Origin of the sequence: Halogranum rubrum, from assembly GCF_900114455.1 — an archaeon.
Taxonomy (GTDB): domain Archaea; phylum Halobacteriota; class Halobacteria; order Halobacteriales; family Haloferacaceae; genus Halogranum; species Halogranum rubrum.
Genome location: NZ_FOTC01000003.1, coordinates 184,124 through 293,807 on the forward strand (window position 1 = coordinate 184,124; position 109,684 = coordinate 293,807).

At 63.7% G+C, this 109,684-nt stretch carries 119 protein-coding genes, 2 tRNA genes and 1 pseudogene (1 of these 122 only partly in view); 55 read left to right on the plus strand and 67 right to left on the minus strand.

Features of this window, described 5'->3' with window-relative positions; all coding sequences use genetic code 11:
• Positions 1-272 (minus strand): annotated as a pseudogene (locus BM083_RS14850) (hypothetical protein); the annotation flags it as partial.
• A gap of 273 nt (positions 273-545) precedes the next feature.
• The gene (locus tag BM083_RS14855) at positions 546-1,097 is read right to left on the minus strand and encodes a CDP-2,3-bis-(O-geranylgeranyl)-sn-glycerol synthase (protein ID WP_009366820.1); all 552 of its coding nucleotides are present in this window, start codon (positions 1,095-1,097) and stop codon (positions 546-548) included.
• Positions 1,098-1,296: 199 nt separating this feature from the next.
• Here BM083_RS14855 and BM083_RS14860 point away from each other — a divergent pair, with 199 nt between their 5' ends.
• Positions 1,297-2,136, plus strand: coding sequence for a proline dehydrogenase family protein (locus BM083_RS14860; protein ID WP_089870237.1), 840 nt, complete (start codon positions 1,297-1,299; stop codon positions 2,134-2,136).
• A gap of 116 nt (positions 2,137-2,252) precedes the next feature.
• Entirely contained in the window at positions 2,253-2,891 is a 639-nt protein-coding gene (locus tag BM083_RS14865) for a DUF502 domain-containing protein (RefSeq protein WP_089870238.1), read from the plus strand.
• Positions 2,892-2,906: 15 nt separating this feature from the next.
• Here the strand turns inward: BM083_RS14865 and BM083_RS14870 are convergent, their stop codons facing one another.
• Together BM083_RS14870 and BM083_RS14875 are read right to left on the minus strand one after the other, a co-directional pair.
• The gene (locus tag BM083_RS14870; RefSeq protein ID WP_177197654.1) at positions 2,907-3,944 is read right to left on the minus strand and encodes a thermonuclease family protein; all 1,038 of its coding nucleotides are present in this window, start codon (positions 3,942-3,944) and stop codon (positions 2,907-2,909) included.
• Positions 3,945-4,108: 164 nt separating this feature from the next.
• The gene (locus BM083_RS14875) at positions 4,109-5,032 is read right to left on the minus strand and encodes a branched-chain amino acid transaminase (RefSeq protein ID WP_009366824.1); all 924 of its coding nucleotides are present in this window, start codon (positions 5,030-5,032) and stop codon (positions 4,109-4,111) included.
• A 90-nt stretch (positions 5,033-5,122) separates the two neighbouring features.
• On the opposite strand from BM083_RS14875, the gene BM083_RS14880 reads away from it, so the two are divergent.
• Together BM083_RS14880 and BM083_RS14885 are read left to right on the plus strand one after the other, a co-directional pair.
• On the plus strand, positions 5,123-6,025 hold the full coding sequence (locus tag BM083_RS14880) for an NAD-dependent epimerase/dehydratase family protein (RefSeq protein WP_089870240.1): 903 nt from the start codon (positions 5,123-5,125) through the stop codon (positions 6,023-6,025).
• A gap of 47 nt (positions 6,026-6,072) precedes the next feature.
• A complete protein-coding gene (locus BM083_RS14885; RefSeq protein WP_089870241.1) occupies positions 6,073-6,321 on the plus strand; it encodes an AN1-type zinc finger protein in 249 nt (82 codons plus the stop codon).
• Here the strand turns inward: BM083_RS14885 and ribB are convergent, their stop codons facing one another.
• The 3 genes from ribB to BM083_RS14900 all read right to left on the minus strand — a co-directional run bounded on the left by ribB (position 6,322) and on the right by BM083_RS14900 (position 8,555).
• On the minus strand, positions 6,322-7,023 hold the full coding sequence (ribB, locus tag BM083_RS14890) for a 3,4-dihydroxy-2-butanone-4-phosphate synthase (protein WP_089870242.1): 702 nt from the start codon (positions 7,021-7,023) through the stop codon (positions 6,322-6,324).
• Positions 7,020-7,748 (minus strand): DUF120 domain-containing protein, encoded by a 729-nt coding sequence (locus BM083_RS14895; RefSeq protein ID WP_009366828.1) that lies wholly within the window; start codon positions 7,746-7,748, stop codon positions 7,020-7,022. Before BM083_RS14895 ends, ribB begins: the two co-directional genes overlap by 4 nt.
• A 162-nt stretch (positions 7,749-7,910) precedes the next feature.
• Positions 7,911-8,555 carry a hypothetical protein gene (locus BM083_RS14900; protein WP_089870243.1) on the minus strand — a complete coding sequence of 215 codons (645 nt, stop codon included), beginning with the start codon at positions 8,553-8,555 and terminating at the stop codon, positions 7,911-7,913.
• Between the two features lie 112 nt (positions 8,556-8,667).
• Between BM083_RS14900 and argS the strand changes: the two genes are divergently transcribed.
• Positions 8,668-10,428: an arginine--tRNA ligase gene (gene argS, locus BM083_RS14905; protein WP_089870244.1), complete on the plus strand. Its 1,761-nt coding sequence runs from the start codon at positions 8,668-8,670 to the stop codon at positions 10,426-10,428.
• Between the two features lie 235 nt (positions 10,429-10,663).
• Here argS and BM083_RS14910 read toward each other — a convergent pair whose 3' ends face one another.
• Positions 10,664-11,812, minus strand: a complete 1,149-nt coding sequence (locus BM083_RS14910; protein ID WP_089870245.1) for a nucleotide-binding protein — start codon at positions 11,810-11,812, stop codon at positions 10,664-10,666.
• A gap of 174 nt (positions 11,813-11,986) precedes the next feature.
• Here BM083_RS14910 and prf1 point away from each other — a divergent pair, with 174 nt between their 5' ends.
• Positions 11,987-13,237, plus strand: coding sequence for a peptide chain release factor aRF-1 (gene prf1 / locus BM083_RS14915; protein WP_089870246.1), 1,251 nt, complete (start codon positions 11,987-11,989; stop codon positions 13,235-13,237).
• Positions 13,238-13,297: 60 nt separating this feature from the next.
• On the opposite strand, the gene BM083_RS14920 is transcribed toward prf1, so the two are convergent.
• The 11 genes from BM083_RS14920 to ahaH form a co-directional block, all read right to left on the minus strand.
• Positions 13,298-13,843 carry a DUF7344 domain-containing protein gene (locus BM083_RS14920; RefSeq protein ID WP_089870247.1) on the minus strand — a complete coding sequence of 182 codons (546 nt, stop codon included), beginning with the start codon at positions 13,841-13,843 and terminating at the stop codon, positions 13,298-13,300.
• A 109-nt stretch (positions 13,844-13,952) separates the two neighbouring features.
• Complete coding sequence (locus BM083_RS14925) at positions 13,953-14,339, minus strand: DUF6276 family protein (RefSeq protein WP_089870248.1); 387 nt, start codon at positions 14,337-14,339, stop codon at positions 13,953-13,955.
• A 12-nt stretch (positions 14,340-14,351) separates the two neighbouring features.
• Positions 14,352-15,047 (minus strand): V-type ATP synthase subunit D, encoded by a 696-nt coding sequence (locus tag BM083_RS14930; protein ID WP_089870249.1) that lies wholly within the window; start codon positions 15,045-15,047, stop codon positions 14,352-14,354.
• Positions 15,048-15,226: 179 nt separating this feature from the next.
• Entirely contained in the window at positions 15,227-16,645 is a 1,419-nt protein-coding gene (locus BM083_RS14935) for an ATP synthase subunit B (RefSeq protein ID WP_089870250.1), read from the minus strand.
• Positions 16,645-18,408: an ATP synthase subunit A gene (locus tag BM083_RS14940; protein WP_089870251.1), complete on the minus strand. Its 1,764-nt coding sequence runs from the start codon at positions 18,406-18,408 to the stop codon at positions 16,645-16,647. Before BM083_RS14940 ends, BM083_RS14935 begins: the two co-directional genes overlap by 1 nt.
• A gap of 2 nt (positions 18,409-18,410) precedes the next feature.
• A complete protein-coding gene (locus BM083_RS14945) occupies positions 18,411-18,731 on the minus strand; it encodes a V-type ATP synthase subunit F (protein WP_009366838.1) in 321 nt (106 codons plus the stop codon).
• The gene (locus tag BM083_RS14950; RefSeq protein WP_009366839.1) at positions 18,728-19,774 is read right to left on the minus strand and encodes a V-type ATP synthase subunit C; all 1,047 of its coding nucleotides are present in this window, start codon (positions 19,772-19,774) and stop codon (positions 18,728-18,730) included. The genes BM083_RS14945 and BM083_RS14950 overlap by 4 nt, the downstream gene beginning before the upstream one ends.
• Positions 19,771-20,352, minus strand: a complete 582-nt coding sequence (locus tag BM083_RS14955) for a V-type ATP synthase subunit E (RefSeq protein ID WP_089870252.1) — start codon at positions 20,350-20,352, stop codon at positions 19,771-19,773. Before BM083_RS14955 ends, BM083_RS14950 begins: the two co-directional genes overlap by 4 nt.
• Before the next feature lie 21 nt (positions 20,353-20,373).
• Positions 20,374-20,634, minus strand: coding sequence for a F0F1 ATP synthase subunit C (locus BM083_RS14960; RefSeq protein WP_009366841.1), 261 nt, complete (start codon positions 20,632-20,634; stop codon positions 20,374-20,376).
• 193 nt (positions 20,635-20,827) lie between these two features.
• On the minus strand, positions 20,828-23,071 hold the full coding sequence (locus tag BM083_RS14965; RefSeq protein WP_089870253.1) for a V-type ATP synthase subunit I: 2,244 nt from the start codon (positions 23,069-23,071) through the stop codon (positions 20,828-20,830).
• Positions 23,058-23,390 carry an ATP synthase archaeal subunit H gene (gene ahaH / locus BM083_RS14970; RefSeq protein ID WP_009366843.1) on the minus strand — a complete coding sequence of 111 codons (333 nt, stop codon included), beginning with the start codon at positions 23,388-23,390 and terminating at the stop codon, positions 23,058-23,060. Before ahaH ends, BM083_RS14965 begins: the two co-directional genes overlap by 14 nt.
• Before the next feature lie 158 nt (positions 23,391-23,548).
• Between ahaH and BM083_RS14975 the strand changes: the two genes are divergently transcribed.
• From BM083_RS14975 to BM083_RS14985, 3 genes are all read left to right on the plus strand, one after another.
• Positions 23,549-24,352: a helix-turn-helix transcriptional regulator gene (locus tag BM083_RS14975; protein ID WP_089870254.1), complete on the plus strand. Its 804-nt coding sequence runs from the start codon at positions 23,549-23,551 to the stop codon at positions 24,350-24,352.
• 93 nt (positions 24,353-24,445) lie between these two features.
• Positions 24,446-25,378 (plus strand): complex I NDUFA9 subunit family protein, encoded by a 933-nt coding sequence (locus BM083_RS14980; RefSeq protein ID WP_089870255.1) that lies wholly within the window; start codon positions 24,446-24,448, stop codon positions 25,376-25,378.
• A 94-nt stretch (positions 25,379-25,472) separates the two neighbouring features.
• Positions 25,473-26,096, plus strand: coding sequence for a methyltransferase domain-containing protein (locus BM083_RS14985; protein ID WP_009366846.1), 624 nt, complete (start codon positions 25,473-25,475; stop codon positions 26,094-26,096).
• Positions 26,097-26,142: 46 nt separating this feature from the next.
• Here the strand turns inward: BM083_RS14985 and BM083_RS14990 are convergent, their stop codons facing one another.
• Both BM083_RS14990 and BM083_RS14995 read right to left on the minus strand, forming a co-directional pair.
• Positions 26,143-26,619 carry a type IV pilin domain-containing protein gene (locus tag BM083_RS14990; protein ID WP_089870256.1) on the minus strand — a complete coding sequence of 159 codons (477 nt, stop codon included), beginning with the start codon at positions 26,617-26,619 and terminating at the stop codon, positions 26,143-26,145.
• A gap of 55 nt (positions 26,620-26,674) precedes the next feature.
• Entirely contained in the window at positions 26,675-28,078 is a 1,404-nt protein-coding gene (locus BM083_RS14995; protein ID WP_089870257.1) for a DUF7096 domain-containing protein, read from the minus strand.
• 141 nt (positions 28,079-28,219) lie between these two features.
• Between BM083_RS14995 and BM083_RS15000 the strand changes: the two genes are divergently transcribed.
• The 6 genes from BM083_RS15000 (at position 28,220) to BM083_RS23815 (ending at position 34,192) form a co-directional block, all read left to right on the plus strand.
• Complete coding sequence (locus BM083_RS15000) at positions 28,220-29,350, plus strand: helix-turn-helix transcriptional regulator (protein WP_089870258.1); 1,131 nt, start codon at positions 28,220-28,222, stop codon at positions 29,348-29,350.
• 109 nt (positions 29,351-29,459) lie between these two features.
• Positions 29,460-30,260: an electron transfer flavoprotein subunit beta/FixA family protein gene (locus tag BM083_RS15005; RefSeq protein ID WP_049893777.1), complete on the plus strand. Its 801-nt coding sequence runs from the start codon at positions 29,460-29,462 to the stop codon at positions 30,258-30,260.
• Positions 30,257-31,210 carry an electron transfer flavoprotein subunit alpha/FixB family protein gene (locus BM083_RS15010; protein WP_089870259.1) on the plus strand — a complete coding sequence of 318 codons (954 nt, stop codon included), beginning with the start codon at positions 30,257-30,259 and terminating at the stop codon, positions 31,208-31,210. The genes BM083_RS15005 and BM083_RS15010 overlap by 4 nt, the downstream gene beginning before the upstream one ends.
• Before the next feature lie 298 nt (positions 31,211-31,508).
• Positions 31,509-32,231 carry a class I SAM-dependent methyltransferase gene (locus tag BM083_RS15015; RefSeq protein ID WP_089870260.1) on the plus strand — a complete coding sequence of 241 codons (723 nt, stop codon included), beginning with the start codon at positions 31,509-31,511 and terminating at the stop codon, positions 32,229-32,231.
• Positions 32,232-32,304: 73 nt separating this feature from the next.
• On the plus strand, positions 32,305-33,147 hold the full coding sequence (locus BM083_RS15020) for a polyprenyl synthetase family protein (protein ID WP_089870261.1): 843 nt from the start codon (positions 32,305-32,307) through the stop codon (positions 33,145-33,147).
• Positions 33,148-33,478: 331 nt separating this feature from the next.
• Entirely contained in the window at positions 33,479-34,192 is a 714-nt protein-coding gene (locus tag BM083_RS23815) for a hypothetical protein (RefSeq protein ID WP_245756903.1), read from the plus strand.
• Positions 34,193-34,286: 94 nt separating this feature from the next.
• Here BM083_RS23815 and BM083_RS15030 read toward each other — a convergent pair whose 3' ends face one another.
• A complete protein-coding gene (locus tag BM083_RS15030) occupies positions 34,287-35,438 on the minus strand; it encodes a DUF373 family protein (RefSeq protein WP_009366855.1) in 1,152 nt (383 codons plus the stop codon).
• Positions 35,439-35,631: 193 nt separating this feature from the next.
• On the opposite strand from BM083_RS15030, the gene BM083_RS15035 reads away from it, so the two are divergent.
• The 3 genes from BM083_RS15035 to BM083_RS15045 all read left to right on the plus strand — a co-directional run bounded on the left by BM083_RS15035 (position 35,632) and on the right by BM083_RS15045 (position 38,160).
• Positions 35,632-36,627, plus strand: a complete 996-nt coding sequence (locus tag BM083_RS15035) for a radical SAM protein (RefSeq protein WP_049893683.1) — start codon at positions 35,632-35,634, stop codon at positions 36,625-36,627.
• Between the two features lie 123 nt (positions 36,628-36,750).
• Positions 36,751-36,909, plus strand: a complete 159-nt coding sequence (locus BM083_RS15040) for a DUF1059 domain-containing protein (RefSeq protein ID WP_083851020.1) — start codon at positions 36,751-36,753, stop codon at positions 36,907-36,909.
• 126 nt (positions 36,910-37,035) lie between these two features.
• Positions 37,036-38,160 carry an ORC1-type DNA replication protein gene (locus tag BM083_RS15045; protein ID WP_089870262.1) on the plus strand — a complete coding sequence of 375 codons (1,125 nt, stop codon included), beginning with the start codon at positions 37,036-37,038 and terminating at the stop codon, positions 38,158-38,160.
• A gap of 14 nt (positions 38,161-38,174) precedes the next feature.
• On the opposite strand, the gene BM083_RS15050 is transcribed toward BM083_RS15045, so the two are convergent.
• A complete protein-coding gene (locus BM083_RS15050; protein WP_089870263.1) occupies positions 38,175-38,690 on the minus strand; it encodes a DUF7965 family protein in 516 nt (171 codons plus the stop codon).
• On the minus strand, positions 38,683-39,120 hold the full coding sequence (locus BM083_RS15055) for a hypothetical protein (protein WP_177197656.1): 438 nt from the start codon (positions 39,118-39,120) through the stop codon (positions 38,683-38,685). Before BM083_RS15055 ends, BM083_RS15050 begins: the two co-directional genes overlap by 8 nt.
• A 133-nt stretch (positions 39,121-39,253) precedes the next feature.
• On the opposite strand from BM083_RS15055, the gene rpiA reads away from it, so the two are divergent.
• Positions 39,254-39,946 carry a ribose-5-phosphate isomerase RpiA gene (rpiA, locus tag BM083_RS15060; protein ID WP_089870264.1) on the plus strand — a complete coding sequence of 231 codons (693 nt, stop codon included), beginning with the start codon at positions 39,254-39,256 and terminating at the stop codon, positions 39,944-39,946.
• 56 nt (positions 39,947-40,002) lie between these two features.
• Here the strand turns inward: rpiA and BM083_RS15065 are convergent, their stop codons facing one another.
• Positions 40,003-40,170, minus strand: a complete 168-nt coding sequence (locus BM083_RS15065; RefSeq protein WP_009366863.1) for a DNA-binding protein — start codon at positions 40,168-40,170, stop codon at positions 40,003-40,005.
• 252 nt (positions 40,171-40,422) lie between these two features.
• On the opposite strand from BM083_RS15065, the gene larB reads away from it, so the two are divergent.
• The 3 genes from larB (at position 40,423) to BM083_RS15075 (ending at position 41,839) form a co-directional block, all read left to right on the plus strand.
• A complete protein-coding gene (gene larB, locus BM083_RS15070; protein ID WP_089870265.1) occupies positions 40,423-41,184 on the plus strand; it encodes a nickel pincer cofactor biosynthesis protein LarB in 762 nt (253 codons plus the stop codon).
• 150 nt (positions 41,185-41,334) lie between these two features.
• A complete protein-coding gene (locus BM083_RS24225; protein ID WP_009366865.1) occupies positions 41,335-41,481 on the plus strand; it encodes a DUF7563 family protein in 147 nt (48 codons plus the stop codon).
• Between the two features lie 115 nt (positions 41,482-41,596).
• The gene (locus BM083_RS15075) at positions 41,597-41,839 is read left to right on the plus strand and encodes a GIY-YIG nuclease family protein (RefSeq protein ID WP_089870266.1); all 243 of its coding nucleotides are present in this window, start codon (positions 41,597-41,599) and stop codon (positions 41,837-41,839) included.
• Between the two features lie 7 nt (positions 41,840-41,846).
• On the opposite strand, the gene BM083_RS15080 is transcribed toward BM083_RS15075, so the two are convergent.
• Complete coding sequence (locus BM083_RS15080; protein WP_089870267.1) at positions 41,847-42,407, minus strand: NADPH-dependent FMN reductase; 561 nt, start codon at positions 42,405-42,407, stop codon at positions 41,847-41,849.
• A 148-nt stretch (positions 42,408-42,555) separates the two neighbouring features.
• Between BM083_RS15080 and BM083_RS15085 the strand changes: the two genes are divergently transcribed.
• Positions 42,556-43,929, plus strand: coding sequence for a phosphoglucomutase/phosphomannomutase family protein (locus BM083_RS15085; protein ID WP_089870268.1), 1,374 nt, complete (start codon positions 42,556-42,558; stop codon positions 43,927-43,929).
• Between the two features lie 27 nt (positions 43,930-43,956).
• Here the strand turns inward: BM083_RS15085 and BM083_RS15090 are convergent, their stop codons facing one another.
• Genes BM083_RS15090 through samp2 form a run of 3 tightly spaced genes read right to left on the minus strand, consistent with a single transcriptional unit; the run spans position 43,957 to position 44,815 of the window.
• A complete protein-coding gene (locus BM083_RS15090) occupies positions 43,957-44,163 on the minus strand; it encodes a hypothetical protein (protein WP_089870269.1) in 207 nt (68 codons plus the stop codon).
• A gap of 38 nt (positions 44,164-44,201) precedes the next feature.
• Positions 44,202-44,582 carry a GNAT family N-acetyltransferase gene (locus BM083_RS15095; protein WP_089870270.1) on the minus strand — a complete coding sequence of 127 codons (381 nt, stop codon included), beginning with the start codon at positions 44,580-44,582 and terminating at the stop codon, positions 44,202-44,204.
• Positions 44,582-44,815 carry a ubiquitin-like small modifier protein SAMP2 gene (gene samp2 / locus BM083_RS15100; RefSeq protein ID WP_089870271.1) on the minus strand — a complete coding sequence of 78 codons (234 nt, stop codon included), beginning with the start codon at positions 44,813-44,815 and terminating at the stop codon, positions 44,582-44,584. The genes BM083_RS15095 and samp2 overlap by 1 nt, the downstream gene beginning before the upstream one ends.
• A 93-nt stretch (positions 44,816-44,908) precedes the next feature.
• Here samp2 and BM083_RS15105 point away from each other — a divergent pair, with 93 nt between their 5' ends.
• Both BM083_RS15105 and BM083_RS15110 read left to right on the plus strand, forming a co-directional pair.
• Positions 44,909-45,880 (plus strand): replication factor C small subunit, encoded by a 972-nt coding sequence (locus BM083_RS15105; RefSeq protein WP_089870272.1) that lies wholly within the window; start codon positions 44,909-44,911, stop codon positions 45,878-45,880.
• Between the two features lie 75 nt (positions 45,881-45,955).
• Positions 45,956-46,333, plus strand: coding sequence for a hypothetical protein (locus tag BM083_RS15110; RefSeq protein WP_089870273.1), 378 nt, complete (start codon positions 45,956-45,958; stop codon positions 46,331-46,333).
• A 27-nt stretch (positions 46,334-46,360) separates the two neighbouring features.
• Here BM083_RS15110 and BM083_RS15115 read toward each other — a convergent pair whose 3' ends face one another.
• Positions 46,361-47,305, minus strand: a complete 945-nt coding sequence (locus BM083_RS15115; RefSeq protein ID WP_089870274.1) for a cation diffusion facilitator family transporter — start codon at positions 47,303-47,305, stop codon at positions 46,361-46,363.
• Between the two features lie 98 nt (positions 47,306-47,403).
• Here BM083_RS15115 and BM083_RS15120 point away from each other — a divergent pair, with 98 nt between their 5' ends.
• Positions 47,404-47,919, plus strand: coding sequence for a metallophosphoesterase (locus tag BM083_RS15120; RefSeq protein WP_089870275.1), 516 nt, complete (start codon positions 47,404-47,406; stop codon positions 47,917-47,919).
• 267 nt (positions 47,920-48,186) lie between these two features.
• Here BM083_RS15120 and BM083_RS15125 read toward each other — a convergent pair whose 3' ends face one another.
• Positions 48,187-49,092, minus strand: coding sequence for an ArsR/SmtB family transcription factor (locus BM083_RS15125; RefSeq protein ID WP_089870276.1), 906 nt, complete (start codon positions 49,090-49,092; stop codon positions 48,187-48,189).
• Between the two features lie 81 nt (positions 49,093-49,173).
• On the opposite strand from BM083_RS15125, the gene BM083_RS23400 reads away from it, so the two are divergent.
• Together BM083_RS23400 and BM083_RS15130 are read left to right on the plus strand one after the other, a co-directional pair.
• Complete coding sequence (locus tag BM083_RS23400) at positions 49,174-49,341, plus strand: DUF7859 family protein (protein ID WP_177197657.1); 168 nt, start codon at positions 49,174-49,176, stop codon at positions 49,339-49,341.
• Between the two features lie 72 nt (positions 49,342-49,413).
• A complete protein-coding gene (locus BM083_RS15130) occupies positions 49,414-50,607 on the plus strand; it encodes an inorganic phosphate transporter (RefSeq protein ID WP_089870277.1) in 1,194 nt (397 codons plus the stop codon).
• Here the strand turns inward: BM083_RS15130 and BM083_RS15135 are convergent.
• The 4 genes from BM083_RS15135 to BM083_RS15150 form a co-directional block, all read right to left on the minus strand.
• Positions 50,578-52,332: a histidine kinase N-terminal 7TM domain-containing protein gene (locus BM083_RS15135; protein WP_177197658.1), complete on the minus strand. Its 1,755-nt coding sequence runs from the start codon at positions 52,330-52,332 to the stop codon at positions 50,578-50,580. The genes BM083_RS15130 and BM083_RS15135 overlap by 30 nt on opposite strands.
• Before the next feature lie 91 nt (positions 52,333-52,423).
• Positions 52,424-53,461: a M23 family metallopeptidase gene (locus BM083_RS15140; RefSeq protein WP_245756904.1), complete on the minus strand. Its 1,038-nt coding sequence runs from the start codon at positions 53,459-53,461 to the stop codon at positions 52,424-52,426.
• A 63-nt stretch (positions 53,462-53,524) separates the two neighbouring features.
• Positions 53,525-54,520 (minus strand): DUF7351 domain-containing protein, encoded by a 996-nt coding sequence (locus BM083_RS15145; protein WP_218148971.1) that lies wholly within the window; start codon positions 54,518-54,520, stop codon positions 53,525-53,527.
• A gap of 42 nt (positions 54,521-54,562) precedes the next feature.
• Positions 54,563-55,954, minus strand: a complete 1,392-nt coding sequence (locus BM083_RS15150; protein ID WP_089870280.1) for a hemolysin family protein — start codon at positions 55,952-55,954, stop codon at positions 54,563-54,565.
• A 120-nt stretch (positions 55,955-56,074) separates the two neighbouring features.
• Between BM083_RS15150 and BM083_RS15155 the strand changes: the two genes are divergently transcribed.
• The 3 genes from BM083_RS15155 to BM083_RS15165 all read left to right on the plus strand — a co-directional run bounded on the left by BM083_RS15155 (position 56,075) and on the right by BM083_RS15165 (position 57,605).
• A complete protein-coding gene (locus tag BM083_RS15155; protein WP_009366883.1) occupies positions 56,075-56,338 on the plus strand; it encodes a glutathione S-transferase N-terminal domain-containing protein in 264 nt (87 codons plus the stop codon).
• A gap of 109 nt (positions 56,339-56,447) precedes the next feature.
• Complete coding sequence (locus tag BM083_RS15160) at positions 56,448-56,957, plus strand: redoxin domain-containing protein (RefSeq protein WP_089870281.1); 510 nt, start codon at positions 56,448-56,450, stop codon at positions 56,955-56,957.
• A 63-nt stretch (positions 56,958-57,020) separates the two neighbouring features.
• Positions 57,021-57,605 carry an L-threonylcarbamoyladenylate synthase gene (locus tag BM083_RS15165; RefSeq protein WP_089870282.1) on the plus strand — a complete coding sequence of 195 codons (585 nt, stop codon included), beginning with the start codon at positions 57,021-57,023 and terminating at the stop codon, positions 57,603-57,605.
• 1 nt (position 57,606) lies between these two features.
• Here the strand turns inward: BM083_RS15165 and BM083_RS15170 are convergent, their stop codons facing one another.
• Positions 57,607-58,314 carry a CRISPR-associated protein Cas4 gene (locus BM083_RS15170; RefSeq protein ID WP_089870283.1) on the minus strand — a complete coding sequence of 236 codons (708 nt, stop codon included), beginning with the start codon at positions 58,312-58,314 and terminating at the stop codon, positions 57,607-57,609.
• A 103-nt stretch (positions 58,315-58,417) separates the two neighbouring features.
• On the minus strand, positions 58,418-59,017 hold the full coding sequence (locus BM083_RS15175; RefSeq protein ID WP_089870284.1) for a conditioned medium-induced protein 4: 600 nt from the start codon (positions 59,015-59,017) through the stop codon (positions 58,418-58,420).
• 114 nt (positions 59,018-59,131) lie between these two features.
• Between BM083_RS15175 and BM083_RS15180 the strand changes: the two genes are divergently transcribed.
• The 4 genes from BM083_RS15180 to BM083_RS15195 all read left to right on the plus strand — a co-directional run bounded on the left by BM083_RS15180 (position 59,132) and on the right by BM083_RS15195 (position 63,437).
• Positions 59,132-59,713, plus strand: a complete 582-nt coding sequence (locus BM083_RS15180; RefSeq protein ID WP_089870285.1) for a biotin transporter BioY — start codon at positions 59,132-59,134, stop codon at positions 59,711-59,713.
• A gap of 9 nt (positions 59,714-59,722) precedes the next feature.
• Positions 59,723-60,490 carry an energy-coupling factor ABC transporter ATP-binding protein gene (locus tag BM083_RS15185; RefSeq protein ID WP_089870286.1) on the plus strand — a complete coding sequence of 256 codons (768 nt, stop codon included), beginning with the start codon at positions 59,723-59,725 and terminating at the stop codon, positions 60,488-60,490.
• Between the two features lie 7 nt (positions 60,491-60,497).
• The gene (locus BM083_RS15190) at positions 60,498-61,202 is read left to right on the plus strand and encodes an energy-coupling factor transporter transmembrane component T family protein (RefSeq protein ID WP_089870287.1); all 705 of its coding nucleotides are present in this window, start codon (positions 60,498-60,500) and stop codon (positions 61,200-61,202) included.
• An 84-nt stretch (positions 61,203-61,286) separates the two neighbouring features.
• A complete protein-coding gene (locus BM083_RS15195) occupies positions 61,287-63,437 on the plus strand; it encodes a heterodisulfide reductase-related iron-sulfur binding cluster (protein WP_089870288.1) in 2,151 nt (716 codons plus the stop codon).
• Between the two features lie 94 nt (positions 63,438-63,531).
• Here the strand turns inward: BM083_RS15195 and BM083_RS15200 are convergent, their stop codons facing one another.
• The 3 genes from BM083_RS15200 to BM083_RS15210 form a co-directional block, all read right to left on the minus strand.
• A complete protein-coding gene (locus BM083_RS15200) occupies positions 63,532-63,987 on the minus strand; it encodes a ferritin-like domain-containing protein (protein ID WP_009366892.1) in 456 nt (151 codons plus the stop codon).
• A gap of 119 nt (positions 63,988-64,106) precedes the next feature.
• A complete protein-coding gene (locus BM083_RS15205) occupies positions 64,107-64,580 on the minus strand; it encodes a hypothetical protein (RefSeq protein ID WP_143085744.1) in 474 nt (157 codons plus the stop codon).
• 119 nt (positions 64,581-64,699) lie between these two features.
• Entirely contained in the window at positions 64,700-65,062 is a 363-nt protein-coding gene (locus tag BM083_RS15210) for a 4Fe-4S dicluster domain-containing protein (protein ID WP_089870290.1), read from the minus strand.
• A 143-nt stretch (positions 65,063-65,205) separates the two neighbouring features.
• Between BM083_RS15210 and BM083_RS15215 the strand changes: the two genes are divergently transcribed.
• Entirely contained in the window at positions 65,206-65,610 is a 405-nt protein-coding gene (locus BM083_RS15215) for a thiol-disulfide oxidoreductase DCC family protein (RefSeq protein ID WP_089870291.1), read from the plus strand.
• Positions 65,611-65,649: 39 nt separating this feature from the next.
• Here the strand turns inward: BM083_RS15215 and BM083_RS15220 are convergent, their stop codons facing one another.
• The 5 genes from BM083_RS15220 to alaS all read right to left on the minus strand — a co-directional run bounded on the left by BM083_RS15220 (position 65,650) and on the right by alaS (position 72,097).
• Positions 65,650-66,813 carry an acyl-CoA dehydrogenase family protein gene (locus BM083_RS15220; RefSeq protein WP_089870292.1) on the minus strand — a complete coding sequence of 388 codons (1,164 nt, stop codon included), beginning with the start codon at positions 66,811-66,813 and terminating at the stop codon, positions 65,650-65,652.
• 86 nt (positions 66,814-66,899) lie between these two features.
• Positions 66,900-67,610, minus strand: coding sequence for a type 1 glutamine amidotransferase (locus BM083_RS15225; RefSeq protein ID WP_089870293.1), 711 nt, complete (start codon positions 67,608-67,610; stop codon positions 66,900-66,902).
• 65 nt (positions 67,611-67,675) lie between these two features.
• Positions 67,676-68,446, minus strand: coding sequence for an alpha/beta fold hydrolase (locus tag BM083_RS15230; RefSeq protein ID WP_089870294.1), 771 nt, complete (start codon positions 68,444-68,446; stop codon positions 67,676-67,678).
• A gap of 126 nt (positions 68,447-68,572) precedes the next feature.
• Positions 68,573-69,112: a DoxX family protein gene (locus tag BM083_RS15235; RefSeq protein ID WP_089870295.1), complete on the minus strand. Its 540-nt coding sequence runs from the start codon at positions 69,110-69,112 to the stop codon at positions 68,573-68,575.
• Between the two features lie 216 nt (positions 69,113-69,328).
• Positions 69,329-72,097: an alanine--tRNA ligase gene (gene alaS, locus BM083_RS15240; RefSeq protein WP_089870296.1), complete on the minus strand. Its 2,769-nt coding sequence runs from the start codon at positions 72,095-72,097 to the stop codon at positions 69,329-69,331.
• A 132-nt stretch (positions 72,098-72,229) separates the two neighbouring features.
• On the opposite strand from alaS, the gene BM083_RS15245 reads away from it, so the two are divergent.
• Positions 72,230-74,662, plus strand: a complete 2,433-nt coding sequence (locus BM083_RS15245; protein WP_089870297.1) for a GAF domain-containing protein — start codon at positions 72,230-72,232, stop codon at positions 74,660-74,662.
• A 57-nt stretch (positions 74,663-74,719) separates the two neighbouring features.
• Positions 74,720-75,232 (plus strand): TspO/MBR family protein, encoded by a 513-nt coding sequence (locus tag BM083_RS15250; protein WP_089870298.1) that lies wholly within the window; start codon positions 74,720-74,722, stop codon positions 75,230-75,232.
• Between the two features lie 9 nt (positions 75,233-75,241).
• Here BM083_RS15250 and BM083_RS15255 read toward each other — a convergent pair whose 3' ends face one another.
• Together BM083_RS15255 and BM083_RS15260 are read right to left on the minus strand one after the other, a co-directional pair.
• Positions 75,242-76,261, minus strand: a complete 1,020-nt coding sequence (locus BM083_RS15255) for a threonine aldolase family protein (protein ID WP_089870299.1) — start codon at positions 76,259-76,261, stop codon at positions 75,242-75,244.
• Positions 76,262-76,339: 78 nt separating this feature from the next.
• On the minus strand, positions 76,340-77,221 hold the full coding sequence (locus BM083_RS15260; protein ID WP_089870300.1) for a DUF3267 domain-containing protein: 882 nt from the start codon (positions 77,219-77,221) through the stop codon (positions 76,340-76,342).
• Between the two features lie 138 nt (positions 77,222-77,359).
• Here BM083_RS15260 and BM083_RS15265 point away from each other — a divergent pair, with 138 nt between their 5' ends.
• Complete coding sequence (locus BM083_RS15265) at positions 77,360-78,442, plus strand: aminopeptidase (protein ID WP_089870301.1); 1,083 nt, start codon at positions 77,360-77,362, stop codon at positions 78,440-78,442.
• Between the two features lie 140 nt (positions 78,443-78,582).
• Here the strand turns inward: BM083_RS15265 and BM083_RS15270 are convergent, their stop codons facing one another.
• Positions 78,583-79,035 (minus strand): hypothetical protein, encoded by a 453-nt coding sequence (locus tag BM083_RS15270; RefSeq protein WP_089870302.1) that lies wholly within the window; start codon positions 79,033-79,035, stop codon positions 78,583-78,585.
• A 139-nt stretch (positions 79,036-79,174) separates the two neighbouring features.
• Here BM083_RS15270 and BM083_RS23405 point away from each other — a divergent pair, with 139 nt between their 5' ends.
• Positions 79,175-79,330: a hypothetical protein gene (locus BM083_RS23405; protein WP_009366909.1), complete on the plus strand. Its 156-nt coding sequence runs from the start codon at positions 79,175-79,177 to the stop codon at positions 79,328-79,330.
• A 42-nt stretch (positions 79,331-79,372) separates the two neighbouring features.
• On the opposite strand, the gene lrp is transcribed toward BM083_RS23405, so the two are convergent.
• Positions 79,373-79,831, minus strand: coding sequence for an HTH-type transcriptional regulator Lrp (gene lrp / locus BM083_RS15275; RefSeq protein WP_009366910.1), 459 nt, complete (start codon positions 79,829-79,831; stop codon positions 79,373-79,375).
• A 126-nt stretch (positions 79,832-79,957) separates the two neighbouring features.
• Between lrp and glnA the strand changes: the two genes are divergently transcribed.
• The gene (gene glnA / locus BM083_RS15280; RefSeq protein WP_009366911.1) at positions 79,958-81,322 is read left to right on the plus strand and encodes a type I glutamate--ammonia ligase; all 1,365 of its coding nucleotides are present in this window, start codon (positions 79,958-79,960) and stop codon (positions 81,320-81,322) included.
• Between the two features lie 276 nt (positions 81,323-81,598).
• On the opposite strand, the gene BM083_RS15285 is transcribed toward glnA, so the two are convergent.
• Both BM083_RS15285 and BM083_RS15290 read right to left on the minus strand, forming a co-directional pair.
• Positions 81,599-82,867, minus strand: a complete 1,269-nt coding sequence (locus tag BM083_RS15285; protein WP_281244204.1) for a YihY/virulence factor BrkB family protein — start codon at positions 82,865-82,867, stop codon at positions 81,599-81,601.
• A gap of 67 nt (positions 82,868-82,934) precedes the next feature.
• Positions 82,935-84,062 (minus strand): tRNA (guanine(26)-N(2))-dimethyltransferase, encoded by a 1,128-nt coding sequence (locus BM083_RS15290; protein WP_089870304.1) that lies wholly within the window; start codon positions 84,060-84,062, stop codon positions 82,935-82,937.
• 551 nt (positions 84,063-84,613) lie between these two features.
• Here BM083_RS15290 and BM083_RS15295 point away from each other — a divergent pair.
• The gene (locus BM083_RS15295; RefSeq protein WP_089870305.1) at positions 84,614-84,967 is read left to right on the plus strand and encodes a hypothetical protein; all 354 of its coding nucleotides are present in this window, start codon (positions 84,614-84,616) and stop codon (positions 84,965-84,967) included.
• Here BM083_RS15295 and BM083_RS15300 read toward each other — a convergent pair.
• Complete coding sequence (locus tag BM083_RS15300) at positions 84,964-85,593, minus strand: S24/S26 family peptidase (RefSeq protein WP_089870306.1); 630 nt, start codon at positions 85,591-85,593, stop codon at positions 84,964-84,966. The two genes, BM083_RS15295 and BM083_RS15300, sit on opposite strands and share 4 nt — an antisense overlap.
• 103 nt (positions 85,594-85,696) lie before the next feature.
• On the opposite strand from BM083_RS15300, the gene BM083_RS15305 reads away from it, so the two are divergent.
• The 3 genes from BM083_RS15305 to BM083_RS15315 all read left to right on the plus strand — a co-directional run bounded on the left by BM083_RS15305 (position 85,697) and on the right by BM083_RS15315 (position 87,872).
• On the plus strand, positions 85,697-86,632 hold the full coding sequence (locus BM083_RS15305) for an HVO_0234 family beta-propeller protein (RefSeq protein WP_089870307.1): 936 nt from the start codon (positions 85,697-85,699) through the stop codon (positions 86,630-86,632).
• Positions 86,633-86,725: 93 nt separating this feature from the next.
• Positions 86,726-87,586 (plus strand): ribose-phosphate diphosphokinase, encoded by an 861-nt coding sequence (gene prs / locus BM083_RS15310; protein ID WP_089870308.1) that lies wholly within the window; start codon positions 86,726-86,728, stop codon positions 87,584-87,586.
• Positions 87,587-87,641: 55 nt separating this feature from the next.
• On the plus strand, positions 87,642-87,872 hold the full coding sequence (locus BM083_RS15315; protein ID WP_009366919.1) for a DUF7860 family protein: 231 nt from the start codon (positions 87,642-87,644) through the stop codon (positions 87,870-87,872).
• Between the two features lie 89 nt (positions 87,873-87,961).
• Here BM083_RS15315 and BM083_RS15320 read toward each other — a convergent pair whose 3' ends face one another.
• On the minus strand, positions 87,962-88,219 hold the full coding sequence (locus BM083_RS15320; protein WP_009366920.1) for a DUF8151 family protein: 258 nt from the start codon (positions 88,217-88,219) through the stop codon (positions 87,962-87,964).
• A gap of 79 nt (positions 88,220-88,298) precedes the next feature.
• Between BM083_RS15320 and BM083_RS15325 the strand changes: the two genes are divergently transcribed.
• From BM083_RS15325 to BM083_RS15340, 4 genes are read left to right on the plus strand one after another with little or no spacing between them, the layout of a single operon-like run.
• On the plus strand, positions 88,299-88,529 hold the full coding sequence (locus BM083_RS15325) for a DUF7860 family protein (protein ID WP_009366921.1): 231 nt from the start codon (positions 88,299-88,301) through the stop codon (positions 88,527-88,529).
• Positions 88,530-88,542: 13 nt separating this feature from the next.
• On the plus strand, positions 88,543-89,190 hold the full coding sequence (locus tag BM083_RS15330; RefSeq protein ID WP_089870309.1) for a uracil-DNA glycosylase: 648 nt from the start codon (positions 88,543-88,545) through the stop codon (positions 89,188-89,190).
• Between the two features lie 59 nt (positions 89,191-89,249).
• A complete protein-coding gene (locus BM083_RS15335) occupies positions 89,250-89,672 on the plus strand; it encodes an HIT family protein (protein WP_089870310.1) in 423 nt (140 codons plus the stop codon).
• A gap of 53 nt (positions 89,673-89,725) precedes the next feature.
• Positions 89,726-90,478: an AAA family ATPase gene (locus BM083_RS15340; RefSeq protein WP_089870311.1), complete on the plus strand. Its 753-nt coding sequence runs from the start codon at positions 89,726-89,728 to the stop codon at positions 90,476-90,478.
• A gap of 205 nt (positions 90,479-90,683) precedes the next feature.
• Here the strand turns inward: BM083_RS15340 and BM083_RS15345 are convergent, their stop codons facing one another.
• Positions 90,684-91,199, minus strand: a complete 516-nt coding sequence (locus BM083_RS15345) for a DUF7858 family protein (RefSeq protein ID WP_089870312.1) — start codon at positions 91,197-91,199, stop codon at positions 90,684-90,686.
• A gap of 173 nt (positions 91,200-91,372) precedes the next feature.
• Here BM083_RS15345 and BM083_RS15350 point away from each other — a divergent pair, with 173 nt between their 5' ends.
• Positions 91,373-92,239, plus strand: a complete 867-nt coding sequence (locus BM083_RS15350) for a transcription initiation factor IIB (protein ID WP_089870313.1) — start codon at positions 91,373-91,375, stop codon at positions 92,237-92,239.
• A gap of 9 nt (positions 92,240-92,248) precedes the next feature.
• Here the strand turns inward: BM083_RS15350 and BM083_RS15355 are convergent, their stop codons facing one another.
• The 6 genes from BM083_RS15355 to BM083_RS15380 all read right to left on the minus strand — a co-directional run bounded on the left by BM083_RS15355 (position 92,249) and on the right by BM083_RS15380 (position 97,505).
• Positions 92,249-92,941, minus strand: coding sequence for a MinD/ParA family ATP-binding protein (locus tag BM083_RS15355; protein WP_089870314.1), 693 nt, complete (start codon positions 92,939-92,941; stop codon positions 92,249-92,251).
• Entirely contained in the window at positions 92,938-93,750 is an 813-nt protein-coding gene (locus tag BM083_RS15360; RefSeq protein WP_089870315.1) for a DUF7857 domain-containing protein, read from the minus strand. The genes BM083_RS15355 and BM083_RS15360 overlap by 4 nt, the downstream gene beginning before the upstream one ends.
• A gap of 57 nt (positions 93,751-93,807) precedes the next feature.
• The gene (locus tag BM083_RS15365) at positions 93,808-94,638 is read right to left on the minus strand and encodes a DUF7856 family protein (RefSeq protein WP_143085745.1); all 831 of its coding nucleotides are present in this window, start codon (positions 94,636-94,638) and stop codon (positions 93,808-93,810) included.
• Positions 94,639-94,670: 32 nt separating this feature from the next.
• Positions 94,671-95,009 (minus strand): DUF7855 family protein, encoded by a 339-nt coding sequence (locus BM083_RS15370; protein ID WP_089870317.1) that lies wholly within the window; start codon positions 95,007-95,009, stop codon positions 94,671-94,673.
• A gap of 106 nt (positions 95,010-95,115) precedes the next feature.
• Positions 95,116-95,397 (minus strand): DUF7854 family protein, encoded by a 282-nt coding sequence (locus tag BM083_RS15375; RefSeq protein WP_089870320.1) that lies wholly within the window; start codon positions 95,395-95,397, stop codon positions 95,116-95,118.
• Positions 95,398-95,402: 5 nt separating this feature from the next.
• A complete protein-coding gene (locus BM083_RS15380) occupies positions 95,403-97,505 on the minus strand; it encodes a minichromosome maintenance protein MCM (RefSeq protein ID WP_009366932.1) in 2,103 nt (700 codons plus the stop codon).
• A gap of 343 nt (positions 97,506-97,848) precedes the next feature.
• Here BM083_RS15380 and katG point away from each other — a divergent pair, with 343 nt between their 5' ends.
• Entirely contained in the window at positions 97,849-100,002 is a 2,154-nt protein-coding gene (gene katG, locus BM083_RS15385) for a catalase/peroxidase HPI (protein ID WP_089870322.1), read from the plus strand.
• Between the two features lie 270 nt (positions 100,003-100,272).
• Here katG and BM083_RS15390 read toward each other — a convergent pair.
• The 4 genes from BM083_RS15390 to BM083_RS15405 all read right to left on the minus strand — a co-directional run bounded on the left by BM083_RS15390 (position 100,273) and on the right by BM083_RS15405 (position 106,052).
• Positions 100,273-100,345, minus strand: a tRNA-Pro gene (locus BM083_RS15390).
• A 67-nt stretch (positions 100,346-100,412) separates the two neighbouring features.
• Positions 100,413-102,239 carry an SLC13 family permease gene (locus BM083_RS15395; RefSeq protein WP_089870324.1) on the minus strand — a complete coding sequence of 609 codons (1,827 nt, stop codon included), beginning with the start codon at positions 102,237-102,239 and terminating at the stop codon, positions 100,413-100,415.
• Positions 102,240-102,338: 99 nt separating this feature from the next.
• Entirely contained in the window at positions 102,339-103,856 is a 1,518-nt protein-coding gene (locus BM083_RS15400; RefSeq protein WP_089870326.1) for an aldehyde dehydrogenase family protein, read from the minus strand.
• Positions 103,857-103,994: 138 nt separating this feature from the next.
• The gene (locus tag BM083_RS15405) at positions 103,995-106,052 is read right to left on the minus strand and encodes a DEAD/DEAH box helicase (RefSeq protein WP_089870328.1); all 2,058 of its coding nucleotides are present in this window, start codon (positions 106,050-106,052) and stop codon (positions 103,995-103,997) included.
• A gap of 186 nt (positions 106,053-106,238) precedes the next feature.
• Here BM083_RS15405 and BM083_RS15410 point away from each other — a divergent pair, with 186 nt between their 5' ends.
• On the plus strand, positions 106,239-106,448 hold the full coding sequence (locus BM083_RS15410; protein ID WP_089870331.1) for a DUF8106 domain-containing protein: 210 nt from the start codon (positions 106,239-106,241) through the stop codon (positions 106,446-106,448).
• Here BM083_RS15410 and BM083_RS15415 read toward each other — a convergent pair.
• Entirely contained in the window at positions 106,434-106,814 is a 381-nt protein-coding gene (locus tag BM083_RS15415; protein ID WP_089870333.1) for a cupin domain-containing protein, read from the minus strand. The genes BM083_RS15410 and BM083_RS15415 overlap by 15 nt on opposite strands.
• 95 nt (positions 106,815-106,909) lie before the next feature.
• Between BM083_RS15415 and BM083_RS15420 the strand changes: the two genes are divergently transcribed.
• Together BM083_RS15420 and BM083_RS15425 are read left to right on the plus strand one after the other, a co-directional pair.
• On the plus strand, positions 106,910-108,097 hold the full coding sequence (locus BM083_RS15420; protein ID WP_089870336.1) for a M50 family metallopeptidase: 1,188 nt from the start codon (positions 106,910-106,912) through the stop codon (positions 108,095-108,097).
• Between the two features lie 51 nt (positions 108,098-108,148).
• A complete protein-coding gene (locus tag BM083_RS15425) occupies positions 108,149-108,625 on the plus strand; it encodes a cupin domain-containing protein (RefSeq protein ID WP_089870338.1) in 477 nt (158 codons plus the stop codon).
• Positions 108,626-108,847: 222 nt separating this feature from the next.
• Here BM083_RS15425 and BM083_RS15430 read toward each other — a convergent pair.
• Positions 108,848-108,920 (minus strand) — tRNA-His (locus BM083_RS15430).
• Positions 108,921-109,062: 142 nt separating this feature from the next.
• Between BM083_RS15430 and BM083_RS15435 the strand changes: the two genes are divergently transcribed.
• Positions 109,063-109,518, plus strand: a complete 456-nt coding sequence (locus BM083_RS15435) for a DUF5814 domain-containing protein (protein WP_009366952.1) — start codon at positions 109,063-109,065, stop codon at positions 109,516-109,518.
• Here the strand turns inward: BM083_RS15435 and BM083_RS15440 are convergent, their stop codons facing one another.
• A protein-coding gene (locus tag BM083_RS15440) for a DUF8146 domain-containing protein (RefSeq protein ID WP_009366953.1) crosses the window boundary here: on the minus strand, positions 109,519-109,684 show its 3' portion. 239 nt of this gene lie beyond the right edge of the window; only the last 166 of its 405 coding nucleotides appear in the window; its start codon lies beyond the right edge, outside the window; the stop codon is at positions 109,519-109,521.

The following is a 109,684-nucleotide window of genomic DNA, read 5'->3' on the forward strand; positions in this document are numbered from 1 at the left end:
GTCTTCTCCACTGTCTCACCGACCTTCTCGTCGACCGTCTTCTCCACTGTCTCACTGACCGTCTCCTCGACGGTTTCCTTGACCGCCGTCGTCATCCAGTTCGGGTCGAAACGGGCCATCTTCCAGACGACGTGGAGGACGTAGGAGACTAGCACCCCGAACCCGAACGCTAGTCCGATGGTAGTCCCAGCGACGACGATTAGCCCGACCGAAAGCGCGATCAATAGCCCGTAAGTCAGGTCGACGATGGAATCGACACGACTCGGGTTCACAACTCACCCAGACCGAAGACCGCCTGCCCGGAAAGAACGAACCGGGGTTCCATAGATGTTGAAAAACACATACCAACTCTAAACTCCACTCGCCTAAGTAACTTGGTAAATGGACCTCCACTCGGTGGGAACTCTGAACGGGTCGGCACACACCGACTCTCGGAGGTGCAGCGTCTCTGCCCTGGGTCACGGCTTCGATTCGGAGCGTCCTCCTACTACCGTACCACCGAGAGTCGCAGAGCGAGTTCGATCAGAAGCGACGGCGAAGTCGACCTACCACGGTTCGTCTTTCAATCCGAGCACGTACGCGATGGCGTTCGTCGTGACGTGGAGTATCGGGGTCATCACGACGACGACGAGGAGTACGGGAATCCGAAACACCGTCCGGAACCACGACGGCGCGACGGCGGCCGTCAGGCCGAGCGACCCGGCGACGAAGTCCAGTTGGTCGAGTCCGGGGAACGCCGCCCCGCGTTCGCGACCACTCCGGCGCTTGAGGAACGACGCGCCGATGTCGCCGAGCATCGCGCCGAACGAGAGCGCGAACGCCGACTTGACAGAGAACGTCGGCAGCGACACGTCCAGTCGATTCTCGACGGGGCCGCGAACGAGGTCCAAGAGGAGTGCGAGCGCTACACCGGCGGCGGTGCCGACGAGCGTCCCGCGCCACGTCTTCCCGTCGCCGAGGAGTCGGTTCCCGTTCCACGTCCGTCCGCCGTCGATGGGTTCGCCGCCGCCGGCGAGCACCGCGACGTTGTTCGGGACGTACGCCGGGAGCATCGTCCAGAAGGCCTGTAGGACGAGCGAACGCAAGGTACCCAACATATCCGGGAGATGTCGGGGGGAGGATAAAAGCCCCTGCGTTTCAGTCGGCGTTGTCGTGGGATTCGTCCGAAGTCGTCGGGAGTCGTCGGGAGTCGTCGGAAGTGGAGAGTCGAGAGTCGAGACTAGTGACGAGCGACGTGGCCGACGTGTGAGGGAAGAACGATAACGGATTTAAATACTGACTCGGAAGTTCCGCCGTATGATTCCCCCCATCGCCAGCCAGTTCGTCGCGGGTGAGACGCCGGCGGCGGCGTTCGACCACATCCGAGAGACGAACGAAGACGGCGTGAAGGTCATTCTCAACCTTCTCGGCGAGCACTACGACAACCGCGCCGAGGCGGACCAAGACACGGCGACGTACCTCCAACTCGTCCGCGACATCGGAAACACCGACCTCGACGCCTGCGTCTCGGTCAAGCCCTCCCAAATCGGCCTCGACGCCGGCGACGACGTGTTCCGCGAGAACTTCCGTGCCATCGCCGAGGCGGGCGACCAACACGACGTGTTCGTCTGGTGCGACATGGAAGACCACACGACGACGGACGTCACGCTCGACGCCTTCGAGGAGTTCGCCCGCGAGTTCGAAGGCGGAATCGGCCTCTGTGTACAGGCCAACCTCAAGCGCACGAAGGACGACTTGAGACGACTCGTCGACGTCCCCGGGAAGATTCGACTCGTGAAGGGAGCCTACGACGAACCGCGAGAAGTCGCCTACAAGGAGAAGTCAGAGGTCGACGCGGCCTACCGTGAGTATCTGGAGTTCATGTTCGAACAGTTCGAGGGTGGCATCGCCGTCGGCAGTCACGACCCCGCGATGATCGAGTTCGCCCGCGAACTCCACGACGAGTACGGGACGGACTTCGAGGTACAGATGCTGATGGGCGTTCGCGAGGACGCCCAGCGCGAGTTGGTCGCCGACGGCTACGAAGTCTGGCAGTACGCCCCCTACGGCGGCAAGTGGTTCTCGTACTTCTATCGGCGCGTTCGCGAACGCAAGGAGAACGCGCTGTTCGCGCTTCGGGCCGTCGTCGGACAGTGAGAGACGCACAGAACGGGTAGCGAGTCGAGCGTTTTCTTCACTGACTCCACAGAGACCAGAAACCGGAATCAGGTAGAAGCGCTGATAAGGACGGCCCTCACATACCCCGACAACGAATGTCTACGTGGAAACGCGACGTCGCAAGCGGCCTCGTCGTCCTCATCCCTCTCGTCGTCCTCGCGTTCGTCGCCAGTTGGCTCTACCAGAAACTCGTCGGGCTTCCGTTCATGGAGGACATCAACCTCCCACCGTACATCCCGGCCGACTACGTCCCCCTCGTCCGGGTGCTCATCGTCCTCGTCGTCTTCGCGATGCTCACCCTCGCAGTCGGATACCTGATGCGAACGACCATCGGCCGTCTCGGTGAAGGCGCTATCGACGGCGTCATCAACCGCATCCCCGTCATCCGCGTCGTCTACAACGCCTCGAAACTCGCCGTCGAAACCGCTCTCTCCGGAACCGAAGACCTCCAGAAACCCGTCCGCCTGGAAGTGTGGAACGGGATTCGAATGACCGCCTTCAAGACGGGTAAGACCACTTCCGACGGCCGCGAAGTCCTCTTCATGCCGACGGCACCCAACATCACCACCGGGTTCGTGATGGAGGTCGAACCCCACCGTATCGAAGAGACCAACGAGAAGGTCGAAGAGGCGCTCACGCGCATCCTCTCGGCCGGGTTCGCCGAGACCAACGAGGGCGTCGACATCAACGTCACCGAAGAAGACGGCATCGAAGACCTCGGCCGGATGAACTGAAGCGGCGACGACCGTTCAGGGTACCGACAGTGGGTCGGTCACGGCCCACAACCCTCGCTCGTTCGCTCGTGCGTCCATCTCGACGGCGACGAACGTCTCTCGACGTGGATGCTCGTCGTCGGTCGCCCGTGCGAGTCCGCTGGCCACGAGTGCGAGGTTGACCGACCTTTCCTCGTGGACGACGTAGGCGACGTAGACCGTCTCGGGACTGTCGAAGACGACGTAAGGGTCGTCCGAAGCCACTATCGCGGTCGACGAGACGATTACTACTTCGACCGATTCGCCGGACAGTTCTCGGTTCAGTGCTCGGTCGGCGGTCCATCCCCAGACGTGTAGATACGCTTCTCCGCCCGTCGAGTTCGGGACGGGCGAGAACAGCGCTGGGGTCGTCGACGTGTAGAGTTCCGGCGCGTCGACGCCAGCGAGGTCGACTGTCGCCACCTCGCCGTCGGCGAACGCCACGCGAACCGTGTCGCCGTCGACGACGGTGAGGACCATCGCCGAGCGCATCTCCGAGGCGGTGGTGTTAGTCTGGTTCGTCTGGTTCGTGTAACTCGTCTGGTTCGTCTGGTCGACACCTTCACCGGCGTCTGGTGTACTCGCGGGAGTATCCGTCGTTGGAGCGGGCGGTGCGACCGCCTCGCCGACCGACTCGGAACCCGGTCGTGCAGGCGCTACTACGACCGGAACCGACGGAGGAGACGCGTCGACTGCAGGTACCCCGTCGAAAGGAACCGCGTCGACGTCGGTGCCGTTCGCTTCGGGTTCTTCGGCCATCGGTCCAACATCTGTGACATCTGTGACTGAGGCGGAACCGCTCGGGTCTACAGGAACCGGTGTCTGTGTCGCGGATGGCGGTTGCGAGGACGTCTCGTCGGGAGCGACGTCAGTCGGGACACTGTCGACGTCGTTCGCCAGGGGAGCGGCCGGACCAGCGTGCAGGTCGACGTGCGCGTCGTCCGTGGTCGGACGTTCGGCCCCGAACAGGTCGCCGAGACACCCCGAAGTGAGGAGGAGCACGACGAGCAACGTCGGCTTGGCCCAGCGGGTCATCGAACGAGAATCGGGGGGAGTCGGCATGAACGTTCGATAACCGAGCAGTGACTGCGCACACACTCTCGGGGGTGACTCGTTGTCGGTCGTCGCGTGAGACGAGAGGCGAAGAGAGCGAAGAAAGCGAAGAGAACGAGAGAGACGTGGTTCGAACGGCGCGTGTCTCAGACGTAGGTGAACCACTCGTCGTGGTCGTCGGTGCGACGCTCCACGAGGTCGAAGAACGCCTGCTGGAGTTCCTCGGTCACTGGCCCGCGCTCGCCGACTTCGACGTTGTCGACCTGTCGGATGGGCGTGACCTCCGCGGCGCTGCCGGTGAAGAACAGTTCGTCGGCGGTGTGGAGTTCGCCGCGACTGATAGAGACGTTGTCGTGAACCTCGTAGCCGCGCTCTTCGGCCAGTTCGATGACCGTGTTTCGCGTGATGCCGTCGAGGATACTCTCGCTCAATCCGGGCGTGAATATCTCGCCGTCGCGGACGAGGAAGATGTTCTCGCCGGGACCTTCGGCGACGTTGCCCTCCTTGTTGAGGACGATTGCCTCGCGGTAACCGTTGCGGCGGGCTTCTTCGCCAGCGAGCAGGGAGTTCACGTAGAGACCGGTCGTCTTGGCGTTCGTCGGAATCTGGCTGGAGGAGTGCTTGCGCCACGAGGAGACCATCACCTTGATACCGTTTTCGAGGGCGTCCTCGCCCAGGTAGGTTCCCCACGGCCACGCGGCGATGGCGACTTGCGTGGGGCAGTCGCCGGGCGAGACGCCGAGGGTGTCGTAGCCGTAGAACGCGATTGGTCGGATGTAGCAGGATTCGAGGTCCTGACGGCGGATGAGTTCCATCGTCGCCTCGGTGAGTTCCTCCGGTTCGAAGGGAATCTCCATCTCGTACGGCTGCGTCGAGTCGTAGAAGCGTTCAAGGTGTTCCTCCCAGCGGAAGACTGCGGGACCGTTCTCGGTGTCGTAGCAGCGAACGCCCTCGAAGACGCCGGTTCCGTAGTGGAGGCCGTGAGTCAGGACGTGAATCTGTGCGTCCTGCCAGTCCACGAACTCGCCGTCCATCCAGATGGTGTCGACGTCCATGTCGTCAAATCCCATAATCGGGGCATTGGTGGGGTACAGTATAAATTCATGAGGAATGACTCCGTGGGGGTCGGCTTTTTGAAACGCACCCGAGAACGTGCGCGTATGTCAGAGACTCGACTCCGAACCGTCGCCGTCACCGGCGGTAACGGCCAAGTCGGCCGCGGTGTCCTACGCGAACTCGCCGACCACGGGTATCGAACGGTCAACCTCTCGCGCGGCAGTCGACGCGAAGACGTCGCCGACGGCTACCGCCGAACCGACCTGCTCGACGCGGGCGAGGTGTACGGGTCGCTCGCCGCCTGCGACGCGGATGCGGTCGTCCACCTCGGCATGAGTCCCAGCCCCGACGGGAGCCCCGGCCACGTCACCTTCGAGAGCAACGTGATGACGACGTACCACGTACTGGAAGCGTCACAGAACCTCGGAATCCAGAGCGTCGCCGTCGCCTCCAGCATGAGCGCGCTCGGTGCGGGCTTCGACCCCGACCCGGTTCGACTCGACTACCTCCCGGTCGACGAGGACCACCCGAGCGACCCACGCGACCCCTACGCGCTCGGAAAGCGCGTACTGGAAGTGACTGCCGAGGGCGTCGGCCGACGAAACGACGGGCCGACCGTGAGCACGCTCCGGTTCCCCATCGTCGCCGACGACGAGTGGCTCTCGGAGACGTTCGTCGACAGCGACCGCTCGCTCGACACGATTCGCGACGCGCCGTACTACCACTCGGTCCGAAACACCCTCTTTGCCTACGTCCACCTCGACGACCTCGCTCGACTCTTTCGGCTGTGCGTCGAAGCCGACTTCGAGGGTCACGAGACGTTCTGGGCCAGTGCGCCGGACACGACAGTCGACCTGCCGACCGCCGAACTCGTCGACGAGGAGTACCCGGACGTTCGAGTGAGAGGGAGCGAGTTCGACGGGTACGAGAGTCTCGTCGACACGACGAAGGCACGAGAGCTGCTGGGGTGGAGCGCCGAGCGGAGTTGGCGTGCGTTCGAGAACTAGAGGCGGCCGTGTGAGTTTTGCGTTCGAAGCGCCTACGAGCGGCGAGTATGAACCAGTGTTCGGTGTGTGGGACGCTCGACGGCCTCCCGTTCACCTGCAACGAGTGTGGACAGAAGCTGTGTGGCCAGCATCGCCTGCCAGAAGCCCACTCGTGTCCGGGTCTCGCGTCCGACGACGTGCGGTTCGGCCAGCGTGAGCGCCGAGAGAGCGGGTCGACTGGCGGCGGAAAACTGACGAGAAAGCTGCGACGACTCGTGTCGGCCCCAATCCGGGCCGTCGGGTCGCTGTTTCGCTGACTACCCCAGTCGCTCGACGAGTTGGTCGCCGTCGACGAAGACGAACTCGTGGCGGGTCGCGTAGTCGCGGGCCGCCGCCTTCGAGAGCGCACGCCCCGTCTCGTCGTCGAGCATCTCACAGACGACGACTGCCGGTGGGAGACCCGCTTCGGCGGCGAGTGCGAGGCCGAGTTCGGTGTGACCCTGTCGGTCGGCGAGGAGACCGGGTGCCGCCCGAAGGACGTTGACGTGGCCGGGTGAGCGGAAGTCGGCGGCGAAGTCCTGGGCGTCGTAGTCGCCAGCGACGGCAGCCTCGGCGACCGACGCGAGTTCGGTGATGGTGAGCGCGCGGTCGTCGTCGGGGATGCCGGTGAAGGTGTCGCGGTGGTTCACGGGCAGCGAGAACGACGAGCGGTCGTCGTACCCCAACTCGTGGCTCCCGGCGCTCGGGTGGTCGATGGTGTCGTCGAGGAAGGGGAGGTCCATCGCGTCCGCTGCCTCGTGTGAGAGCGCGGCGCAGACGAGGCCACCGGCGTCGTTGCGGAGGCGGGCGACGGCGTCGGCCGTGACCGCTCCGGCCGGGTAGACGATGTCTGTCTCGCCCTCCCGGTCGTCGAAGTCGTGGATGAGTACAGGAAGACCGTCGCGGAAGGCCGCAACTGCCCGGTCGACAGCGTCGGAGTCCGTCTCGTCGCCACGGAGGTCGCCGGCGCGGCCGCTCATCGGGAACCCTCCTGTGGCCCGTCGACTTCCTCGACACGGACAGAGACCGTGTCGCCGTCGTCGAGGCCGAGTTGGTCGCGCAGACGGTCCGGGGCGATAATCTCCAGTTGGGTCTCGTCGTGGTGGGTGCGCTCGGGGACGATGATGTGGGCCGTCTCGTAGGACTCACCGTCGTACTCGACGGTCGCCGCATAACACGAAGCGGGACCGAACGTGCGCTCGTCGTCCTCCCAGCCGTCGATGGGGACAGCGTCGAGCGAACTCATTCCGGCGCGGGCGCGGACGCTCTCCTCGGTCAAGTCGACGTTCAGCGTGCCGAGGAACGGTTCGTAGTCGAGACGCTCGACGAACTGCTCCATGTAGCCCGAAAGCGAGATGTAGTGACGCCCTTCGCCCATCCCGCCGGTGACGGTTCCGGTGAGGGTGACGGAGGCTTCTTCCTCGAAGATGCGTCGGTAGTCGGCGTACTCCTTGCGGAGTGCCGCCTCACCGGTGTCGGTGACGTCGACCCACTGGCCGTCGCTGACGATGTCGCGTTCGACGTAGCCCGCCTCGTCGAGTCGTTGGAGGCGGCGAGAGGCGGTCTGACTGGAGGCACCGAGGCGGTCCGCGAGGCTCGAACAGGAGACCTTCACGGGACCGGCGAGTCCACCGTCGAGTGCGACGAGTTTCAGCGCGGCGAGTTCGTCGTGTCCGACGGCGGGTGCTGCAACCGATTCTGACATGGTCGAACTGTCGGACTCGTCGCTGATAAGCGTGCCGAATATGGGATGCGTAACAGATATGAGATAGAGAGTGACACGATGTCACGGTCGTGACGTTACTATCCGTACTCCGGCTAAGCCCGTCGTCCATCTAAGTGCGTCGGTCCCGGCGGTTCGAGTCGGTCACTCCGACTCGTTCACGTCTCGGAGTTCGTCGCGTTCGACGGCGGCGGCGACGGCGCTCGGCAGGCGAGCCATCGCACGGTCGAACCGGTCCTCGGAGAGCCAGAACCAGAGGTAGTGACCGTCGCGGCGTTCGACCATCTTGTGTCCCTCGACGTCGGTGAGCACCGCTTCGACGACGGGCGTCGAGTAGAGGTCCGCGAGGGCCGCGACAGTCTCGACTGTCGCCCGTATCTCGCCAGCGAGTTCGTCGTCAGTGTGCCTGACGCCGGGAAGTGCCGTCAGTACGGCGAGCGCGTCTGGGTCCGCTGAACTGCTCGGTGAGAGTCCCCAAAAGTCGAGCGTCCCGAGTTTCCGTGGCGTGACGGCGGCGGCGGCCTTCGTCACCCGACCAGCCGCCTCGTCGTAGTCGCCGTCGAACGCCGCCTCTCGGAAACTGTAGCGGGTTTCGTCGGATGGCTCGGGTGGGGCTTCGGGTGGGTCCTCGATTGTCTCTACCAACAGGTCGGTCACGAAGGACGCAATGTCTTCGTGACCAACGTCGTGGGCGGCGGTGTCCAGTACGTCTCGAATCTCGTCGAAGTCGACCTGCTCGTCCAATTCGTCTGAACCATCGGACGGTGGAGGACTCTCGTCTGCGGGCATCCCCGGTGACTACGAAACGGTCAGACAAATCGGTTCGGCCCGTTCGCCACACCCTGACGCGCACCCACAGCCCTTAGAAACCCATTTACCCGACGCTCGAAAAGCACACTCCATGTTCAGAGCGTTCCGTAACGAGGTCGAGGCGGCCCTCGCCGACGCGCTGTCGGCGATGGACCTGCCGACCGACGACCTCGGCGTGGAAGAGCCACCAGAAGACGTTCCCGCGACACTCGCATCCAACGTGGCGTTCCGCCTCGCGAGCGAAGTGGGCGCACCGCCGCCGAAGATTGCCGCCGACATCGCCGGCGAGATTTCGGTCGACGGCTACGACTACCTCGACCACGTCGACACCGGCGGCCCGTACGTCAACTTCCACACGACCGAGCAGTATCTCGCCGACACGCTCGCCGCCGCAGGCGACGACGAGTACGGCCGTCTGCCCGACAAAGACGAGTCCGTCGTCGTCGAACACACCAGCGCGAACCCCACTGGCCCGGTCCACGTCGGCCGCGCACGCAACCCGATTCTGGGCGACGCCGTCGCCAACGTCATCGACTTCGCCGGCTACGACGTCGAGCGTCACTACTACGTCAACGACGCCGGTCGCCAGATGGCCGTCTTCACGTGGGCCTACGAGACGTTCGACGAGGCAGACCTCGACTCGGAACCGGAACGCGACCGTATCGAGTACGACCTCGTGCGCTACTACCGCAAGGGGAACCGCGTGCTCGAAGAGGGCGACCCGGAGGAAGTCGAGGCCGCCGAAGCCGAGATTTCCGAGATTCTGCAAGGCATCGAGGAGGGCGACGAGGAGACCTACGCCCGCGTCGAGACCGTCGTCGACCAGGTGCTCTCCGGGATGAAGGAGTGTCTCGGACGCCTCCCCGCCGAGTTCGACGAGTTCGTCAAGGAGACGCGCTTCATGTTCGACGGCTCGACGCAGGAGGTCGCCTCCCGCCTCAAAGACAGCGACTACGCCGTCCTCGAAGAAGAGGCGTGGCAACTCGAACTCGACGAGTGGGATATCGAGAAGAAACTCGTCTTCCTCCGCTCGGACGGGACCTCACTCTACACGACGCGTGACCTCGCGCACCACGAGTGGAAGTTCGAGAACTTCGACCGCGCCGTGACCGTCCTCGGCGAGGACCACAAACTGCAGGCCGAACAGTTGAAGGCCGCACTCGAAATCCTCGGTAACGACGTCGGTCAACTCGACCACGCTATCTACTCCTACGTTAACCTCCCCGAGGGGAAGATGTCGACCCGCGCCGGTACGGGTGTCGACCTCGACGACCTACTGGACGAAGCGGTCGACCGCGCCCGCGACGAAGTCGAGAGCCGTCTCGACTCGCGCATCCGCGACGACGAGTTGGACGAAGACGACATCGAACGCATCGCCCACCAGGTCGGTATCGGGGCCGTCCGATACGACATCGTCTCGAAACAGCCGACGAAGGCAATCACCTTCGAGTGGGACCAAGCGCTCGACTTCGAGGCGCAGTCCGCGCCGTACGTCCAGTACGTCCACGCGCGCTGTTGTGGCATCCTCGACGAGGCGAGCCAAGCGGGCGTCGAACCGACCGACGTCGACCCTGCTGTCCTCTCGACCGAAGCAGAAGAAGACCTCCTTCGAACCATCGCGCGCTTCCCGGCCGTCGTCGAGACGGCCGCCGAGGACCTCGAACCCCACACCGTCGCCACCTACACCCGCGAGTTCGCCGAGGCGTTCAACACCTTCTACCGCGAGTGTTCGGTGCTCAACGCCGACGACGAAGAGACCCAACGCGCGCGTCTCGCGCTCGTCGACGCCTCGCGGCACACTATCGCCAACGCGCTGTCGATACTCGGCGTCGAAGCGCCGGACTCGATGTGAGGCGAACGGAAGAGAGACTCACCGCTCACGCGGCGAAGTCAGCCGTGGGCGATACTGGTTCCGTCCGTGCTCGGGCCCGGGTTCAGGCTGCGATGAGGCTGCCGCCGACGGCGTAGATCATGGCGACACCGAGGCCGAGCGCGAGCAGTAGAAACACGACGACCCACCAGAACGAGACGGATTCGTTTTCAGCCATACCGGCAATCCGAACACGCAGCTAAAAGAACTTCCCGTTTCAGCCCAGCAACCGGCTCAAGAACCCCGTGCGCTTCTCGCTGTCTGCGTCCTCAGACTCTTCACTTTCGTCTACTTCGCTCCCAGCGGACGCGTCGGCGACTTCGGTGCGCTCCGCTTCGCCGACGAGCGACGTCGAGTAGACGCCGTCTGAAGGAGCGTCCGTATCTTCGGTCGCTTCGGCTGCTTCGGTCTCCTCAGTGGCTTCGGTCGTTTCAGAGACCCCAGTGGCTTCAGCCTCGGGGACGAGCGCGTCCTCGGAATCTGGCGACGCTGCCGAGTCCTCAGTCGTGTCGGCGGCGGTGGATTCGTCGTCGCCATGCTCGGCGTCCTCGCCGTCGTCGACAGGAGGAGCGTCGGCGTCAGGCGTCGTTTCCGTCTCTAGCTCTGTCGTCTCAACTTCGGCATGTTCATCGGTCGCTTCTGGACCTCGGTCGACCGATGGCTCCGGAATCTCCTCGCCCGTCAGTTCGCGGGCCAACTGGCGGTACGCGGTTGCGACTGTGCTGGTCGTGTCAGGAGTGAACTGCGAGTGAGCGACGGTCGACTCGGTGAGACGGGGGCCGACCGGAATCGTCGCGAGTACCGGGGCATCGAGTGCGTCGAGGCTAGTGAGTCCGTCTGCGTCGTCACCGTCGACCCGCGTGACGACGACACCGGCGACGGTTCCGCCGAGGCGCTCGACGACCTGTCGCGTCTTCTCGGTGTCGCCGACGGCGTTCGGGTCCGTGTCGGTCACGAGGAGAACCTCGTCTGCGAGTCCGAGCGGGAGGACCGTGTCGTGGCTCAGTCCGGCGCCCGTATCGACGAGGAGGTAGTCGGCCTCGTCGAATCCGTCGAGAACCGTCCGAAGCTTCGCGGGGTCGGCCTCGGGGAACGCCGACAGGTCGGTGTCGCCCGGGACGACCGAGAGCCCGTTCGGCCCCTCGTAGGTCGCTTCCGAGACGTCTGCCTGTCCCGCGAGGACATCGTGGATAGTCACGCCGTCCGCGTCGATACCGAGGACGGTGCCGAGGTTGGCCATTCCGAGGTCGGCGTCGACGGCGACGACGCGGTGTCCCGCCGCTGCGAGTGTCGTTCCGAGTGCAACCGTCGTCGTCGTCTTGCCGACGCCACCTTTCGCGCTGGCGACTGCGATTACCCGAACCATGGTTGAGTTACCTGTGTGTCCCACGACGTGTACATAAATGTAGTTCTGTCCAGAATGACAGGTTTGTTTGAAAGTCACGTGTGTTGAACAATCAGAACAGCCGTGCGGCGAATCCATCTCGCTGTGCGCCGACAGTCAAAGGTTACTTAGCCACTGGCCGGGCTAGTATCGGTAATGAGTAGTGACGCCGAGGAAGCGAGCGAAGACCGGCGGAAGTACGAATTCCGGAAGGTCATCGAAGAGTTGCAGGAGTACGAAGGCTCCGGCACTCAGCTCGTCACCATCTACATCCCCGAGGACAAGCAGGTTTCGGACGTCGTCGCCCACGTGACCCAAGAACACAGTGAGGCGGCGAACATCAAGTCCAAGCAGACGAGGACGAACGTCCAGGACGCACTGACGAGTATCAAAGACCGTCTCCGCTACTACGACACCTTCCCACCGAAGAACGGTATCGTCATCTTCTCCGGTGCAGTCGACAGCGGCGGCGGCCAGACGACGATGGTCACGAAGACGCTCGACAGCCCACCACAACCCGTCGAGTCCTTCCGCTATCACTGCGATTCGGCGTTCCTCACGGAACCGCTGGAGAACATGCTGGCCGACAAGGGACTGTTCGGTCTCGTCGTCCTCGACCGACGCGAGGCGAACGTCGGGTGGCTGAAAGGCAAGCGCGTCGAACCCGTCAAGTCCGCCTCCTCGCTCGTCCCCGGCAAACAGCGAAAAGGTGGCCAGTCCGCCCAGCGTTTCGCCCGCCTCCGACTGGAGGCCATCGACAACTTCTATCAGGAAGTCGCCGAGATGGCCAACGACCTGATGGTCGCGAAACGCCACGAGATCGACGGCGTGCTCGTCGGCGGTCCGTCGCCGACGAAAGACGAGTTCCTCGACGGTGGCTATCTTCACCACGAACTGCAGGACAAAGTCGTCGGGAAGTTCGACATCTCCTACACCGACGAGTCGGGCCTCTACGACCTGGTCGACGCCGCACAGGAGGTGCTGGCCGACCAAGAGGTGATGAAAGACAAGTCCCAGATGGAGGAGTTCTTCGAGAAACTCCACCGGGGCAACGAGTCTACCTACGGGTTCGGGCCGACTCGCAAGAACCTCATCATGGGCTCTGTCGACCGACTCCTTCTCTCCGAGGACCTCCGAAGCGACGTCATCGTCTACGACTGTCCCAACGGCCACGAGGAGTTCGAAGTCGTCGACAGTCGCCACAAGACGCCCGAACACACCTGTTCGGAGTGCAAGGAGAAAGCCGAGATGCGTGAACGCGAAGACGTCATCGAACACTTGATGAACATCGCCGAACAGCGCGGGACGGAGACGAAGTTCATCAGCACCGACTTCGAGAAAGGCGAACAGTTGATGGACGCCTTCGGTGGCATCGCGGGCATCCTCCGGTACTCGACCGGTGTGTAAACGCGCAAACAGAAAAGACGCAACCGCTACTCTTCGTTCGCGAACCCGTCTCACTAACGACTAGTGGAACTTCGAGAGACGCTCACTCAGTGACGGGGACTGCGTCATCAGCTGATACACCGCCGAAACGACGAGTGTGGCGAGGATGGCAACCGCCCAGATTCGAACGTCGATGGCGCTCACCGTTGGCACCCCCACCGAGTGTGCGACGACGAGCAAGAGACCGAGAACACCGAGTCCGAGGTAGTACTCCGCCCACGAGAGGTCGTTCCGTGGAACGACTTCCATGTAGACGGTGACGTCGTCGATTGCCTCGGCCAGCGCAACCTCTTTCGTCTCTGTATCGTAGTCGATGACGCCGAGTTCTTCGAGTTTCGGGAGATGTGTCTGGTGGAGCGAGACGTAGACACTCTGGCGGACGTTTCGGGGGGCAGGGTCCTCACCGGTCTCTGCAGTCGCGAGTCGCTCTGATAGTTCGCGGACCGAGAGGGGTTCGCCGTGTTCACGGAGTGACTTGAGGACACGACGACGCCGGTCGTTTCGAAGGATGTCGTGTATCTCCGTGCGTTCGAGCGAGTCGTCAGGTGCGGCAGTGAGAGTCGACATCAGCCACTTACGACTGCGCCGTTCTCCCATATTACATCGCCCCCTGAAGAGATACGTCGGAGTGTGAGACCTAGGGTAAAAAAATTGTGTTTGCGGAAACAGAATGAGGTCAGTCGAGAACCGAGTGGAGTTGGACGAGTCGACGGTTCAAATCCAGCGACGGGTCAGCCGTCGTCGCCGCCAACCGGTCCAGCGTCAGGAAGACGTCTGCACCGTGTCGTTCGGCGTGAGCGGCGACGTCTTCGATGGCTCGTCGGTTGAGCGCGATCGAGTCGAGCAAGCCGACGAGAAGCGCCATCGCGACACCGGCCTCACCGTGCGGAAACGAGGGGCCGAGTGCGTCGAAAGAGGAATCTACCGGTCCCTCTGTGGCCGAAACTACCCGGAGACACTGCGGACAGATCGATGCGGCGTCGGACTCGTCGGGTGCGTGCGCCCGAAGTGCGGGCGGCACCGCGAAAGTGACCGTCTCGACGTCGCAGTGAGTGCAGTGCATCGAAGTCGAGGCTCAGTCGTCGGCCGTGACGGGTTCGACGTCCGACGTCTCGGCGGCCTCGGCTTCTTTCGCGGCCTTCTCCTCTTCTTCCTTCTTCGCCTTGATCTTCTTCAGGCGGAAGATCTCTTCGCGCTCTTGCTCTTCGAGTTTCTGCTCGATGTACTCTTGGTTCTCGTAGAGGTCAGGCAGGAGTTTGAACTCCAGTGCGTTGACACGGCGCTTCGTCGTCTCGATCTCTTCGAGCATCTTCTTCATCGCCGTCTCGACTTCGGCGGCGAGGATGATGCTCTCTAAGAGCTCTTCGTAGGCTTCTGCGGCCTCGTCGATGCGGGCGCTGGTACCGAGCAGGCCGTAGCCACGCTGGTCGAGGCTCTTCTTGACGCGGCTGGACTCGATCACCGGGACGACGACACCCATGATGTTCTTCGACTGCGTCGTGATCTCGGGGTGCTCTTTGAGCGCGGCGGCGGCACCGCGGACGGCGACGTCACCTTCCATGGCGCGCGCCATGTTGAGTTTCCGCTGTGCGTCCTCGTAGTTCTCGCTCAGCCCGCCTCGGACTTCCTGGGCTTGGTCGAGGATGTCCATGAACTCCATGATGAGGCCGTCACGCTTCTGTTCGAGCGTGTCGTGGCCCCGCTCGGAGAGGTCGATTCGGTCCTCGATCTCCATCAGTTCCTTGCGGGTTGGTTTGACGTCTTTGGCCATTTGAGTGCGGGTTGTCGGCGGAGCGGGTTAACTTTTTACAGTCGACGGCTGTCTGAGCGGGACTCTGGACGGGCGCGCCCCTCGTGAGAGGGTGATTGGGTGACGGATGAGACGACCGTCGCTACCGAGTCGAGTTTGCGCTAAAAGTGAAGTGGTGGTGAGACGAGAGTGCCGTGCGCTTAGGCTTCCGCTTCGACTGCTTCTTCGGTCTCGTCTTCGTGGTAGTACTTCTCGATGAGCTCCTCGTCGACACGGTTGAGTTCCGACTTCGGGAACATCGAGAGCAGGTTCCAGCCGATGTCGAGCGTCTCGTCGATGGTGCGGTCGGTGTCGAAGCCTTGGTCGACGAACTCCTCCTCGAATCGCTCGGCGAAGTCGAGGTAGATGTTGTCACGCTCCGACAGTGCCTCGCGACCGACAATGTTCACGAGGTCACGCAGGTCTTCACCCTCTGCGTACGCAGCGTACATCTGGTCGGAGACGTCGGCGTGGTCCTCGCGGGTGAGTCCCTCGCCGATACCGTCGTCCATCAGTCGCGACAGCGACGGCAGCGGGTTGATCGGTGGCTGAACCCCCTGGCTGTTGAGGGCACGGTCGATGTAGATCTGTCCCTCGGTGATGTATCCCGTCAGGTCGGGAATCGGGTGCGTGTCGTCGTCACCGGGCATGGTGAGGATGGGAATCTGCGTGACAGACCCATCACGACCCTCGATACGACCGGCACGCTCGTAGAGCTGTGCCAGGTCGGTGTACATGTATCCGGGGTAACCACGTCGGCCCGGGACCTCCTCACGTGCGGCACCGATCTCGCGGAGTGCCTCACAGTAGTTGGTCATGTCCGTCAGGATGACGAGCACGTGGTAGTCCTTCTCGAAGGCGAGGTACTCGGCCGTGGTGAGCGCGAGACGCGGCGTGACCGTCCGCTCGACTGCGGGGTCGTCCGCGAGGTTCATGAAGACGACCGAACGCTCCAGTGCGCCGGTACGCTCGAAGTCTTCCATGAACTCGTTTGCCTCTTCGGCCGTGATACCCATCGCGCCGAAGATGACTGCGAACTCGCTGTCCTCGCTGTCGCCCTGCTTGTTGTCCTCCGGCACCGTCGCCTGACGGGCAATCTGGAGTGCGAGGTCGTTGTGCGGCAGCCCGGACGCCGAGAAGATCGGCAGTTTCTGGCCGCGAACGAGCGTGTTCATGCCGTCGATGGCGGACACACCCGTCTGGATGAACTCCTCGGGGTACTCACGGGAGTACGGGTTGATTGCGGCGCCGACGATGTCGTGGCGCTCCTCGGGGACGATTTCCGGGCCGCCGTCGATCGGCTGGCCGGAACCGTCGAGGACCCGACCGAGGAGGTCCTCGGTGACGGGCATCTTGAGCGTCTCGCCAAGGAACTTGACGGACGCGTTTCGGTCGATACCGCTGGTGCCTTCGAAGACCTGGATGGCCACGAGGCCTTCCGAGGATTCGAGCACCTGGCCACGCTTGGTCTCGCCTTGCGGCGTCTCGATTTCGACGATTTCGTCGTACCCAATGGGCTCGTCGACCTCGGCGAACACCAGCGGACCGCTGATCTCGGTGATGGTCTGGTACTCTTTCATTAGTAGAGCTCCCGGAGCTGTTCGGTGATCTCGGCTTTGAGGTCCTCGATGTACTCCACGTAGTCCTCCTGCACGCCGATACGGTTCAGCCGCGGTGCGGCTTCGATGGCGATGATCTCTTCGACGGGAACGCCCGCGTCGAGTGCCTTCTTCGCCTCGTCGTTGAGCGTGTGGATGGCCGTCAGGATGAGGTACGTCTTCTCCGGCGGACAGTAGGTGTCCGTCGGGTGGAACGCGTTCTGCTGGAGGTACGCCTCACGGAGGTAGCGAGCCACCTCGAGGGTGAGCTGCTGGTCCTCCGGCAGGGCGTCCTTACCGACGAGCTGAACGATCTCCTGCAGTTCGTCTTCTTCGTCGAGGATGTCGACGGCCCACTGGCGCTCCTCGGGCCAGTCGTCGCGGACGTTCTCGACGAACCACGGGTCCAGCTGGTTCCGGTAGAGCGAGTAGGACTCGCTCCAGTTGATTGCCGGGAAGTGACGACGCTCTGCGAGGTCGGCGTCGAGTGCCCAGAAGGTCTTGACGATACGCAGCGTGTTCTGGGTGACCGGTTCCGAGAAGTCGCCGCCCGGCGGCGACACGGCACCGATTGCGGAGACCGAACCCTCGGTCCCGTTGATGTTCTCGAAGTAACCGGCTCGCTCGTAGAACTCGGAGAGACGCGCCGAGAGGTAGGCGGGGTAGCCCTCCTCACCGGGCATCTCTTCGAGACGCGAGGAGATCTCGCGCATGGCCTCTGCCCACCGCGAGGTGGAGTCGGCCATCAGTGCGACGTCGTAGCCCATGTCACGGTAGTACTCTGCGATGGTGATTCCCGTGTAGATACAGGACTCACGCGCAGCGACGGGCATGTTCGACGTGTTGGCGATGAGCGACGTCCGGGCCATAAGCGGGTTGCCGGTCGTCGGGTCTTCGAGTTCCGGGAAGTCCTCGATGACCTCGGTCATCTCGTTGCCACGCTCACCACAGCCGACGTAGACGATGATGTCCGCGTCTGCGTACTTCGCGAGTTGGTGCTGCGTGACGGTCTTCCCCGACCCGAACGGGCCAGGAATCGCGGCCGTTCCACCCTTCGCAATGGGGAACAGGCCGTCGAGGATGCGCTGCCCGGAGACGAGCGGTTCGCGGGGCGTCATCTTCGTCTCCGACGGACGCGCCTCGCGCACCGGCCACTCCTGGTGCATCGTGATCTCTTCGCCGGTGTCGAGTTCCACGATGGCCTCTTCGACGGTGAACTCGCCTGCCTCGATGGAGGCGACGTCGCCGCCTTCGGACGTCGGCGGGACGAGCACTTTGTGCTCGATGGTGACCGTCTCGGGGACGGTTCCGAGGACGTCACCGGCTTCGACGGTGTCACCCTCCTCGACGGTGGGAACGAACTCCCACTTCTTGTCCATCTCGATACCGGGTGCGTCGACACCACGGTCGAGGTACGGACTGTTCATCTTCTCTTCCAGTACGTCCAGCGGCCGCTGGACACCGTCGTAGATGCTGTCCAGCAGACCGGGACCGAGGTCGACCGTCAGCGGTTCGCCCGTGTTCTCGACGGGTTCGCTGGGGCCGACGCCGGAAGTCTCCTCGTACACCTGAATGGTCGTGAGGTCGCCCTCGATCTCGATGACCTCGCCCATCAGCCCTTCGTTACCGACGTACACGACGTCGTTCATCCGGGCGTCAAGGTCGCGGGCGGTCACGACCGGACCACTCACACTCTGAATGACACCGTCCTCACGAACGGTCTCTTGCTGTGTTGCCTGACTCATAGTTATTCGTCCATTAGGTCGATACCGATCGCTCGCTTGATCTGCTCGCGCAGGCCGCTGCTCCCTGCGTCACCGCCGAGGGTGACGAGCGTCGGCTCGATACTCGTCTCGACCGACTTCCGGGTGTTCCGGGAGAGATGGTCGAGGTCACTCGATTGCATTACGATGATGCCGACGTCGTCGTCTGCGAGGGTACGCTCGACAGCGTCGTCGAGTGCTGCATCTTTCTCCTCCTCGGGGACGTTCTCGAACTTCCGAACGCCTGCGAGGCGGAAGCCGGTGGTGAAGTCGGGACTGCCGATGACGGCGATCTCCTGACTCATAGTATCACCAGTTCCTCTTCGATTTCGTCTCCGTCGAGTCCGGCCTCACGGCCACGGGCGATTGCCCGGATGTTCTCGACCTCGCGCTCCTTTGCGAGGATGTACGAGATAATCGGACCGACGGAGAGTGGGAAGACGGAGCCGAGACTGTCCGAGTACTCCAAGAGCGCAGCCTCGAGGGCGCGCTCGAAGCTGATGAGGCTGTCTGCGTCCTCCAGCTCGTTGAGTGCGACGGACAGTTCGTCACCGTACGTACTCTCGCGGATGCGTGTGACCAGTTCTTCGGGGTTGGCCGCGAGCTGCGACAGCTCGGCCGCACTGAACAGTTTGCCGCCTTCGATGTAGTACTCCGAAGGATCGATGTCGGCGCCGCTTCGTGCGAGTCGCAGCGCGTTCCGTGCGTTACGGAAGTCGATCTCCGCTTCGAGGAACTCGCGGTACAGTGCGAGTGACTCGCCGCCACGGAGGCCACCGAGGAGGTTCTCGTAGAACGCACGGTCGAGGGCGTTCTCGAGCGGGACGAGAACGTCCGTGTTCTCGTAGTCCTCGTAGGCGACCGCAAGCGAGCCACCGAAGATGGTGCCTTTCAGCATCGTGACGACTTCCTCGATGGTGCCCGCGTCGAGCAGGCGGTTGAGGAATCGGTCGTCGAACTCACCGGCGCGAATCAAGTCTGCGTCGATGGAGTCACGGTCGATGTCGGCGTAGATGCCACGGATAATCGTCTTGACGTTCCACGCGTCGAACTTGCGAAGGTACCGGGCGATGAGGTCGTACAACCAACCTTCTGCCCAGTCGAGGATGTCGTTGAACTGTTTTGCGAGGTTCCGGTTCAACGCGTACTCGACGAGATCGACACCGGAGTAGCGACTCCCGAGTGCGTTGATCTCCTCTTCGTACGCCGACTCCTCCATGAACCGGGCGATCTCGGCCGGACCCATACGGGTCAGCTTGCGGTACTCTTCGTCACTGAACAGGGCGCCGCGTCGTGCACGGACGCGGGCATTGACGTACTCCGGATTCGGACTTCCGGCAGTACTCATTGGTCGAACAGTCGGGTGCTCAGTTCCTTCAGGTTGTCCTCCCAGACGTCTTCGAGGACAGAGTCGAAGGTGTTGTTCACGCGAACCCGTGACGACGTGCTCTCGACGACGACGCCGCCGAGACAGTCGTACTCACCGGCGAAGCTGTAGCCGTCGTAGTCGGTGAGAATCTTCGTGAGGAGCGCTTCGTCCGAGGGACGGCCGTACACTTGTACGGTCGCCGTCGAATCGAACTCCTCGCTCGCGTCGTCGAGCAGCGTCCGTGTGAGGTTCTCGCGCTTCGTGCCGCTCAGGTCGACGAGTTCCTCCTCGACCTGTTCGTGCACGCGCTGGAGCACGTCGCGGCGTGCTTCGAGGCGCTGCTGTTTCGCCTCGAGCTTCGCAGAGGAGAGCGTCTGCTCGCGCTCCTGTGCGATCTGCTTCTCGACGGACTGCTCGCGCTCTTCGACGATGCGCTCGGCGTCCGCTTCAGCATCCGCGATAATCTCCTCTGCACGAGCCTCACCCTGACTGCGAATCTCTTCCGCACGCGCGCGGGCTTCGTCTCGAATGTCCTCAACGACAGTATCCAAACTCATTGTGAAAGGGAGAGAAGTCGTTTAGACGATGAACACGACGACGAGCGCGAGAATGACGAGCGTCTCCGGCAGGACCGTCAGGATGAGACCCTGCGTGAAGAGACTGTCGTCCTCTGCGATGGCGCCGACCGCCGCGGCACCGATGCCACGCTCTGCGTATCCTGCGCCAGCAGCCGCGAGACCAACGGCGATCGCTGCTGCCGCGGGACCTTCGATAGCTGGACCGCTTGCGCCTTCAGCCTGCAGTGCAACGTTGACAAGTTCTGGTAGGGTTTCGTACATGGTGGGTTAAATCTCTGATTCCAGTTGGTCGTCTCCGAACAAGTTGTAGTTGGCTGCACTGGCGCCATAAAACTTCCCAAACGAATCGCCGCGAATCGAGCGACGAGAGCGGTTGTATCGGTGGTGTACGTAAAAAGAACTCGGTTTCGGTTGTCGTCGACCCGGCGAAGGCGGTGCGTGAAGTCGAGTCGACTCAGTCTTCGGTCGTGTACCGTCGGTCGTATCCGAGCGGTTCGTACTCGCGGCCACCGCCCTCGTAGAACTTGCCGAAGAACTCGACGTACTCGAGACGCACGGCCTGCAGACCGGCGCTGGTGATACCGAGCACCAACACCAGTGCGTGACCGAGCAGGAGCACGAGAACGCCCACGACGAACAACGCGGCGCCACCGTGGAACAGTCCTTCGAACATGATCGCTTCGGCCCCATACTCGTTGATGACGTACTGCGGCCCGTAATCGAGCATGAAGTGAATCTCCCCCTCGTGCTGGTACGCACCGAAGACGAGCAGGTTGACGGCGAGCGCCATCCCGGCCTTCGCGAGCAGCACCGCACCGATTCGTGCGTACGACAGCACGTTGACGAGCACGTTCAGGAACTCGACGGCCTCTGCTGGCTCACCGATGATCAGCAGAGCGAGCCCTAGGAAGAACACCAGGAGCGGAACGCTGATCGGGAACTGGCCACCGATAACCGGGAGCGGAACGCTGAACAGTTCCATCGCCGGGAAGCCGTTGAACCCGAGGTCGAACATCGAACCGAGGTACTCTCGGTTCGATTCCGGTGCAGCACCAGTACCGTCGAACAGGGTGAACAGGAACGCAGGCTTCTGGGCAGCGAGACTGCGGCTGAAGATCCAGACCCACAGCCCGTTCATCATCAGGAGCCACGAACCGCTCTCGTAGACGGCGTGTTTGACGTCGTGGAGCTGTGTCGTCTCGACGAAGTCGAGAATCCACCCGATGTTGAGGTGGACGATACCGATGAGCGCGCTGACGGTAATCCAGCCGAGTGCCCAGCTAATGCCAGCGGGCGACAGACCCTTCTCGATGGGCGCGTGTTCGAGGCCGACGACGCCGTGCCAGAAGTACTCCGCGATGAGGTGGAGACCGAATATCTCACCGTAGAGGATACCGAACAGCATGGTGAACGCACCGGCGAAGATGGTGATACCACCCAGACTCTTGAACGCCGGGCGGTCGTCGAACTTCGTGTAGAGAAAGTAGCCGATTGCGGTGTAGAGAACCCCGTATCCGAGGTCCCCGATCATCAGACCGAAGAACACCGGGAACGTCAGGAAGACGAACACAGAGGGGTCGAACTCGCTGTACTTCGGACGGCTGACCGCGTTGACCAGAATCTCGAACGGTTTGACCGCGCCGGGATTGTCCTGGACGACCGGTGGGTCGTCTTTCTGCATCACGACGTCGGTCCCGCCGTCGGCAGCGACGCCGGAGCCAGTGTCACCGACCGATTCGCGGACGGCTTCGTGACCGCTGCTGTTGAAGCTCGCGCGTTCGAGTTCCTCGACTTCGACGTGGCTCCCGACATCGGCCTCGAGAGCGCTCGCGAACTCGCCGAACTTCGTGGTCGGAATCCACCCTTCCGCGACGAAGGCGTTCTTCGTCGTCGCAAAGGAGAGGGGCGCTTCGGTCTTCTGGACGTCGATTGCGAGCTTCTCTTCGGCCGCGAGCAGGAAGCCTGCCGCGTCGAGTTTCAGCTCTTCGAGTTGGTCTTCGACCGTGTTGAGTTCAGACTGGAGCTGCTGTCTCCGGTGTTCGAGTTCGCGGACGTACTCTTCGGGTGAGGCGTCGGCCTCCGGCACTTCGAGCGTCGCGAACTCGGTGCCGACGAGTGCGTCGGCGAGCGTGTCCGAATCAGCAGTGTCCCTCGGGTAGGCGAACACGGCGAGTACCGACCCGTCGCCGAAGAGTTCGTACTGGCGGATGCCGTCGGCGTGAGAGAGCGCGTCGTCGACGGCGTCGTACTTGCCGCGACCGACTTCGACCTGTAGCGTGTCGTAGCCCGACAGCAGGTCGAGGTCGATACCGAGCGTCGCGAACGGCGACATCGCGTCGATCTGTTCTTCGACCTCGCGAAGCTCCGTCCGGAGTTCGTCGCGCTTGTCGTCGAGTTCGTTCACCCGACTGCGAACGTCTTCGAGTTCTCGTTCCAGCGCGTCGTCGGTGACGATGCGGGACGGGCCTGCGTCGTCCGTGTCGACGTCGAGGATACTCTCGATAGAGCGCACCGTGACCAGTTTGTCCGACGCTTCCTCGGCCCCGTCGATGGGGTTGCCCTGTTCGAACGACTCCCAACTACCGTCGTAGTCGGTGACGTCCATCAGGTTGAGCCCGTGAACCGTCTCGATGACGTCGTCCATATACTGCTTGGACCCCGTCACCGAGACCTTACTCATCTGTTCAGGTCTGAGCATTCACCGCCTCCTCGAACTGCTCTAGGGCGTAGTCGACCGCCGAGTCGACGTTGGACTCGGCCTCTTCGACCAGTTCCTCGCGGGCCTGGATACCCTCTTCGAGGAGTTCCTCGCGGCGGGCTTCGATGTCTTCGCGCGCTTCCGCGAGGCGTTTCTCTTCTAACTCGTCGGCCTCCTGGCGAGCCGTCTCCCGGATTTCGTCGGCCTCGTTTCGCGCCGCTGCGATGCGCTCTTCGCGCTCCGCTTTGGCGGACTCGATAATCTCGTCGGCCTCTTCCTCGGCCGTTTTAATTCGTTCGAGAACCTCTGGTCTCGGCATGCTACTAATCACTGGGAAGTAGCGTAAGCGGCGTATAAGGTGTTTGCGGAACGCTCTCGGTGGGTGTTCGTGCCGAACGTCTCGACATCGCTCGATTTCGAGGGCGACGAGGAGAGAGAGTAAGGGATTAACTTCCCTGCCCGTGAAGGTGAGTGTCGATGGACGCAGACGAGCTCGCTCGATTTCTCGCCGGCTCTCCGGACCGACGACGCTTGCTCGCACAGCTTCGGACGGAACCCGGTGCGCCGAGCGACGTCGCCGACGCGCTCGCCATCTCGCATCGGAGCGTTCAACGGAACCTCGCAGAACTCGTCGAACGCGGACTCGCAGAGAAGCGGAACGGCGTCTACACACTGACGACGGTCGGTGAACTCGTCTCCGACCGCCACGCCGCCTACCTCGACACGCTCACGACGCTCGGCGAGTACGAGCAGTTCTTCCGACACCTCCCCGATGTCGACCATACGCCGGACCCGGAACTCCTCCGCGACGCCGACGGCGCAGTCGCGACGGCGACGTACCCGCAGGCACCCGTCGACCACTACTTAGACGTCCTCGAGTCGTACTCGGCCGACCGAATCCGGATGGTCTCACCCGTTCTCAGTCGACAGTTCCACCGCGTCCACGCGAAGCACGTCCTCGGCGGGACAGAGACTGACCTCGTGCTCTCTACAGAGACTATCGAAACCGCTCGGTCGCTGAATCCCGCAGAGTTCGCCGTGGTCCTCCGTGTTGACGGATTCACCCTCTTTCGCTACCCCAGCGACGTCGCTTTCGGTCTCACGCTCGGCGACGACTGGGTGGTCGTCAACGCCTACGACGGCGACGGACAACTCCAAGCCAGTGTCTCGGGTGACGACCCCGAGTTCGTCGCGTGGGGCGAGACGGTGTACGAGCGGTATCGGTCGAAGAGCACGCGCGTCGACCCGTCCGGCTACGACCTCCCGTTCGGCCGTCGATGAGAGAGACAGCGTGCCAGTCTGCACGGTCCACGACACACCGTGTCGGCTCTGCCACTGGATGTCGTAAAGCCCCGTGCGCCCGTCTCTGAGAGTATGGACGTACTCGTCGTCGGCGGAAGCGGCTTCGTCGGAACCGAACTCACGCGCGAACTACACCGACGCGGACACACGGTGAGCGTTCTCTCGCGACGTCCGGACGAGGCGGACCTCCCCACGGGAGTCGAAACCGTCGAAGGCGACGTCACCGACTACGACTCCATCGTAGACGCGTTTGGAGAGAAAGAAGCCGTGTTCAACCTCGTCGCACTCTCCCCGCTGTTCGAACCGAGCGGCGGCGACGAGATGCACGACCGGATTCACCGACAGGGGACCGACCACTGTGTCAAGGCGGCCGAAGCACACGGCGTGAAACGGTTCGTCCAGATGAGCGCACTCGGCGCGGATCCGGACGGCCCGACGGCGTACATCCGTGCGAAAGGGCAAGCGGAGGAACTGGTCACGGAATCGCCCCTCGACTGGACGCTCGTCCGCCCTTCTGTCGTCTTCGGCAACGGCGGCGAGTTCGTCTCGTTCACGAAGAAGCTCACGACACCGTACGTCACGGGCCTCCCCGGCGGCGGCAAGACGCGCTTCCAACCCATCTGGGTCGGTGACCTCGCCCCACTCTTGGCAGATGTACTCGACGACGACCGACACGTGGGGGAGACGTACGAACTCGGCGGCCCCGAGGTGCTGACGCTCGCCGAAGTAGCGAAGCTGTGCTACCGTGCCGAGGGCAAGTCACTCGTCGTACTCCCCGTGCCGATGGTGTTCGCTCGCATCGGGTTGACGCTGGCAGGGATGCTTCCGATAGTGCCGATGGGACCGGACCAGTATCGGTCGTTACGGTTCGACAACACCGTCGCCGACAACGACGTGGTCGCGTTCGGGCGGGACCCGGCGACGTTGCGGACCTTTGCTGACTACCTCGGTGTCGCCGACGCGGAAGCGGAGACGACGCCCGTGGACGAACCTGCACACGCGTGAAGGTCTACTACGAGTAGAGGACAGACGAACGCGATCGGCGACCCGTCGCGCGGAATCCGCACCGTTATGCCCCCGGACTCCGAAGCCCGAGGAAATGGGAGTCCTCGAGAACAAAGCACGGGCACGCCTGTTCTACAAGTACCTCTCGAAGGTGTACGACCAGGTCAACCCGTTCATCTGGAACGAGGAGATGCGCGACGAAGCCCTCGAACTGCTCGACATCCAGCAGGACGACCGCGTCCTCGACATCGGCTGTGGAACCGGGTTCGGAACGGAGGGACTGCTGCAGTACTCCGACGACGTCCACGGACTCGACCAGAGTATCCACCAGATGGAGAAGGCGTGGGAGAAGTTCGGGAAGAACGACCAGGTGCGGTTCTACCGCGGCGACGCCGAACGGCTCCCCTTCCGAGACGACTCGTTCGACGTCGTCTGGTCCTCTGGCTCCATCGAGTACTGGCCGAACCCCGTCGACGCACTCGAAGAGATTCGGCGCGTCGTCAAGCCGGGAAACAAGGTGCTCATCGTCGGTCCCGACTACCCGAAGTCGGGCCTCTTCCAGAAGATGGCCGACGCCATCATGCTGTTCTACGACGAGGAAGAGGCCGACCGGATGTTCGAAGCGGCCGGCTTCGTCGACATCGAACACCACATCCAGCAGCGACAACCGGGGAGCCCGCGGGCAATCACAACTGTCGCGCGAGCGCCCGAAGAGTAGATATCGGCTCTTTTTACCGTCGCTATCTCGGCTCTTTTCGTCGTCGTTACGCCGTCGTCGAAAACTGAGCGAGTACTCGCTCGTCCGACGACACGCGAACCGTCACCCGAGCACCGGCGACGAGCGACGGGTCGTTCGTCGCCGCGATTCGAACGCTCGCCGTCTCGCCGACCGACCACTGACCGTCGCTGGCGACGTTGAACGGGCCGGTCGGACCCGGTCGAAACCCCGTCGCAGAGAAGAACGGAACCGGTGGCTGGTGGTCGAGTGCCGTGCCGCCGACACTGATGTGAACTGTGAGTTCGTCGACGGCGAGTGTCGGCCCGGCACGATGCGTGAACGTGAGTCGGTCGCCCGACACGGACACCGAGAGGGCGACTGGCGTCGTCGTGGCAGATACCTCTGTCGCCTCCGGAACCGACGCGAATGCGACGCTCCCGACGGTCGCTGCGAGAACGACGGTTACGGCGACGAGGAGGACGACACCGATGGCTGGGGCGACGCCACGGGAACGAGTCGACACGAGACGGAGTAGCGTCGCTCTCCGATAAAAAGGTCGGGCGAGAGCGGAGTGGAGATTAGCGACGCCGGAGCGACGGTGCGGCGAGTGACTGCGACGTCAGCGTCGACGTCGACACGGTCGGTGCTTCGACAGTCCGAATCTCGTCCGACTCGGTCACGTCGGTAGAGCCAGTAGAGCCGTTCGAGCTACTCGACCCGTTCGGTGCGCCGACGCGGTTCGGTTCGACCGGTTGGACGCGCATGTCGACGACAGACTGTGTGTCGACCTTGATGGCCTGGACAGTGAAGTTCTCCTGCGGAGAGACGGCCCACAGCGCACCCGAACTGTTGGTCGTCCCGATAGGGACGGGGTCGGTGTTGCTCTGTGGCGGACTGATGATGCTCACGTCCGCTCGCACTGGGTCGCCCGTTCGGGCGTTTTCGACTTTGATGAGCATCGGTCCACCGGGGTACGAGGGATGGACGGTGAGCCGGAGACCGACGCGACTAGAGTTCATCTGCTTGGTCGGCGGCGTCCGGTTGAGACGAAGGGTCTGTGCCTCTTTGAACACACGCCCCGGTGTGTCCTTGTCGATGAACGCGGTCAGCTTCCCTCGGCGGTAGGGAATCTCCGTAATCCAGACGTCGCTTTCACGGGCAGAGCCTCCCGACGAACCCCAGCGCTCCCACAGCGTCGGGTAGCTCTGTCGAACCAACGTGTCTATCTCCTCTGGAGTGAGTTGTGCGTTCGACGTCGGCACTCGGCGCGACCCATCGTACACTTCTCTGACGTAGGTGTCGTCGGAGATCGTCGTGAGGACGACGCCGTCAGCGGTGGTACTCGCGTACACGCGTGACGAAGGAATCTCCCCGCGAACGGCTTCCGCAGTGTGGTCGCGCATCGGTCCCCGCAGGGTTTGGAGTTCGAGCTGAATCGCGTCGACGCGAGTCCGGACACTGAATCCCTCGATGTCTTCGGCCGCGTCGTTGAGTCGCGTCACGTTCTGTGCGAGTTGTTCAGACGCCGTATCGATACGGGCGAGTTGAACCGTCAGCCCGGTCGTACTGAGTTCGCCAGTGCTGTGCCGCCGGAACGCTTCCCGCTCTTCTTGCCTGAGTTCACTCGTTCGAATCTCGACTTCGGTCAGCGCACGGCGAATGTACGCCTGTCTCTCGGACTCGACGTCGACCGAGTCGAGAGTCGTTTCCGTCCGTTTGGTGTTGAGTTGTCGAGAGATGCGTGTATCCCGAATCGTGAGTGCCGCACTCGCGTTCGCGCTCGACTGCGTGAAGTTCGTCCGTTGGACGCTGCTCTGCGTGAGTGTCAGCACGTTGGTCTGTGTCCGGTTCTGGGCGATGTCGGCGGTCGAGGAGAGCGCGTCGGAGTCAGGTGAAGACGCAGCGAGCCCGGGGAGACTCGCTGCCCCCACGCCCGACGAGACGAGGAGGAACACTGCGAACAGCACGGAGCGGGGTCTCATCAGCGCGACCTTCTGCGCGCACGTACTAAAAGTGGTCGGCACGCCCTCGAAATCTCGAATTCGCCGTGGAAAACGGCTCAAAACCTCGAAATACCACCCGATGGAAAGCGTTTTCAGTCCAGAAAGAGACTCGGACAGCATATGCGGAACGCCGCCATTGTACTTGCCCTCCTCATCCTCGTGGTCGGTGGTTTCGCACCACCGGTCGCGGCTGATGTCGGCGCGGATGCTGCGGCCGGAGTCGACACGCCACGAGCGCAGTCGGTGCAGACTACCCAGTTCGCCCAGACCGTACAAGTCGAGCAGAACGAGTCGATACAGACGGAAATCGTCATCGACGTCCACACCGATGGGAACGCGACGTGGGAAGTGACCACACGGCACACACTCCAGTCGGACGAAGACGTTCGTGCGTTCAACCAGCTGGTCGAAGAGCTTCGTCGCGGCGAAGCGAACAGCAGTCTCGACGAGGGGATGTTCCGTAACTACGCGAATCTCGCCGCCGAGTCGACCGGCCGAGAGATGGAGATTCTCGACGTGGACTACACGGGGACCGTCACCGACGAGAACTCGACCGGCCTCCTGACGATGTCGTTCACGTGGACGAACTTCGCAGAACCGACCGACGACGACGGACTCCGCGTCGGTGACGCGTTCACGACACCCGACGGTGGTACGTGGTTCCCGTGGCTCGCCGACGGCCAACAACTCACCATCGAGACGCCAGAGAACTACGAGGTCCAGAACAGTTTCAGCGGTATCCAAGACGGGTCAGTCGTCGCGACGGGGCCGATGGACCTCCGCGAGCAGCCGATATACGTCGTCTACGACTCGACTGCGCTTCCGACGCCACCACGAGAGTCGTTCCTCACGCCGGAACTCCTCGCCGGCATCGGCGCGATGCTGCTGCTCGTCGTCGCTGGCGTGTGGTACCTCCGTCAGCAAGAAGAGACCGTCCCGCAGTCCGACGCAGGGATGACGCAGCAACCGGCGGACGGCGACGCCGACGGGGCCGCAGACGCTGAATCTGAAGGCGATGACATCGACCTCTCGTTGCTCTCGGACGAAGAACGGGTCGAGTATCACCTGAAACAGCGCGGTGGTCGGATGCGCCAGGCCGACATCGTCAAAGAGACGGAGTGGTCAGACGCGAAGGTGTCGCAACTTCTGTCGGCGATGGCCGACGAGGAGCGGGTGAACAAACTCCGTATCGGACGTGAGAACCTCATCTCGCTCCCCGACTACGGCCACGAGTCGGACGACGGGGAGTAGGCGAGGAGAGACCAGAGGCGGCGAGAAACGCCGGTATCGACGGCCGCTAGCGTGGGTCTCTGGGGTCCTTCCGAAAGCATTTACACCTATCTGGAGAGAGTGGTCAATGATGAAGGTTCTCGTGACCGTCAAAGAGGTGGCCGAAGTCGAGGACGACTTCGAAATCGAAGGAACACACATCGCCGAGCAGTTCCTCGAGTACGACCTCAACGAATGGGACGACTACGCCGTCGAAGAGGCCGTCCAGATGCAGGAGGCCGGCGACGACGTCGAAGTCGTCAGCGTCACTATCGGCCCCGAACGGAGCGAGGAGACCATCCGGATGGCACTCGCGAAGGGCGTCGACCGGGCCATTCGTGTCTGGGACGACGCACTCGAAGACGCCGAGATGTTGGACGTCGCCGCGAAGACGCGCATATTACAGGCCGTCGTCGAGGCCGAGGAACCGGACCTCGTCTTCACGGGCGTGCAGGCGAACGACGACAGTTTCGGCGCGACCGGCGTCTCGCTGGCCGACGCAATCGACTACGAGTGGGCCGCCGTCGTCAACGCACTGGACATCGACACGCTTCTCGCAGAGAACGTCGCGAACGTCCACCGCGAACTAGAGGGCGGCGTCGAGGAACTCACCGAAGTCGACCTCCCGGCCGTCCTCACCATCCAGACCGGTATCAACGAACCGCGCTACGCCAGTCTCCGTGGAATCCGGCAGGCGCAATCCAAAGAGATCGCCGAGCAGGACCTCGACGACCTCGGCCTCGGTCTCGCCGACGTCGAATCCGACCTCATCCTGACCGACATGTACGAACCAGAAAGCGAGTCAGACGCGACCATCTTCGAAGGCGACGCAGGAGACACGGCAGGGCAACTTGCTGAAGTCCTCCGAGAGAAGGGGGTGGGCGCAGAATGACTGACGTCCTCGCAGTCACCGAACACCGTCGCGGCAGTCTTCGCGACGTGAGCTTCGAAGTCGTCACCGCGGGCCGAGAACTGGCCGACGCGACCGGCGGCGACCTGCACCTCGCAGTCATCTCCGGCGACGTCGACAAGTTCGCCGAGCAAGTCAACTGCGACGGTGTCGACCAGATTCACACCGTCGCGTACGGCGAGGAGTTCAACCACGACGTCTACACGCAGGCCGTCGAGGCACTCTACGACGACCTCTCGCCGTCCATCGTGCTCATGCCGAACAGCGTCAACGGCCTCGACTACGCTCCCGCCGTCGCCAACGGTCTCTCGCTCCCGCTCGTCACCGACGTCGTCGACTTCGAGTGGGACGGCGCGCTGACGGCGACCCGTGAGATGTACGGCTCGAAAGTCGAGACCACCATCGAAGTCGACGCCGAGCGCGTCGCCGTCACTATCCGCGGTGGCGAGTGGCCCGCCGCAAACGGGACGGGCGACGCCGAGGTGACGGCCTTCGACGCCGATATCGACGAGGGTGCAATCGGCTCTCGCGTCACCGGCTTCGAGGAAGTCGGCTCCGGCGACGTCGACATCTCCGACGCCGAGGTGCTCGTCTCCGTCGGCCGCGGTATCGAAGAGGAGGAGAACCTCGAACTCGTCGAAGAACTCGCCGACGCACTCGGAGCGACGCTCTCCTCGTCGCGGCCCATCGTCGACGCGGGATGGCTCCCGAAGAACCGGCAGGTCGGCCAGTCCGGCAAGGTCGTCACGCCGAAAATCTACCTCGCCGTGGGTATCTCCGGGGCCGTCCAACACGTCGCCGGGATGAAGGGCTCGGAGACGATTATCGCCATCAACACCGACCCGAACGCGCCCATCTTCGACATCGCCGACTACGGTATCGTCGGCGACCTGTTCGACGTGGTGCCCGAACTCGTCGACGAGTTCCAGTAGAACCTTTTGCTCTGTGGGCCGCCGCAGGCGGCCCTCGGCAAAACGTTTCTTCGCGGTTTCACCGCGAAGGCAAAGACGGCGCTCCGCGCCGTCTCTCGCACCAAAAGCATCACCAGAAATCTGCGATTTCTGGTTGGTGAACGAGAGCCTTGCTCTCGTAAACACTCCTCTCTCATTTCAGCGCGGCAAGCCGCGCTTCCATTCGTTCGTCGGCCCGCTCACTCGGGCTTCGCCCTCGCTCGCGGTACAGTGAAAGAAGGTGACCAACCCTTTTCTCGGTGCCCGCGACAGAGCGAGCATGACCGACGACTCCGAGCGGCCGCTGGCGCTCGACGCCTACGAGTCCCTCGCCGATGGCTACGCCGAGCACGCACCCGCCAAACCGTTCAACGCCGACTTAGAGCGTCCGGCGACGCGGTCGGTGCTCCCGGACCTCGACGGCCTCGACGTGTTCGACGCTGGCTGTGGGCCGGGCATCACGACCGAACATCTCGTGCGTGAGGGTGCGAACGTCGTCGCCGCCGACGTGAGTCCGACGATGCTCGGACACGCCCGCGAGCGCGTCGGGGCGGGGGCCGAGTTTCTTCGACTCGACCTCGGGTCGCCGCTCCCCTTCACGGACGACGCCTTCGACCTCGTCCACGCCTCGCTCTGTTTCGACTACGTCGCAGACTGGGACGCGCTCTTCGCGGAGGTAGCGCGGGTGCTTCGGCCCGGTGGTCGGGTCGTCTGTTCGATGCACCACCCCTTCGCGGAGGCGACGCGGTTGGAGCCGGAGAACTACTTCGAGACACAGACGTTCAGCGAGGAGTGGAGCGGGTTCGGCGACCCGGTGGACGTTCCGTTCTACTACCGGTCGCTCGGCGGTCGAATCGGGCCGATGCTGGCGGCGGGGTTTCGACTCGACGAACTGGTGGAAGCGCGACCGACAGAGCGATTTCGAGAGAAAGACCCCGAGGCCTACGAACGGGTGTCACGGGAGCCGACGTTTCTCGTCGTTCGCGGCGTGCTCGCCGGGTGAGTCAGGAGGCCGGTCGTTCGGTTTTCCCAGTAATCCGGTACGTACTTCCCTGACCGCCCCTACGAAACCGACAATGGAGTATTTGGAGCGCCGGGTCGCTCTCGTGAACGACCGTCTCGAAGCCGTCATCGAGGCTGTCGAACCCGACGAGCTAGCCGACGAACTCTCTCACGTCGCGCTCGCTGGTGGGAAGCGCGTTCGCCCCGCAGTCACTATTCTCTCTTGTGAAGCGGCCGGTGGGACGCCCGACGACGCTGTCGACTTTGCAGTCGGTATCGAACTCGTTCACAACGCCTCGCTCGTCATCGACGACATCATCGACCGCTCGGACATCCGCCGCGGCACCGAGAGCGCGTGGGCCGAGTACGGCTACGGTCCCGCCATCGTCGCCAGCGACGGCTTGCTCGGCGAAGCGTTCGCACTCTTCTCGGCGAACGAACAGGCGATGCAAGTCGTCGCCGAGTCGATGGTCGAACTCGGTGAAGGCGAGGCAACGGAACTCGTCGCTCGGCCGACCAACGAGGAGGAGTACATGGAACTCGCCCGCCGGAAGACGGGCGCACTGTTCCGCGCGGCCGCAGAACTCGGTGCCATCGCCGCCGGTGCCGACGCCTTCACCATCGAGTCGTTCGGCGAGTACGCCGAACGCGTCGGCGTCGCCTTCCAGATTCGCGACGACGTCCTCGACGCGACGGCCGACGCCGACGCCCTCGGCAAGCCGACTGGACAGGACGAGGTGATGGACCGCCCGTCGCTCGTGCAGGTGACGGACCTCACACCCGCAGAGGCCAACCAGCGTGCCCGCAGTCAGGCCGACCAGGCGCTCGACGCCCTCGACGCGGCGAGCGTCGACGACTCCGAGGCGAAAGAGTATCTCCGTGACCTCGCGGAGTTCGTCATCGTCCGAGAGCGGTAGTTCGAGATTCGGGTTTTCAGAGATAGGGAGACGAGAGTGGCGACACTCGGGGAATCAAAGGCGCGTGGCTTCGCGGCGTTGCATCGCCGCGAGACACGCACGCGAGGGATGAGCGAGCAGAGCGAGCGAATCGGCTGGGGAGGATGTGGTTGCGGCGGGCGAGATTGAAAGGGGCGAGTCGCTGGAGGAAGACGGCAGGCGCAAGCACCACAGCGACCGAAGAGACCGAGGAGTGCAACGAGCCGCAGGAGTCGAGAGCGCGTGGGCTTTTGTACTACGTTCAACCGGTCGACCGAAGTGAATATCCAGCCCACTCACACAGTCTCTTGTAGTGAATCTCGAACAGTTCAGGGAATACACGGCGTGGCATCATCACAGCAACGAGAGAACCTATCGTGCCCCCGCCCCTCCGTACAAACTCCTCTCGGTGAATCCGTCGTCGGTGCAGAGATATCATCCGACACTCCGACTTGATTGGGGCCTCGCCCGTGTCGAAGGGGGTGGATGGGATGACCCGAGCAACTGTGAGAGGATTCGCAAAACCTCGACGTACATCGGCCTCAGTGAGCGATTTGAAGAGGAGAAAGACTGGGAGGACACTGTTCTCTATCAAGAGGTATGCGCGGAGTTCGAGCACCACAAAACTGTCCGTGGATACCGCACTGTCGAGGAATATCTACGTACCCGGTGTGCGTATCTTGACGACCTGTTCGATTCAATCAAGCGAGAAGGATACCGTCCGAACGAAGCGGCATCTCACGAAAAGCCGGCAGAAGACAATCACTTCGAGAACGCGTACGCCAACCATCTAGAACCACTCGTCGCAATCGCTCGGACAGGAGAAATATACTGGCTCGAAGGGTTCCACCGGTTCGCTATCGCATCTATTCTGAATCTCGATTCGGTTCCAGTGTACGTTCTGTGCCGGCATCGGCAATGGCAGGAGACCCGTGACGAGTTATATCGGACTCTCTCATCGGATCGTCCGCTTTCAGACGAAGATAAAGTCGAACATCCGGACATGCAGGACATTCGCGAGCAGTAGAAGAACGGGCACGGTTTCCAAGCGAGATCGGCCGAACTCTGAGAACAGTGCAGAGTTGGTAATCACACAGAATCTCGGATACATTCAGCCTCACTCACGCCGCTTCAGGCTCTATCGCCGTCGGAAACCGCGACTCAGCAATCGCGAACACGACCGTACTGAACACGCCCAACAGCGTGCCGACGGTCAGCGCGACGGCCAAGTCGGTCAGCCCGATGGCGCGAATCGTCACCTCGCCCGTCTGTATCGAGCCAAGCCCAACCACGTCCGAGAGGAAGAACCCCGAGACGGCGTAGAGGACGAGGGCGATGGCGACGACGTAGAACGGCGCGTTGAGATAGCGCCACTTGAAACGGTCGGCGAGATACTCGTCTGTGACCTGGCCGAGACTACTCGTGATACCGGCGACGGCGAACCACTGCACCGCGCCGTGGACGAGCGACGCGAGGACGACAGTCGGTGAGAGCGTCCCGCCGACCGACTCTTGGACCGCCCGAAGCGTCTCTAACCCCTGCAACCCGCCGACGGCGAGCAACGCTGCGGCGACGATATAGGTGATGAGTGTCACCCGACCGGCGTAGAGGACGTTCCGCAGGTGTTCGGCAGTGTCGTCGACGACGGACTCCAACCCGAGGCCGCGAAAGAGGGTGTAGAGGCCGAGAAGTGCCGAGATGAGTCCGAGCACCGTCGTTCCGGGGACCTGAAACAAGCTGGCGACGACGACGAACGGGTAGATGAGGAGCAAGATGCCGAGGGGAACGAGGATGGTCCCTCTGGTTTCGGGGTCCGCGAGCACCTGCTTCATCGTGTAGTAGATCGACTCCAAATCCTGCGCCTGTCGGACGACGACGCGCCGGACGCCGTCGATGGGGACGCGAGAACGAATGACGGGAAGCACCGACTCGTCCTGTGCGCCGTCGGTGATGACGATGGCGCGGACGTTCTCGCCCGTCTGGAGGCTCGCGAGGACGGTGTCGACCTCTTCACCGACGACGCGGTTGGCCTTGACGTCACTCCCGTTGACGCCGGTGACGGCCGCGACTTCGACCTCTTCACCGCCTTCGGCGGCAACCTCGTCGTAGACGTGGATACCCTGAAAGAGGACGTTCACGTCGGAGTCCTCGGGGTCGGCGGTGGCGAGGGCGACTGCGGCATCCTCGACGGTGTCTCGGCCGAGGACGGGCGTCCGCATCCCCGTCTTGCGACCGAGGTCGTCGTCGAGGTCGACACAGAGGACCAAGAGCATCGGGCGAACCTATGTCGTGGGACTATATTTGTTTTCGGGAGCGGACGAGGGGTTGACCGGGCGACGGCACTGAGATCGTGGTGTCTCGCTGGCACCGGACGTGCCGTCGTGTCCACGTGAGAGAGCGCCACTCACGGTCTGTATCGCAAGTCGCACTGCTTTTGGGTCTCCTCACAGTAGAGTACAGATAACGATGATCTCGAAGGGTTGTGAACAGTGCGCCATGGGTGGCAAGATGGTCCTGTTCGTCTACGGCTACTGCGACCAGCGGGACTGTTTCTACTGCCCTCTCGGTGAGAACCGAAAGAACGTCACCGACGTCTACGCGAACGAACGTCTCGTCGAATCCGACGAAGACGTCATCGCGGAGGCGAATCGGATGGACGCACTGGGAACCTCTATCACCGGCGGCGAACCGCAAGAGGCGATGGACAAGACCTGTCGCTACCTCTCGCTTCTCAAAGACGAGTTCGGCGAGGACCACCACACCCACCTCTACACGGGCATCACGGGCGGCCGCGAGAACATGCGTCGCCTCTCGGAGGCCGGCCTCGACGAGATTCGTTTCCATCCGCCGTACGAACTCTGGGGCGACATGCACGGCACCGAGTGGGAGGAGATCCTCTACATCGCCCGCGAAGAAGGGCTGACCCCCGCCTTCGAGATTCCCGGCATCCGCGCCGAACAGGAGTTCCTCGACTTCCTGGACGAGGGGGCCGCCGACTTCTGTAACATCAACGAGTTCGAGATGAGTGACGGAAACTACCGGCGAATGCAGGAGGAGGGCTACGAACTCCAAGAGGGTCACATGTCGGCCGTCGACGGGTCGAAGGAGGCTATCCTCGACGCGATGGGCGACCACGAGCGTGTCTACTTCTGTACGAGCGTCTTCAAGGACGCCGCCCAGCACCGTAACCGTCTGAAACGGATGGCGAAGAACATCCGCCGAGAGTTCGACGACATCACGGACGACGGCACCATCGTCTACGGGAAGACGTGGGTCACCGAACGTCGTCTGCAGGAACTCGGTATCCCCGCAGAGTTCTACACCGTCAAGTCCGAACACGTCGAACTGGCGTGGTGGCTCCTCGAAGAGATGGTCTCCGAGGGCGACGTCGACAGCGGCGAAATCGTCGAACAGTATCCGACGGTGGACGGCACCGTCGTCGAGCGGACACCGCTGGCCTGAGAGCGAAGTCAGCGAACTCGTCTGTTCCCGTCGAACGTCCTGTTTCTACCCACATTCTCGATGTAGCTATCTCGACGCGACTGTTATGCTGTCAGCCGTCGTTGTTCTATGCGGTGAATTACCATGGCAAAACAGTTCGAGTGCACGATGGAAGACTGTAACTTCATGATACGAGCGAACGAGGAGGGCGAGGTCATCCACATCGTCCGTGAACACGCCCAGGACAAACACGGGATGTCCATCAGCGACAAAGACGTGCGGAAGGGAATGGCCAACGCCTGAGCGTCACTTCACGTAGTTTCGGCGGCGACCCCGCGTTTTTCCGGCCACGGCGACAGACACGAGAGGCTTCACTTTCACTCCGCCCGTGGCAAACGATTAAGTAGTCGCCGAGGCGTGGTGAAAGTGATGCCAGACGACCCCGAAGAGGGGATGCTGTCGTGGGACGAGACGGTGTTCCGTGACGAGCACGTCTTCGAGATCGACTACGTCCCGGAGACGTTCAAGCATCGCGAGAGCCAACTGCAGAGCCTCAAATACGCACTTCGACCCGCGGTTCGCGGCGCTCGTCCCCTCAACACCATCGTCAGCGGTCCGCCCGGCACTGGCAAGACGACTGCCGTCCAGAAACTCTTCGGGGAACTCAGCGCAGAGACCGACGTGCGAACCGTCCGCGTCAACTGTCAGGTCGACTCGACACGGTACGCCGTCTTCTCGCGCATCTTTCAGGGAATCTTCGACTACGAACCGCCGTCGTCGGGAATCTCGTTCAAGAAACTCTTCGGCCAGATAACTGACCGCCTCGTCGAAGACGAGGAGGTGCTCGTCGTCGCCCTCGACGACGTGAACTACCTCTTTTACGAGAACGAGGCGTCCGATACGCTCTACTCGCTTCTCCGGGCACACGAGGCCCACTCGGGTGCGCGTATCGGCGTCATCGTCATCTCCTCGGACCTCTCGTTGGACGTCATCGACGAACTCGACACGCGCGTCCAGAGCGTCTTCCGCCCCGAGGAGGTCTACTTCCCCGTCTACGACGAGAACGACATCGTCGACATCCTGCGTGAACGCGCCCGGCGGGGGTTTCACGACGGCGTCGTCGGGGCGCCCGAACTCGACCGCGTCGCCGAGTTGACCGCCGAGAAGGGCGACCTCCGGGTGGGAATCGACCTGCTCCGACGCGCCGGGTTGAACGCCGAGATGCGCGCCAGTCGGACGGTCAGCGTCGACGACGTCAACGAGGCCTACGACAAGTCGAAGTACGTCCACCTCTCGCGAAGTCTTCGCGGCCTCTCGGAGTCCGAACAGGCGCTCGTCCGCGTCATCGCCGAACACAACGGCGAACAAGCCGGAACCGTCTACGACGCCTTCCACGAGGAGACGGACCTCGGCTACACCCGCTACTCGGAGATAATCAACAAACTCGACCAACTCGGTGTCATCGAGGCGACGTACGCCGACGTCGGCGGCCGCGGACGCTCGCGCTCATTGACGCTCGCCTACGACCCCGAGGCCGTGTTGACGCGACTGTAGGTTGTGGTGTCGTTCTAGTTCCGGGCCGAGACCACTTCCACGACGCGGAGCGCGGTCAGGTCGAGTACCACCTGGCCCACGCCGACGAGTGCGCCGACGACGAACGCCACCAGTGTGCCGAGTGCGAGGACGAACAGAATAGGCAACACCGACGCTGCACTCGGCACACCGAGTTCGCCGGCGACGGCGGCCTGTCCGACGACGACGGCGACGAGTTCGAGGAAGAAGCAACTACCCGTTACCCCACCCCACTTCACCGACGCCTTCGAGAGCGCCCAGCGTTCGGTCCACGCGAACGGCGTCGTCACGAGCAGTCGTCGGTTCGTCGCCCACGTCGTCGCCCAGAGCAGGCCGTAGAGCGCGAGTCCAACAGTTGTCGAGAGTCCGCCGAGCAGGTCCCCGAGTGCGCCAGCCCAGTGGAGTAGTGTGAGCGGAACGAGCACGAACAGCGTCGTGTGAAACGTCGCGAGACACCAGACGAGCAACGAATCCGGTTCAGTGCTCGCCGCACCCTCGTCGCGTTCAGCCATGTGCCAGCACCTCCGCGAGGACGAGAATCAGACCGAGGAAGACGGAAGTGGCAGCGTACGCGCGACGTAGTGACACCGTTTCGAGCGTGTCCGCGGAGGTTCGGCGGGCGTCGACGACGAGGAGACTCCGCACGAGCGACCCGAGGAGGACGAGTCCGACGAGGAACAGTTTGAGAGAGAACGTCTCACTCCACTCGCCGCCCGGTATCGACGGGGCGAGCGCGCCGAGGTTGCCGACACCCGTCATCACGAGCAGCCCCATCGCAGCCCAGAACAGTCGTTCGTAGGCGGCGGCGACGGCGAGTGCTGCACTCGTGGGCAGGTCGAGACGGAGAGAAGCCCACGCGAGAAGTGCGCCGCCGAGTGCCAGTGCCATCCCGAGCACGTGCAGCCACCGGACGGCGAGATGCGAGAGCGCCAGGGGAACCATACGAGAGATTCGAGAGAAAGGGGCAAAACGACATGCGCTGGCCGACACGACAGGCGGTGTCGTGACTCGTACACCCTGCGTCGTCGACGCCGAGCACCGGGCGGTTTTTGCCCTCGCACGGGGAGTCACGAGTATGAAGACGACAGGCGGGAGCGACGCCGCGAAACGAAACGCCGGGGAGAGCGCCGCTGACCTCGTGACCGACGGGATGGTCGTCGGTCTCGGAACCGGCAGCACCGCCGCCTACGCCATCCGTGCAATCGGGCGGGCCGTCGACGCCGGCCTCGACGTTCACGGTGTTCCGACCTCCTTCGCCTCGCGTGAACTCGCCCGCGAAGCCGAGATTCCGCTCGTCGCGCTCGACGACGTAGAGACGATAGACCTCGCAATCGACGGGGCCGACCAAGTCGCCGACGGCCACCTCATCAAGGGCGGTGGGGCGGCTCACGCCCGAGAGAAAATCGTCGATACGGCCGCAGATCGGTTCGTCGTCGTCGCCGACCCCTCGAAGGAAGCCGAGACGCTCGACCGGTCGGTACCGGTCGAAGTGCTCCCCGCGGCTCGTCAGACGGTCGCGTCGGCAGTTCGGTCGGCCGGTGGCGACCCCACACTTCGAACCGCCGAGCGGAAAGACGGACCAGTCGTCACCGACAACGGCAATCTCGTCGTCGACTGCGAGTTCGGCCTCATCGACACACCGGCGGCACTCGCCCGGACGCTCTCGGAGACGCCGGGTGTCGTCGAACACGGACTGTTCGTCGGCGTCGCCGACGAGGTACACGTCGGGAGAGACGAGGGAGTCACCGTCCACGAGCTATCGCGGTAGTGAGCGTCGCTGTCGCTCACCGGCGAAATAAATGGAAGAAGTGTTGAAAGCCGAGTTTACAGGTCGCGCGGCTGGACCGTCTTTCGGTCGTTCTCTTCTGCGCGACGTGCAGCGTCTTCGAGCAGTTCCTTGACTTCCCCGTCGAGTGCGTCGTAGAAGTCGGACGCAACGTTCTTCTCGTCGAGGTACTCCTTGACTGCTGCTTTGACAATGAGGTCTGCCATGCACCCTCGTCTACCAAGGCCTTATTAATAAGATTTCCTGAATCGCACCGTCAGCGTCTCTGGCAGTACAATATTGCCTTTTACAGCCAACGAATATATATGTGCGGCTGTTCTGAAGGCCGACCTGTCCGAGAAAGCCGGTGTCGGAGGTCGGTTCACTTTACTGAACTGTCAATCGATGAATCATGTAGACCGGCGAACCGCCCGAGTACAAACGACATCTACGAGTAGCCGTGGGCGCGAACGACGCATATGCGTGAACTACTGGAGGCGGTCGCCGCCGGTGACCTCTCTCCGACCGAGGCGGAGGTGCAGTTACGTGGCTACGCGACGACGGACGCCGGGCGGTTCGACGCCGCTCGCGAGCAGCGTCGCGGCGTTCCCGAAGCGATTCTGGCCGAAGGAAAGACGCCGACGGAAGTCGCGGACCTCGCCGAGACGGCGTTGGAGACGACGGGTCGCGCGGTCGTCACCCGTGTCGACGCCGACGACGTCGCGGCCGTCTCGGACCACCTCGACGACGCCGACGCGACTGTCGACCACGACCACCGAGCGAAGACGATCACCGTCCACGGAGTGGACTTCGACCCGCCGACGCTCGACGCGACGGTCGGAATCGTCACCGGCGGCACCTCCGACGCACCGGTCGCCGGTGAAGCCGCCGTCATCGCCCGCGAGATGGGAGCGACGGTGGAGTTCGTCGAAGACGTGGGTGTGGCACACCTCGGTCGGGTCCTCGACCACCTCGAGACGCTCAGGGACGCGGACGTCCTCGTCATCGCGGCGGGCCGAGAGGGTGCGCTGCCCACCGTCGTCGCCGGTCTCGTCGACACGCCAGTCATCGGCCTACCGGTCCCGACGGGGTACGGTGCGGGCGGCGAGGGCCACGCGGCGCTCGACGGGATGCTCCAGTCGTGTACCATCATCTCCGTCGTCAACATCGGTGCGGGGTTCGTCGCTGGCGCGCAGGCAGGTCTCGTCGCCCGCGCCGTCGACGACGCTCGGCCCTCGTGAGCGACAGTTCTGTACGGATATCGTCACCGAGTACCGTGACACTCCGGAACATGTTGCCGCTTTCGCGCGCACACGTATGCGCGCGTGAGGAACCTATATGGGGATGCAACCCATAGTTGAGAGCACCGGCAACGGTGGAGCCGGACAACTATGCCAAGTTGCGACCACTGCGGGTCGCACGTATCGGAGCGTTTCGCACGCGTGTTTGCCGACGCGACCGGGCGAGTCTTCGCCTGTCCAAACTGCTCGGCGAACGCGGGTATCGCGGAAGTCGCTCGACAGCGTGCACGCGCATAATCATTGAGTCAGGTAACGCAACGTACACGACCACCACGCGAAGCCAATCTACAATCCACCGCTGTACGGCCGGGGGTTCCGGACGCCTTATGCGCGTCCCACCCCTTGTCCGGCCGTGCACTACGTCTACATCGTCGAGTGTCACGACGACTCCTACTACACGGGCTACACCACCGACGTCGAGCGACGCGTCTCGGAGCACAACGATGGGACGGGCGCGAAGTACACCCGCGGACGGACGCCGGTCGACCTCGTCTACACCGAGTCGTACGACTCGAAGTCGGCGGCGATGAGCCGAGAGTACGAGATAAAGCAGTTGACGCGTCGGCAGAAAGAGCGGTTGGTCGTCGACGAATAACGATAACTCAGTCGTCGCAGGCGGCGAACGGCGCTTGGCCGTGACTCACGGCGTCGGCGTGCTCGGCGACCAGTCGTCCGAGCGCCTCGATTCGCTCGCGGATGCCGTCTTCGACGAGTTCGCCGTCTTCGAACTGGTCGTAGGCGCGGGGGATACCGACCTGCTGCGGGATGGCCCACCCGTGGACGTTCCGGACGGTGCTGCGCATATGTTCGAGCGTCGCGCCGTAGGACGACCCACCAGCGACGGTGAGGAGACCGACGACCGTATCCTCGTAGTCGTCGCCGGAACAGTAGTCGTGGAAGTTCTTCAGCGTCGAGGAGTACGACCCGTGGTAGACAGGAGAGCCGAGGATGACACCGTCTGCGTCGCGGACGCGACGAACCAGTTCGGCAGACTCGCCCTGTGCGTCCTCGTCGGGGTGGTAGAGCGGTAAGTCGACGGCTCCGAGGTCGATGAGGTCGGTGTCGGCCCCGGCCGCTTCGGCGGCGGCGAGGGCGTGTTCGAGTGCGGTCTTGGTGTGGCTGCCGTCACGACGACTGCCACAGACAGCGACGACGGTTGTCATGACCGAGTTTCAGAGACGGATAGTGTAAAACTCGTCGGCTTTCCGCGAGAAACAGATAGGCTGGTGTCACGATTCGGAGTGGGGTGACGACACAACGATACCCGACGATGGGGAGTGGTTTTTTGAGACGAGAGCGGGAGAGACCGGTATGGACCAAATCGCGTTCGGAACGGACGGCTGGCGCGCGACGCTCGACACCTTCACCGACGACCGAGTCCGCATCGTCGGACAGGCCGTCGCCGACTATCTGACCGAAGAAGGACACGACGAACCGGTCGTCGTCGGCTACGACGCCCGCGAGACGTCGGAGGGGTTCGCCGAGAGCCTCGCCGAAGTGATGGCCGGCAACGGCTTCGACGTGATTCTCCCCGAGAGCGACTGTCCGACGCCCGTCACGGCGTGGGCTATCGTCAACCGTGGCTGTGCGGGCGCGCTCATGGTCACGGCGTCGCACAATCCGCCGGAGTACAACGGCGTGAAGTTCATCCCCGAAGACGGCGCGCCGGCGCTTCCCGGCGTGACAGAGCGAATCGAAGCGAACCTCCGCGAACCGGAGTTCCTCCCCGAAGCGGAACAGGGAACCATCGAACGCGTCGACCTCGTCGCCGACCACGCCGACCACGCCCGTGACCTCGTGAAGGCGAACCTCTCGGACCTCACCGTCGTCTACGACGCAATGCACGGGAGCGGCCGTGGTGTGACGGACGAACTGCTCGAATCCGCGGGTGCGGAGGTCATCACGCTCCGCACCGACCGCGACCCGACCTTCGGCGGTTCCTCGCCCGAACCGAGCGCCGAGAACCTGCAAGAACTGATTCAGGCGGTCCGCGAACACGACGCCGACTTCGGTGTCGCCAACGACGGCGACGCCGACCGACTCGCCCTCGTCACGCCCGAACGCGGCTTCCTCGACGAGAACCTCTTCTTCGCCGCCATCTACGACTACCTGCTCGAAACCGACTCCGGGCCGGCGGTCCGGACCGTCTCGACGACGTTCCTCATCGACCGCATCGCCGAAGCACACGACGAAGAGGTGTTCGAGACACCGGTCGGCTTCAAGTGGGTCGCTCAAGGGATGGGCGAACACGATGCGCTCATGGGTGGCGAGGAGTCCGGCGGGTTCTCCATCCGCGGGCACATCCGCGAGAAAGACGGCGTCCTGATGTCGCTCGTCGCCGGTGCGGCCGCGAGCGAGAAGTCCATCGACAGCCGTGTCGACCGCCTGCTGGCCGAACACGGCGACATCGTCGCCGACAAGATTAGTTTGGAGTGTCCCGACGACAAGAAGTCCCAGGTGCTGTCGGACCTCGAAAGCGAGATTCCCGACGAAGTCGCCGGCCGCGAGGTGGCGAAAGTCGTCACGCTCGACGGGTTCAAACTCCTCTTAGACGACGGGTCGTGGCTCCTCGTCCGTCCGTCGGGAACGGAACCGGCCATGCGCGTCTACGCCGAAGCAGGAAGCGAAGAGAAGGTGGAGACACTGCTCGCAGACGGCCGCGAACTCGTCAGTGCGTTCCTCTGAGGGGTAATTCGGTAATTCCTAATTCCCTCAGTGTCCCGGCGGCGGTCGGTGTGCACGCATACTCCGCAGACCGACGACGACGGCGACGAGCGCGACGACACCGAGAATCAAGAACTCGACACCCGGGAGCGCCCCCTGTTCGAGCCACGTGAAGGCGTCGTCGACGACGAAGAGAGCGACGAGCACGACGACGAGGAGCCACCCGAGTACGCCGAGTCCGTACTTGGCGTTCATGACATCTACTCGGCCGTCGGAGGATAAATCTCTGTGGGCTACTCCTTCGAAGCACGTCGAACGCCCCACAATCGACCGTCTCGCTGCTCGATGTCGAATCCGAGCGACGCGTAGAACGGTCGTACTCCTTCGTCGAAGTCGACCGTGAGCGCACCGTCGACGGCCGCCGACGCTGCATCGACGAGCGCCCGCCCGATACCGCGCCCGCGACGCTCCTTCTGCACGGCGATGGCGTCGACGTGAGAGCCGTCGAGGACGAGCGCACCGACGACTCGGCGCTCTCTCTCACTCTCGGCGACGAACACCGCCCCGTCGTCGATGCGGTCTCCGACGACGCTCGCCTCGGCTTCGAGGACGGCCGCGTCCAGCAGACGCATGACGGCGACGAGTTCGTCTGTAGTGGCCGGACGAACCGACATCACCGACTCTCAGAACCGTCGGGCGACGACGCTGACCCACCCTTGATGAGACGAAGCACCTTCACGTGGTCCGTCTCGACTCGTTGGTCTTCGGGGACGGGGCGGCCGTCGACGAGAACAGAGACCTCGTGCGGGCTGAGGTCGACAGCGGCCAAGAGGTCGGCGTAGGTCCCCTCAGAACCGACAGAAACCTCGTGGCGCTCCTCGCCGACGACTTCGACAGTGACGTCCATAGCCCTGCTCTGTTCCGAGTGCGTTTCAGCGTTACCGTCTCCTCTTCGCTGCCTCTCGGGGAGTTTATCAGGCGACCCGCACCTACAACGGGTATGAGCGAGGCCGAGGATTCGTCGCCGGGCCGAGAGATTTGGATCGAGAAGTACCGACCGCAGACGCTCGACGACGTGTACGGACAGGAAGATATCGTCGACCGACTGGAGAGCTACATCGCCCAACACGACCTCCCACATCTCCTCTTTGCGGGACCGGCCGGTATCGGCAAGACGACGTGTGCGACGGCCATCGCCCGCGAAGTCTACGGCGACGACTGGCGCGGCAACTTCCTCGAACTGAACGCCTCCGACGAGCGCGGAATCGACGTCGTCCGCGACCGTATCAAGAACTTCGCACGTGCCTCCTTCGGCGGCCACGATTACCGAATCATCTTCCTCGACGAGGCTGACTCCCTCACGTCGGACGCCCAATCCGCCCTGCGCCGGACGATGGAGCAGTTCTCGGACAACACCCGTTTCATCCTCTCGTGTAACTACTCCTCGAAGATCATCGACCCCATCCAGTCGCGGTGTGCGGTGTTCCGCTTCGCCCCGCTCTCGGACGACGCGGTGGCCGGACAGATTCGGAAGATAGCCGACCGTGAAGGCATCGAGATGACCGACGAGGGACTCGACGCACTGGTCTACGCCGCCGACGGCGACATGCGTCGCGCCATCAACTCCCTACAGGCCGCCGCGACGACGGGTGACGTCGTCGACGAGGAGGCCGTCTACCTGATTACGAGCACCGCTCGTCCCGAGGAGATAGAGTCGATGGTCACCGCGGCCATCGAGGGCGACTTCGCCCAGGCACGCTCGAAACTCGACACACTCCTCACGGACACCGGGATGGCCGGCGGTGACATCATCGACCAACTCCACCGCGGTGCGTGGGATTTCGGACTCGACCAGCGCGCGACGGTGCGCCTGATGGAACGCATCGGCGAGGCCGACTACCGAATCACCGAAGGCGCGAACGAGCAGGTGCAGTTAGAGGCGATGTTGGCATCGCTGGCGCTGGACGAGTAGACGACAGACCGATTTTCGGTCGTCAGTCGTATTCGGACCAACAGCCACATCACGGAGACGAGAGAGAACTGACTCGTGTCTACGCCCTCCAACCCCTCCTGGCGCTACGGCGTCTACGTGTTCCCGCTCGTCCCACTCTTGTCGGCCACCTCGTACGTCGGGTCGAGAGCGATGTTCTCGACGATGGACGACGAACTGTGGAGGTTTCTCGCTGGGTTCGTCTTGAGTGTCCTCGGTCAGTGGCTCGCAGTCGTCTTCGCGGTGGTCGTTCTGGCAGCGGTCGTCCTCGACGCTCGCGCGCTCGCAACGCGGGGAGCATGGACACCGAACACGTTCGTATACGGGTTCGCTGGACTCGTACACCTCTTCGGGGCCGTCCTCTGGATGGCGTACCTACTCTCGGTTCCGGCACTCGGCTACTACGTCTATCGGCGACGACGACACTTCGGCTAAGTAGCCGCGAAAATCGAGCCTACGAGGTCAGATTTCGGGTTCGATGTAGACGATTTTGACCCGGTTGTCGGCCTGTTGGAGTTTCGTCTCGATTTGGTCGATGTCTTCGTCCAACTCCTCGGTGTCCAGTTCCGACGTGAAACTGACGTCCGCAGTGACGAGCACCTTCCCCGGCCCGATGAACATCGTCCGGAAGGCGTCGACGTGGGCGACGCCGCTGTGGTCGCCGACGATACCGCGGAGGCGGTTCTCGACTTCCGATTCCATACTCTCACCGAGCAGGAGGCGTTTGTTCTCCCACGCCAGCGCGAGGGCGAACCCCATGAGCATCAGACCGATGAGAAGCGCAGCGGCGGCGTCGTACACGGGATTCCCGGTGAACTCCGTGAGTAAGATGCCGACGAGTGCGATTCCGGCACCGCCGAGTGCGATTGTGTCTTCGGTGAACGCCGTAAGCGTCGTCACGTCGCTGGTCTTCTTGAACGCCTCCGGAATGCCCGACCAGCCGTACTCCGAAATCTGTCGCTGGAGTTCGGCGTTCGCCTTCACGAGGGCGTACGTCTCGAAAGCGATGGCCCCGAGGAGGACGACGACACTGACGTACCACGGCGGGAACGGACCGATACCGAGGACCGTCACCGGGTCGAGGTTCGCCGTGTGGGGGTGCATGATGGCGTTGTAGCCGTGTTTCGCCGACTCCCAGCCCGCGATACCGAATAGGAGCACCGAGACGAGGAAGCTGTAGAAGAACTGTGCCTTACCGTAGCCGAAGGGGTGTCCTCGGTCGGGGTCCTTCCCGCTGTACCGGATTCCGACGAGGAGAAACACCTGGTTGCCCGTATCGGAGATAGAGTGATAGACCTCTGACAGCATGGACGGACTGCCGGTCAGGAGGAAGGCGAAGAACTTCAAGACCGCAATCGCCCCGTTGGCGATGAGTGCGGCGATGACGACCGATTTACTGCCTGCCATACGGTTTTGCTCACGAGGCGACGGGTTAACGGTTGTGACCGCCTCCGAAATCGACCCGACGACGGCAGGTTTCAGTAACCCCAGGGTCTAGAGACGGCATGCTCACAGTCGTCTCCGACACGCACAGCACCGAAGGACACCGACTCACCGGACGCACGCTCGACGCCGTTCGCGACGCCGACGTCGTCGTCCACGTCGGTGACTTCATGACCGAAGCGGTGTTGGACGCCTTCGTCGACGAAGCCGACACCCTCCGCGCCGTCTACGGCAACAACGACGACGCCGGAATCCGCAGTCGACTGCCCGAATCTCGAACCGTCGAGTACGGCGGCATCCGATTCGCCGTCACCCACACTCGTCGTGGCGGGTCGACGGCACTGACCCTGTTCGGTCGCGAACGCGACGCCGACGCAGTCATCTTCGGCCACAGCCACCGGCCGACGTTCGACGCGACGGGGCCACTCACGCTCCTCAACCCCGGAAGCCACGCCCAACCCCGCGGCAATCGGATGGCACACGCCGAACTGGAGGAGATTGAGGGCGGTCTCCGTGGGCGACTCTGTACACCCGACGGTGAGGTGTTCGAGACGTTCACTATCGAGAAGCGAAAGTAGGAGGCTAGAAAGGTAGGAGGGCGGAAGGGTGGAGGGCGTCGAGACGTCGGGATTCGTCTCGACAGTCGGCAGGCGTCGGACGTGTGGAGGACCGAACGTAGCGGGGAGCGAACGAGGCGTCGGAGTGGTCGGCGTTTCGGGGGCAGTCTGCACGGGGCGTGACGAGCGAACGCGCGACCTCGCTAGTGGTGAGGGCCGAAGCGGACGGACCCACTCTCTGCTATGCTGTGCGGTATCAAATACACTCGGTAGGCTCAAAGAGCCGTTTCACCTACCGGCCGAGAGCACGGCGAGACCCACCACCAGCACCGCCAGCCCACCGAGGAAGAACAGGAGACCGGGTGACGCAACTAGGGTGTCCAGCACCGTCGGGTCCGCGGCACCGACTGCCGTCTCCGTCGCCGTCCACGTCGTCTCGGCGTCTGGTGTCGGCGTCGACGCCACCCCGTCTGCGGCACTGGCTGTCGCCTCTGTCGCGTCCGCTATCGGTGTCGACGTCGCTTCGGCCTGCGTCGGCACGGCCGTCTGTGTCGACGCACCGGCGTCGCCCGCAGCGGTCGTCGTGTCGGAGACGGTGCCGTTCCCACTCTCGTAGTCCACGCCGAAGTCCGTCGTCTCCGACGCACCCGAGCCACCGCTCTCGCCGCCGTCCGTCGGAGCCCAACTGCCGCCGTTGCCGCCATCGGCACGTCCACCAGAACTGCCCGCCCCGGCCGTAAACAGCCGTGACGTCGGCCCGCCGAGAACGCGGTCCACGACGAGGCTGGCGACACCGAGGATACCGACGCCGCCGAGGAGGCGGCGGAGCGTCGCCCGCAACCCCGTCGTATCCTCTTCGCGACCAGCGACGACGACGAGTGCCCGGTCGGCGGGGACGTACACCTTCATCTCGCGGCCTTTCTCGGAGTAGACCGTATCTCCGACTTCGATGAGTCCGGCGTCTTCGAGACGTTCGAGGTGGTACTGTGTGTTCTGCAGCGAGGAGTCGATACGGTTCGCGAGCGCCGACGGCGAGGCGGGATCCTCGTGGAGTTCTGTGAGGATACGGCGAGCGGTCCGCGAGGAGAGCGCCGACAGGAGGTCGTCTGCGACGTCGCTGTCGAGACCGATGACTCGCGGGTCGTCGCTGCCGGGACCCGACGCATCGGACGTGGAGGGCAGAAAACCGGCCATCGTCCGGAATTTCCAGCGCGAAGCCATCAGTGTTCCCCTCACGCCGAAACGGCTTTGGAGCGTCCGACGGAAGGTTCCCGTATGTCTTCGTTCGTGCTCCAAGGGGCCGTGGACTTTCTGGTCCAGAACCCCATCTTCACCGGTCTCTTGATAGTCATGTTGCTGTTCGTCTTCTTCTCATATCTATTCGTCAGACGGACGCTGACGGGACTCCGTGAGGGCTACGACCAGGGACGGCGTGGAAACTGACGTGGCTGTGAGTTGGATGCCCTCCACCTGCAGACGACGTACTGATACCGTGAGAGCGCGGGGTGACTGCTGATGGTCGACGTCGTCACACTCGGCACCTTCGGTGTCGCCGCTCTCGCCAGTCTCTTCATGGCGTGGGCCATCGGCGCTGGCTCCTCGGGGTCGACGCCGTTCGCCCCCGCCGTGGGCGCGAACGCCATCTCTGTCATGCGCGCGGGGTTCATCGTCGGTCTCCTCGGCTTCCTCGGGGCTGTCCTACAGGGACAGAACGTCAGTAACGCAATCGGGACGGAACTCATCGTCGGCCAGTCGCTGACGGCGATGGCCGCCGTCATCGGTCTTCTCACTGCCGCCGGTCTCGTCGCCATCGGCGTCTTCACGGGTTACCCTATCGCGACGGCGTTCACCGTCACCGGTGCGATTGTCGGCGTCGGACTGGCGCTCGGCGGTGACCCCGCGTGGGCGAAGTACCAGCAAATCGTCACCCTGTGGGTACTCGTTCCCTTCGTCGGTGGTGGCATCGCCTACGCGACGGCGCGCGCCCTCCGGAGCGAGCGTGTCGCAGAGCGGGTCGCCATCCCGATTCTCGGCGGTATCGTCGGCGCACTCGTCGCCACGATTCAGTTTGCCCTCCTCGGCGGCCCCGACGGCCCGCGCTCCATCGCACAGGTCGTCGGTGCGGAACTGCCGCTTCCGGTCGTCGGCGGTGTCGACGCTGGACCCGTCGTAGCGACGCTCCTCCTCGGTTGTCTGGCTGGCGGGGCACTCGCCTACGATATGAGTCGAGGCGAGGCCCAGAGCCAACGGCGGTTCCTGCTCGCACTCGGAGGACTCGTCGCCTTCTCCGCCGGCGGCAGTCAGGTCGGTCTCGCCATCGGCCCACTCGTCCCCCTGCTCGACGAGGTGACGGTGCCGCTCATCGCGCTCCTCGTCGGCGGCGGCGTCGGTCTCCTCGCGGGGTCGTGGACGGGTGCACCGCGGATGATCAAGGCGCTCGCACAGGACTACTCCTCGCTCGGTCCGAGACGCTCTATCGCGGCGCTCATCCCGTCGTTCGCCATCGCACAGGCGGCCGTCGCACTCGGCGTCCCCGTCTCGTTCAACGAGATTATCGTCTCGGCCATCGTCGGCAGCGGGTACGCCGCCGGGGGCGCAGGCGTGAGTCGACAGAAGATGCTCTACACGGTACTCGCGTGGATTGGGTCGCTGGCACTGGCGCTCGGCGTGAGCTACGGGCTATTCGTTGGCGTCACGGCACTCATCTGACCGGGACCCGGCGACGCCCACTCCGGGGGAGACGGTGGACGTCGTCTCGGGGGTATCCGCGCGTTTGAGAGAGAGAACGACGATAGAGCCGCGAGGCTCGTTGTCCTCGATGTGAATCGACCCGCCGTACCGTACGACCAGCCACCGGACGAGCCAGAGTCCGATACCGGTGCTGTGTTCGAGTGGCGTCTCTCGGCCCCTGTCGAGTACGGCCTGTTCGTGCGGTGGTATCCCCGGCCCGTCGTCGGCGATTCGGAGTTCGACGCCGTCGTCGCCGACAGTCGAAGTGATTTCGATGTGACAAGATCCGTCGGTGTGTTCGACGGCGTTCTCGACGAGTTCGAGGACGACGAAGTCGAGTCCGTCGTCACAGAGGACAGACACCGTCTCCGGAAGGTCCGTCGTGATGGTCGTGTCCGGGAACCGGTCGTGGCAGATGGCGACCGTTCGTTCGATCACAGGAACGGCGTCCATCTCGCTCGGGCGAATCTGCCGGTCGAGGAGTGTGCCGAGTCGCCGACTCTTCTCACCACGGTTGAGAAGCGACGTGCTCTTCGAGTGGGCACGTCGCAGATACTCTCGTTGCGTGGAGTCGTCGAGCGTCTCGTCGAGGAGTTCGAGGTAGCCGAGGACGACGTTCAAGTCGTTGCGGAGGTTGTGCCGGAGTAGCCGGTTTTGCACCTCCAGTCGTTGTTCGCGCGTCTTCCGTTCGGTGATGTCGTGAAGCGTGATGAGGTGGCCGACGTGACGACCACCGGTCGTACTGAGTGGAGACCGCTGGAGTTCGTAGTACCGCCACTTGTGGTCGACGAACGTCTCTAACTCACTGGTCGAGGTGTCAGTTTCGACGAGTTCGACACACACTGCCGACACGTCTTCGAGCGGCCGTCCGGTGGCGTCGGCACGAGAGAAGCCGAAAATCGTCGTCGCCGTGCTGTTCAAGTCGATGATGCGGTTCCGAACGTCGAGGACGATTGCGCCGTCGGCCATGTCCTCGATAGCGACGTCGCGGGCGAGTTCCCACGCCACGGGCACGAGGTCGAGAAACCGGTAGTAGTGGATGGCGACGAGGAACAGGACACCAGTAGCCGCGAGCGCCACGGGCGTCGGGTCTAAACTCGAGAGCGGAAGCCAATCGAGCAGATGGAGCGCGTTCGCGACCCACGGGAGAAACGTGGCGACGATGAGAATCGCCGTCTGTCCGCGGTAGAGCGTCCGTGCTCGGATGAACGACCAGCCGATACTGAGCGTTCCGACGAGTATGAGGGTGTACGAGTAGACTGCGTGAAGCCAGAACCCGGGACCGTTGACGTCGCCGGGGGCGCCGAACTCACCGGTCGGCGTCCTCGCCGTCCAAAACACGTGGTGGACGTCATTCGTCAAGACGAGGACGAGTGAAATCGTCGGGACGAGCGCTAACCCGACGAGCCATCGACGGGAGAGAAACCGCGTGTGGCCACTGTACGCCATGGTGAACGCGAACCACGCGTACGGGAGTGCGATGACGGGAACGTACTTCAGCGTGTGCCAACGCAGCACCTGCGTCGGGTCCGTGCTGCTGACTTGCAGTGCGTAGATGATTGACCACAGAAAGACGGAGACCATCACGGCAGCGAACCAGTTGGAACCGGAGATCTCTCGGTGGCGACGGGCGACGACGACGAGTCCGGCAGCGACGAGTGCGGTGAGAAGCAGTACAGCCACTGTCGCGATGACGTATGGCATCTGCATCACCTCGACAGTCACTCGTCGGAACAGGGGAGAGATACTAGAAATTTATCTCCGATTTATATAATATTACATGACTTTCGTACAATCATTGACAAAATTGGCGAGTTGTCTCGGTGCGAGACGGACGAACGAGGTCGCCTGCAGTGAGAAACGCACGGCTGTGCGTCGTCTCCGACGCCGACGGCCCTGTCCGGGTCGTCACGTCGTCGAACTGGACTGGCAACCCCATTCCGAGGAAGAAGTCCGGGTGGTCTTGGACGTGAACGTGGAGATGCGGTTCCGTCGAGTTGCCGGAGTGACCGCAGCGGCCGACCTGCTGGCCGCGTTCGACACGGTCACCGGCGGCGACGAGCACGCTCTCACACTGGAGGTGTGCAAGCAGACTGTACTCACCGCCGTCGTGTTCGATAGCGACCCAGTTACCACGGATGTCGCGCTGGGTCGGGTCCAACCACCCACCGGCCCGGTGGTAGTCGCGGTGGCCATCGTTCGTTGCGACGACGACGCCGTCGGCGGGCGCGAGAACCGGTTCGCCGTAACAGTAGTAGTCCTCTGGCGACGTTCCGTCGCCGGTGTGTGTCCGACCTTCGTCGTCGGTAATCACGAAGTCGTAGGCGTACCGCTGCGTCAGAACGCCCCACGAGTGAGAGTGTTCGCGTTCGTAGCTTCCGTTGACGACGGTCCACTCACCCTCGAACGGGAGGTGAAACGACGTCGACTGGACGTACCGGTCGGGGGTGGGGAGGCGGCCACGGTAGCGAGCGAGAATCGGGAGATGTCCCAGTAGCTGACGGATTCCCTGCAGTTGGACGTACGGGTTGAGTTGCTGGTACGCCAGCGAGAGATAGAACGGTCGACTGGACCGATTTCCCATCTCGACCCACGCTGTCGGGTCGTCGGCGTCGTCCGACGTGACTGACGTGAGAAGCGGCCAGAAACCGAACAGGAAGAACAGGACGAACGGCTGAAGCGACTCGAAGGCGTCGAAGAGGTAGCCCGGAACCGAGATGAACCCGAGTAAAGAGAGTTGTGTCGGGTCGGGGAGGCGATGACGGAGGCGGTCACCAGACGACGGGTCGTCGCGGGAGTCGGCCGAGTCGGCAGACGAGCGTGTCTCGGACATAAGAGAGAGAGGGAGCGCCACGAAGGTCAAGCTTTGTCGAACGTCGTTTCTATACGAAGACTGTCAGTTCGGCCGCGACGACTCGATGCGCGTCGAGACGACGTGGGCCGTCTCGTCCAGCGAGACGACGAGCGTCTCGTCGGCCAGTTCGACGGTGAGTTCGACACGGGCGAGTCCGTCCCCCCGTTCGGTCTCGTCACCGCGGGCAGCGACGTCGGTCAGTTCGACTGCCGCATGGGGGTGGACGAAGGAGAGTTCCCAGAGCCACCGGTCACGGGGTGCGGTTCCGTGTCGGTGGTAGAAGGCGTCGACGGCAGCGTGCCCGAGAACCGCGAAACCGACGGGGCCGACGACCCGCGCCCCGCAGGTGTCACAGGTGGCGGTGAATCGCAGCGAGGCCGTCTCGTCGCCGAGTCCCTCGATTCGCGTCGTCGCCGCACTCCAACAACTCGGACACGACCCGGCGAGCAGCAACTCGACGACGTGCGAGAGGTGGAGTCGCGCGACGTCGACGAGTTCGGTCAGTTCGGCGTCTGCGGCGGCGTTCGGCGGGAGACTCCACACGAACAACGGGTGGTCGCGCCGACAGGTGACGGAGAGAACGCCCTCGGCGTAGCGGGCGACGACGTCCGCCGCACAGAGCGGACAGTCGCTGTCGAGTGGTGTCGGGCCGAGCGTGACGTCCCGGGTGTACGTCCCGGCGACCATCGCGGCCACGGCCGCGTGACCCGCCTCGGTGAGTCGGTAACCCGCGTCCGTCTTCTCGACGAACGTGCCGAGCAGTCGCTTCAGATGATAGAGGAACTGGCCGGGGTCGTCGACGCCGACGCGACGGCGAAGCGTCGAGAAGGCGAGTACCGGGTCGTCGGGAGACGTCCGGAACTCGGACGCGAGGACGCGAATCGTCTCGACGCGAATCGGGTCGCTCAGCGCGGCGAAGGCGTCGACGGGGTCCATCTCGGGTGACCCAGACGACTCGTGAGACTCCTCGCAGTCGTCGGTGTCCGCAGAATCAGAAGCATCGGCAGTATCGTCGACGTCGGTGGGTGGCGGAGTCACGGTCTGTTCTCGGGAGGTGACCAGCAGAACGTAGCCGGTCGTTCAGTTCTCGTTTTCGACTTCCGCTTCGGTGTCCTCGTCGTCGTCGTCGAGTTCTTCGACCTCTTGTTTGGTGATTCGAGCCTTCATGATGCGCGTGTTGTCGACCTGTTCGATACGGATGACGACGTTGTCGTAGGCCACCTCCTCGCCTTCTTCGACGAGTCGGCCGACGCGGTTGAAGATGAACCCGGCGAGCGTCTCGAACTCTTCTCCCTCTGGCAAGTCGAGTTCGAGCATCTCGTTGACCTCGTCGATGTTGACTTCGCCACGGACGAGCGTGGTGTCGTCGTCGACGACTTCGAACGGTTCCTCTTCGTCGCCTTCGAGGATGTCGCCGACGATCTCCTCGACCATATCTTCGAGGGTGACGAGACCCTCCGTCGTCCCGAACTCGTCGATGACGACGACCATCTGCATCCGGTTGTCCTGAATCTCGGCCAGCAGTTCGTCGATGTTCTTCGACTCGGGAACGTGCAGCGTCGGTTGGACGGTGTCGACGAGCGTCCCTTCGCCCTCGCCGTAGTACTTCTGGCGGACGAGGTCACGGACGTTGACGATGCCGATGATGTTGTCGAGATTGCCGTCGTAGACGGGGATGCGCTCGTGGTCCGACTGGACACACGTCTCGATTGCCTCGTCGATGGTGGCGTCCTTCGGGACGGCGGTCATGTCGAGACGCGGCGTCATGACCTCTTTGGCGATGGTGGAGTTGAACCGGAAGATGCGCTGGAGCATCTCGCGCTCTTCCTCCTCGATGACGCCCTCGCGTTCGCCGGTCTGAATCATGTCCTGAATCTCGTCGCGGGTGACGTAGGACGTCTCGATGGCCGACCGACCGCCGGTCACCTTGTTGATGACGCGCGTGAGGTAGTCGAAGACGACGACGAGCGGCAGGAGGACGTACTCCGAGAGCTTCAGCGGTCGGGCGATACGGAGCGCCCACGACTCGGTGTTCTCGACGGCGTAGGACTTCGGCGCGCTCTCACCGAAGAGCAAGACCAACGTGGTGATGCCCAGCGTCGAGATGAGCACCGACTGACCGGGAGAGAAGTCGAGCACCGCGAGTAACCCCGTCGCGAGCGCCGACATCGCGATGTTGACGATGTTGTTGCCGACGAGGATGGTCACAAGCAGGCGGTGCGGGTCCTTCTTCAGGTCTGCGACGGCCGCCGCACCGGGAACCCCGTCGTTGACGAGCGAGTCGACGCGGTGCTTGGCGAGGGAGAACATCGCAATCTCCGACGAGGAGAAGAACGCCGAGAGAGCAGTCAGGACGACGATAGCGGTGATACCCGCGATGGTTATCGACGTGTCGTCGGTCGGCAACGCGCGAAGCAGTTGCGCGACAAGCCCGGTGACGGCGAGAGGAGTAACTGGCAGCGGCAAACCCATGTAACACATCACTTTGACGGGGCCGAGGATTAAGAGTTACCCTCCGAGAGTCTGACGGGGAACCCGACACGGATGCCCGCGAGCGAAGGGCTTAGGCGGGAAACAGCCCAATGTCTCTCTATGTCGACCGACCAGCCACCCATCACGCTCTACCGACTGCAGGCGTGCCCGTACTGTGAGCGCGTCGTTCGGAAACTACAGGAGTACGACCTCGACTATCAGTCGCGGTTCGTCGAGCCGATGCACTCGGACCGTAACGTCGTCAAGCGCATCAGCGGGAAACGAAGCGTCCCGGCCATCGTCGACGAGAACACCGGCGTGACGATGTCCGAGTCGGGGAACATCGTCGACTACCTGGACAAGACGTACGGGGGTGCCGCCTGATGGTCGACTTCGACACCGACGAGCGAAGCTCGTCGAGCCCGCGGCGCGCTTCGCTTCCCGCGGACGTCGTCGAACTAGACGAAGCCGACCACGAAGGGGTGACGTTCTGATGGTCGACTTCGACGTCGTCGAACTGGAGGAGGCGGACCACGTCGAGGTCGGTGAACAGGCACCTGACTTCGTCCGACCGCTCGTCAACGACGAGTACTGGCAGAACACTTCGCTCTCGGAACTCACCGACGACGGACCCGTCTTGCTCGTCTTCCACCCGATGGACGGTGCGTTCCCTTCGACGTACATCTGGAACGAACTCCGTGACCGCGAACTCGGCGAGCAGCTCACCGTCGTCGGCTGTTCTATCTCCGACCCCTACGCACACAAGCGGTTCATCGGCGAGCGCGGGATGGACTACCGACTCTTCTCGGACCCCAGTGCCAAAGTCGCTCGCGAGTACGGTATCGACCACGAACTCGACGGGATGGCCGGCATCCGCGAACCGCGGCCCGCGGTGTTCCTCCTCGACGAGGAGCGAACCGTCCAGTACGCGTGGGTCGCAAGCCAGTGGCCGGAGTTCCCGGATTACGACGAAATCGAGTCGGCAGTCGAGTCGCACACGTAACGCCAGTGCGTTCGGCGAGTTTCAGCAGCTTTTCTACCACGCGCCGTCGAGAGGCGACCAGTTATGCGAGCGGACCTCAGCGCGGCCGCCGACGCCGTCGCACGCGGCGAGGCGGTCGTCTATCCGACGGAGACGGTGTACGGACTCGGCGCGGACGCACTCGACGCCGACGCGGTCGAAGGCGTCTTCGAGCTGAAGGGGCGGAGCCTCGACAACCCGCTCTCGCTCGGCGTCCCCGACGTCGACACCGCACTCCGGTACACAGCGCCGACACCGACCGAAGAGGCGTTCATGCGCGAGTTCCTGCCGGGACCCGTCACCGTGGTCGTCGAACGACGTACGATGGTTCCGGACGTCCTGACGTCGGGGAAGTCCCGCGTCGGCATCCGTATCCCCGACCACGACGTCGCACTCGAACTCCTCGGAGAGACTGGTCCACTGACTGCGACGAGCGCTAACGTCAGCGGGTCGCCGAGCGTCACGCGACTCGAAGACCTCGACGAGCGAATCCGCACGGGCGCTGGCGCCGTCGTCGATGGCGGCGAGACGCCCGGAACCGAGAGCACCGTCGTCGACCCCGGGGCAGGCGTTATCCACCGTCGGGGTGCACGGGCCGACGACATCGAGGCGTGGCTGTCCGACCAGTAACTCACAACCCGAGGAGCGACCGCAACGACCGCGTCTTGACGCCGCACTGACTGCGATACTCGCAGGCGTCACACTTGTCACTCCCGCGGAGTCGCGGCGGTGGGCCGTCCATGCTGCGAACCGTTCGGAGCGCCGTGCGGTACGCCGCCTTCTTCCGCGTCGTCAGGTGGACCGTCCGAACGACGCCGTAGGTCGGATACTCCACGAGCACACGCGGAATCTCGCGCTCACGTTCCCACGCCAGCGCCTTCGCCGCCGCGACGGCTTTCACCGCCTGAGGTTCCCACACACCTCGGTCGGGGGGTTCGCCGGGCGAGACGAGGACTGGCGTCGGCGGCGTCACCTCGTTCGACTCGTTCCAATCGTTCGACTCGCTCCCCGAGAGTAGTTTCTGGACGATGCCGCGACAGTCCTTTCCGGTCAAGAGCACGTCGCGGTCGGCCGGGTCACAGAGCGCGTCGAACTCGTCTCGGGCGGCGAGTCTGTCGAGTGCCGCCCGATAACTGTCCGGCGCGACGGCGACGGGACTGTCTCGGAGCACGTCGTCGGATGCGTCTCTGAGTGTTCGGTATTTGAAGGCGAGCGCACGACGCTCTCCGACGTCGGCCGGTGGTCCTCGGTCGTCGTCACGACGGGCGTAGTAGAGTTGTCGCGGGCAGTAGGTCGCCCGAGCGAGGTCGCTGAACGCGACGCGCGTGGAGGGGGACACGAGGAGGAGTGGTTACGGACTGCTACTTGAACGTCCGGGCGACGATGGGTCACGGGCCGCGGGAGACGCGTCGCTCACGAGGTGAGCGCCGAAAAATGTCGACTTAGAACGAGACGTCGGTCTCGATGTCTTCTGTCGCGTCGCGGAGGCCGTCCTCGCGAGCGTTCTGTGCCATTCGGTTCGTGAGCGCGGAGTCGGTCAGCAGTTCCTCGAACTCGTCGCGGAACCGGTCGTTCGCGCGAGTGGATTCGAGGTCAGCCTCCACGACTTCGCTGTAGTGAGCCACGTCGGACTCGTCGGCACCGAGTTCGCTCGCTCGCTCGTCGAGCGGTGTCTCGTCGACGTGGAGCGCGCGCAGTTTCGCTAGTTCGAACGGTGCATTACGGTCCGTCTCGCGCACGAGGTGGAGGTCCATCCGCGCGTTGAACACCGTCTCTTGGTCGACGCCGATGGTGTCGGCGATGTCGGCGTCCGACTTGCTCTCGTGGAACTGCTCGACGACCGTCTGGAGGGTGTCGTCTTCGAGTCCCGACACGAACGTGTACTTCTCACGCATCGTGCCGATGAGTTCGGCGACGCGTGCGTCGGTCTGTTCGTTGGTTCCTGTGAGTGACCCCCGAGTCTCCTCTTGACTCTCGGTCACCGTGTCTGAACCCGTGGTGTCGATGAAGATGTCACGTAGCTCAGCGGTCTTCTCGTCCATAGGTACAGATTACACTGCGGGGTCGTACAAAAGGCTGTTCCCAAAATAGTTGGGGGCACTGGACGATGTTCTGTCAACCGAAGCGTTCAAACTGGTTTACGAGAGAGGAGGGGTATGGCAACTTCGAACGACTCCGTCGAACTCGTCGGCGACGAAGCCGTCGTGAACCTCGCTCGCGCGGTGCTCTTCGCCGCGCTCATGGGTGCGTTCGCCTTCGTCTCGTTCCCGAACCCGCTTTCGCCCGCGCCCATCACCCTGCAGGTACTCGGCGTCTTCCTCGCGGGCATCATGCTCGGCCCAGTGTGGGGTCCAGCCGCGATGCTCCTCTATCTGGTCGCCGGTGCCGTCGGCGCACCCGTCTTCGCGGGTGGGGCCTCGGGACTCGGCGTTCTCCTCGCAGAACCGACGCTCGGCTATCTCTGGTCGTACCCCGTCGCCGCCGCCGCCGTCGGCCTCGGCGTCCACGGCGGGTCGCTCGGTGACTACCGCGACACCAGCGTCCCCGTGCTCGTCGCGGCGATGGTGGTCGGGACGGTCATCATCTACGCGCTCGGTATCGCCGGGTTGATGGCTGTGTTGGGACTCGGCTTCGTCGAAGCGTTCACGGCCGGTGCCGCCGTGTTCCTCCCGGCCGAAGCGTTCAAAATCGCCGCCGCCGTCGGCATCGTCCGCTCCGACGCCATCGCGGCGACGTAAGGAACAGCGATGATAGAGACACGAGAACTGACCCACCGCTACGGCGACACCGTCGCTGTCGACGACGTCTCGCTCACGGTTCCCGACGGCGAGTTTCTCGTCCTCGTCGGAGCCAACGGCTCCGGCAAGACGACGCTCGTCCGCCAGTTCAACGGGCTACTCGACCCCGACGAAGGAGAGGTGCTCGTAAACGGCACACCAGTCTCCGAGAACCTCGTCGCCGCCCGAACGGCCGTCGGGATGGTGTTTCAGGACCCGCGGGACCAACTCGTCGCGTCGACCATCGGTGGCGACGTGGCGTTCGGCCCGGAGAATCTCGGCCTCTCACGCGAAGAGATAGACCGCCGCGTCTCGGAGGCACTGGCTGCCGTCAACCTCGACGGCCGAGAAGACGAGAGCGTCCACGAACTGTCGGGCGGGGAGCGCGAACGGGTCGCCATCGCCGGCGTGTTGGCGATGGACCCCGACCATCTCGTCCTCGACGAACCCTTCACCGGCCTCGACGAACCTGCCCGACGCTCGGTGCTCGGACGACTTCGCGCCCTCCACGCCGAGGGGACGGGTATCGTCGTCGTCACCCACGACCTGCGCGACGTGCTCGGACTCGCCGACCGAGTCGTCGCGATGGCCGACGGACGCGTCGTCGTCGACAGCGACCCGGAGACGGCGCTGGCGGAGTTAGGGGGTCTGAACGTCCGCGTCCCCGACACCGTAGCCGTCGGCGACGACGGCGACAGCGGCTTCGACTCGCAGACCGCCAGAACAGACCGATACTGACGATCACATGCTGACCTACACACCCGGTGACTCACTCGCACATCGTCTCGACCCCCGGACGAAGCTCTTGCTCCAGATTACCTTCGTCGCCGCCGCCGTCGCCCACACGACGCCACGAGGACTGGCGATACTCACTGGCCTCACGGCGCTCTTTCTCGCGGCGGGTCGCGTCTCCCCGCAGTCGGCGCTCTGGGAGTTCCGGTACGCGCTACCGCTTCTCGCCGCCGGTCCACTCGTCTCGGGGTTGACGTTCGGCGCGCCGTGGTTCGTCGTGAACGAGGCCGTCGAGACGGCGCTGGCGAGTTACCGCGTCGTTCTCGCACTGCTCGTCAGCGCAGTCTACGTCCGGACGACGTCGCCGCGGGAGTCGCGGACGGCCATCCAGCGGACGGTTCCGGGGAAGCCCGGACAGTTCCTCGGGATGGGTGTCGCCCTCGTCTTTCGGTTTCTTCCGGTCTTGCAGTCGGACCTCGCGCGGGTTCGCGAAGCGATGGCCGCCCGTCTCGGCGACGAACGACCGGTAATCGAGCGGATGCAACTCGTGGCGACGGCGGGGTTGAATCGGGCGTTCCGTCGGGCCGACACCCTCGCACTCGCGTTGCAGGCGCGGTGTCTCGCGTGGAACCCGACGCTGCCCGAACTTCGGTTCTCCCGACTCGACGCTCCGGCGATTGTGCTGTCGGCAGTTCTTGCTGTCAGCGCGGTGGTCTGAACTCCGTGCCAGCGGGGAGTTCAGTCGCCTGTTGAACCACTATGGGTAACAAGATTTAACCGTCCACTATCCGGGTGATTGAGTATGACATTCCTGCAATCAACCGTTACGCGGGAAACGTTCTGGACCATCGGTCCGGTCGGCAAAGCCGCGTTCTACTTCCTCGCGGCCGCCGCCGTCCTCGTCTTCCTCTACGGCGTCTACGAACGGTTCGCTCGACTGACCAAAGGAACCGACGACTGGTTCGAGCGACTCGACGACTTCGGCACTCGTGTCACCTCGTCGGCGAAGATCGTGCTCTCGAACGAGAAGCAGTTCGACCGTGATCTGTACGGCGGCATCATGCACTCGTTCATCCTCTGGGGTTTTCTCACGCTCCTCATCGGGACGACTATCCTCGCCATCGACATCGACGGCTACCGACTTCTCACTTCGATTCTGACCGGCGAAGAGCAGTCGTTCTTCGTCGGCGACTTCTATCTCTCGTACTCGTTCGTGATGGACGCGATGGGCTTTCTCTTCGTCGTCGGTGTCGGCATGGCAATCTACCGCCGGTACGTCGTCCACAACCACCGACTGTGGGGTAAACACACCTCGCTGGAGGACGACGCGTTCATCTGGACGCTCTTCCTGCTCGGCGTCGGTGGCTACGTCATCGAGGCGTTCCGCATCGTCGGCACCGAGTTCCCCGACTTCGAGACGGTGAGTTTCGTCGGCTACTTCGTCGCCCTCGTCTTCGACGCCGCCGGAATGACGGCCGGACAGGCCGAGACGCTCTACTGGTGGGGCTGGTGGTCACACGCCCTGCTCGCGCTCGGATTCGTCGCACTCGTCCCCTACGCCAAGCCGTTCCACATGATTTCGTCGTTCGCCAACGTCGTCACCCGCGACGAGAAAGCGGGCAAGCGCCTTCCCGGTGTTCCGGCCGACCTCGCGCCCGACGACATCGGCTACACCTCCGCCGACGACTTCTCGTGGAAACAGATGCTCGACATGGATGCCTGTACGAAATGTGGCCGGTGTTCGGCCGTCTGTCCGGCGAAGGCAAGCGGTCGAAACCTCGACCCGCGAGACGTCATCCTCGACTTGAAACAGTATCGCGACGACCTCGACGCCGGCCGAACGGAGTCCGTCGACATCGTCGCCGACGGCGGTTCTTCGGTGATTGCCTCCGAGTCGATGGAGTCGTGTATGGCCTGCATGGCCTGCATGGACGCCTGCCCGGTCGAAATCGAGCACTTGAGCCACTTCACCGAGATGAACCGGCGGCTAACCGAGACGGGGCAGATGCAGGAGTCGGTTCAGGAGACGATGATGAACGTGTTCCAGAACGGCAACACGTTCGGCGAACCCGAGCGCAAGCGCGGCAACTGGACCGACGAACTCGACTTCGAGGTGCCGGACGCCCGCGAGGAAGACGTCGAGTTCCTCTGGTACGTCGGCGACTACCCCTCCTACGACGAACGGAACCAGCGCGTCGCCCGCGCGATGGCGCGGCTGTTCCACGAGTCGGGCGTCTCTTACGGCATCCTCTACGAGGACGAGAAACACGACGGTAACGACGTCCGGCGCGTGGGTGAGGAAGGCCTCTACGAGATGCTCGTCGAGGACAACGTCGCCGCCTTCGACGACTGCGAGTTCGAGAAAATCGTCTGTACCGACCCACACTCGTACAACACGTTCATGAACGAGTATCCGGAGATGGTCGACGGCTTCGACTACCCGATCTACCACTACACGCAAGTCGTCGAGTCGCTCGTCGACTCGGGTCGTCTAGGTCTCGACGGCACCGAACTCGACTACAGCGTCACCTACCACGACCCGTGTCACCTCGGGCGGTACAACGGCGAGTACGAGGCCCCACGGGCGGTCATCCGCGCGACGGGCGTGACGCTCTCGGAGATGCCGCGCAACCGCAAGAACTCGTTCTGTTGCGGCGGCGGTGGCGGCGGCCTCTGGATGGACCTCGAAGAGGAGTCGAAACCGAGCGAAGAACGACTCCGCGAGGCACTGGAGGACACCGACGCCGGGTCGGCAGTCGAGAAGTTCGTCGTCGCCTGTCCGATGTGCGGGACGATGTACGAAGACGGTCGGAAGACGGGGAACTTCGAGGACGACATCGACATCGTCGACATCAGCGAACTCATCGTCGAAGCGCTCGACGCGAAAGCGGCCCGGTCGGGTGCAGTGAGTACGGACGAGTTCGGCGGCGGACCGGCGACGGCCGACGACTGAGTCGGGACGTCGCTGTCGCTGGGAGTCGAGCCAAAAATCGAAGCGTCGAGAGTCGAAGAATCGACGAGTCGACAAAACCGACGGCCGAATCGACTTAGTTGTCGTCGTACTCTTTCTTGAACCCGCGGAACTCCGTGCGGTGGGCTTCCTCGTCTGCGAGGTTGCCGACGGCCAGGTCCTCGGTTACTGGGTCGCCTGCTTCTTCGGCCGCGTCGATGATAGCGCGGTAGGTTTCAATGGCGTCTTCCTCGGCGTCGAGGACACCGTTGATGACCGAGAGGACGTCCGTAGAGTCCTCCGGCGGCTGGAGGCTGTCCTGGTTCGCCTGGAACTCGGCCGAACCCGGCGGACGCTCGTCGAGTTGCTTCAGACGCTGGCCGATCATCTGCGCGTGGTTGAGTTCCTCCTGAATGTCCGCCTGCAGTGACTCCTTGATCTCCTCGGCGTGGATACCGTCGAGGATGATGGAGTTCGTCATGTAGTTCATCACCGTCTCGATTTCGTCACCGTACGCCTTCTTCAGCAGGTCGGTAACTTCCTGAGAGGTCATTGCACCCTCAACTTACCTCGCCACGGACAAGAAGGTACTCGCCGGAGCAAAATACGGTGGTCGTCGAGGGCCGAAGCGCATCACGGAAACCGTCTCACTGAGCGGACTCCCGTCTCTCTTCAGCAGCCGTCTTGGACACCGCTGTCGGCGGGCGGTGTCTGTCGAAACGAGACCTCGGCCGTACCCGAGAGTCCGTGGTCGCCGCTCTCGTCTCTGTCCCACCGGAGTTCGCCCGTCGTCGACTCGTCGGAGAACCCGGTTTCTCGCAGACGGAACCAGAGCACGAGGTCGTCGACACCGTCGCCGTCCACGTCGCGGACGCGACACGCTCGGACTGCCTCGGCACCGCCGCCGTCTGCGACGACTTCGGGTGCGCCGAATCGATAGCTCGACGCTTCGCTCGTCGCGTCGACGTCGTCGACGTTGGTCACTGCCACGCGGACGAATCCGCGGTCCGGATGCGGAAGCGGTCGACTGTCGACGAAGGGCGCGACGTCGACGTCCAGTTCGGCGGGGAAGTGTGCGACCGCAGTCCCCGAAAGCGTCGACAGCGTGCCACCGGCCGTGATAAGGCCGAAGAGGCCGGTCAGCACAGTTCGTCGGTCGGTCCGTCTCGTCGGTGAGTGTCGAGTTCGGGTCACCACATAATCCGAATACTGGGCGGAACAAAGGCCATCTGGCGCACTCCTCGAAAACGATTCTCGAAAACAGCTTAGCGACTCGCGTCGACGTCGATGGCGTCGACAGGGCAGACGTCGACACAGAGCATACAGTCGATACACTGGTCTTCGTGCGTCGGTTCGACCTTCTGCTCGCTCTCGGGGTGGCCGGGCGTGTCGACCCACGTGAACACGTCGACCGGACAGTTCTCCAGACAGACCCCGTCTGCGAGACAGATGTCGTAGTCGACGGCGACGTGCGTGCCGTGGATGCCCAGTTGCTCCGGCGGGTCGACCGGCCCCCACACGGCGACATCGTCGCCAAACGCAGTTTGGCTGGCAGACGAGCGAAGCTCGTCCAGCTTCTCCTCGCCGACTTTCTCGCGGTTCTGGTCGAAGTTCGGGTCGATAGCCATTGGGAACGCTGCACGCGACAGGCGGTAAAAAGAATCGAAAGCGGGCGGCGAGATAGACGGCCGACCGGCGAGTAGCGACCGGGTGAGTGACGTGAACACACGCTGCAGATGGGGTTTTTGGCCTGGCGGCACCAACGCTGGGTATGAGCAGACGAGTGTCGGAGACAGCGACACAGACGGGCAGAGAGAAATCGGCACGGCCGCGAATCGTCTACGACGACGACTGCGGGTTCTGTACGTGGTCTGCGGCGTTCGCGGACCGTCACGGCGACTTCGACTTGATGGGGTTCTCCGAGTTGACGAAAGCCGAGAAAGTTCGGCTACCGGCCGACTACGAGCGCTGTGTCCACCTCTTCGCCGACGGCGAGGTGTACTCCTGTGGCGAGGCGACAGAGCAGGTGCTCGCACGACTCGACCCGAACGCACGCCAACTGTTCGGCGCGCTCCGCGGGCTTCCGGGCTACGCCGTGACGAGAGAGAAAGCGTACCGCTGGGCGGCCGACCGACGGGCGTGGTGGGGGAAGATCGTCCGGCGTGAGTCGCTGTGAATCGGGCGACGTCTCGATAACTAGGAATCTGCGAAAATTCTACTCGAACGCTGCAATCCCAGTCAGATCCTGCCCCAACACCAACGTATGGATGTCGTGGGTGCCCTCGTAGGTGTAGACGGTCTCCATGTTCGAGAGATGTCGCATCGGCGGGTAGTCGACGGTGATGCCGTTGCCGCCGAGTATCTCGCGGGCGACACGGGCCTGGTCGCGGGCCATCCGGACGTTGTTGCGTTTTGCCATCGACACCTGCTGCGGGCGCAGGTCACCCCGTTCTTTCAACTCGGCGAGGCGGTACGCCAGCAGTTGTGCGGTCGTAATCTGCGTCGCCATCTCCGCGAGTTTCTCCTGTTGTAGCTGGAACCGTGCGATTGGGCCGCCGAACTGCTCGCGGTCCGTCGCGTACTCGCGGGCCGTCTCGAAGCAGTTGCGGGCAGCACCGACGGCACCCCACGCGATGCCGAATCTGGCCTGCGTGAGACACGAGAGCGGTCCCTTCATCCCCTCGACACCCGGCAGGACGTTCTCTTCTGGCACGCGAACGTCGTTGAGGCCAATCTCACCCGTTATGGAGGCGCGAAGCGAGAGTTTCTCGTGAATCTCGTTCGTGGAGACGCCGTCGCGGTCCGTCTCGACGAGGAAACCGCGCACTGGTGTCTCCTCGGCCGACGTGTCGTGCGCCCAGACGACGGCAACGTCGGCGATAGGGGAGTTCGTAATCCACGTCTTCGACCCGTTGAGCACGTACTCGTCGCCGTCGCGCTCCGCACGGGTCTCCATCGACGACGGATCGGAGCCGTGTTCCGGTTCCGTGAGACCGAAACAGCCGACTGCCTCGCCAGCGCCGAGTTTCGGGAGCCACTCGTCTTTCTGGTCGTCGCTGCCGAAGGCGTGGATGGGGTACATCACGAGCGCACCCTGCACGCTCGCCATCGAGCGCAGACCGCTGTCGCAGGCCTCCAACTCCTGCATCAGGAGTCCGTACGCCGTCTCGCTGACGTCGGGGAGACCGTAGCCGTCGAGGTTCGGCGCGTAGAACCCCAACTCCCCCATCTTCGGGATGAGGTCGGTCGGGAACGTCCCCTCCAGATAGTGCTCGCCGATGTCGGGGCGAACCTCCTCCTCGACGAAATCGCGGGCCGTATCTCGAATCATCCGCTCTTCTGCGTCGAGGTCGGCCTCTAATTCTACGTAATCGAGCATGAACGACTCTCGGCGCGGTTCGGTCAAAAGCGTTCGCAAGTGTTGCCTCGTCGAACCGAACGAGAGAACGAAAAGAGTGCCGCCGGCTATACCGTCGCCGTCGACGTCGACTCCTCGCGGACCTGTGAGGCGTACTGGAGGAAGTTGTCGAACAGTTGTTTGACCTCACAGGCCGCAGCGTAGTTCTCGGGAGTGATGCCCGCGAGCACAGACTGGATACGCTCGTCGCCGAGGAACTCGCCTTTGCTCCGCGCAATCTTCTCGGCGGTGTCGGTGTCGTACTCGGGGTGGAACTGGACGCCGAAACAGTGGCCCTTTCGGAAGCCGTGGTTGCCGTACTCGTTCGCGGCGATGGGTTCGGCACCCGGTGGGAGTTCCGTCACAACGTCGCCGTGGCTGGTGAAGACGGTGAAGCGCTCGTCGACACCGTCGAACAGAAGGCTGTCTCCCGAGTGTTCGACCTCGGTGTAGCCGAGTTCGAACGACCCCATGTCGTCGACGGTGCCGCCGAGTGCCTCTGCCAACACCTGGTGGCCGAAACAGACGCCCAAGACCGGAATACCGCGGTCCACCGCCTCGGTGACCCAGTCGACGAGGTTCGTAATCCACTCTTCGTCCCAGTAGACCGATGCACGTGACCCGGAGATAGCGACGGCGTCGTAGTCGAAAGAAGAGGGGAGGTGCCCGCCGCTGGCATCGAACTCGACGAGGTCGGCGTCGAGTTCGCGGCGGAAGTTACGTTTCGTGGTTTCGTCGTTGTGTGACGCGTCGAGAAAGGCCACACGCAGTCTACTCATTGTATCGTCCGTCGGGGCCCGGTGGAAAATGCCTTGTGTTCGTGCCGGGTTCTGCCGGTCTTTCGTTACTGTTCGACCAAGAAATCGAGCAATCGGTCGTTGACGACGCGAGAGTGCTCGACGTGAGCGAGGTGGCCCGCTCCGTCGATTGCCTCGAACGACCCACGCGGGAGACCCTCGGCCAACTCGCGGCCGCGCTCGACCGGCCAGACGGCGTCGTCGGAGCCATGCAACACGAGCGTCGGCGTCGTCATCTCGTACAGGCGGTCGGAGACGTCGAACCGCTCGACTGCGGCGGCTTGCGCCTCCCACGTCGCTCTGGCGGCGTCTTCCTCGCCACGCCACGCGACGATTTGGTCGATTACGTCGGGTTGCTCGTCGAAGAAGTCGGCCGAGAACGCCGCATCGAGCGACGCGCGGCACTCCTGTGGGTTCGTCGGCGTCCCGTAGAGCGGCGAGAGGTCGAGTTCTCGCCCGGCGGCCGCCGTACCGACGAGCGTCAGACTCGCCGCGCGCGACGAGGAGAAGGCGGTCTGGAGGGCGACCATCCCGCCGAGTCCGGCCCCGACGAGGTGGGCGTTCCGCGCGCCGTGGTCCGCGAGGACGACTTCGAGGTCCTGTGCGAGTTGGCCGACCGTGTACGGACCGTCAGGCGCGTCCGACCGACCGGTTCCCCGAATATCCATCACGAGACTCTCGTACGGCCCGGCGACGGCGGCGTGTTGCCACCCCCACTGCCACGCGCCGTAGCCGACGTCGCCGACGAAGGCGACTGTCTCACCGTCGCCGTCGGTGTCGTAGTAGAGCGAGACGTCGCCATTGCGTGCGGTAGGCATGGACGACCGTTCTCGAAGAAACCGGTTCAACCCACCGGTTGGGCCGCTCTCGAAGGAATCGAGAGAACCGAAGAGAGTGAAGAAGGTGAACGAAGCGGAAGAAGAGCGCAGAGTGGTCCGCCCGATTTAGCCGAGCAGGTACCGGAGCACCGGGCGCTGGCGGACGGCGTCGTACTTCTCGATGACGGCGTCGAGGCCGAAGATGCGGCCCGCCGCGAACACGCCGACGAACACGAACATCAGCAGTCCGAACAGGTCGGCGTTGACGTAGCCGTGCGCCCAGTCGGCCTTCCCGAGGTAGAAGAACACCATCAGGAGGCCGCCGAAGAACGCCGCGAGGCGAACCAGCGCGCCCACGATGAGGCCGAGACCGATGAGCGTCTCACCGACGGGAATCATGAAGTTCGTGAACTCCAAGAGCCACGGCGTACCGGCGGCCCACACGAAGAATCCGTGGATGGGCGACGCCGTCGTGCCGTTCGCCAGCCATCCGGCGGCGTTGAACGGTTCTGCGGCCAGAATCTTCGTGTAGCCGGCGTGGAAGAACCAGTAGCCGGTGACGAGGCGAATCAGGACGGTGGTGTAGCCCGCGACGCTCGTTGCGTAGTCGAAGTCGATACTCTTGCCGAACCAGCTTGCCTGTCGGGTTGGTTGTTGAATGGACATGATTGACACCTTAACAGATGAACAGTCGCACTACGATAGTATATAAATAGAGACTGATTCCAGACCGGTGAGAATCGGCCTGTAGGACCGTGTGAGATGTGATGTACGGAAGAACGACGGACCGCTCGAAGAAGCCGTGGAGCGAGTGGTCGTTTCGGGCCGCACCTCCCCGACAGCGTATCTACGCCCGCAGAAGGGCGGGCGTGCTGTGCCGTCTCAGGCGTTCAGCACACTCTTCAACAGTTCCGGCGCGTCGTCGAGTGCGTCGTCAAGTTCGTCGACGTCCGGGCCGCCGCCCTGCGCGAAGTCCGCGGGACCGCCGCCCCCGCCGCCGACCTTTTGCGCTAACTGGCCGACGAGTTCGCCCGCGTTGACGTCGACGTCGTCCGGGACGCCGACGACGAACGTCGCGCTACCGCCGTTGGCGCTACCGAGGACGGCCACCTTCCCCTCGTCGACGAAGGCGTTGGCCATCTTCCGCAACTCGTCGGTGTCGCCGTCGAGTCGCTGGACGACGACGGGCGTGCCGTCGATGTCTATCTCGTCGCCGCCCGCGGCGGCGCGCGCTTCGGCGAGTTCGGACTTGAGACGGTCGATGGTCTTGCCGCGCTCCTTCCACTCCGTGAAGAAGCGTTCGGCGGTGTCCGGCACTTCTTGGGGTGTGACGTCGAGCACGTCTGCGGCGTCGTACAGTGCGTCCTCGCTACGCTGTGTCGCGTCGATAGCGGCGTCGCCCGCGGCGAAGACGATGCGCTCGATGCCGTCCTGAACGGGTTCGGTGTTCAGAATCTTGATACAGCCGATGTCGCCCGTCCGCTTGACGTGCGTGCCACCGCAGGCCTGCACGTCGTCGGCGACGTGGATGAGCCGAATGTTGGTACCCGGCGGGATGCCACCCTGATACAGGTCGAAGCCGTGTTTCTCCTCGGCCTCGTGGCGGTGGGGCCACTCCTGTTTGACCGGGTGGTTGTCCATCACGATCTCGTTGGCGACGTGCTCTATCTCCTTGACCTGCTCGCGCGTGATGCGCTCGTAGTGGGTGATGTCGAAGCGGGAACTCGTCGTCCCCTTCTGGGCACCGGCCTGTCGGATGTGGTCGCCGAGCACCTGCCGGGCCGCGTAGCCGACGACGTGTGTCGCCGTGTGGTGGCGCATCAGGCGGCGGCGACGGGTGACGTCGACCTGTCCGCGGACGAACTCGCCCTTGCCGGGGTCGCGGTCCGTCCGGTGGAGGACGATGCCGTCACGAATCTGGACGTCCGACACTTCCGCGGTGAGGTCTTCGCTCGTGAGCGACCCTCTGTCAGCGGGTTGGCCACCGCCCTCGGGGTAGAACATCGTCTGGTCGAGGACGACGTCGTAGCCCTCCTCGCGCTCGAAGACGTCGAGGACGACGGCTTCGAACTCCGTGCGCTGTTGGTCCTCGTAGTAGAGCTTCTCGGTGTCCGGGAGTTCACGGAGGCGGTCGTCCGTCTCGTCTTGGTCCTGGAACGCCTGCTCGGAGTCGTGGCGGGCGGCCACGAGCGAGTAGAAGTCGTCCGGGACGTCGACGGTGGCACCGCGCTCCTCGGCGATCTCCTTGACCATGTCTGGCTGGATGCCGTGGGAGTCGTAGAGTTCGAGCAGTTCGTCGGTCGGGATGGGGTCACCCGTCCCGGCGTGCTCGTCGGCGAGTTGCTCGATGCGGCGACTGCCGCGTTCGAGCGTCTTGCGGTACTTCGCCTCCTCGGTGCGGACGATGTCGCGGATGGTGTCGCGGTTGTGGTAGTCGAGGCGCTTGGCCTGCATGTCGACGAGTTCGTCGAGCGGTGCGTCGATACCGACGTTGTCGACGAGACGCTTCGTGCGGCGGAGCACCATCCGGGCGAGGTAGCCCGTGCCGACGTTCGACGGGACGATGCCGTCGCCGAACATGTAGGCGAGCGCACGGCAGTGGTCGGCGATGGCGTAGATGTCCTCCAGCGGACGCGTGAGCGCCGTGAGTTCCGAGACGTTGACGTCGAGTTTGTCCGCGATGTTGTCGCGGGCGACGTCCATGTCGTCGGCCTCGTCGATGTCCATGTGGCCGGCGAGTTTCGCGGCGCGGTGGATGAGTTGCTCTTCGTCCTCGGAGTGCTCGATACCGGCGTTCTCCTTGAGGAACGCGATCATGTCGGGGTAGACCGCCTCGTAGACGGTCGGCGTCCCTTGGCTCATCCACGTCCATCGCTCCAGCCCGTAGCCGGTGTCGACGATGTACGTGTCCATCGGCGAGTAACGGTTGCCGTCCTTGAGTTCGTACTCGCCCTCGGGGTCCTGCTTCATCGACATGAAGACGAGCGTCGCCAGTTCCGCTCCCTTGTAGATGACCTCGATTGCGGGGCCAGCGTTGCCGCCGCCGACCCACGGGTCTTCGATGTAGACGATTTCGTCGAGATTCGCGCCCATCGACTCGAACAGTTCGTCACAGTAGCGGACGGTGTCGTTCTTCCAGTAGACTTCGCCCTCGTAGGCGTACTCCCCTTCGGCCTCTTCGCGGGCGTTGAACGCGTGGTGGGCCATCATCTCGAAGGCCATCGTGTGTCGGCCCGTCCGGCCGACGTTGTCGATGTCCTGCATCCGGATACACGGCTGGGAGATACAGAGCGGGTTCGCCGGCGGCGGCGTCTCACCGGAGGTGACGAGGGGCTGAAAGTCGTAGATAGAAGCCTGCGTCAGAAGGACGTCGTCGCGCCAGCGGTTGGCGGCGACCGGATACGGGTCGATACGCGCGTGGTCGTTGTCCTCGAAGAAAGAGAGGAACGCCTCACGCATCTCCTCCATGGTGTATGCCTCGTCGAACCCCGGGTTGTCGATGAAGCTGTAATCTGCACACGGCGGCTCGCCGCACGTCTCGCGGTCGTGGTCGCGCGTCCAGAAGTGCGCTCCGCAGGAGGGACACTCCTTTCGCACGAAGTCGTTCTCCTCAAAGTATTCGAGGCGATACTCCGATTCGAGTTCGCTCATTGTCTGTTATCTGGCCGATGCCGGGGTAAAACAGTTCCGCAACACCCAGTTCAGCAGGCCAGACACCCCGGTTCATCACAACGTTTTTGCGCTCAGTTCGCTATTGTCTGGTACTCTGACTAGTGCGAGGACATGACCACCACAGGACCTCTTCAGATACTCATCGGCGTCGACGAGCCGATGGTTTCGTCCCTGTTAGCGGACTGTCCGGACGTCGAGATAATTTCCCACGAGACACTCGGGACCGCCGACACCGACGAGACGGACCCGGGTCGGAACACGCAGAAAGTTGCTGCGACACTCGACGCGCTCGACCCCGACTGTCTTCTCGTCACCGGCCCAGACAGTCTCGACGTGGCGGTGGTCGAGGCGGTCCGGGCGCGAGGGATTCCGGTCGTCGCCTACACCGACGCCGCAATCGACCGACTCACGACGTGTGAGCACATCTCCGGCTACGTCCGGCGTGACGACGGCGGTGCGGACGACCGCCGTCGCCTCCTCGACGAACTCGCGTGGGTCACGTCTCAAGAGACTCGACAGCAACTTCGAGACAGTACCGACCAGGTCACGATGCTTCACGACGCGACGGCCGAACTGGTCGGTGCGGAGACGCCCGAAGAACTGTACCAGTCGACGGTCGACGTCGCCGCCAACGTCCTCGATTTCGACACCTGCTACGTCGGCATCGTCGACGGCGAGTATATCGTCCCGAAGGCAGTCTCGACGGACACACCGGACAGCGGTTTTCGTCGGATGCGCATCGACGAAGGACTCGCCGGAAAGACCTACCAGACGAAGACGTCACAACTGGTCCACCACATCGAAGAAGACAGCGACGCCAAACCGGCCCAATCGTCGTATCGGTCCGGTATCAGCGTCCCCATCGGCTCACACGGCGTCTTTCAGGCGGTGTCGACTCACCTCGACGCGTTCGACGAACGAGACCGGCAGTTGGCCGAACTGCTCATCGGACACGTCGCCGAGATACTGACACGGCTCCGAGCCGAGTCGGTAGTCCAGACTCGACAGACCAAGATCACTCGCCTCCACGAGGGAGCGATGGACCTCGTCGCCGCTCGCTCCCGAGCGGAACTCTTCGAGCGGACGGTCACCGTCGCCAAGACGATCCTCGACTTCGACCGGACGTACATCTTCGCCGCGTCCGGTGGCGAGTTCGTCCCGGTGGCGAAGTCGGCGCCACCGGACGCCGTCGACGTCGGCCGACTTCCGCTCGACTACGGTGCCGTCGGCAAGACCTACCGAACCGGCGAGTCACGGCTGACGCCGGACATCCACGCCGACGCCGACGCCGACCCAGTCGGCGACATCTACGGGTCGGGAATCAGCGTCCGCATCGACGATGTCGGCGTCTTTCAGGCTGCTGCACGTGACACACGTCAGTTCGACGAGACCGACCTCGAACTGGCAGAGTTACTCATCTCACACGTGACGGCGACGTTGAAACGCATCGAAGCCGAGTCGGGGCTCCGAGACGAGCGTGACCGTCTGGCCGCCCTCTTCGAGAACATTCCCGACGCGGCAGTCACGTTCGAGTTCGACGACGACCGACCCGTCGTTCAGCGGGTCAACACCATGTTCGAGTACGTGTTCGGCTACCCGGCCGACGAAATCGTCGGCGCGAACATCGACGAGTACGTCGTCCCACCGGCGAACGACGCAGAGGCGACGACGTTCAACGAGAAGCTTCAACAGGGGACGAGCCTCCGGACGAGCGTCCGCAGGCAGACGGCGACTGGCGTCCGCGACTTCTTACTCCACGTCGTCCCTGTCCACCTCGACCAGACGAACACCAGTGGCTACGCTATCTACACCGACGTCACCGAGCAGAGGGAGCGAGAACGCGAACTCCGACGACAGAACGAGCGACTGGACGAGTTCGCGAGCATCGTCTCACACGACCTCCGGAACCCGCTCACCGTCGCGACGGGGTATCTCGACCTCGTCCAAGAGACAGTCGACGACCCGAATCTCGAACCAATCGACGACGCACTCGACCAGATGGCCCGACTCATCGACGACCTCCTGACGCTCGCACGCAAGGGGCAGGTCGTGGGCGAGACGACGACAGTCGACCTCCAGACGGCGACGATGGACGCGTGGAGTCACGTCGAGACGAGCGACGTCGAACTCGTGGTGTCGCTCAGTGAGGAGTCGACGGTCGACGCGGACTACAACCGCCTCATCGACCTCCTCCAGAACCTGTTTCGGAACGCGGTGGAGCATGGCTCCACGAGCAACCGGACGAACTGGACGGAGTCCGGTGACGCGGTGGAGCACGGGTCGACAGCGGACGACGACCCGGAGACAGCCAAGACGACAACTGTTCGCGTCGAGAACACCGCCGACGGGTTCGCCGTCGAGGACGACGGACCCGGAATCCCGGCGGGCGACCGCGAGTCGGTGTTCGAGACGGGGTACTCGACGTCAACGGACGGCACTGGATTCGGCCTCGCTATCGTCCGGCGAATCGCCGAGGCACACGGCTGGGAGGTCACCGTCGAGGCCGGGAGCGAGGGCGGTGCTCGCTTCGAGTTCTCGGTGTGACGTCGTGAGTCTGTAACCAGGCGGAACGTTCAGGCCGTTCGCGTCCCTACCGCCTGTATGGAACTGACACAGAGAGCACCGACTGGACGGCGCGACTGGGCGGCGCTCGTCGGATTCGTCGTCCTCGTCAACGTCGTCGGCGCGGTGCCGGCAGTGCTCGGCGGGCCGAACAGCGCGTGGTTCGCCGCGCTGGAGAAACCGTGGTTCTACCCACCACCGGCGACGTTCGGCGTCGTCTGGACGCTCCTGTTCACGCTGATGGGCGTCGCCGTCTGGCTGGTCTGGCGACGAGGGACGGACCGGAGACCGGTTCGACTCGCACTCGGTCTGTTCGTGCTCCAGTTCGTGTTCAACGTGGCGTGGACGCCCGTCTTCTTCGCGCTGGAGTCACCCGGCGTCGCGTTCTGGATCATCGTCGCGCTCGTCGTCGCCGTCGCGGGAACCATCGCCGCGTTCGCCCGCGTCGACCGACGCGCGGCCACACTGCTCGTTCCCTACCTCCTGTGGGGCTGTTTCGCGGCGGTGTTGAACTACACTATCGTCCAGTTGAACGGGTACGCGCTCGTCTGAAGCCGGAACCTACTCGACGACCGTCGCGATGCGGTCGACGGCCTCGTCGATATCTTCGTCGGAGACGTCCCAGTTCGTACAGAAACGTGTCGTGTACTCGCCGAACGCGCCACAGCCGACGCCCGCCTCGGTACAGCGGTCGGCGAACTCGTCGCCCGTCATGCTCGCGCCCTCGCTGTCGACGACGACGATGTTAGTGTCCGGTGTCGGTACAGAGAGCCCCGAAACCTCGTTCAGGCCGTCGGCAAGCGCCTTTGCGTTCGCGTGGTCGGCGGCGAGTCGCTCGACGTTCTCGAGTGCGAGGAGACCGGGTGCGGCAATCATCCCGGCCTGTCGCATCCCGCCACCGAGGAGCTTCCGCGTGCGACGCGCGCGAGCGATGAACTCCTCTGAACCAGCGAGCATCGACCCGACCGGCGCGCCGAGACCCTTCGAGAGACAGAACATGACGCTGTCGACGGGGGCGACGAGGTCAGCGGGGTCGACGTCGAGCGCGATTGCGGCGTTGAACACGCGTGCACCGTCGAGGTGGACCGGCACGTCGTGCTCGTGGGCAGTCTCGGCGGCCGCTTCGATGTGGTCGACGGGGACGGCGATGCCGCCGCGACTGTTGTGGGTATTCTCGAGTGAGAGCAGGCCGGTTCCGGGGCGGTGGAGGTCCTCGTCGACGAGATTCGTTCGTACTTGCTCGGGTGTCGGCACCGCGCGTTCGCCGCAGTCGACGGTGCGAACTTGGAGCCCCGACAACTGCGCGAGGCCACCGAGTTCCCACTTGACGACGTGGGCCTGGTCGTCGACGAGAATCTCCTGTCCTCTATCCGTGTGTGTCCGTGCAGCAATCTGGTTACCCATCGTCCCCGTCGGGACGTAGAGTGCGGCCTCCGTGCCGACGAGGTCCGCCGCGCGGCGTTCGAGTTCGTTGACGGTCGGGTCGTCGCCGTAGACGTCGTCGCCGACGTCGGCGTCGCGGGCGGCATCGCGCATGGCGTCGCTCGGGCGGGTGACGGTGTCGCTACGAAGGTCTATCATATCCTCTCGATTCGGGGGCGGGGTGAAAGAAGTCGTGGTCGCGGCGGTGTGGGTCGTTCAGGCGGTGTGAAGTTCGGCTCAGGCGGTGTGACCGCGGCCGCGTCCACGGCCGCCGGCGAGGAGACCGTACGCCAGTCCGACGACGGCGCTCAGACCGAGTAGCCCGCCGAGCCCGAACGACGACGAGAAGCCGTCGGGGCCGCTCTCGAACTGGAGGAGGTTCCACAGCGTCCCGGCCGGGCCGATGGTCAGCGACGTGACGCCGGCGATATCGAGCAGCATCGGGGCGAGCATCGCCGCGAGGACGAACAGGCCGAGGGCGACGCCGAAGCCGACGAGGCTGCTGCGGAGGACGGTCCGCGGGCTGTCGACGGGCACGTGCTCCGCGTCGCCGAAGACCCGAAGCCCGGTCACGTCGTCGACGACGTCGACGTCCGCGGGGTAGCGCAACAGGATCCGAACCATCCAGAGGTCGCCGACTGCGCCACCGATATTGAGCGCCAGCGGGACGGCGAGGACGGGCAGGTCCAACAGGAGCATGAGCGGGACGCCGACGGCCGTGATGACGACGAGTGGCGTCAACGCGACGACGATAAACTGGTTGCGGGTGAACTCGGTGTCCGTCGTCGCGTACGCGTACGGGAGGACGAAATAGGCGACGCCCGCGCCGTAGCGAGGCTTTCCGCCGTAGCGCTTCATCGCGACGCCGTGGAGGAGTTCGTGGACGACGATGGTACCGACGGAGAGCAGGAGGACGACACCGACGCCGGCGGCGGCGTTGCCGAGGTTGTCGGCGTCGATGGTGACCGAGAGGTCGGTGTTGCCGGTCACGAGTGCGTAGAGGCCCGTGAGTGCGAAGAGGGCGGCCACGAATCCGGCGGTTCCGATACCGGTCCACTCGATAGCAGTCTGGCGGGAGACGGTGAACGTCGTGAGGGGTGAACGAGAGGATAGTGTCATAACATAGAGATCAACCGGCGAGGAGATAGCCTTGCTGTGAGAAGTGTACACTAGTGAGAGCAGACAGAGAAGCGGGTATCGAGACGCTCCGACGACGGAACCCGAAAGGAGTATCCGCCACCTGTATGAAGAACCGGTATGGACGCACGAATCCGCGAACACGCAGAGGTCATCGTCGACCACTCGACGGACATCCAAGAGGGCGACAACGTCGTCGTCTACCTCCCGTCGGAGGCCGAGGACCTCGGCGTCGCGCTCCACGAACTCATCGGTGACCGCGGGGCGAACCCGCTGTATCTGAACTACTCGGACCGTGCCGACCGGGCGTTCCTCCGCGCACGCGAAGACGACTTCGACACACCGAGTCACCACCTCGCGATGTACGAGGAAGCCGACGTGGTCATTCTCGCCCGCGCAGGCCCGAACCCCTCCGAGAAGAGCGACGTCTCGCCGGAGACGAACGCCGCCTACCGCCGCGCCTACCAGCCAGTCCAGAAGGAACGACTCTCGACGCGCTGGTGTCTCACGCAGTATCCGACGGGTGGCTACGCCCAGTTGGCGGGCATGAGCACCGAAGGCTACGAGAACTTCGTCTGGGACGCCGTCAACAAAGACTGGGACGAACAGCGCGAGTTCCAAGCCCAGATGGTCGAGATTCTCGACGGTGCCGACGAGGTTCACATCGTGAGCGGCGACGAGACGGATCTGACGATGTCCGTCGCGGGCAACTCGACGCTCAACGACTACGGCGAGAAGAACCTCCCCGGCGGCGAAGTCTTTACTGCTCCTGTCAAGGACAGCGTCGAAGGCGACGTCTACTTCGACATGCCGCTGTACCGCTACGGCCGCGAAATCGAGGGCGTTCGCCTGACGTTCGAGAACGGAAAGGTCGTCTCGCACAGCGCCGAGCGCAACGAAGACCTGCTGACGGGCATCCTCGACACCGACGAGGGTGCACGCTACCTCGGCGAACTCGGTATCGGGATGAACCGGTCTATCGACCAGTTCACCTACAACATGCTCTTCGACGAGAAGATGGGTGACACCGTCCACATGGCCGTCGGCAGCGCCTACGGCGAGACGGTCGGCGACGAGAACGAGACGAACGAGTCGGCCGAACACGTCGACATGATCGTCGACATGAGCGAGGAGTCGGTCATCGAAGTCGACGGCGACGTCGTCCAGCGCAACGGGACGTTCGTCTTCGAGGACGACTTCTAAGAGTCTCTCAGTGGTCTTTTCATCCACGTTTTGCGAGTGAGCGAAGCGAGCGAGTAAAAGGTGGAACTGGGACGTTCGTCTTCGAGGACGACTTCTAAGAGTCTCTCAGCGGTCTCTTCGCGATTTTTTCGTCTGCGGCGTTACGCGCTCTGTCTCGTCGATGCCCAGTGACGAGCGGAACTGGCGACGACCCACAACCCACCGAGAAGCGTGAGCACCGTCCCGAGTCCGACGAGGCCGAGCCATCCGCCGAACTGGTAGAGGACGGGGTCCAGACCGAGTCGCTCCCACGGAATCGCGAGCGCGGCGTGCCCGAGCGCGGCGAACCCACAGCCGGTTTGTAAGACGAGTCGCTGGCGTCCGTCGAGTCGGGCGAACCGTTCGCTCGCGGCGAGGACGACGGCGTCGAACGCGACGACGAGCGCCGAGAGGCCGAGGGCAAGACCGAAGGCGGCGACGAGACCCGCGACGAAGCCGTCACCGCGTGGTCCTTCGGAGACGGAGGAGAGTGTCTGCCAGCTGTACACGAGGACGGCGACACTTGAGAGACCACCGAAGCCAGCGATGGCGAACGACCGAGTGCGGGAATCCATAGCCGGACGACAGGTCGAGCATCGATAAGCCCTCGTCGTCTTGAATCTCGTGTGAGAAATAGTTTCACAGGAATCGAAAATACAACTTCTCACGACAGTTGGCGCAGGATTTAACTGTGTGTTTCACTCTCACATACATATGCCGAAACTGAACTGTCCAGACTGCCAGCGAGACATCGGGATGCACGAACTGAAGGCGAAGACGACGACCGTCCAGTCCGGCGGGTTCAGTACGAAGTATCGGTGTCCGTTCTGTCGAACCGACATGGACAGCGTCGCCGACTATCTGGTGTAGCTAGCGCTCGGCGAGAGTGAGAGACGGGGTGAGGAGCGGCCGTTACTCTTCGACGTCGAGTTCGAACTGCTCGTTCTCGACGACGGAGTTGAGGACGACGCTGGTGTTGGACTCGCGGATGTCGGCGTCCGTGAGCAGCGCCTTGATCTGGCGGTTCATGCCGTCGGTGTCGGTGAACTTGCCGATGGCGATGACGTCGTAGTCGCCCGTGACCTCGTAGACGGAGATCATCTGCTTCTCTTCGCGGAGTCGCTCGGTGATGTCGGGGAGTTTGCTCCCTTCGACCTTCAGTTGGATGACGGCCGTGACGTCGTAGCCGAGCGCGTCGTAGTTGACCTTCGGTGTGTACCCCTCGATGACACCTTCGTCTTCGAGGTCGCGGAGGTGATTCGACACGGTCGTGACCGAGACGTCGAGTTTCTCCGCGAGACTTCGAAGACTCGCGCGACCGTCGCCGAGCAGTGCATTGATAAGTTTGGCGTCGAGGTTTTCGTACGTCATTACACCAACGGTCTCCCTCACCCCATTAGAATTTTACGAATATCCACTTCTCACAGAGACCTGCCGCGTTTGCACCAGCCGATAAAATCTTTATACTGGGTGTATTCGGTAACGAGTGTCCAGAACATGACGGACGAAAATATAGCACCCGATGGTGGTCTGAGCGCGGACGCACAGGCCGTCGTTGACGAGATTGAAGAGAACGATGTCGACTTCCTCCGGTTGCAGTTTACCGACATCCTGGGAACCGTCAAAAACGTCGCCGTCCCGGCCACACAGGCCGAGAAGGCGTTCACCGAAGGAATCTATTTCGACGGGTCGTCTATCGAAGGCTTCGTGCGCATTCAGGAATCCGACATGCGCCTCACCCCCGACCCCTCGACGTTTGCGATTCTGCCGTGGCGCGACGGCCGCTCGGCGCGCCTCATCTGTGACGTTGTCAACACCTCGACCGGCGAACCGTTCGAGGGCGACCCCCGAACCATCCTGAAGGACGCCATCGACCGCGCCAACGAGATGGGTTACAAGGTCAACGCCGCTCCGGAACCGGAGTTCTTCCTCTTCGAGGAGGACGAAGACGGGCGCGCGACGACGAAGACGAACGACGTCGGTGGCTACTTCGACCTCGCTCCGAAGGACCTCGCGTCCGACGTCCGTCGTGACATCATCTACGGTCTCGAACAGATGGACTTCGAGATCGAAGCCTCGCACCACGAGGTCGCCGAGGGCCAACACGAGATCAACTTCGAGTACGACGACGCGCTCACGACGGCCGACAACGTCGGAACGTTCCGAACGGTCGTTCGCGCCATCGCCGCACAGCACGACCTGCACGCGACGTTCATGCCGAAGCCGATTCCGAAGATCAACGGCTCCGGGATGCACACCCACATCTCGCTTTTCACCGAGGACGGCGAGAACGCGTTCCACGACGACGACGACGAGTTCAACCTGAGCAGCACGGCACACTCGTTCCTCCAAGGAATTCTGGAACACGCCCCGGCACTCGCCGCCGTCACCAACCCGACGGTCAACAGCTACAAGCGTCTGGTTCCCGGCTACGAGGCACCCGTCTACATCGCGTGGTCCGACCGTAACCGCTCGGCGCTCATCCGCAAGCCGGCCGCGCGCGTCCCGGCCGCCTCCCGTATCGAGGCTCGCTTCCCGGACCCGTCGTGTAACCCGTACCTCGCACTCGCCGCGCTCATCCACGCCGGTCTGGAAGGTATCGAGAACGACCTCGAAGCGCCGGACCCGGTCCGCGAGAACATCTACGAGTTCGACGAGGAGAAGCGCAAAGAGTACGGCATCGAGACGCTGCCGTCGAACCTCGGCGAGGCCATCGACGCGCTCGAAGAGGACGAAGTCGTCCAAAACGCACTCGGTGAGCACGTCTACGAGAAGTTCGTCGAGGCCAAGCGCCAAGAGTACGACGAGTACCGTATCGACGTCTCCCAGTGGGAACTCGACCAGTACCTCGAGAAGTTCTAACGCCGACTCACCGACTCGGTCTTTTTTGGCTGTCACGCCCCACTAGCCGTCGGTACGCGACGACGAATCCGACCGCAATCGCGGAGGACCGCGTGAACGACAACCACGACGACGAGTGGTGGGTCTACTCGTCGGGCACCGACTCAGACCGCTGGCAAGCAAAAACCCGTCTCGTCGAGTTGGTCAGGAGTACAAAGGGCGTGAGAAGACTGTGGTCGCAGTCACGAGAAACTCGGCGGCACCGTAACTACGTAGTACGATTCGCGAGGAGAACGGTTATTGACGCTTCTCGCGGACTTTTCCAGCGGCCTTCGCCGGGACGCTGAGGAGGTTGAAGCTCAGCCCGACCATCACGAAGAGGACGTAGAGGCCGAGCGTCGAGAGGAAGATGATGAGCATCGCGGCGATGGCGAGCAGGCCGCTCTCGAACGTGAAGAACGCCCCGAGGGTCAGCACGGTGCCGTAGAGGAGGACGAGATACGGCCCCCAGCCACGGGCGTGGCCACGGCGCATCTTCGCACGGACGTACCGCTTCATCTCCTGTTCGAGTTCCGGTTTCTTCACCGTCCGCTCGTCGACGTCGTGCTCGAAGGCGTCCAGGTCCGCGCGGAGTTCCTCGACACGGTCTTCGAGTTCGTTGATATCCGGTGCTCCCGCGGGTTCGACGTCGCGGCGCGTCGCCTCGTCTGTTCGCTCCTCACTCATATCCGTCTGGGCGAACTGTCGGCCCACGGGCTGTTGTAGCTGCCGGTCCGAGAGTCGCCCGCCCATCACGGCGTTGACGACGGCACCGGTGAGCAGCAGTATCCCCGAGAAGTAGAAGTACGTGAGGAGGAGGAGAATCGCACCGACGGCGGCCGCGCCGCCGGAACCAGATGGCTGACTCGCGTAGATTCCGAATCCGGTCCCAAGAAGCGTCCAACCGATGGCGGCAAAGACCGTCCCTGGAAGCGCCTCCCGCAGGTCGAAGTCGACGTCCGGGAGGACGTAGTAGAACGGGAAGAAGGCGATACAGAGCGTCGCGAGCAACACGAGCGGACTGATGAGTTCGATGAACGGAATCTGAACGAGCGCAATCACCGACGTGACGACGGTGATACCGACGACGCCGAGGCCGATGGCTCCGAGGACGATGAGGCCGTCGCGGACTTGGTCGAGCAGACCGCCCGGTTCGGAACCGTAGATGCGCGAGAACGCGACGTCGACGCCGCGGAAGATTTTGAGCGCCCCCCAGAGGGTCAACCCGAGACTCACGACGCCGAGGCCGCTCTGTGCGCTCTCGGCTTCCAGCGTCTCCTTGATGAGGCCGAAACTGGCGTCCGGGAGGTTGGCTTCGGCGAACTCCAGAATCTCCAACCGTAGCGGATCTCCGCCGATGAACAGTGCGACGATGACGGCGAGGACGAGTAGGGGAATCAACGAGACGAACGAGTAGTAGGAGATGCTCGCCGCCATGAACGTCACCTCCCGCTCTTGGATAGTCTGGATTACACTCCGTCCGACGGCAACCACGTCAGACGGTCCAGAGATAGTTACTGATGACACGCAACAGCGTTCGGACGGTTGTTATAAGTATTCGACGGCACCCTTTGCGGTTTTCCCGCTCTCTCTTTCAGGTCTCTTTCTGGGGTTCGGCAGCCTCGCGAATCTCGGCGACGCTCGCGTCCGTCTTGAACGACGTCCCCGAGTAGTGGGCGTGGCTGGTCTCGTACCCCGCCGCGTCGAGGTCCGCGAGAAAGTCCTCCATCGAGTTGGCCGGGACGTTCCACTGCTTGCAGAGGCGATGCTGGTCGTAGTTCGTCGGCGTGTCGAGTTCCTCGGCTACCGTGTCGAGCATCCGGCGGGCCTTCTTCGCCTCGCCCATGTCGTCGGTCACTTCGTCGCGGACGGCCAGCGCGAACGCCGAGTCCGCGATAGGACCGAGCCAAATCGGACCGGCAGTGAGCATGCGGTTCCCGCCACAGTTCGGACACGTCTCGAGCGGATGGGCGTGGAGGCCGAACTCGTGTTCGCGGGCGAGACAGTCCTCGCAGTGATAGACGTGGCCCAACTGTTCGATGGCGGCGTCGGCGCGGGTCGCGCGGTGGTCGAGTTCGAGGTAGGTCCGCGCGTAGTGTCGCGAGACGTGCGAGAGGATGGGGACAGCGGCGACGTCGTAGCGCGCGGCGGTTCGGACGAGCGCCGAGAGCAGTACTCGAAGCCCCATCTCGGCGTGGTAGTCCGTGTTGCGCGGGACGGTCGAGTACTTCCGAATCCCGCTGTTGAGGTGCGCGCCACAGAGCGGCGCGGTGTCGGTGGCGGTGACGCAGACGAGGTTCCGGGCGTTGGCGAAGGCGGCGTCGGCGAAGGGCATCGGCGTCCCGAACGGGTCGATGTCGACGACGTCGAACAGTTCCTCGTGCATGATGACGTTGGCGTCCTTCTCGACGGCGCGCCCGGAGAGGCTGTTACGTTCGAGGTTCGATTCGGCCAAGGAGACGGCGTCGGCGTCGATGTCCGCGCAGGTCACGTCGTAGCCCTCGTTGGCGGCGCGAACCCCTCGGATACCGCTCGCGGCCATCGCGTCCAGATACGTCTCGACGCGCGGTTCGCGGTTCTCGTAGGCGCGGAGCGCCGCCACGGTGACGTCCCGGTTCAGTTCCTGCGTGGGGTTGAAGAAGACCCCGTCGCCTGCGCCCTCGCTCGCGCCGTCGCGGGCGGACTGCACCTCGACGTCGACGCCGCCCTCGGAGATGTTCATGAGTGTGGTCGACGAGCGACGGCGAAAAGTCGCCCGATTAGTCGTTGGTGCGATTGGGAATCTGCCAACTGTGTCAGTACCTCGTGAGGTACAGTCAGTTGTCGGGAACGGAGCAACCAGCCAGAAAGCCCCGAGTCGCTGAACTCGGGCGACTCGCTGTCGTTCGAAAGACGCAAAGCGTCTTTCGTGATGACGAGAGAGCGCTGCTCTCTCGAACCATGCTCCTCGTCGTTCGCCCCGCTCACTCCTGTGGTGCTTGCATCGTCGTCCTTCGTTCAGCGACTCTCCCCTTCCAGCCCACCCAACAGCATAGCCACACCCTCCCCAACCGACTCCTTCGTTCACTCGCTACCGCTCGCTCACTCAGTCATCCCTCGCGTGTGTGTCTCGCGGCAACGCAAGAGCCTGAGGCTCTTGCTGGCCTCCGCTTGGTTCCCTCGCGGAGACACGAAAGCCGCGAAGCCACGCGCCACGTCGTCGTCTCGCTCTCGCCTCGCTCTTTCGTCCAGTGCATCGAACCTGTTTTGTCCGGCCCCCCGAAACCACGAGACGTGACTGACGGCGAGGGCGACGACTGGCGGGATGCACTCGAAGCCGAGGGGAAACTCACCCCGGCCGTAGCCGACGCCATCGCCTCGACCCACGACAAGCGCGGCCTGCGCGCCATCGACGCCGTCTCCGAGGGGCGAGTGAAGCAGTACCGTGACTTCACCGTCGTCGTCGGCTACGACGACGAGTACGTCGTCGAAGACCGGGGCTGTACCTGCAAGGACAGTTCGTACAACCTCGACACCGAAGACCCCGACCAGCGCTGCTGGCACGTCCTCGCCGTCGACATCGCCGAGGCACTCGGTGAAGTCGACCACCACGACATGTGGTACTCCGAGGTCAGAGAGTTCCTCTAGACGAAACAGCTGTTCTCACCGAAGCCGAGTCGAAGACAACCGAGCGCCGGCACCCGGCCACGAGCGACGCCGCGAACGCGGTCCGGTGCGACCGGCGGAGCGAGGCCGTTCGCCTGGTCGTACTCGGCGTTGTTGTCGCCCTTCGTGACGAACCCGGCGTTCGGCGCGGGACAGTTCGTCAACTCCCGACAGTTCTCTGCGGCGACGTAACTCGCGTTCGCTCGGTCGTACCAGTTCTCACCCTCCTCGACCCAGAAGTGCGCGCGGTGGATGACCGGCGACGAGGTCCGCTCGGCCTCGTAGACGACGACAGACCCGGCCGCACCGAACGCCTCGTGACCGCTCGACTGTCCCATCTCGGACGTCACGACGCCCGTCTCTCTGAACGCCGCGTCCGACGTGAACCGTCCCGGTTCGGTGACGAAGACGAGGTCACCGCGGACCATGTGTGGTTGCATGCTCCCGCTCTCGACGGCGACGAGCGGGGGCCAGAGGCCGCTGGCACCGAACAGGACGAGTGCGACGCAAGCGACGAACGCGACGCTCGACAGAATCTCTCTGAGCAGTCGAAGCGGACCGTCGTCGGCGTGGAGAAACCGGTGAAGGGGACTGTCGTCTGAAGACATAGCGGTCGTTCACCTGTCGGTGAGTTGAATCTATCGCTCGGTTCGGTCGAGCGCGCGAGCAGTCCCACAACACTTTCGCACCGACCACGAGAATCACGGAGCAATGAGTACGGACGACAGCATCGAAGAGAAGCGTGTCTACAGCGACAAGTCGGGGAAAGTCGAGGTCTTTCTGGCCACCGAACTCGGCGTCGTCGTCGTCGACGTCGCCGGTGACCGCGTCGGCGAGTTCGGTCTGGACCACCGATGTACTGCCCGGGCCGTCGCGTCGGCAGGCGACCACGTCGCCGTCGCGACCGACGAGGACGTCGACCTCGCGGTCGGTGACACCGAGTTCGAGTCGACCGGTTTCGGCCCCGCCGTCGCCATCGGCTTCTGGGACGGACAGCTCGTCGCCGCAAACGACGAGGGCTGGGTCGCCCGCTACGACCCGGATGCCGTCGACGGCGCAGACGTCGACACCGACCTCGCCGACCTCGACGCCGCAGACGAGGACGTCGCCGAGACGCTCGCGTGGGAGACGATTGGCCGCCTCGACACCGTTCGAGCACTCGACGGGCCGCTCGTCGCCGCCGCCGACGGCGTCTATCAACTCGGCGAGGACGGCCTCACCCACGTCGGACTGGACGACGCGCGCGACGTGGCGGGGCGAGGCGTGCCGCTGGCGGCGACCGGCGAGGCACTCTACCGCCTCGGCAACGGCTGGATGGACGTCGTCGACGGGAACTTCCGCGCAGTCGCCAGCGACGGTGGCGCGCGCGCTCACGCCGTCGCGTCGACGACGCTCTACGAGTACGGCGGCGTCTCCGCGGGCGAGGCGAGCGACGCGAGCGGAGGCTCGTCGGCGGAGTCCGACGAATCCGACAGTGACTGGCGAGCGGTGACGCTGCCGACGACAGACCCGGTGGTCGACGTCGCCTACAGCCCCGAGGCAGTCTTCGCCGTGACCGAGTCCGGAACGCTCCTCGTAGACGCGGGTGACGGCTGGCAGACCCAAGAGTTAGGCGTCCGAGGTGTCGCCGGACTCGCCGTCAGGTAGTCACCGGCCGTACCGTCGCGCTGGACACGAGAACTGTCCTCGTACCCGTGGCCAACGAAAACCTGTTTAACGCCGAACGTAGTGCCCTCGAATATGATACTGCCCGGCTCTGCCTCACAGGCACTCGCGGCTGCGCTCGCCGACGCAACCGACGAACCGCTGGCGACAGTCGAGTACCAGACGTTCCCGGACGGTGAACTGCTCGTCTCGGTCGACGCACTCGCCGAGGAGACGCCCGAGCGAGCCGTCGTCGTCGCCTCGACGGTGACGAGCGACGCCCACCTCGAACTGCTCCAACTGCAGGACGCCGCCCGTGAAGCCGGTGTCGACGAAGTGGTCACCGTCGTTCCCTACATGGGCTACGCCCGGCAGGATTCGGCGTTCAAGGCCGGACAGCCAGTCTCCGCCCGCGCTGTCGCCGCCGCGGTCAGTTCGGGCACTGACCGCGTCGTCCTCGTGAATCCCCACGAAGAGGCTATCGCCGAGTTCTTCGACGTCCCCTGTGACACCGTCGACGCGGCGTCAGTCCTCGCCGACCCACTCCCGCCGAAACTCGCCGACCCGCTGTTTCTCTCCCCCGACTCGGGTGCCATCGCACTGGCCGAGACAGTCCGCGACGCCTACGGGACGGGCGACGTGGACTACTTCGAGAAGGAGCGCGACTACGACACGGGCGACGTCGAGGTCAGTCCGAGCGACGCCGGCGTCGAGGGCCGCGACGTCGTCCTCGTCGACGACATCATCGCCACCGGGTCGACGATGAGTGAGTCTATCGACGTGCTCCACGAGCGTGGTGTCGGCGGCGTGTTCGTCACGTGCGTCCATCCGCTGCTCGCCGCCAACGCGCGGACGAAACTCGCCTCGGCAGGTGTCGACGGACTCTACGGAACCGACACTATCGAACGGGACGTTTCGACGGTCAGCGTCGCCAACATGCTCGCCGAGACGCTCTGAGCGGACGGCGACTCGTCTCGCAACGGTTTTATTCCCGAATGATAGACCACGGGGTATGTCCGGTCGTTACGGTGACGTCGACTACCATCGTCTGACGAAGACGAGCGTCGGGTTCGGTGTCTCACTCTTCGTCGTCGCCGCTTTGGGAACGTTCGCCGGCGACGCGATGTTCGGCGAGATGACTGGCCTCGGTGAGACACTGTTGACCAACGCGGAGTTGCTCGGTGTCGCCATCGCCTTCACCGCACCCTTCGTGTTCGGGATTCTCTTGCCACTCACGGAGTAACGTCTACGCGGCGGGAAATAGGATAGAACGGAAATCTGTCGTCGTCGCTTCGTGAGTCTTCGTCGCAGTCGTCTCAGTTCGTCACCGAATCAGCGCGTGGCGTTCGGGCCGAGATACGCGCTCACACGGGGGAGCAGTTCGGTGTACCCGAACAGATACAGTCCGAAGTAGAACGCCATCACGCCGAACCCGGCGAACCAGAGCGCAAGGAACGTCTCTCCGGCCGCGAGCGTCTCTAGTGCGAGTTCTTCAAGGTAGATACCGACTGTCGAGAGGCCACCCGATCCGACCGCGAAGAACAGAATCGCAGCGAGTTCTGGAACCGTTTCGGCTAGCAGTTCGTACATACAGTGAGGAGATTGGTCCTCAGTAGTGAGTCTTTCGCTCTCGAAAGTGGTTTTACCCACCGGTGAAGTACTACTGGTTATGACAGGCCGCTACGGCAAACTCGACTATCCCCGCCTGACGAAGACTGGGTTCGCGTTCGGTGTCGCACTGTTCGCGTTCGGCGTGCTCGGCCACTTCGTCGGAAACGCCTTCTTCGCACCGCTCCCCGGATGGGAGTCGGTCCTCTTGACCGACCTGGAGATTCTCGGCATCCTCGTCGCGTTCTTCTCGCCCATCGTCTTCGGCATCCTCCTGCCGCTGACGGAGTAAGTACCGCCTCTCGATGCCACAGCATCCACCAGCGACGGCGAGAAACGTCCTCGAACCCGACTGCACTCGCTGTCCGGCACTCGTCGACTCCCGCACGTGTATCTCGTGGGGCACGCTCCCCGTCGACGAGGACGGCCAGCCGTTGGCACCCGATGCAGCAGATATCGTCGTCGTCGGTGAAGCCCCCGGTGCAGGCGACCCGGACGCCGAGACGTGGAAGGGCGGCAACCACACCGGTCTCGCCTACACTTCTCGGCACTCCGGTCGACGGATTCGCTCGTTGTTCGAGGACCTCGGCTACGGAGCGCGGACGTACTACACGAACGCGATGAAGTGTTTCCCGGGAGACGGCGACGGGTCGAACCGCGAACCCACTCGTGCAGAACTCGACAACTGCCGAGGACACCTCGAAACCGAACTCGCACGGGTCGACCCGGCCGTCGTCGTCGCCACGGGCAAACACGCCACGGAGACGATGCTCGCCTTCGAAGGGACAAAAGTAGATGGCTTTCTCGACAGCGTCCTCGAACCCGTCGACTGTCCGTCACTCGGTGTGACACTCCTCCCGATTCTGCATCCCTCCTACCAAGAGGTCTGGCTCTCGCGACTCGGCTACACCGCCGACGAGTACCGGCGTGAAATCGCTGCCCGGTTGCCTTGACGTCTCGCTCACGTCGACCGCGGGAAATCTTCTTACCGCTCGCCGCCGACCCTCGACGCATGTCCGAAGACTGCATCTTCTGTTCCATCGTCGCCGGCGACATCCCCGGCCGAGTCGTCAGCGAGACGGAGACGACGCTCGCCTTCCTCGACGTGAACCCCCTCGCGCCGGGTCACACGCTCGTCGTCCCGAAGGACCACCACGCGCGACTGGGTGATTTGCCAGACGACGTCGCCGCCGACCTCTTCGCAGAGGTCCACGCACTCGCCCCGCGCGTCGAGGACGCCGTCGACGCCGACGCGACGACCATCGGTATCAACGACGGCGAAGCGGCGGGTCAGGAGGTACCGCACGTCCACGCCCACATCGTCCCGCGCTTCGACGGCGACGGCGGCGGCCCGATTCACGCCGTCGCGGGCGACCGCCCGGACCTGAGCGACGCGGAGATGGACGATATCGAGAGCGCCATCACGTCAACATAGAACAACGTCTTCTAACAGAGAATTTTAATCGGAGGAAGAAGAGAACTCCGTTCATGCCCGGAACGACCACCGCTCTCGTCGGCGCGACGGGTGGTGCAGGTGTGACGCGAACGACTGTCGAACTCGCAGCGATGCTCGCACGCGACGGCGACGAGGTGGCCATCCTCGACGCCGCGTACGCGACACAGGGACTCTCGCAGTACGTCGGCGGTCGCCTCGACCCGGATACGACGGCGCTCGTCACCGACAGCGACGCCCCACTCGACGCCGGCCTCGTCGACTTCGATCTCACCGACGTGGATGGACGCGTCGCCTGTTGTCCGGCCGCTGCACCGTTCGAGCGACTGGCCCGCGCGAAGACGCCGGAGGCCGCCCAGCGACTCGAAGACCGAATCGACGAGGCCGCCGAGGCGTTCGACCACGTCCTCGTCGACACGCCGCCGGTCGCGGCGAATCAGGCCGTCGCCGCCGTGTCGGCCGTCGACCGAATTGTTCTCGTCACCCCTGGAACCCCGCGCGGAGCAGACGCCCTTCAGCAGATGCGTGGCCGACTCCGCGATGTTGGCGTCACTGCGGAGGCGACGCTGTCGACACGCGGAGCCATCGACGACGCCGACGCCGTCGTTCCCGAGAGCGACGTGACTGCTCCGGACGACGCGCCGGCCTGTCTGGCCTCAGCGGGTGCGTTCGCTCCCGCCGTCGCACTGGCGACCGAAGTCGCCGTCGACGACGAACTGAGCGTGGAGTTCGACGAGGAGAGTCTGCTGGAGACGGTCGAATCGTACGTCTCAGAGCGACGACGCTGACTCGGTCAGGAGAGACGCTCGATGGACGGCGTCACCGAAGTGAACCCGTATCACTCGGGACCGACTCAATCTCAGGTTCGGTGACCGGCGTCACCGAAGCGACATCGCATCTGAACTGGCACAGCTAGCAGGCACGCTGACCGACGTCAGCGCAGGCTACCTGCACCAGTTTAGAGTAATCCGTCTTCAAGTTCGGTGACCGACGTCACCGAAGTGAACCCGTATCACTCATCGTCTCACCCAACGCGTCTCGCTTCGCCACCGTGGCGTTCGTCTCGGGCGTGAGTGTTCCTTCGACTGCTTCTTCGAGCGCCGGGACGGCGTCGTGCGTCTCGATGTACGTCGCCAGCGCGAACTCGGTCTGTGTCGCGTCGGTGAGCGCGAGCGCGTCCGAGCGCGGCAGTTCTCCGGCCAACCAGTCGCGGAGAATCTCGCGCGCCATCGGCGACAACGGTGTCACGCCGGCGACGCCACAGCGGTGCAGCACTTTCGCGGCCGTCATCGGCGTGAGTCCCGCCTCTCGGGCACTCTCGCCGACGCTCGTGCCGGTCGTGTGCGTCTCGACGACTGTCGCCGCCGCTTCGGGTGTACACGGGAGCGTCGACGCGTGCGGAGCGAACCGCTCGACCAACTCGGCGTCGGTGTCGTCGACGGTCGCCAACCCGCGGTCGCACTGCTCGGTCGTCACCTCGATTCCTGCCGCGATCTCCTCCAATCCCATGACACGAGTTTGAAAACTCATCTGACTAAAACTTACTGGTGATATTAAGAAAATCACGGGGCATCGCGGGCAGAGCATACCGGTCACCGGTACGTTCTCCTCGCCGTAGTCGGTCGATTTGGGTCGAAACGTCCTGTCTTTAAATGTGCAATCGGGACCAAGTTCGATATGTAATGAGCCAAGCACGCTCTCCGAACTGTCCGGAATGTGACGGTCGACTGAACGCCCACGGCGACGAGACGGTCTGCGGCGAGTGCGGACTCGTCGTCGCCGAAGACCGAATCGACCGCGGCCCCGAGTGGCGGTCGTTCGCGGACGACGATACGAACCCCGAACGCACGGGTGCGCCACTGACCCGTTCCCGACACGACCGTGGCCTCTCGACGGAGATCGGCCGGTCGACTCGCTTGAAGGGTCGCAAACGCCGGCAGATGGCCCGACTCCGTCGCCAGCACAACCGGGCGCGCATCTCGTCGAAGCGCGAGCGTAACCAAGTGTACGCGTTCACCGAGATTCGGCGTCTCGTGAGCAGACTCTCGCTCCCCGAGCAAGTGCGGGACCACGCCTGTTCGCTCGTCCGCTCCGCACAGAACGAAGACCTCGTCCGCGGACGGTCGTTGGAAGGGTTCGCCGCCGCGTCGGTGTACGCCGCCTGTCGTGTCGCCGGCGTCTCCCGAACCGTCGACGAAGTGACCGACGTCGCTCGCGCCGACGCGAACGAACAGCAGGCCGCCTACGACGCACTCAACCGCGAACTGGGTCTCCCCGTCGGCCCCATCGACCCCGTCGAGTACATCCCGCGGTTCGCGAGTAAACTCGACGTCGACGCCAGTGTCGAACGACGCGCACGAACGTTCGCCGAGGAGGCGCGCAAGGCCGGAATCACCACGGGACGCAACCCCAGCGGCGTCGCTGCGGCCTGTCTCTACACCGCTGCACGGGGGACCGACTGCCAACTCACTCAACGAGAGACCGCCGACGTCGCCGGAGTCACGCCGGTGACGCTCCGGAACACCTACACCGACCTCCAGAACCAGTAAGCGACCGGACTACCGAGACTGATAGGACCGAACCGCCGCCGCGAGTTGCGTGATTCCTTCTGCTGCCCGACTGCTGGCCGCCGCGTCGACGAGTGGGCTGTGCTCCGCTATCGAGACGGCTACCCGTGGGTCTGCTGGAATCGTCGTCACCGGGGCGCCGAGCGTCTCTGCGACCGTCTCGACCGTCTCGGTCGACAACTCGTCGACGACGCGGTTGACGACGACGCCGACAAGCGCTGTGTCGAGTTCGCGTGCGAGTGCTCTCGTTCGAACCGCGTCGGCGAGAGCGAACGGTCGCGGCGAGGCGACGAGGACCGCACAGTCGGCGACGGCGAGTGGGACGCCCGCGTCGGCACGCATTCCGGCAGGACAGTCGACGACGACGGCACCGAATTCTCGCTCGACCTGTTCGAGAACCGTCGCCAACGCGGTCACGTCCGCCGCTCGGGCACCGGCGAGTGAGCGGCCACACGGGAGCACGCCGAACGAGGACGACCCCTCGTCCGCTCCCATCGAGCGCACCGCTTCGAGCGGGTCTGCACGACCGGCCAACACGTCGTGGAGGTCCGAACCGGGACTCGTCGGCAGGTCGGCCATCCCGAGGTCCGCGTCGACGACGACGGCACCGAGTGCCGCCCCGAGGTTGTACGCGACAGTCGATTTCCCGACGCCACCTTTCCCGCCGGTGACCGCGAGAATCACGCCAACCTCTCTAACTCCGCCAGCGCGACGTCCGTCTCTGCGGCGCGGTCGGCGAGTGCTACCGCTCGCTCGGCGACGGTCCGCAACTGTTCGGCGTCGGCGTCGACGCTCGCTTGCAGTCCGTCGACTTCCTCCAACCCACCGACGTCGGCGAGCACCTCGGTCGCCGCCGAAACCGATGGCTCGGTCAGTCGCTCCGCGTAGTCGAGACGGGTCTGGACCGTCGTGAGCCACGTCTCGACGGAGTCCGGAAGCGGTCGGTCCGGCGGTGTCGGTCGCGGTCTCTCCTCGGCGTCCTGTTCGTCGTCTGCTAGTGGTGCAACTGGTCGAGACGCTCGGATAGCTTCGGGTTCGCAGTCGACGCCAACCGAACTGACGTCTGGGCGCGAAGGTTCGTCGGAAGCCGGAATCTCGGGGGCCTCGGAAAACTCGACCGCTGCCGGCGGAACGGCGTCGCGAGGTGGGGTCGCCCGACCGAGGCGGCGAACGACCGCGTCGGGTGTGGCGGCGTTCGCATCGCTCTCCTCTGTCGCCCGTTCGTCGCTGGCGACGACGACAGGTGGGTCGCGTTCGGGTGCTGGAGAAGCGTAGCCGACGGCGAGCGTCGTGTTCGCCGGAACGACCGTCTCGAACCCGTCGTCGTCCCATCCTGCTTCCGGAACGCCGTCCGTTCGCGGCGGCATGACGGGACCGCCGAGACAGTTGCGGAGACGAACGTCTCGGTCGACCGGTGTGTCGTTGTCGAGACGGACGGTGACGAGCGTCACCTCGCTGAGTGTCGTCGTCTCGCAGTCGATAGAGATGACCATGGGCCGTCTGGCTTCGGTCTCCGATTTAAACGTAGACGTGTGCGCGCCCTACAGAACCTACAGAAGAATCACGGATGCGTCGAGCGAGCGTGCTGCCGACCGAGCGTCCGTGAACACCGACGCGGAGACGACGACCGGAGCGGCGAGGTCGGCGACGCGAACGGCGACCAGTTGACTCAGAAGGTCGTCGGAAGTGACAGACACGTCGGCGTCGGCACCGTCGAACTCCACGGAACCGAGTGCATCCAGCGACCCAAGCGAATCCCGTTCCTCGTCGAACACCGACGAGATGCGTTCGGCCAACGACGCGCGCATTCGGCGTTCGAGATTGGCCACGCGGTCCTCCAGTTCGAGTCGTCGTTGTCTCACCTCGCGGGCGTCGGCGGCACGGCGCTCCTGTCGGTCGAGTGCCTGTTCGGCCGCGATGCGCTCGGTTTCGACCTCCGAGAGGCGAGCAGCAGTGTCGGTGAGGTCGGTCGTGACGGACGCTGTCTCGGCGTCCGTCTCGCGGCGTGCCTGCAGGCGACCACGGAGGGTCGCCATCCGCTCGCGAAGCTGTGCTTCTTCGGCCCCGGCGTCGGCGACTCGTTTTCGGGCCGTCGCCACGTCGACGGTCGGAACCTCCAGTTCGCGGAGTTTCCGCAGGGAAGCGTCGTACGCTGGTCGCTGGGGAGCGGTGTGTCCTCGCGACCGTGCCGCGGCGGCGAGGAGTGCACGCCTCGACGGGATCGCGTCGTCGAGGCTCACGTGTCCGAGCACGTCGTGCGGCGGCGTCGGCGACGAACACGTGACATCGAGCGATGTCGGTGACTCGCCGCGTATCGCAGCGAGAAGGTCGGCGGCGGCGACGGTCGTGTCTCGCAAGTCGAGAGCAGTACCGTCGTACACGCCGTGAGACGTCGAGACGACCACCATCGGGGTCAGAGGTCGCGACTACGAAGCGTCGATGGGTCGGGATGGTCGGTGCCGGCGGCGAACTTGTCGTAGGGTGTACTCGGTGTCTCTCGGTTCTCGTACGCCTCGGCAGCGTCGCGAACGTCGGCGGCGACGGCGGCGAACTCGTTCAGCGGCTCCGTGCGTTCGATTTGGACGTCACCGCCGTGTTTCTCGCGGAGTCGAAGCGCGAGAAACGCCCCGAACTCGGTCTCGTCGAACAGCGCGGCGCGACCGAACCGCCGGACGACGGTCTCGTCGTGCGTTCGACAGACGTTTCGGAGGGTGCCGCGAGCGGCCTTCGAGTACGTGACGACCAGCAACACGAACTCACCTCTCGAAGTGATTAAATTAAATCTGTCGTCACGTGCTGGCAGTCGGCGAAGACTGTGGCGCTCGAGATGGCTCCGTGAGAGGACTCCGTGGGGTGGCTCAGCCGAGACGGTCGAGGTCGAACGAGACCGCGTCGTCGACGTCGCAGAGCGTTCGGACCAGCTCTCGTGCCTCCGGTTCGGAGGGTGCGACGACGACAGTTCCGTCGACGGCGTCGGAACCGGTCGCTCGGTACGCCGCTCGTGCGTCCTCGTCGAACTCGGTGGCGTACGTCCGAAGGACGGTGACGACGCGCTGTTCGGTCGTCGCGAGGTCGCTCTCGCCGTGTTCGAACGCTCGGAGCGCGTCTTCGACGTTCCGGAGGGCGGAGATTCGGTCCATCGGCGTTATGTCGTTCGGAGGTGGTCGGTCTTCGGTTCGTACACTTCGCCCTTCCGGCGGAGCTTCTCGATTTCGTCTTCGGCCTTGTCGCGGCCCATGTTGAGTTCGTCGGCCCGTTTGAGCACTTCGTCGATGGGTGCGCCCTCTTCGAATTCTTCTTCGATTTCGCTGATGAGCTGTTTGAGCGTCTTGATGCGGTCACGTTGGCTCTTCGAGGTTCCTGTCTCGACGACGTCGGCGTCGAACTGTCCCGTCTCGGGGTCGACGCCGATGTCCTGCAGACACGAGCGGACGATTTCGATGACGCGAGTGGCGTCCTCCTCGCTCACCTCGTCGGAGAGGCGAACCCGTGCACTCGCTTCCGCGAGTCGGACCAGCGCTTCGAGTTTTCGGGCCGTGACGGGGACGGGGGCGTCTTCGTCTGCCCCTTTCGCGCGGAGGTTGACGTAGAACTCGCGGATGGCCTCTTTGGCCTCCGGCGTCATCGTCGGGAAGCAGTTGCGCTTCGAGAAGGCGATGTACTTCCGGAGGAGTTCGGCGTCGATTTCGGGGGCGACTTCCTCGGTGACGGCGTTGACTTCCTCTTCGGTGAACTTCGAGGTCGGAACGTGTGTCCGCTGCGTGTTCAACTCACCCGCGTAGTTCGTCTTGAGGATGTGGTCTGCGAGTTTTCCGTCGTGTTCCGGGTCGGGCTGGTCGGTGACGGTGAAGATGAGGTCGAACCGCGAGATGAGGGCGGGTTCGAGGTCGATCTGCTCGCCGATCGACTCGTACTGGTCGAACCGGCCGTACTTGGGGTTCGCCGCACCGAGCAGCGAACACCGGGACTTGAGCGTCGCGTTGATGCCGGCTTTCGAGATGGAGATCTTCTGCTGTTCGAGCGCCTCGTGCATCGCCGAGCGGTCCTCCGGCCGCATCTTGTCCAGTTCGTCGACCGCCGCGATACCCTTGTCGGCGAGGACGAGCGCACCGGCTTCGAGCGTCCACTGCTGGCCGTCGCCGAAGTCGTCGCGGACGGCGGCGGCGGTCAGACCGGCCGAGGACGAACCCTTCCCGGAGGTGTAGACCGAGCGAGGAGCGATGTTCTGAATATACGAAATCATTTGGGACTTCCCCGTACCGGGGTCCCCGATCAGGAGCATGTGCAGGTCGCCACGAATCCGAGAGCCGTCGGGGAGATGTTTGGTGACGCCCGAGAAGAGTTGGAGAATCATCGCGAGTTTCTCCTCGTCGTAACCGTAGATGGCGGGGGCGACGGAGGCGACCATGTCCTCGTAGATGGTCTCGCGGTCGGAGAGTTCGATTATCTGCTGTTTGTCCTCCTCGGTGATCTCCATATCCTCGAACTCCTCGTCTTCGATGTCGATGGAGACGCCGTCCATGTAGAGGTCGAAGATGGCGGACTTCTCTTGGCCGCTCTGCTGCTGTTCGATGTGGAGGACGCCGGTGATGGTGACGTGGTCGCCGGCGGTCACCTTGCCCGTGACGTCGTCTTCCATGTTGACGTCGATCGACTGCGGCGTCTCGCCGCCGCGGAGACCCTCGGGACTCTCTTGGACCCGAATCTTCTGGGCGTCGATGAACTCCGATTGGTCGAAGTTGACCCGGAACGGCCCCTGGCGCTCACAGCCTTGGCACTCGTGCGGTTCCTGGAAGTTCCCGTCCGACTGCGGGATGTAGGTCATCGTCCCACAGCGCTGGCACTCGAAGGCCGCCTCGGTGATTTTGGGTCGGACGTCCGTCGCCTTGCGGACGATGCCGGACACCGAGATGAGTTTCCCGATGTGGTCGTCGTGGACACGAATCGAGCGGATGTCGACGGCACGGTCGATGTTTCGGAGTCGGACGTGTGCCTTACCGAGTTTCACGTCCGCGGGGAGGTCGTAGAGGCGGAGGGCCTCCTCGGCGTACTCCTGTATCTGGTCGGGTTGGTTGAGGTAGTCGTCGGCGAGGTCCGTGTCGAACCGATAGAGGTCGTCGTAGTCGATGTAGAGCGACCGTTTCTCGTTGGGGTACTTCTGGGCGAGTTGACCGATGGCGTCCCGGTAGTAGTTGCGGTAGAACTGAATGAACCGCTCGGTCAACTCTTGATTCTGTGCCTGAGCCATTGAGACGAGGTTATGGTCTCATCGTGTAAGAACTGTCGCCTTGCGCCGAAAGTGGTCCGAGTCGTCGACGGTGCCGGGTACGTGTCAGACGGTCGGATTCAGCGAAGGCGCAAATGGTGAACTGCTGTTCCTTCGTCGAACACGGCGCTCAGGTCACGACTGGCCGAGGATTCGAACTGGCGCGTTCGTCGGCGACGGCAGCGTTCGAAGCCGAAACGGACTGCGGTATCGGTGATAGCTGACGAACAGAACTTTTCTTACCCCGCAGATTACTTTGGCCACCACAAAGATTTGGTTACCGATGTAGACAGTTTTAACAGCTAAAGGTAACAAGCAGACGGTGATGAAGCAGACAGACCGAAACTGGTGGCCGGACCAGTTGGACCTGGACATCCTGGACCGGAACGCCCAGCACATCAGCCCGTACGGTGAGGACTACGACTACGCCGAGGAGTTCGAATCGCTCGACTACGACGAACTCAAGTCGGACATCAGAGAGGCCATGACCGACTCCCAAGAGTGGTGGCCGGCCGACTACGGTCACTACGGGCCGCTTTTCATCCGGATGGCGTGGCACAGCGCTGGGACCTACCGCGTCAGCGACGGCCGCGGCGGAGCGGGCGAGGGGAACCAGCGGTTCGAACCGCTCAACAGTTGGCCCGACAACGCCAACCTCGACAAAGCACGTCGACTGCTCTGGCCCATCAAGCAGAAGTACGGGAAGAAGCTCTCGTGGGCGGACCTCTTGGTCCTGACCGGTAACGTCGCACTGGAGTCGATGGGGTTCGAGACGTTCGGCTTCGGCGCCGGACGCGAAGACTCGTTCCGAGGCGACAAATCCGTCTACTGGGGCCCCGAAGACGAGATGGAAGTCACCTCTCCCGAACGGTTCGACGAGAACAACGAACTCCGGAACCCGCTCGGGAACTCCGTGATGGGCCTCATCTACGTCAATCCCGAGGGCCCGTACGGCGAACCGGACCTCGAAGGCTCCGCACACAACATCCGCGAGACGTTCGACAACATGGCGATGAACGACGAGGAGACGGTCGCGCTCATCGCCGGCGGCCACACCTTCGGGAAGGTCCACGGCGCGGACGACCCGGAGAAGTTCAACGGTCCCGAACCCTCCGCGGCCCCCGTCGAGTCACAAGGTCTCGGCTGGGAGAACGACTACGAGTCCGGCCGTGGAGCCGACACCATCACCAGCGGTATCGAGGGGCCGTGGACGGACGCCCCAACTCGCTGGGACATGGGCTACATCGACAACCTGCTCGACCACGAGTGGGAAGCGCACAAAGGTCCCGGCGGTGCCTGGCAGTGGCGACCGGTCGGTGACGAACTGAAAGACACCGTACCAGGTGCCCACAACCGCAACGACGCACAGACGCCGATGATGCTCACCACGGACGTCGCGCTGAAAGAGGACCCCGACTACCGCGAGGTGCTCGAACGGTTCCAAGAGGACCCGGGGCTGTTCCAGGAGTCATTCTCGAAGGCGTGGTACAAACTCATCCACCGCGACATGGGCCCGCCGTCCCGACTCGTCGGCCCGGAAGTGCCCGACGAGGAGATGCTGTGGCAGGACCCCGTCCCGGATGCGGACTACGAACTGATCGGCGAAGCCGAAATCGAGGAGCTCAAATCGACGATTCTCGACTCGGAGCTGTCGGTCTCCGAACTCGTCTCGACGGCGTGGGCGTCCGCGTCGACCTACCGCGACAGCGACAAACGCGGCGGCGCGAACGGCGCTCGCATCCGTCTCCGCCCGCAGCGTGACTGGGAAGTCAACAACCCCGAGGAACTCTCGACGGTACTCGACACGCTGAGCGAGATTCGAGAGGCGTTCAACGAGTCGCGTTCGGACGACGTGCGCGTCTCGCTCGCCGACCTCATCGTCCTCGGTGGCGCCGCGGCCGTCGAGAAGGCCGCCGCCGACGCCGGACACGACGTCGACGTTCCGTTCACGCCGGGTCGTACCGACGCCTCGCAGGAACAGACCGACGTCGGGTCGTTCAACGCACTCGAACCGAAGGCCGACGGCTTCCGCAACTACGTCGACGAGGACGCCGACCACTACCTCTCTGCCGAGGAAGCACTCGTCGACAGAGCAGAACTGCTCACCCTCTCGCCGAGCGAGATGACCGCCCTCGTCGGCGGGCTTCGCGTCCTCGGCGCGAACTACGACAACTCCGACCTCGGTGTCTTCACCGAAGACGTCGGAACGCTGAGCAACGACTTCTTCACGAACCTGCTCACGATGGACATCGAGTGGGAACCCGTCGACGACGAAGAGACCGTCTTCGAGGCCCACGACCGCGAGACGGGCGAGACGAAGTGGAAGGGGTCGCGTGTCGACCTGCTGTTCGGGTCGCACTCCCGACTCCGTGCCATCGGTGAAGTCTACGGCGCAGACGACGGCGAGGAGGAGTTCGTCGAGGACTTCGTCGACACCTGGAGTCGCATCATGATGCTCGACCGCTTCGACCTGCAGTAAGTCCACTAATCGCTGCCGACGCGGTGTCGTCGTCGGGGATTTTTTCGTGTTTTACAGGAGGACGCTGACGCTGCGAAGGCGTCACCATCCACAGAGGGAAGTACAATGGATAGCGTTTCCCGGATTTGAACCACGGTCACTCCACTCGCTTACGCTCGTTTCGTTCCCTGATTCAAATCCGCGGTCATCCAGACAGATGCGAGTCGAATTCGTACTCGCACACGCCTCGCTATCGCTCGACGGTGCTCAGTGGATGACTCGCATCAGAAATGGGATCGCCCGGATTTGAACCGGGGTCACGGGCACCCAAGGCCCGAAGTATACCAGGCTAACCCACGATCCCGTATCTACATCATACCCGCACCACCTGTAAAGCGTTTCGTTCCGCTGTATGCGTGTCAGCCTCACGGTCAGAGGCCGAAGAAGAACGCGATGCCGAGCGTCGTGACGACGGCGAACAGCAGTTGCAGCGGCGCGCCGACACGCATGTAGTCGGTGAAGCGGTAGCCGCCGGGACCGTAGACGAACAGGTTCGTCTGGTAGCCGACGGGCGTCATGAACGCCGTACTCGCCGCGAACGTCACGGCGAGGATGAACGAGAGCGGTCGTGCACCGAGCGTCACTGCCGCCTCGAAGGCGACCGGAATCATCAGGACCACGCTGGCGTTGTTGCTGACGACGTTCGTCAGGAGGGCAGTGACGACGTAGAACACGCCCAAGACGGCCAACAGCGGGAGGAAATCCGCCGTCAGCACGACGAAGTCCGCGAGGAGCGTCGCCGCGCCGGTCTGCTCCATGGCGATGCCGAGTGGGATGACACCTGCGAGGAGGAAGATGACGTCCCACTGGACGGCGTCGTAGATTTCGGTGGGTTTCAAGCATCCGGTGGCGACCATCGCCAGTGCGCCCGCGAGCGCCGAGACGACGATGGGGACGAAGTCGAGTGCGGCGAGACCGACGACGGCGGCGACGATGCCGACGGCGACGAGAATCTTCGAGTCGCGGTAGTCGTGGCGTTCGACCTCTTGGGCGACGATGAAGTCACGGTTCTGGTCGAGACGTTCAATGCTCCCCGTCGTCGCCTGGACGAGCAGCGTGTCGCCGACGCGAAGCGGGATGTTGTCCATCCGGCGACGAATCAGTGCGCCACCGCGCCGGAGCGCGAGCACCGTGGCGTTGTAGCGCTGACGGAACGACGCCGAGGCGAGCGACTCGCCGACGAGCGACGACCCCGGTGCGACGACGACTTCGACGAGGTTCTGCCCACCACTCGCCACCTCCAGTTCGGCCTCGTCGACGGTCACCTCGGGTACGAGGTCCAACCCTTCCACGTCCAGCAAGTCGACGAGTGTGTTGCGGTCGGTCCGGATGGCGAAGACGTCGCCCGCCTGAATCTGCTTCGGCCCGAGGGGTTCGAGGAACACCTCCTCGTTACGGATGAGTTGGATGAGGTCGACGTCGAACTCCGTCTCCACGAGCGCCGTCTGGACCTGCTGACCGACAAGCGGCGAGTCCGCACGGACCGTGACCTCGGTGAGATAGTCGGCCATCTCGAACTCCTCGGTCAGGTCGACCTGCGGTTTGATGCGCTCGGGGATGAGATATCGACCGACGGTCAGGAGATAGGCCGTTCCGAACAGCGAGACGACGAGTCCTAACTGGGTGAACTGGAACATCGAGAACGCGCCAACGCCCAGTCGCTCGGACAACTGCGAGGCGAGGATGTTCGTGGACGTCCCGATGAGCGTGAGCATCCCGCCGAACATCGACGCGAACGAGAGCGGCATCAAGAGTTTCGACGGCGACGTCTTCCCCCGCTCTGCGAGGTCTGTCACCATCGGCAGCAGGATAGCGACGGCCGCAGTGTTGTTGATGAACCCCGAGATGGGGCCGACGACGCCGATAGTTGCACCCAACTGTTTCGTCTCGCTGTCACCCGTGAGCGTCGAAATCTTCGCTCCGAGAATCTGGACGACGCCGGTCCGTTGGACGCCCTCACTGAGGATGAACATCGCGAGCACCGTAATCGTCGCGGCGCTCGAAAACCCCGAGATACCCTGCTCCGGTGTAATCGTCTCGATGGGTGCCGAGAGGAGCCCAAGCGAGACGAGAAGGCCCGATACCGGAGGCACGAGCATCAGCGCGACCATCACCCCGATGGCCGTCACGTCGACCGGGACGGGTTCCGTCGCGAAGAACAGCAACGCGAGGAGGATAATTGCGAAGACGACGACCATTCCCGGCGTTATCGCTACCACGGCGTGTTCGACGGCACCAGTCGGCAAAAGGGTGTGGGAAACCGAACGTCGGCGGCCGATTCGAGCGGAGACCGACCGTTAGAACGGGTACTCTCGTGGTTCGCGCTGGACGCTGACCCACTTCGGTTGAGTGAACTCCTCTAAGACGTGTTCACCGTTGAACCGGCCGATACCCGACGCCTTCATCCCGCCGAACGGGACGTGCGGTTCGTCGTTCACCGGCATGTCGTTGAGGTGGACCATCCCGGCGTCGACGTCGTCGGCGACGTCCTCGGCACGCCCGCGGTCTGCCGAGAAGACCGACGCGGCGAGACCGTACTCGGTGTCGTTGGCGAGTTCGACCGCCTCCTCGTCGTCGGAGAAGGGGATGACGGGCGCGATGGGACCGAAGTGCTCGTTGCACGCGGCCGCCATCTCGTTCGTCGCCTCCGAGAGCACCGTCGGCTGGACGAACAGGCTGTCGGCGTCGTCGACGTCGACACCGTCCGGGACGACGGAGTCGCCGCCCGTCTCCAGCGTCGCACCCGCGTCGACCGTCTCCTCGACGTACTCTAGCATCTCGTCGCGCTGTGACTCGTCGATGATGGGGCCGACGACCGTCTCCTCGTCGCGTGGGTCACCGATGGGGAGCGACGCCGCCTTCTCGGCCAGTTTCTCGACGTACTCGTCGTACACCGACTCGTGGACGAGGTGGCGGTTGATAGAGATACAGATCTGTCCCTGGTGGAGGAAGCTCCCGAACGCACCCGCGTCGACGGCCTGGTCGACGTCGGCGTCTTCGAGGACGACGTGCGGGCCGTTCCCGCCGAGTTCCATCGCCGGGAGCGCGAGGTTGTCGACGGCCTGTTTCGCTACCTGTCGACCGACCGGCGTCGACCCGGTGAACGCGACGACGTCGGCCTCGGGGTGGCCAGCCATCCGGTCGCCGATGTCGGAGCCCTTGCCCGTGACGACGTTCAGCACGCCTTCTGGAAGCCCCGCAGCCTCGAAGATGCGAGCGAGGAGCAACCCACCCGTGATGGGTGTGTTCGAAGCGGGCTTGAGTACGACAGTGTTCCCCGTCGCCAGCGCGGGAGCGACGGCCCGAATCGACAGGTGAAGCGGGAAGTTCCACGGCGAGATGACGCCGACGACACCCATCGGTTCGCGCTTGACGATGTTGTCTTTGCCCGCGATGTTCGAGTCTTTGTAGTCGCCACCCATCCGGTTCGGGAAACTCGCGGCTTCGCTCGTGACGCCCGCCGCGTTCCCGAACTCGGCTTGCGCCTTCACACGGCTACTGCCCGACTCGACGGCGAGCAGTTGGCTAACTTCCTCGCGGTTCTCGTGCAGTACGTCGACGGCCTTCGAGACGATTTCAGCGCGTCCTGCGGGCGAGCGCTCGGCCCACGCCTCCTGTGCCTCGGCCGCCGTCTCGTACGCCTCGTTCACGTCGTCGACGCTCCCACGAGGGACTTCGGCGAACGGCTCGCGAGTCGTCGGGTTCTCGACTGCGATGGTCTCCCCGTCGACGTCGCGTTCGCCGTCGATGTAGAGACTGGTCCAGTCGTCGTCCGGAGCGAGTGCGACTGCCGTCGACTCGGTGGTGTCGGACATCGTAGCTCGGAGTTGGGGCCGTGTAGAAAAGAGCCACCGGGTGGCGGTGATGCGGAGGGTGAGCGTGTGGCTTTTAGCTCCGGAAGACGCGGCACAAGACGGTTCCGGCCACGTATCCGCGAACCCGAACGTCGATACCTACGATTCGTTCTCGGCGAGTTCCATCTCGGCGACGATGTCGTAGGGGTCGAGTCCGGTTCGAATCCCGTCGAGCATCCGGAAGGCGTCCTTCGGCGAGAGGAAGTGCCGGGTCACGACTCGACCCAACGGCGTCGGCTTCAGCCCGTCGATGAACTGCCACTCCAGAAGGCGGCCGACCGACCGCTGGGTGTCGATGTCGCCGAGCATCCGGTCGTTGAGGCGCTTGGCCCGCTTGCCGGCGACGGTGATGTTCGCCAGCGTCTCCTCGACGGCGGCAGACTCGGTGTACCGCGTCCGGACGTCCTCCATCTCGCCTTTGAGCAACTTGATGGCGACCTCGTCTTCGGTCATGTCCATGCTACCGTGGTAGCGGCAGTCGGGTTCGACGAGCATGTAGACGATACCCCGGTCGTGGAAGTCAGGTCGACCCGCACGGCCGAGCATCTGACTGAACTCCTGGACCGAGAGCCACTCGATACCCATCGCCAGCGAGTCGAAGACGACCTGTGAGGCCGGGAAGTCGACACCGGCGGCGAGGGCGGCGGTGGTGACGACGGCCGCAATCTCCTGGTCGCCGAACATCCGCTCGACCTTCTTCCGGCGGCCGTAGTCCAACCCTGCGTGGTATGGGGCCGACGAGTACTCTATCTTCCGGGAGATTTCGTGACACCGTCGCCGGGAGTTGGTGAAGATGATGGTCTGCCCGCGGAAGTCCTTCGAAGACTTTCGGTCGAACTCGCGCTTGACGAGACGATTCTCGATTCTGCTCTTCTCTTGGCCATCGACGAACGTCAGGTGGCGTTCGATGGGAACGGGCCGCTCCTCGAACTCGATGAGCGTCGCCCGCAGTCGTTTGGCCAGCCACTCGGGGTTACCGACGGTCGCCGAGAGGTAGACGTACTGCGCGCCGTCGTAGCCGTCGCGCTTCTTCGCGCGCTCTTCGCAGTAGTACTTGAGCCGCGAAATCATCCCGTCGAGGCGGTGGCCGCGTTCGTCCTCTTTGAGGGTGTGAACTTCGTCGATGACGACGGTGCCGACGTCGCCGAGGTCTTTGCCCGTCCGGAGGGCGTGGTCGATACCCTCGTAGGTGCCGACGATGACGTCGGCGTTGGGGTCGAAGCGGTTGCCGTCGTCGTTGATGCGACTCGCGCCGACGCGGATGGTGACGTTCAACCCGAGGTCGCTGTAGCGTTTCTTGAAGTCCTCGTGTTTCTGGTTGGCGAGGGCGACGAGCGGAACGAGAAAGAGCAGTTTGCCCTGTCCTTTCAGCGCTCGGTCGACACCGGCGAGTTCGCCGACGAGCGTCTTCCCCGTCGCCGTCGCACTCACGACCAGTTGGTCGTCGCCGTCGAACAGACCGTTTCGCACCGAGAGACTCTGGACGGGAAGCAGCGTCTCGAAGCGGCCTTCGACCTGGTTCTGTAGCTTCGGGTGGAGGTCGAGGTCGGCCGTCCGCACGGGGTCGACGTCGTCGACGGTTGCGCCGATCTCGTCGAACTTCGTCAGGTCGGGGTCGAGGTCACCCTTGAGGAGGTTGGTGATGCGGTCGAGGTCCTGCACGTCGAGGAGGAGGTCCTCCAGTCGGTCCTGTGCGGCCCCCGTGAGACCGCCTTTGAACGAGAGTTCGCGTTCGAGTTCGCGGGTCGCGCAGTCGGGACAGATGTAGTCGCGGTCGGCCTTGATGGCGGTGTCCTCGGTAATCGGGGAGTACCGACCGTTGCCGGCGCAGTACCGACACGTCCGGACGACGAGCGCCTCCAACTGGTAGCCGTCGAGCATCTCCTGTAGCTCCGCGCGGCCCGGTTTCGAGGTGTGGTCGGAGATGCGGATGCGCTCGGCGCTCCGAGCGAGTTCGACGAACTCGTCGGGACTCCGCGGTTTCTCGCTCGACCCGTCTTTCTTCCGGAACTTCCCGGGGCGGGGGCCAGCGTTCGTCTCTTTCAGTTCGAGCACGCCGCGGAAGACACGCTCACCGTCGCGGGTGACCACGACCTGAAATCTGTCACCGAGTTCGTGGAGGAACAGAGTGTCCACCTGTGCGACCTGCTGAGACACGTGTCACGATACGTGGACGGGGTATTTCAGAGGCACGATACCGTAGGCGAGTGACGAACGCCGTGTCGAGTGACGTGGTGTCAAACTACACAGATTGGCACCACACAGACAATGACTAACACGAACAATCGGATAATTCTCCAAATCAGACAGATATTTACGCTTTCAGAGACAATACCAAAGTGAATGTCGAGTAACATCGGACGAGACCCACACGCTCGTCCACCGAAGATGGTCCTCATCTGCCCGACGTGTGGCCACGAGAGTCCGTTGGGTGGTGACTGGCGAATCGATAACCGACACGACAGCACCGACGACCTCGCCGAGTCAGTCTACGTCTGTCCCGAGTGTACGTCGGACGTCACGCGACGGCCGGCGGAGTCACTCGTCGAGTAAGTCGATACTGTCGTCGCCGTTCGGAACCGCACAGAGAAACGCACCCTCCAGTTCGCCGTCGTTTCGGTACCAGTGAACCGTCCCAGCAGGGATGAGGAGTGAATCGCCCGCAGCGACGGTGTACTCTTCTTCACCGATTCCGACCGTATACTCACCCGCGAGAACGTACTGTTCGTGTTCGACTTCGTTGGTGTGTTTCGGGACGGACGCACCCGCTTCGAGCCGAAACCGACGAATCGCGAAGTGTGGTGCGCCGTCGGACTCGTCGATGAGAACGGCTTTCGACATTCCGTCGGCCGCACCGACCGATTCGTACTCGACGTCGCGTGCACGTTTGACGACTGGCTTCGAACCTGTGTCACCCATAGTCTCGTCTACGGCGGGGGCCGAGTAAGCGTTATCCCCGACAGCGCCGCGACTGACGTGACCGGACTTAAGAGTCCGGGCCGGCTAGTAGGGGTATGCGAGGCATTCGCATCGGGACTGTATTCGGTATTCCCATCAAACTCGACTTCACGTTCCTCCTAGTGTTGCCGTTCTTCGCGTACCTCATTGGGGCGGACGTCGGAAACCTCACAAGTGCCATCAACGGGCTCTTCGGGTCAAGTATCGAGGCGGGACCACTCACCACCAGTCCGATGTCGTGGGTCATCGGCATCGCTGCCGCCCTCGGACTCTTCCTCGGCGTCCTCCTCCACGAGTTCGGTCACTCGCTCGTCGCCCGGAACTTCGGCTTCGAAATCGAGTCCATCACGCTCTGGCTGTTCGGCGGCGTCGCTCGGTTCACGGAGATTCCCGAAGACTGGAAACAGGAGTTCTACATCGCCGTCGCCGGCCCCATCGTGAGCGTCCTCGTCGGCGTCGTCTCCTTCGTCGGCTTTCTCGTCGTCCCCAACAGCCAAGCGGCGGTCAAGTTCGTCCTCGGCTATCTGGCGATGACGAACGTCGCACTCGCCGTCTTCAACATGCTCCCCGGGTTCCCGATGGACGGCGGACGTGTCCTCCGGGCACTCCTCGCCCGAAACCGACCGCACGCGCGAGCGACGCAGATCGCCGCCGAAGTCGGGAAGATGTTCGCGTTCCTCCTCGGTATCTTCGGCCTCTTCACGAATCTGTTCCTCATCGCACTGGCTTTCTTCATCTACATCGGTGCCTCCAGTGAAGCCCAGCAGACGGTGATGAAGGCGGCCTTCGAGAACGTCGTCGTCCGCGACATCATGACCGCTCGCGAGGACCTTCACACGGTCACCGAACAGACGAGCGTCGCCGAGTTGATGGAGCAGATGTTCCGCGAACGCCACACCGGCTATCCGGTGATGCGAAACGGCAACCTCGTCGGGATGGTGACGCTCAACGACGCCCGCGGGGTCAACGAAGTCGAACGCGACGCCTACCGCGTCGAGGACGTCATGTCCGACGACGTGACGAGTATCACGCCAGACGCCGGTGCGATGGACGCGCTGGCGGCGATGCAAGAGCACAACGTCGGGCGACTGCCGGTCATCGACGTCGACGGCGAACTCATCGGCTTGGTGTCGCGAACCGACCTCATGACCGCCTTCGACATCATCCAGACGACCGGGTCGCTCAACCCCGTGTCGGCCACGGATGCGGTCGGTGAGCGGTCGTCGCCGTCGGACGTGCGATAGGCGACTGTCCTGCCCCAAACCCATTTTTCGATATCGGTCGATTGGCTACGTATGGACACAGTCGTCATCGACGACGTGGCGTCGACGTCGTTCGAGACCGAACTCGACCGTCGCGGCCTGTCCGACCCGCTCGGAACGACCGACGTCGCACTGAACCAGTATCGACTCGCTCCGGGACAACGCCTCTCGACCGGTCTTCACGCCCACGCGGACCAAGAGGAGGTGTTCGTCGTCGTCGACGGCGAACTCACCTTCGAAACGGAAGACAACGACGTCGTCGTCCGCAACGGCGAAGCGATTCGGTTCGCACCCGGTGAGTTTCAGTCGGGGAAGAACGCTAGCGACGCCGAGGTCGTCGTGTTCGCGATAGGCGCACCGCGCGAGACCACCGACGTTCGCGTTCCGAAGGAGTGTCCCAAGTGTGGACACGAGGACATGCGCGTCGTCGCGGGCGGCGAGGGGGACAACCTTCGATGCCCTGAGTGTGACTGTCTGCTGGAGAATCCACCGCCGCGTGCGGAGTGGTGAGTGGGGCGGCGAGAATCGAAGCAGACCGAGGTTCTGCGTGGAACACAGAGATGAGGGCCAGGTGCGAGAATCGAACCACGGTCGGACGTGCTCGCTCACTACCGTTCGCTGTGCGCGACCTCCCTGCTTCGATTCTCTTCGTACGGACTTCTCCTCACGTACTGTCTGTTCGCGGTGCTCGCTGACGCGAGCACACGCTCACCGAGTGGCGTTCGGAAGAAGGTCCAGGTGCGAGAATCGAACCCGCGTCTCAGCCTCCACAAGGCTGAAGGATGGTCCACTACCCCAACCCGGACACACCCAGTGCTACTCCCGTTTCGCTCAAATACGTTACGACTTCCGCGTTCGTGTGTGTCGATTCCGCACGCTCGAAGGCAGTGACACAATCTCCAGAAGCGGGGTGCTTTTCAGGCACACTGCCCTATCCTCCCACAAGCGTGGCCATCACGGACAAAATCTACCTGAAGAACCACCGCCAGATCGCCTCCCAGTTAGAGGCGAACATCCCGAAAGGGGCGTTCAAGGGGGCGACGCTGGACCTCGTGTTCACCGGCGAGGGCCTGACGAAACTCGACGACGCCACCCAAGAGCGCGTCCTCGACTTCGCACAGGACTTCCTCGACTGCGACTGCGAGGACAACCCCTACTGCGGCCACCCCGAGCGGAAGTTCATCCGCTATCTCCTGGAACTCCGCGCACAGGGACTCGGCCCCGACGCTATCGTCGACGTGATGTCCGACGAGTACATGCTCTACGCCTACTCGGGTGACATCCTCTCCTTTCTCGACCAGTCGGTCCGGACGCTCGAAGCGGTCGAAGCCCTCGCTGGCGTCGAAGGGGACAGAGAGATGGAGGAGAAGGCGTCGACGGCGAAGCGCGAACTGAGTGGCTAACTAGCCGAGACGGAACTGCGGTTCGTCGCTCTCCTCGTCTAAGTCTTCGAGGAAGATGACCTCCTCTTCGTCGTCGAGTTGCTCGCGGAGGTGGGTGACGTAGCGTTTGTACTCTTCTAACTGCTCGCGGAGGTGGTCGGCTTCGAGTTCGAGGCGCTCGTGTTCG

What these genes read in the sequence shown, in the direction of transcription:
- BM083_RS14855 (WP_009366820.1), bottom strand. Translation starts at nt 1,097, where the DNA reads ATGTTGGGTACCTTGCGTTCGCTCGTCCTACAGGCCTTCTGGACGATG.
- BM083_RS14860 (WP_089870237.1), top strand. Translation starts at nt 1,297, where the DNA reads ATGATTCCCCCCATCGCCAGCCAGTTCGTCGCGGGTGAGACGCCGGCG.
- BM083_RS14865 (WP_089870238.1), top strand. Translation starts at nt 2,253, where the DNA reads ATGTCTACGTGGAAACGCGACGTCGCAAGCGGCCTCGTCGTCCTCATC.
- BM083_RS14870 (WP_177197654.1), bottom strand. Translation starts at nt 3,944, where the DNA reads ATGACCCGCTGGGCCAAGCCGACGTTGCTCGTCGTGCTCCTCCTCACT.
- BM083_RS14875 (WP_009366824.1), bottom strand. Translation starts at nt 5,032, where the DNA reads ATGGGATTTGACGACATGGACGTCGACACCATCTGGATGGACGGCGAG.
- BM083_RS14880 (WP_089870240.1), top strand. Translation starts at nt 5,123, where the DNA reads ATGTCAGAGACTCGACTCCGAACCGTCGCCGTCACCGGCGGTAACGGC.
- BM083_RS14885 (WP_089870241.1), top strand. Translation starts at nt 6,073, where the DNA reads ATGAACCAGTGTTCGGTGTGTGGGACGCTCGACGGCCTCCCGTTCACC.
- ribB (WP_089870242.1), bottom strand. Translation starts at nt 7,023, where the DNA reads ATGAGCGGCCGCGCCGGCGACCTCCGTGGCGACGAGACGGACTCCGAC.
- BM083_RS14895 (WP_009366828.1), bottom strand. Translation starts at nt 7,748, where the DNA reads ATGTCAGAATCGGTTGCAGCACCCGCCGTCGGACACGACGAACTCGCC.
- BM083_RS14900 (WP_089870243.1), bottom strand. Translation starts at nt 8,555, where the DNA reads ATGCCCGCAGACGAGAGTCCTCCACCGTCCGATGGTTCAGACGAATTG.
- argS (WP_089870244.1), top strand. Translation starts at nt 8,668, where the DNA reads ATGTTCAGAGCGTTCCGTAACGAGGTCGAGGCGGCCCTCGCCGACGCG.
- BM083_RS14910 (WP_089870245.1), bottom strand. Translation starts at nt 11,812, where the DNA reads ATGGTTCGGGTAATCGCAGTCGCCAGCGCGAAAGGTGGCGTCGGCAAG.
- prf1 (WP_089870246.1), top strand. Translation starts at nt 11,987, where the DNA reads ATGAGTAGTGACGCCGAGGAAGCGAGCGAAGACCGGCGGAAGTACGAA.
- BM083_RS14920 (WP_089870247.1), bottom strand. Translation starts at nt 13,843, where the DNA reads ATGTCGACTCTCACTGCCGCACCTGACGACTCGCTCGAACGCACGGAG.
- BM083_RS14925 (WP_089870248.1), bottom strand. Translation starts at nt 14,339, where the DNA reads ATGCACTGCACTCACTGCGACGTCGAGACGGTCACTTTCGCGGTGCCG.
- BM083_RS14930 (WP_089870249.1), bottom strand. Translation starts at nt 15,047, where the DNA reads ATGGCCAAAGACGTCAAACCAACCCGCAAGGAACTGATGGAGATCGAG.
- BM083_RS14935 (WP_089870250.1), bottom strand. Translation starts at nt 16,645, where the DNA reads ATGAAAGAGTACCAGACCATCACCGAGATCAGCGGTCCGCTGGTGTTC.
- BM083_RS14940 (WP_089870251.1), bottom strand. Translation starts at nt 18,408, where the DNA reads ATGAGTCAGGCAACACAGCAAGAGACCGTTCGTGAGGACGGTGTCATT.
- BM083_RS14945 (WP_009366838.1), bottom strand. Translation starts at nt 18,731, where the DNA reads ATGAGTCAGGAGATCGCCGTCATCGGCAGTCCCGACTTCACCACCGGC.
- BM083_RS14950 (WP_009366839.1), bottom strand. Translation starts at nt 19,774, where the DNA reads ATGAGTACTGCCGGAAGTCCGAATCCGGAGTACGTCAATGCCCGCGTC.
- BM083_RS14955 (WP_089870252.1), bottom strand. Translation starts at nt 20,352, where the DNA reads ATGAGTTTGGATACTGTCGTTGAGGACATTCGAGACGAAGCCCGCGCG.
- BM083_RS14960 (WP_009366841.1), bottom strand. Translation starts at nt 20,634, where the DNA reads ATGTACGAAACCCTACCAGAACTTGTCAACGTTGCACTGCAGGCTGAA.
- BM083_RS14965 (WP_089870253.1), bottom strand. Translation starts at nt 23,071, where the DNA reads ATGCTCAGACCTGAACAGATGAGTAAGGTCTCGGTGACGGGGTCCAAG.
- ahaH (WP_009366843.1), bottom strand. Translation starts at nt 23,390, where the DNA reads ATGCCGAGACCAGAGGTTCTCGAACGAATTAAAACGGCCGAGGAAGAG.
- BM083_RS14975 (WP_089870254.1), top strand. Translation starts at nt 23,549, where the DNA reads ATGGACGCAGACGAGCTCGCTCGATTTCTCGCCGGCTCTCCGGACCGA.
- BM083_RS14980 (WP_089870255.1), top strand. Translation starts at nt 24,446, where the DNA reads ATGGACGTACTCGTCGTCGGCGGAAGCGGCTTCGTCGGAACCGAACTC.
- BM083_RS14985 (WP_009366846.1), top strand. Translation starts at nt 25,473, where the DNA reads ATGGGAGTCCTCGAGAACAAAGCACGGGCACGCCTGTTCTACAAGTAC.
- BM083_RS14995 (WP_089870257.1), bottom strand. Translation starts at nt 28,078, where the DNA reads ATGAGACCCCGCTCCGTGCTGTTCGCAGTGTTCCTCCTCGTCTCGTCG.
- BM083_RS15000 (WP_089870258.1), top strand. Translation starts at nt 28,220, where the DNA reads ATGCGGAACGCCGCCATTGTACTTGCCCTCCTCATCCTCGTGGTCGGT.
- BM083_RS15005 (WP_049893777.1), top strand. Translation starts at nt 29,460, where the DNA reads ATGAAGGTTCTCGTGACCGTCAAAGAGGTGGCCGAAGTCGAGGACGAC.
- BM083_RS15010 (WP_089870259.1), top strand. Translation starts at nt 30,257, where the DNA reads ATGACTGACGTCCTCGCAGTCACCGAACACCGTCGCGGCAGTCTTCGC.
- BM083_RS15015 (WP_089870260.1), top strand. Translation starts at nt 31,509, where the DNA reads ATGACCGACGACTCCGAGCGGCCGCTGGCGCTCGACGCCTACGAGTCC.
- BM083_RS15020 (WP_089870261.1), top strand. Translation starts at nt 32,305, where the DNA reads ATGGAGTATTTGGAGCGCCGGGTCGCTCTCGTGAACGACCGTCTCGAA.
- BM083_RS15030 (WP_009366855.1), bottom strand. Translation starts at nt 35,438, where the DNA reads ATGCTCTTGGTCCTCTGTGTCGACCTCGACGACGACCTCGGTCGCAAG.
- BM083_RS15035 (WP_049893683.1), top strand. Translation starts at nt 35,632, where the DNA reads ATGATCTCGAAGGGTTGTGAACAGTGCGCCATGGGTGGCAAGATGGTC.
- BM083_RS15040 (WP_083851020.1), top strand. Translation starts at nt 36,751, where the DNA reads ATGGCAAAACAGTTCGAGTGCACGATGGAAGACTGTAACTTCATGATA.
- BM083_RS15045 (WP_089870262.1), top strand. Translation starts at nt 37,036, where the DNA reads ATGCCAGACGACCCCGAAGAGGGGATGCTGTCGTGGGACGAGACGGTG.
- BM083_RS15050 (WP_089870263.1), bottom strand. Translation starts at nt 38,690, where the DNA reads ATGGCTGAACGCGACGAGGGTGCGGCGAGCACTGAACCGGATTCGTTG.
- BM083_RS15055 (WP_177197656.1), bottom strand. Translation starts at nt 39,120, where the DNA reads ATGGTTCCCCTGGCGCTCTCGCATCTCGCCGTCCGGTGGCTGCACGTG.
- rpiA (WP_089870264.1), top strand. Translation starts at nt 39,254, where the DNA reads ATGAAGACGACAGGCGGGAGCGACGCCGCGAAACGAAACGCCGGGGAG.
- BM083_RS15065 (WP_009366863.1), bottom strand. Translation starts at nt 40,170, where the DNA reads ATGGCAGACCTCATTGTCAAAGCAGCAGTCAAGGAGTACCTCGACGAG.
- larB (WP_089870265.1), top strand. Translation starts at nt 40,423, where the DNA reads ATGCGTGAACTACTGGAGGCGGTCGCCGCCGGTGACCTCTCTCCGACC.
- BM083_RS24225 (WP_009366865.1), top strand. Translation starts at nt 41,335, where the DNA reads ATGCCAAGTTGCGACCACTGCGGGTCGCACGTATCGGAGCGTTTCGCA.
- BM083_RS15080 (WP_089870267.1), bottom strand. Translation starts at nt 42,407, where the DNA reads ATGACAACCGTCGTCGCTGTCTGTGGCAGTCGTCGTGACGGCAGCCAC.
- BM083_RS15085 (WP_089870268.1), top strand. Translation starts at nt 42,556, where the DNA reads ATGGACCAAATCGCGTTCGGAACGGACGGCTGGCGCGCGACGCTCGAC.
- BM083_RS15090 (WP_089870269.1), bottom strand. Translation starts at nt 44,163, where the DNA reads ATGAACGCCAAGTACGGACTCGGCGTACTCGGGTGGCTCCTCGTCGTC.
- BM083_RS15095 (WP_089870270.1), bottom strand. Translation starts at nt 44,582, where the DNA reads ATGTCGGTTCGTCCGGCCACTACAGACGAACTCGTCGCCGTCATGCGT.
- samp2 (WP_089870271.1), bottom strand. Translation starts at nt 44,815, where the DNA reads ATGGACGTCACTGTCGAAGTCGTCGGCGAGGAGCGCCACGAGGTTTCT.
- BM083_RS15105 (WP_089870272.1), top strand. Translation starts at nt 44,909, where the DNA reads ATGAGCGAGGCCGAGGATTCGTCGCCGGGCCGAGAGATTTGGATCGAG.
- BM083_RS15115 (WP_089870274.1), bottom strand. Translation starts at nt 47,305, where the DNA reads ATGGCAGGCAGTAAATCGGTCGTCATCGCCGCACTCATCGCCAACGGG.
- BM083_RS15120 (WP_089870275.1), top strand. Translation starts at nt 47,404, where the DNA reads ATGCTCACAGTCGTCTCCGACACGCACAGCACCGAAGGACACCGACTC.
- BM083_RS15125 (WP_089870276.1), bottom strand. Translation starts at nt 49,092, where the DNA reads ATGGCCGGTTTTCTGCCCTCCACGTCCGATGCGTCGGGTCCCGGCAGC.
- BM083_RS23400 (WP_177197657.1), top strand. Translation starts at nt 49,174, where the DNA reads ATGTCTTCGTTCGTGCTCCAAGGGGCCGTGGACTTTCTGGTCCAGAAC.
- BM083_RS15130 (WP_089870277.1), top strand. Translation starts at nt 49,414, where the DNA reads ATGGTCGACGTCGTCACACTCGGCACCTTCGGTGTCGCCGCTCTCGCC.
- BM083_RS15135 (WP_177197658.1), bottom strand. Translation starts at nt 52,332, where the DNA reads ATGCCATACGTCATCGCGACAGTGGCTGTACTGCTTCTCACCGCACTC.
- BM083_RS15140 (WP_245756904.1), bottom strand. Translation starts at nt 53,461, where the DNA reads ATGTCCGAGACACGCTCGTCTGCCGACTCGGCCGACTCCCGCGACGAC.
- BM083_RS15150 (WP_089870280.1), bottom strand. Translation starts at nt 55,954, where the DNA reads ATGGGTTTGCCGCTGCCAGTTACTCCTCTCGCCGTCACCGGGCTTGTC.
- BM083_RS15155 (WP_009366883.1), top strand. Translation starts at nt 56,075, where the DNA reads ATGTCGACCGACCAGCCACCCATCACGCTCTACCGACTGCAGGCGTGC.
- BM083_RS15160 (WP_089870281.1), top strand. Translation starts at nt 56,448, where the DNA reads ATGGTCGACTTCGACGTCGTCGAACTGGAGGAGGCGGACCACGTCGAG.
- BM083_RS15165 (WP_089870282.1), top strand. Translation starts at nt 57,021, where the DNA reads ATGCGAGCGGACCTCAGCGCGGCCGCCGACGCCGTCGCACGCGGCGAG.
- BM083_RS15175 (WP_089870284.1), bottom strand. Translation starts at nt 59,017, where the DNA reads ATGGACGAGAAGACCGCTGAGCTACGTGACATCTTCATCGACACCACG.
- BM083_RS15180 (WP_089870285.1), top strand. Translation starts at nt 59,132, where the DNA reads ATGGCAACTTCGAACGACTCCGTCGAACTCGTCGGCGACGAAGCCGTC.
- BM083_RS15185 (WP_089870286.1), top strand. Translation starts at nt 59,723, where the DNA reads ATGATAGAGACACGAGAACTGACCCACCGCTACGGCGACACCGTCGCT.
- BM083_RS15190 (WP_089870287.1), top strand. Translation starts at nt 60,498, where the DNA reads ATGCTGACCTACACACCCGGTGACTCACTCGCACATCGTCTCGACCCC.
- BM083_RS15195 (WP_089870288.1), top strand. Translation starts at nt 61,287, where the DNA reads ATGACATTCCTGCAATCAACCGTTACGCGGGAAACGTTCTGGACCATC.
- BM083_RS15200 (WP_009366892.1), bottom strand. Translation starts at nt 63,987, where the DNA reads ATGACCTCTCAGGAAGTTACCGACCTGCTGAAGAAGGCGTACGGTGAC.
- BM083_RS15210 (WP_089870290.1), bottom strand. Translation starts at nt 65,062, where the DNA reads ATGGCTATCGACCCGAACTTCGACCAGAACCGCGAGAAAGTCGGCGAG.
- BM083_RS15215 (WP_089870291.1), top strand. Translation starts at nt 65,206, where the DNA reads ATGAGCAGACGAGTGTCGGAGACAGCGACACAGACGGGCAGAGAGAAA.
- BM083_RS15220 (WP_089870292.1), bottom strand. Translation starts at nt 66,813, where the DNA reads ATGCTCGATTACGTAGAATTAGAGGCCGACCTCGACGCAGAAGAGCGG.
- BM083_RS15225 (WP_089870293.1), bottom strand. Translation starts at nt 67,610, where the DNA reads ATGAGTAGACTGCGTGTGGCCTTTCTCGACGCGTCACACAACGACGAA.
- BM083_RS15230 (WP_089870294.1), bottom strand. Translation starts at nt 68,446, where the DNA reads ATGCCTACCGCACGCAATGGCGACGTCTCGCTCTACTACGACACCGAC.
- BM083_RS15235 (WP_089870295.1), bottom strand. Translation starts at nt 69,112, where the DNA reads ATGTCCATTCAACAACCAACCCGACAGGCAAGCTGGTTCGGCAAGAGT.
- alaS (WP_089870296.1), bottom strand. Translation starts at nt 72,097, where the DNA reads ATGAGCGAACTCGAATCGGAGTATCGCCTCGAATACTTTGAGGAGAAC.
- BM083_RS15245 (WP_089870297.1), top strand. Translation starts at nt 72,230, where the DNA reads ATGACCACCACAGGACCTCTTCAGATACTCATCGGCGTCGACGAGCCG.
- BM083_RS15250 (WP_089870298.1), top strand. Translation starts at nt 74,720, where the DNA reads ATGGAACTGACACAGAGAGCACCGACTGGACGGCGCGACTGGGCGGCG.
- BM083_RS15255 (WP_089870299.1), bottom strand. Translation starts at nt 76,261, where the DNA reads ATGATAGACCTTCGTAGCGACACCGTCACCCGCCCGAGCGACGCCATG.
- BM083_RS15260 (WP_089870300.1), bottom strand. Translation starts at nt 77,221, where the DNA reads ATGACACTATCCTCTCGTTCACCCCTCACGACGTTCACCGTCTCCCGC.
- BM083_RS15265 (WP_089870301.1), top strand. Translation starts at nt 77,360, where the DNA reads ATGGACGCACGAATCCGCGAACACGCAGAGGTCATCGTCGACCACTCG.
- BM083_RS15270 (WP_089870302.1), bottom strand. Translation starts at nt 79,035, where the DNA reads ATGGATTCCCGCACTCGGTCGTTCGCCATCGCTGGCTTCGGTGGTCTC.
- BM083_RS23405 (WP_009366909.1), top strand. Translation starts at nt 79,175, where the DNA reads ATGCCGAAACTGAACTGTCCAGACTGCCAGCGAGACATCGGGATGCAC.
- lrp (WP_009366910.1), bottom strand. Translation starts at nt 79,831, where the DNA reads ATGACGTACGAAAACCTCGACGCCAAACTTATCAATGCACTGCTCGGC.
- glnA (WP_009366911.1), top strand. Translation starts at nt 79,958, where the DNA reads ATGACGGACGAAAATATAGCACCCGATGGTGGTCTGAGCGCGGACGCA.
- BM083_RS15290 (WP_089870304.1), bottom strand. Translation starts at nt 84,062, where the DNA reads ATGAACATCTCCGAGGGCGGCGTCGACGTCGAGGTGCAGTCCGCCCGC.
- BM083_RS15300 (WP_089870306.1), bottom strand. Translation starts at nt 85,593, where the DNA reads ATGTCTTCAGACGACAGTCCCCTTCACCGGTTTCTCCACGCCGACGAC.
- BM083_RS15305 (WP_089870307.1), top strand. Translation starts at nt 85,697, where the DNA reads ATGAGTACGGACGACAGCATCGAAGAGAAGCGTGTCTACAGCGACAAG.
- prs (WP_089870308.1), top strand. Translation starts at nt 86,726, where the DNA reads ATGATACTGCCCGGCTCTGCCTCACAGGCACTCGCGGCTGCGCTCGCC.
- BM083_RS15315 (WP_009366919.1), top strand. Translation starts at nt 87,642, where the DNA reads ATGTCCGGTCGTTACGGTGACGTCGACTACCATCGTCTGACGAAGACG.
- BM083_RS15320 (WP_009366920.1), bottom strand. Translation starts at nt 88,219, where the DNA reads ATGTACGAACTGCTAGCCGAAACGGTTCCAGAACTCGCTGCGATTCTG.
- BM083_RS15325 (WP_009366921.1), top strand. Translation starts at nt 88,299, where the DNA reads ATGACAGGCCGCTACGGCAAACTCGACTATCCCCGCCTGACGAAGACT.
- BM083_RS15330 (WP_089870309.1), top strand. Translation starts at nt 88,543, where the DNA reads ATGCCACAGCATCCACCAGCGACGGCGAGAAACGTCCTCGAACCCGAC.
- BM083_RS15335 (WP_089870310.1), top strand. Translation starts at nt 89,250, where the DNA reads ATGTCCGAAGACTGCATCTTCTGTTCCATCGTCGCCGGCGACATCCCC.
- BM083_RS15340 (WP_089870311.1), top strand. Translation starts at nt 89,726, where the DNA reads ATGCCCGGAACGACCACCGCTCTCGTCGGCGCGACGGGTGGTGCAGGT.
- BM083_RS15345 (WP_089870312.1), bottom strand. Translation starts at nt 91,199, where the DNA reads ATGGGATTGGAGGAGATCGCGGCAGGAATCGAGGTGACGACCGAGCAG.
- BM083_RS15350 (WP_089870313.1), top strand. Translation starts at nt 91,373, where the DNA reads ATGAGCCAAGCACGCTCTCCGAACTGTCCGGAATGTGACGGTCGACTG.
- BM083_RS15360 (WP_089870315.1), bottom strand. Translation starts at nt 93,750, where the DNA reads ATGGTCATCTCTATCGACTGCGAGACGACGACACTCAGCGAGGTGACG.
- BM083_RS15375 (WP_089870320.1), bottom strand. Translation starts at nt 95,397, where the DNA reads ATGGACCGAATCTCCGCCCTCCGGAACGTCGAAGACGCGCTCCGAGCG.
- BM083_RS15380 (WP_009366932.1), bottom strand. Translation starts at nt 97,505, where the DNA reads ATGGCTCAGGCACAGAATCAAGAGTTGACCGAGCGGTTCATTCAGTTC.
- katG (WP_089870322.1), top strand. Translation starts at nt 97,849, where the DNA reads ATGAAGCAGACAGACCGAAACTGGTGGCCGGACCAGTTGGACCTGGAC.
- BM083_RS15395 (WP_089870324.1), bottom strand. Translation starts at nt 102,239, where the DNA reads ATGGTCGTCGTCTTCGCAATTATCCTCCTCGCGTTGCTGTTCTTCGCG.
- BM083_RS15400 (WP_089870326.1), bottom strand. Translation starts at nt 103,856, where the DNA reads ATGTCCGACACCACCGAGTCGACGGCAGTCGCACTCGCTCCGGACGAC.
- BM083_RS15410 (WP_089870331.1), top strand. Translation starts at nt 106,239, where the DNA reads ATGTCGAGTAACATCGGACGAGACCCACACGCTCGTCCACCGAAGATG.
- BM083_RS15415 (WP_089870333.1), bottom strand. Translation starts at nt 106,814, where the DNA reads ATGGGTGACACAGGTTCGAAGCCAGTCGTCAAACGTGCACGCGACGTC.
- BM083_RS15420 (WP_089870336.1), top strand. Translation starts at nt 106,910, where the DNA reads ATGCGAGGCATTCGCATCGGGACTGTATTCGGTATTCCCATCAAACTC.
- BM083_RS15425 (WP_089870338.1), top strand. Translation starts at nt 108,149, where the DNA reads ATGGACACAGTCGTCATCGACGACGTGGCGTCGACGTCGTTCGAGACC.